Below are 110,721 nucleotides of genomic sequence, written 5' to 3' on the forward strand. Positions count from 1 at the left end.
CAGGATGTACGCATAAATACGCACGTCCTGACCCTTGAGCGCATTTAAACTGCGCCTCGCATAAAGAAAGCGCTCCGGAAAGCCATTTCCGGGGCGCTTCTTGCATTCAAAAATATAGATAACAGGAGCTACAACACCGTGGAATTTCTCAGTACGCCGGACTTCTGGATCGGCCTCATCAAGATCATCTGGATCAACATCATCCTGTCCGGCGACAACGCCGTGGTGATCGCCCTGGCCGCCCGTTCGCTGCCGCCGCACCAGCAGAAGAAGGCCATCGTCTGGGGCTCCGGCGCCGCGGTGGTGCTGCGTATCGTGCTGACCGTGGTCGCGGCCTGGCTGCTGGAACTGCCCTATCTGCAGATCGTCGGCGGCCTGCTGCTGCTGTGGATCGGCTACCAGCTGCTGGCCGAGGGTGAAGAGGAAGAAGGCGAAGCCAAGGAATACGGCACGCTCAGCGCCGCCATCCGCACCATCCTGCTGGCCGACCTGGTCATGAGCCTGGACAACGTGATCGCCGTGGCGGCTTCCGCCCAGGGCAACATGGTCCTGCTGATCCTGGGCCTGGCGATCAGCATCCCGCTGGTGATCTTCGGCAGCACGCTGATGATCAAGCTGATGGAGCGTTTCCCCATCATCGTGGTGCTGGGCGCCGCGCTGATCGGCTGGGTGGCCGGCGAAACCATCATGAGCGACGTCTCGCTCAAGGGTGTGCTGGCCGCCAACCCCTGGCTGCACTACGCCGCCGCCGTGGCCGGCGCGGTCATCGTGGTGGTGGTCGGCAAGTGGGCCGCCGCCCGCGCGAACAGCAAGGCGCACGCCGGCTGACACTTCTCCGCCGTGACGACAGCCCGGTGGCGGGCGCATCTCCGGATGCGTCGGCCGCCGGGCTTTTTCTTGGGAACCATGGGATTGGCGGCGGGCCGCCGCTACCATAAGGCCGCCCCATGCACTACCAGTTCCATGCCCAGACCGACCCCGGCCGCGTGCGTTCGAACAACGAAGACGCGGTGATGTTCGACGAGTCGGTCGGCCTGGCCGTGCTGGCCGACGGCATGGGCGGCTACAACGCGGGCGAGGTGGCCAGCGGCATCGCCACCGCCTATCTGCAGGAACACTTCGCCGCCTGGCTGGCCACCGAGGGCAGCGCCGCCTCCGGCCGCGCGATGCGCCAGGCCATGCGCCGCCATGTGCGCGCCGCCAACGAGACCATCATGGCCGTGGCCGAACAGCAGCCCGAATGCCAGGGCATGGGCACCACCCTGGTTTTCGGCGTGTTCCAGCCGGAGCGCATCGTCATCGGCTCCATCGGCGATTCGCGCTGCTACCGCTGGCGCGCGGGCGAACTGCTGCAGCTCAGCCACGACCATTCGGTGCTGCAGGAGCAGATCGACGCCGGCCTGGTCGATCCGCGCGACGCCCACAAGGCCTCCAACCGCAACCTAGTCACCCGCGCCCTGGGCTTCGCGAACAGCGGGGAACTCGACGTCTTCGAGCATGTGCCGGAGTCCGGCGACCTGTACCTGCTGTGCTCCGACGGGCTCTCCGACATGCTGCAGGACGAGGACATCGCTGGCCTGCTCGATATCCGCGCATCGCTCGAAACATGCGCCTCGTCGTTGATACGCGCGGCAAATTCCGCCGGGGGACGCGATAATGTCAGCGTTTTATTGATTTCGTCGGCCGGCGCGCCGATCGAGCGGAAGCGTCCCTTCTTTCGCTGGAGGGGTGCCTAGGCATTGCAGCACACGGCTCTTGTGTGCGCTTCGAGAACCGCAGGAGCAGGAGTGGCGATGGCAAGGATGCTGATGTCCCTGGAAGGAGTCGCCTTGCGCGAGGTCGAGCTGACGAAGGAATACACCACCTTCGGCCGGCGTCCCTACAGCGACGTGGTGATCGACAACCTGGCAGTGAGCGGCGAACACGCCGCGGTGCGCCGCGTGGGGCGCGACATGGTCGTGGAAGACCTCAACAGCACTAATGGCACTTTCGTGAACGGCCGGCCGGCGCGCCGCCAGGTGCTGCGCCATGGCGACGTGGTCGAGATCGGCCGCTACCGCCTGCATTTCGAGGCGGATGCCGCCACGGCCGGCGACGAGCCCGCACCACCGCCGGCCGCCGAGGACTACAGCTACTCCACCCTGCCGCCATTCCGCCACTCCGAGATGGCGCCCACCTTCTTCCCCGACACCGCCATGGCCGGCGACGCGCCGCCGGTGCAGACCGGCAGCATCAAGGTGCTGTCGGGCGCGGCCACGGGCAAGTCGGTCGAATTGGTGAAGGTGGTCACGACCATCGGCAAGGCCGGCGTGGGCGTGGCCTCCATCACCCGGCGGGCGCACGGTTTCGCGCTGGCCCATGTGGAGGGCGCGGCCGTGCCCACGGTCAACGGCAATGCCGTCGGCAATGCGCCGGTCATGCTGCGCCACGGCGACACGGTGGAGCTGGCCGGCATCCGCATGCAGTTCGCCCAGGGCGCGGGTTGACGCGCGCGGCGGCGGCTGCCCGGCACGCCTGAGCCGGGCCGTGGGATTGCTGTCGCGCCACGGCCGCCGCATCGCGCTTACCCTGCTGCCGGTGCTGCTGGCGCTGGGCGGCATCTTCGGCGGCGTCGAATCGAGCGGGCTGGAACGCCTCGACCATTTCATCTACGACACCCGGCTGCGCGCAACCATGCCGCGTTCGCTCGACGAGCGGGTGGTGGTGGTGGACATCGACGACCGCAGCCTGGCCGAGATCGGCCACTGGCCCTGGGGCCGCGACCGGATGGCGCAGCTGACCCAGGAGCTGTTCGCCCGCCAGCAGGCCGCCGTTGTCGGCTTCGACGTGCTGTTCGGCGAGGCCGACGAGAGTTCCGGCCTGGCCAGCCTGCGCCGCCTGGCCGAGGGCGAACTGCGCGCCCAGCCCGGTTTCGCCGCCAGCGTGCAACGCCTTGGACCGGCGCTGGACTACGACCAGCAGTTCGCCGACGCCCTGCGCGAGCGCCACGCCGTGCTGGGCTATTACTTCGGCCACGACCGCCAGGCGAGCCTGCGCGGCGTCCTGCCCGCCCCCGCCATCGAGCATGCGGCGCCTGGCCAGCCCCAGCCGCTGCTGGGCACCGAACGCTGGACCAGCGCGGGCGCCAACATCGAGGTGCTGGCCCGGGCGGCGCCGCAGGCCGGTTTCATGAACTCGATCCCGGACAACGACGGCGTGATCCGCTCGGTCGCCCTGATCGGCGGGTTCCAGGGGCGCTACTACGAATCCCTTGCGCTGGCGATGTACCGCAGCCTGCTCGGCCAGCCGGCACTGCTGCCCATGGTGATCCCCGGCCAGACCGCGGCGCCCGGCCATCCGCTGACCCTGGAAGGCCTGATGCTGGAGCGCGGCGACAACCCGCAGCTGCTGCCGGTCGACGAACGAGCGGCGATGCTGGTGTCCTACCGGGGGCGGGGCGGGCCCGAAGGCGGCTCCTTCCGTTACATCCCCGCCGTGGATCTGCTTACCGGCCGGCTGCCCGCCGGCTCGCTGGCCGGCAAGCTGGTGCTGGTCGGCACCACCGCGCCCGGCCTGCTGGACCTGCGGGTGACGCCGGTCGGCCGCGCCTATCCCGGGGTGGAAACCCACGCCAACATCCTGTCGAACCTGCTGGACGGCCGCAGCCTGCAGCGGCCGGACTACGAGCCCGGCTACACCGCGCTCACCATCCTGCTGAGCGGCCTGCTGCTGGCGCTGCTGCTGCCGATGCTGAGTGTGCCCGCGGGCATCCTGCTGACCCTGCTGACCCTGGCCGCGCTGGGCGGCCTGAACTTCTGGCTCTTCGCCGCCCAGGGCCTGGTGCTGCCGCTGGCCCTGTCCTGGCTGACCGTGCTGGCCGCCTTCGCCCTGAACATCGGCTACGGCTATTTCGTCGAGACCCGCTCCAAACGCCAACTGGCGCAACTCTTCAGCACCTATGTGCCGCGCGAACTGGTCAGCGAGATGGTGCGTGAGCCCGCCCGCTACAGCATGCAGGCCGAGAACCGCGAGCTGACGGTGATGTTCTGCGACATGCGCGGCTTCACCGCCATGTCGGAGACCATGGAGCCGCAGGCGCTGCAGGCCTTGCTGAACCGGGTGTTCACCCGCCTCACGGAAATCATCCGGCAGGAGCGCGGCACCATCGACAAATACATGGGCGACTGCGTGATGGCCTTCTGGGGCGCACCGGTGCGCACATCCGACCACGCCCGGCTGGCGGTGGCCGCGGCCAGCGGCATGGTCGAGGCGGTCCACCGCATGAACCAGGAACACCAGGCGGCGGGCCTGCCAGCGATCGGCATCGGCATCGGCCTGAACACCGGCGTGATGTGCGTCGGCGACATGGGCTCCGAACTGCGGCGCAGCTACACCGTGATCGGCGACGCCGTGAACCTGGGTTCGCGCCTGGAAGGGCTGTGCAAGGTCTACGGCGTGGAGATCGTCGTCGGCGAGGACACGCATGCCAAGGCCGCGCAGGGCCTGGCCTGGCTGGAGCTGGACCGGGTGATGGTCAAGGGCCGGCAGCATGCGGTGACGGTGTTCACGCCCCTGGCCGAAGAAAGCCCCGCATGGCTGGACGACTGGAATGCCCTGCTGCTGGCCTACCGCGGCCAGGACTGGAACGGCGCCGCCCGCCTGCTGGATCGCCAGGATCTGCTGCCGCCGCGCTTCGCCGCCCTGCAGGCGCTCTATGCTGCGAGGCTGGCCGAGGCCCGGTCGAAGCCGGCCGATGCCGATTGGGATGGCACCACCCGCATGGACACCAAATAATGAGGGGCAGCTTCGCCATGACGGACTGCCAGGAGGAATTGCCATGAAAGTCCGGGTTCTCGGCTGTTCGGGCGCGATTGCGCGGGGACGGCGAACGACGTCCTTCCTGGTCGATGACCGGCTGCTGGTCGATGCCGGCACCGGCGTGGGCGACCTGACGCTGGACGAAATGGCCGCCATCGACCATGTTGTGCTGAGCCACTGCCATCTGGACCATGTCGCGGCCCTGCCGATGATGGTCGACGCGGTGGCCGCCCGCCGGAGCACGCCGCTGCAGGTCCATGCACTGCCGCAGACCGTGGCCGCCTTGCGGGCGCATATCTTCAATAACCTGATCTGGCCGGATTTCTCGGTGATCCCGACCGCCGAGCGTCCTTTCATCCAGTTCCGGACCTTCGAGATCGGCCAGACCGTGACCTTGGGCCGGACCAGCGTGGAGATCCTGCCTGCCTCGCACACCGTGCCGGCTGCCGGCTTCGCCGTGTCCTCAGCCGGCGGCCCCGCCTGGGTCTTCACCGGCGATACCGGACCGAACCCCGCGTTCTGGCAGCGCCTGAAGACGCTGGACGTCGCGGCTTTGGTCATCGAGACCGCATTCAGCGACGCCGAGGCGGCCCTGGCGGAAATCAGCAAGCACCTGGCGCCGGCCACGCTGGGCGCGGAACTGCGGCAGATCGAACGGGCCGGAAAATTTCCCGTGTGGATCACCCACACCAAGCCGGCGGAGACCGAACTCATCATGGCCGAGATCGCGAGCCTGCCGCGCGGTGCGCAGGGCATCGATGCGGCGCTGGAGATCCGCTGGCTCAAGGAAGGCCATGTGCTGGAGGTCTGAGTGGCACAAGTGACGAAATTGGCACATAGGACCCGAAGTGCGCGTGGCTGCCGCCGCGCATCCTGACAATTTTGTCCTTTGACCCGCCGGGCAGTCGTACTTTGGGGCGTGGGGACCATGGCACAGAAGCTGCGGCTAGCTCCGCGGTAAATCCATACCTAAGAGGAGTTAACAAATGACCCGTTCCATCCGGCGCAATGTTCAGCAAGGTTTCACTTTGATCGAACTGATGATCGTTGTGGCCATCATCGGCATCCTGGCAGCGGTTGCGCTGCCGGCTTATCAAGACTACACCGTGCGTGCGCGGGTGTCTGAACTGATCTTGTCTGCAAGCAGCGCACGCACTTGCCTGTCTGAATCTTGGCAAAGCAATGGTTCGTGGACTAACGCGAACATGACCGATTGCGTTCCGCCGGCCACGGGCAAAGTAGCCTCGGCAGGTATTACGGCCACCAATAACAATGTGACTGTTACTGTGCTTGGCAACTCCGCGATTGGTGGTTCTGCTTCCGTCACGGTCAGCCTGAGCGGCGTGGTGAATGCCAACTCGGGCGGCACGATTGTCTGGACTTGCACGGGTGCCCCAACTAAATATGTGCCGGCTTCCTGCCGCGGTTGAGTAGCACAGCGTTCCAGAGAAGCCCCTTCGAAGGGGCTTTTTTTCGTTTGCATTTTAAATGCGGGGGTGATTTTGCTTCGATTTTTTGACTTCAGTGAAGAGCGTAGCTTCGCGGCGGCTTTGGTGGAACAGGTTGTGCGGCAACTTCCACCGGAGACGCTGCATCGTGATGACAAGGGCGAGCTCTCAGTCAACAAGATCACGCGAACACTCGAGCGGATTTTTCGGGATGCCGCAAACTTTTCCCAGAAAAGAAAAATGGGTTTGATGCGGCGCTCTATATTTGCAAATGCTTTCAAATGGAGCCTTAGCGAAAAGGGCTATCCCGCAAAATTTATAGACCTCGCCACGGAAGGTTTGGTCGTTGAGATGGCGAAAGTCGTCAAATGATGCTGTCGGCCAGTCTTTTCGGAGCAGCCACATGTTGAGATTGCTGGTTGGAAATGCATTCGAGCGCGCATTTGGAAGGCTGACTCGCAAGGCCCGCTTAAATCCGCTACTGAAGCGTATCGCCGAGGCACATGAAGCCCGCGAGTGGCGCGCCGCCATCGACGCACTACGGGAATTGCTGAGAATAGATCCGCAGAATGTCAGCGCGTTGATTCGATTGGGTATCAGCCTCGTGGAAATCGGCGAGACTGCGGAAGCTTACGAGAAATTTTCACTGGCTTATCGGCTTGATGATTCTAATATGGAGGCCGTGGTCAACTACGCGCGATGCTTGTTGGACTCTGGAGATGACGAGCAGGCGCGGGTATTGCTCGTAAGAGCGCAGACAGTTATTCCGGGTTACCCGCATATCGATTCCATTTATTCTTCGCTGCTTTTTCGGCGTGGCGACACGGAATCAGCCACCACTTTTGCTTTGCGCGCATGGCTGTCTTACTTCGATAACGGACGCATGCCAGATGGTTATCTGTGGACGCGAGCCTACGAAGACAAGTCAGAGCAGACACTTGCCGCAGAGCATCATTTCTGGGCTCAAACGAGCGCTCCGCTTTCGGACAAGATTACGTATCATCTGCCAAGCTTTGAAACTCGTGATTCCAGTAAGAAGTTGCGTATCGGATATTGGTCGCCGGATTTCAGGGATCATTCGGTACGTTACTTTTTTCGTCCTCTATTGGAAGGGCATGACAGGGAGCGTGTTGAGATTTTTATTTATCACGACTCCTCTTCCTCCGACGCGCAAACCGAAGAAATCAAAGCGCGCTCTGATCATTTCCATGCTGTCTATAAAGAGTCCGATGAAAGTCTGGTCAAACTGATCGGGTCGCATGATCTTGATGTTTTGGTGGAACTCGCGGGCCATACATCTCATAACCGGCTCTGGCTGCTGAAGGCGCGGCTGGCGCGTGTTCAAGTGAGCGGGCTGGGTTATCCGCCGACCACCGGGTTGGAAACTGTAGACGCCAAATTTGTGGACCCTCATCTCCGAACACCGGACGATGGGCGCTGCTACACGGAAGCGCCCTTGGAGTTGCCTCAATCGCTATGGTGCTTCGACCCACGCGGCGATGCGCCGGAGCCATCCGATCCGCCAATGCTCAAGGCTGGCTTCGTGACCTTCGGGTGTTATGGCAACATTGCCAAGATCAATCCAAAGATCATGGGGATATGGGCAGAGATCCTGCGCCGTGTACCTCGCAGCCGTCTGGTATTGCAGTCAGTCAATTTTCAAAACCCTGGAACCTGTGAGCGATTCGGAAATCGCTTGATCGACGCTGGCCTGGAGCGCAGTCGCTTTACTTTGCTTGGGCCGGTGCCAGGGCGTGATTTCTTTCGCTCCTATAACCAGTTGGATATTGTTCTGGATACCCACCCGTTCAACGGGGGGACCACGACCTGTTTCGCGGTTTTTATGGGCGTGCCGGTCGTGACCTTGCAGGGCGACTCTTTGATCAGTCGCGTTGGTGTGTCGGTCATGAGCAATGTGGGAGCTGCGGACTTGGCCGTTTCCGATGTGAACGAATATGTGAGCCGCGCAGTTCGTCTCTCTCAGGACGTGGATTTCCTCAAGAAATTTCGCAAGGAGGCGCGCTTGCGCATGCAGCGCAGCAGCCTAGGCAATGGCCGAATGTTTGCGCAAGATGTGGAGGCGGCCTTTACGAGGCTGGTCGAAGAGTCCGGTGCGCTGAAGTCGATTGCACGGCCATCACAAATTGTTCCTCTTCCTGCCCATGAGTTGATTCGACGCGCTATGGCGGTGTTGGGGACGGGCCAATGGGAAAGTTCAAGGCGTATTGTAAGTTATTGCCTGGCGCACTATCCTGACTTTGCCGGTGCTCACATCATGATGACGGAGGATTTTACGAGTGAGGGGAGATTTGCTGACGCCGCCCGTTATCTGGAAGAGCGCTTTGATCGTTTTGCAGCATCCGATCGTGCATCGGCGCTCGTGAATATTGCGCGATATTGGATATACGCTGAAGACTGGCCGGCATCTGGGCGGGCCGTGGCGCAGCTCGAGTTGGATCATGGTTCCACGTTGGAAGAGCGGCTCCAGGCCCGCTTGTTCAAGGCGTTTCTCGAAATCCAATCGGTGCGTGTCGTGAAGCATGTGGCATTGGATAAACCCCGCGCGCGGAAAATCCTGTGCGTATTGCCGTGCGATGACGTGGAACATTACCAGCGAATGGAGAAACATCTCACGAATCAGGCTGCCATCTGCGGCGCGTCGGTTGTTTTCCAGCGCTGCGCCGAGAGCCTCAAGATTGCTGCATATGAGTCTGCCTTGCGGGCGCCGGACGAGGACATTGTGCTGTTCATACAGAAAAATATTTCAATCGGTGGACCGGGATTTTTTGAGCGCATTAATCATGCGTTGGAATCGGCGGATGTCGTAGGCTATTCGGGCGCGAAACGCTGGGTGCAGCTGGACTGGCGCCTGGACGATTTTGGCCAACGGGCCGCCGCATTCATCCAGGCCACGCCGGAGAAAAGCGGTTTTGCGGAGGTATTGGTTTCCGGGGGCGGCCTGGACGAACTCGTGGGAGGACTCGCCGTGCTTGAGGGTGGCTTGCTTGCGGTGAATGCCCGGCGGGTATCGGGGGTGGCTTTCGACCATGAGTGGATGGATGCCGAGACTCTGCTGGAAGAAAAGTGGTCGTACGAAGCAGGCCGGGCGGGCGCACGCTTGGCAGTGCACCGCGGGCTCGGCGTGTACGTTGACCGGGACCTGCAACTCAGCAAAACGTATATGGCCGCTGCCCGCACAGCATTGGTCGCGCAGATGGGGTTCGATGTTTTCTCCTTGCAGCGCAAGGATGGTTCCATGCTTGCGTGCCCGGTGCCGGACTTTGAACGTGGCGTTGCAACGCTCGACGTTTATTTTTCGCCGGAGTTTGAAGTCTTGTGCGAGTGAAGTGAAAGAAAGGCGTCCTCCAGTTCGACTGTGAAGGCGCGCGCCTGATCAACCATGACGCGCTCCAGCCGCTGACGCAAGCCCGCACGAGTCTTCCGGAGAAAATCCGTCGAGTTGGCGATTTCGATTGCACGAGCGACGTACTCGTCCATGGTGGCGCATGCAAATTCTTCTAGACCGAGTCCTCGCATGGTTTGGACGCCCACCCGCGAGATGGCTGTCTTGCCTTCAAGCGACAGCACCGGAACTCCCATCCAGAGCGAATGCATGGTGGTGGTACCGCCGTTGTATGGGAAGGTGTCGAGCGCGAGGTCTATCTCAGCGTGCATGGCAAGGTAATTGGGCATGGACGTTTTCGCACGTAGAACCAGCCGGTGGGCCGGCACGCCGTGCTCGCCGAAACGGCGCATCCATTCGGGTGCGTCTTCCACACCAGCATTGCCCAGAAGCAGCCTTGAGTTCGGAACCGCGTGCAGGATTGCCGCCGCAGCGGCGACAAAGGAAGAGGTGATCTTGGCGGGGTTGTTGAGGCATCCAAATGTGAAGGTGCCAGAGGCAATGCAGGGCAGCGCCGCAACCGGCGGACTTTGAGGGTCGGGTTGAAAGATCGCGCCGCTGGAAAGCCTTAGCAACTGTTCGGAGTGGAAGCGCTCGGTTTCTCCAGGAGGGTCTACGCCTGCGTCGGTTATTCGGTAATCCATGTTTGCAAGCCCGGTGGTGGCCTGATATCCCAGCCATGTGACCTGGATGGGAGCTGGCCGACGCGCGAAGACCAGGAGCCTGTGGTGTCCGGTATGGCCTGAGAGATCGACCAAAACATCGATTCCGTCGTTTCGAATGCACTGCGCCATGGCTTCGTCGGATAGCTGAGCGCAGTCCCTCCAGTGCTCTGCTTCTTCCCGCATGCGACGGGTAACGTCGTCGATGACCGGATAGGTGTAGTAGCAGAACACTTCGACGCGGCTTCGGTCGTGCTGGCGGAGCACGGGCTCGAAAAAGTAGGCCAAGGAGTGCTGTCGCAAGTCGCCGGATACATACCCGAGTCGCAGGCGCGCGGACCGCTGCACGACCATGGGATGGTCATCTCGGCTTGTATCGAGCAGCGGCGTTTCAAATCGTTCGGCGAACTTCAGATGCTCCTGAAATAGCGCCTCGGGCCCTAGCATTCCGCCGTACTGCAGAGTGAAGAGGCGGTTGCTGTGCCAAGCCGCGTTATTTGGCTGGTACTTCAGTGCGGTTTCGATGTCTTTAAGAGCTTCATCAACAAGACCCAGATGGCGTTCGCAGTTTCCTTTGTTGGCCATGGCTTCGGCGAAGTCCGGTTGAAGCTCCAGAGCCTGGGTATATGCCTCTACAGCCTCGCGGTGCATCGTGGCTTCGGCCAGCACGTTGCCTTTAAGAAAGTGGAGGTCCGCGCGTTGCGGCATCCGTTTAATGCCTTGCGTGAGGACGATCAGCGCCCGCTCTGAACGACCAAGACGAAAAAGGATGGCCGCCAATTCGGCATAAGCAGCTTCAAGCTGCGGTGCTATTTGCAGTGCGGCTTCCATATGCTCGGCTGCTTCCGCGTCATTGCCGAAAGCAACGGCGATCCGGCCCAGGAAAAAATGCGCGTCCGCATGATGCGGTACGTGCTTCAGCGCCGAGCGAAACGCTTGGCCTGCCGGGACCGGCATTCCCGATTCCATCAGGGCATAGCCGAGGTTGACCTGGGCATCCGCGTGGTTTGGATCCAAAATGACGGCATTTCGGTAACAGGCCAGGGCTGTTGCGATGTCACCTTCAGAGAGATGCCTGTTTCCCTCATCCATTGCAGCCCGGCATTGATCTGCGGGCGAAGGCAGCGGACGAAAACCTCGCCCCAGCAACCAATCCAGAAGCCTGCGCCTTGGACGTCGATCGTTTTCTTTCATGGGCGCACTATCTCGTATGGCTCTTGAACCGAAATCGGTACCAATGCATCGGAGCATCGGCGATGCGCGCTGTAGCCGGACCGCTGAGCGGGTCGGCCTGCCGGCAAGGCAAGCTTTTAAAGCGTTTCAAGACCTACGAAACTTCCCGAGGCGCCGCCGTGCTTTTCTAAAACTCGAACATCGTGAATGACCATGCCCCGATCAACAGCCTTGCACATGTCATACACGGTAAGAAGCCCTAATTGAACGGCCGTCAGGGCTTCCATTTCCACGCCTGTAGGGCCGAATGTTTCCACGGTGACCTTGCAGTTCAATGCGGCGCGGCTGTCGTCCGTATATGAGCTCTCGAATTCCACCGCCACCCGCGTCAACGCCAGCGGATGGCAAAGCGGAATCAGATCACTCGTCTTCTTCGCGCCCTGAATCGCCGCGATCCGCGCCACCCCAGCACATCCCCTTCTTGGCCGTCCCGCTCTCGATCAAGGCCAGCGTCTCCGCCCGCATCAGGATCCGCCCGCTGGCGACCGCCACCCGGTGCGTGTGCGCCTTGCCGCCGACATCGACCATATGCGCCTGTCCCTGCGCATCGAAATGGGTGAGTGAAGTCATGTTTCCTCGCTGTCCAGACCATCGGAAATCTGAACATTCCCGACCATGAAGCATCATACGGCGATGGATTTTCCGCGAGCTTTCCCCGCGTTCCGCGCGCTGGTGTGCAGCGCCCTCTGCCTGGCTTTCGCCACGGCCCCGGCCCATGCCCAGCTCCCCAGCCTCGGCGACGGCGCCGACATGCCCGCCGGTCAGGAACGCCGCCTGGGCGATCGCATCGTGCGCGAGCTCTACCGCGACCCGGACTTCGTCGACGACCCGGTGCTCGTCGAGTATGTCCAGGGCATCTGGGACCGGCTGATGGTCGCTGCCGTCGCGGGCGGAGAACTCAATCCCGAGATCCAGGAACGTTTTGCCTGGCGCATCCTGCTCGGCCGGGACCGCAGCGTGAATGCCTTCGCGCTGCCCGGCGGCTACATGGGCGTGCTGTGCGGGCTGATCTCGGTGGTGTCGTCCAAGGACGAACTCGCCTCGGTGCTGGCCCACGAGATGAGCCATATCACCCAGCGCCACATCTCGCGGCTGATGGCCAACCAGAGCCTGACCTCGCCGCTGTTCCTCGCCGGCCTGGTGCTGGGCGCGTTGGCGGCCAGCCGCAATCCGCAGGCGGCCAATGCCATGGTCACCGGCAGCGTGGCGCTGCAGGCGCAGACGCAGCTCAACTTCTCGCGTTCGATGGAGCGCGAGGCCGACCGGGTGGGCTACCAGGTGATGACGCAGGCGGGTTTCGATGGCCGGGGTTTTCCCAGCATGTTCGAGAAGCTGCAGCAGGCCTCCGGCTTCAACGACAAGGGCGGCTATCCCTATCTGCGCAGCCATCCGCTCAATAGTGAACGCATCGCCGACATGCGCTCGCGCATGCCGCTGGTGGGCGGTCCGGAGAGCCGGGCGCCGCAGGGCAGCATTGAAGACGCGATCATGTCCGCGCGGGCGCGTGTGGTGTCGCAGCCGGGCTCCGATGCGCTTCGCGCCTGGGCCACCGAGCCCGACCTGCCCGGCTTCGACCAGCAGCCGCTGCGCCGGCGTGCGGCGGCGCTCTATGCCGCCGCGCTGGCCGATGCCGATCGGCGCGACATGGCGGCGGGCCGCAGGCATGTGGCGCAGCTGGCCAGCGCGGTGGCGGCCGACCCGGCCGGCGCGCGACTGGCGCGCCTGCTGGCGGCGGAGGTGGAGATCGCGGGGGGCAACGGCGCGCGGGCGCTGGAAGCGCTGGGGCCGCTGCCGGCCAGCGGGCTGGGGCGTCCGGAGCTGATCTTGCTGGCCCAGGCCGCGCAGCATGGCGCTTCGTCGGCGGGGGTGACCGACCGGCTGCAGTCCTGGCTGGCCACCCATCCGCAGGACGGCGGTGTCTGGACCTTGCTGGCCGCCGCCTATCGCGCCGACAACCAGCCGCTGCGGGCCCTGCGCGCCGAGGCCGAGGCCCAGGCCGCGCACCTGGACTGGGCCGGTGCGGTCGACCGCTACCGCGCCGGCCAGGAATGGATGCGCCAGCACCGGGGCGGCGCGGGCGACTACATGGAGGTGTCCATCATCGACACCCGCCTGCAGGAGGCGCAGTCAAGACTTCGAGAAGATGCCGCCGAGCGCTGATTCGATCACCATGCCGATCACCGAATAGATCAGAGAGCCGATCAGCGCCGCGCCGAAGCCGCGCACATGGAAGCCTTCGAGCACGCCCGAGGCGGCCCAGAACATCAGCGCGTTGATGACGAAGAGGAAGAGGCCCAGGGTGATGATGGTGACCGGCAGGGTGAGCACCACCAGGATGGGCCGCAGGATGACGTTGAACAGCCCGATGACCGCCGCGGCGATCATGGCGGAGCCGAAGCCACTGATCTGCACGCCGCTGTAGAGATAGGCCACGAAGAGCAGCGCCGCCGCGCTCAGCACCCATTTGATGATCAGTTTCATGCGGCGCAGGATAGCACCCGGGCCCGCTGGCCCGGGGTGGCCGAAGCAGACCTATTCGGCCGCCAGCACCAGCATCGCGCCCATGCCGGCGACGGCGCCGGGCACGGCCCAGCGGTTGTTGGTCTCGCGTTGCGGCTGGGCATCGCTGACCGGTTGCAGCTCCTGGCCGAACTTGGGCCGGCGCATGTCGAGCACGCGGGCGCCGGGATGTTCGCGCAGCAGCTTCTCGGTCAGCGGCGCCAGCGGGCCCTGGGCCAGCACCGGCAGGGCGGTGTCGCCCTTGGCGGTGAGGAAGGGCAGCATGGCGCCGAAGAACTTGTCGGCCCACTTGGCGCGCCAGTTCTCGCGGGCGCTGTGGCTGACCCACTTGCTGATGCGGTGGGTCATGCGCGGCGCGCAGGCCACCACCACCCACAGGCCGGCCGGGTCGTTCGGCCCGCCGAGGCGCGAGGCCACCATGGGCGCGAGCTGCTGCTGGGCGTAGCCCAGGTCGTCGACGTACACGATCATCTTGTCCATGGGAACTCCTTCAGGGGTTGAGGAAGGCACGGGGATCACACGCTTGGGCAGGGAAAGCTTGGCCATGGCGGTCTCTTACTTGGTCGCGGGGTTGACGGCGTCGGCGGTGCGCGCCTGGTCGATGCGTTCCGAGCCCGGAACGGCGCGGCGCGTCTTGAGCCAGCCGGCGCCCAGCACACCCACGATGGCCAGCACGCAGACCGCCCAGTAGGCGACCTGTTGCTGCGTGCCTTCGCCGCCGAAGAAGGCGTCCAGCAGCTTTTCGTTGACGATCATCTTGGCCGCGGTGAAGGCCAGCACGGCCGCGCCGATCTGGATGATGGCGGGGAAGCGCTGCACCAGCTTCAACACCATGGTGCTGCCGAAGACGACGATGGGCACGCTGATCAGGAGGCCGATCACCACCAGGTCGAAGGCGCCGTGGGCGGCACCGGCCACGCCGAGCACGTTGTCGATGCCCATCAGCGCATCGGCGATGACGATGGTGCGCATGGCGCCCCAGAAGGTGGTGACGCCGCCGACATGCTCCTCGCCGTCGTCATGGCCCTGGTCGGCCAGCAGCTTGTAGGCGATCCACAGCAGGCCCAGGCCGCCGATCAGCATCAGGCCCGGGATCTTGAGCAGCCAGACCACGCCGACCGTCATGGCCGAGCGCACGACGATGGCACCGACGGTGCCCCAGACGATGGCCTTTTTCTGCAGGTGTTGCGGCAGCCGGCGGGCCGCCAGTGCGATGACGATCGCGTTGTCGCCCGCGAGGACGAGGTCGATCAGGATGATGGCCAGCAGGGCCGACCACCAGGGGGCGGAAAAGAACTCCATGAACACAGACTCCGGGTGTTGTCGAGCATCGATAACAACCTGGGAAAAGTCTCGTGGAGTCCCGCCATGGCGGGAAGCGAGGAGGCTAGGAGCCAGCCTCTTTCAAGATGAGGACGGCCATGCCACAGACGCACTTCGACGGAACTTGCCCCAGGTTCGCATCGAAGGTCTTGCTCGGCATGGTGTCATGCTGATGTTCTTATGCCCGACGAGGCCGGAAATCTTCGCGAGACTTCGTACTGACGACCTTGCCGATATTCCGTACCGCCGATACCTCGTGGGAAGTACCTCCTTGAGGCGGCACGAAACGGGAGCTACTCCCCTTCGTTCGGGTATTAGAACATCGGTTTTGTGACCAGGGCAACCGGGTTGTCCCGATTTGTTTCCCCACGCCGGGGCGGGACGGGAGCGGCGCTTATCATCGCGGCCCGCCGTTCTCCCGAGGTTCCCGCGCCGCATGGCAGCCCTGCACATCACCGACATCGAGGCCGCCATCAACTACTGGCGCGCCAGGAAACCCTCGCCCGACGGCGTGACACTGGCGCCGGAGATCCGCGCGCTGGCCGAGGTCTATGCGCTGATGGTGTATTTCCACGAGGAAGAGGCCGACCAGCGCGGCTTCCCGCCCAAGGCCATGGATGCCTGGCTGGCCTGGTACGAGAGCACGCCCGACACGCCCTGCATCGCCATCTGCTCGACCAGCCAGGGCGACGAACTCTGCAAGGGCTGCGGCCGCACTTTCGAGGAGGTGCAGCTCTGGCCGGGCATGGACCCGGTCGAGAAACGCGCCACCTGGCGGCGCATCACGGTCGAAGGCAGCGCCTGGCGCTTCAACCGCTATGCCGAGCGGGCCGCCGAAGGCCCGGCCGAGCCGGCCTGATCCGCGCCCGGCCTACTTCCAGCGCTCGCAGGTCAGCTCGACCGTGTCCCTGGAGTTGGACAGCATCAGCGAGCCCTCCTGGATCGTGGCCTGCAGCTGCATGCTGCGTTCGGCCAGCTTGGCGAGTTCCTGCGAGGCCGCGCTGGGGATGCGGTAGACCTCCAGCCGCTCCAGCCGCGAGACCTTGTTCTGCAGGCCCTTCCACCAGATCTCGGCGGCATGGTTGAAGCAGTACACCTGGATGCGGTCGGCCTTGCTGCTGGCGCGCACCAGCGGTTTTTCTTCCGGCTGGCCGACCTCGATCCACAGCCGGGTGCGCTGGGTGTAGTCGCGCAGCCAGACATCGGGCTCGTCCGGATCGGACAGGCCGGCGCCGAAGCCCAGCACGCCGTCGCCGCCCAGGGTGCTCTGCAGCTCGTGGGCCGACAGCGCCAGTGCGGCCAGCCGCACCATCATGCGTTCGTCGTTCTCGCTGGGGTGGCGGGCCAGGGTCAGCTGGTGGTCGGCGTAGTAGGCGTGGTCGATGTCGGCCACGGCCAGATGGGCCTTGAAGATGGTGGACTTGAGCGCCATTCGGGATGCCGCTTCAGGCGCGGCGGGCCAGCTCGGCCGCCTTGCCGATGTAGCTGGCGGGCGTCATGGCGAGCAGGCGTTCCTTCTCGGCTTCGGGGATCTCCAGCGAGCGGATCAGGCCGTGCAGGTCCTCGGGTCGCACCGTCTTGCCGCGCGTGACTTCCTTCAGCTTCTCGTAGGCGCCCTGCACGCCGTAGCGGCGCATGACGGTCTGGATCGGCTCGGCCAGCACTTCCCAGGAGGCGTCCAGGTCTTCGGCGATGGCTTCCTTGTTGATCTCCAGCTTGCCCAGGCCCACGCCCATCGAGTGGTAGGCCAGCGCGCTGTAGCCCAGGGCCACGCCCATGTTGCGCAGCACGGTGGAGTCGGTCAGGTCGCGCTGCCAGCGGCTGATCGGCAGCTTTTCCGAGAGGTGGCGCAGCAGGGCGTTGGCCAGGCCCAGGTTGCCTTCGGCGTTCTCGAAGTCGATCGGGTTGACCTTGTGCGGCATGGTCGAGGAGCCGATCTCGCCGGCCTTCAGGCGCTGCTTGAAGTAGCCCAGGCTGATGTAGCCCCAGATGTCGCGCGCCCAGTCGATCAGGATGGTGTTGGTGCGGGCGATGGCGTCGAACAGCTCGGCCATGTAGTCGTGCGGCTCGATCTGGATGCTGTAGGGCTGGAAGGTGACGCCCAGGCCCAGCGGCTCGGGGGTCTCGACCACGCGGCGGGAGAAGGCTTCCCAGTCGAAGTCGGGCCAGGCCGAGAGATGCGCGTTGTAGTTGCCGACCGCGCCGTTCATCTTGGCCATCAGCTTGATGCCCGCGATGCGTTCGCGCGCGGCCACCAGGCGCACCACCACGTTGGCGATCTCCTTGCCGACGGTGGTCGGGCTGGCGGTCTGGCCGTGGGTGCGGGCCAGCAGGGCCACGTCGGCGTACTGGTGCGCCATGGCGCGCAGGGTTTCGACGATGCCGTCGATGGCCGGCAGGATGACCTGCTCGCGCGCCACCTTCAGCTGCAGGGCGTGGCTGGTGTTGTTGATGTCCTCGCTGGTGCAGGCGAAGTGCACGAACTCGGCGGCGGCCAGCAGCTCGGGCCGGGCTTCGAACTTGGACTTGATCCAGTATTCGACCGCCTTCACATCGTGGTTGGTGACCTTCTCGATGTCCTTGATGGCCACCGCGTCGGCCTCGCAGAAGTTCTTCACCAGGCCCAGCAGATAGGTGCGGGCGCCGGGCGACAGCGGCTTGAATTCGGCGAAGCCGGCGTCCGACAGGGCGATGAACCAGGCGATCTCGACCTGCACCCGGCGGTGCATGAAGCCTTGCTCGCTCATCAGGGGGCGCAGGCTGGACAGGCGTCCGGCGTAGCGGCCGTCCAGCGGCGAAAGGGCGGAAACCGCGGAGGCGGCGGAGGCGGAAACGGGTGTCGGGCTCATGTCAGGGATTGTAGGTGGGCGCCTCGCGCCGCCGGTTCGGGCCGGGCCCGCCGATAGAATCCGCGACATGAAATTGATCGGATCGCTGTCCAGTCCCTACGTGCGCAAGGTGCGTGTCGTCATGGCCGAGAAGAAGCTGGACTACCAGTTCGTGCAGGCCAATCCCTGGGCGCCGGACACGGCGGTGTCGGCCTCCAATCCTCTGGGCAAGGTGCCTTGCCTGGTGATGGAGGGCGGCGAGGCGGTGTTCGATTCGCGGGTGATCGTGGAGTACCTGGACACCCTGTCGCCGGTCGGCAAACTCATCCCCAGCTCGGGCCGGGAACGCGCCGAGGTCAAGACCTGGGAAGCCCTGGCCGACGGCGTGCTCGATGCCGGCGTGCTGGCGCGGCTGGAGGCCGGCGGCTTCGACGGCCGCAGCGAGGCCGAGCGTTCGCAGGTCTGGATCGACCGCCAGTTCGGCAAGATGCACGGCGGCCTCAAGGCCATGGCGCAGGGCCTGGGTGAAAAGCCCTTCTGCAGCGGCGTGCATTTCAGCCTGTCGGACGTGGCGGTGGGCTGCGCGCTGGGCTGGCTGGAGTTCCGCTTCCCGCAGATCGGCTGGCGCACCGAATATCCCAACCTCGCCCGGCTGGCCGACAAGCTGGCGCTGCGCACCAGCTTCGCGGACAGCAAGCCCGGCTGAATCGGTCAAGCCGGCTTCAGCAGGGTGTACTGCACCACGTCGGTATTGCCCTCGGCGAAGGCCGCTTCGCAGTAGGCCAGGTAGAACTCCCAGGTCCGCACGAATTTCTCGTCGAAGCCCTGTGCCAGCACCTCGGTGCGCACGGCCATGAAACGTTCGCGCCAGCGGCGCAGCGTCTCGGCGTAGTCGGGGCCGAAGGCGAAGCTGTCCACCACCCGCAGGCCCGCGGCCTCGGCCTGGGCCTTAAAGGCCGAGGGGCTGGGCAGGCAGCCGCCGGGGAAGATGTATTGCTGGATGAAGTCGGTGGAGCGCAGGTAGCGCTCGAACAGGGCGTCGTCGATCACGATGCTCTGGATGCAGGCGCGGCCGCCCGGCTTGAGCAGGCGCGCCACGCTGGCGAAGTAAGTGGGCCAGTACTCGCGTCCCACGGCCTCGATCATCTCGATGGAGCAGATCGCGTCGTAGGGGCCGTCGGTGATGTCGCGGTAGTCCTGCAGGCGCAGGTCGGCAGGGCCGAGTCCGGACACGCGGTCCTGCGCCCAGGCCAGCTGTTCGTCCGACAGGGTCACGCCGGTGAGCGAGGCGCCGAATTCGGTCAGCGCCATCTCGGCCAGTGCGCCCCAGCCGCAGCCGATCTCCAGCACCCGGTCGCCGGGCGCCACGCCGGCCATGCGCAGCGCGCGGCGTACCTTGGCGTGCTGGGCCTGGGCCATCGGCTGGTCCAGGTCGCCCTCGAAGCTGGCCGAGGAGTAGTTCATCGTCTCGTCCAGCCACAGCCGGTAGAAATCGTTGCCCAGGTCGTAGTGCTGGTGGATGTTGCGCCGGCTGTTGCGCCGGGTGTTGCGGTTGAGCAGGTGGCGCAGGCGGTAGAGCAGCCGGCCGGCCCAGTGGCCGTAGACCATGTCCTCCACCTCGCGCCGGTTGGCCACCAGCAGCCGCAGCAGCGCGCCCAGGTGCGGTGTGTGCCAGTCGCCGGCCATGTAGCTCTCGGCAAAACCGATGTCGCCGGAGCGCAGCACGGCGCCGCAGACGTTCCAGTTGTCGAGCACGATGGTGGCGCTCGGGCCGTCGTCGCCCGCATGGCCGAAATGCCGCATGCCGGCATCGCCCGGCAGGCGCACGCTCAACTGACCATGGCGCAGGCGGGAGAGCAGTTGGAAGACGGTCTGCGCCGAAGCCGGCGCATGGCGCGGCAGTTCCAGCAGGACCGGCGGCGCGGAATGGGGGACAGTGGTGCCGTTCATGAAGAGCGATACGTCGCAGCCGACTCGTTGGTTTCAGCCGCGCGTGCCAGGCTGGTGGAGACAGCCGGCGGCGCCGGCTTGCCGAAGAAGGGGGTGCGCTTGATCGCCAGCCGCAGCGCCTGCCAGTGGATGCGCCAGACGATGCCGAAGGTCAGCAGCGGAAACGCCAGCACGGCGCGGCGGATCGCGGCGGCGGTCAGGGGCGACAGGCGGCCGGCGATGCTGGTCTCCAGCAGCGGGCCGGTCGCGTCGTCGTAGTCGATGCGCACCAGGGTGCGGGCATCGGCGCCTTCGGTGCGCATGAAACGGAAGCGGTAGCGCCCTTGCACCTCGCAGAAGGGCGAGACATGGAAGACCTTGTCCGCCTGCACTTCCGCGCCCCAGGCCGGCGCGTCGAGCAGATAGTTGTGGCGTTCGCCGAAGGTGTTGTGCACCTCGGCCACGACCGCACGCAGGCTGCCGTCCTCGCGGTGGCAGAACCAGAAGCTCACCGGCTTGAAGCTGTAGCCCCACAGGCGCGGAAAGGCCTGCAGCCAGGCCTCGCCCGTCGCGTCGTGGATGCCGTGGGCGGCCAGCAAGGCGTCCAGCCAGGCCAGGGCGCCGCCCGCGTTGGGCAGGCGGCCGTCGCCGTGGTCGCTTTCGTGGAAGGACAGGATGCCGCGCCGGTTGAAGGCCAGCGCGCCCGCGGCCTGGGGATCACGCCGCAGGGTGCGCATCGGCAGCAGCAGGAAACAGCTCGGATAGGTGAAGGCATTGGGCCGCGGACGCGAGCGCCGGTGCCGCACTTCGCCGATGCCGATCAGCGGGGCCGCCGTGGCGTTCATGCTGCCGCCCTGGCGGGCGCCGACGCCATGTCCTGCAGCAGCCGGCGGGCGGCCTGCTGGCCGGCGGCCAGGCCGTCTTCGTGGAAACCATAGCCGGCCCAGGCGCCGCAGAAGTAGCTGTGCCGCAGGCCTTGCAGCTCCGGCAGCTGCGACTGCGCCTGGATGGCGGCCGCATCGAACACCGGATGGGCCCATTCGCGCTCGGCCAGCACCTGCGAGGCATCGACTTCGCGCAGCGGATTCAGCGACACGATCACCGGCTGCGCCCAGGGCAGCGGCTGCAGCTGGTTGAGCAGGTAGTGCAGGCAGACACGCGGTGCGATGCCCGCATTGGCGGCCGGCGGCGCGGCCTCGTAGTTCCAGGCCGACCAGGCAGCCTTGCGGCGGGGCAGCACCGAGACATCGGTATGCAGCACCGCGCGGTTGGCCTGGTAGCGGATCGCGCCGAGCAGCGCCGTCTCCTGCGGCGAGGGCTCCTCCAGCAAGGCCAGGGCGGTATCGCTGTGGGTGGCCAGGACCAGCTTGTCGAAGCGTTCGGTGCCGCGCGCGGTGCGCAGCCAGGCGCCGGCGGCATCGCGGCGGATGCCCAGCACCGGCGTGCCGGCGCGGGTGTCGTCCAGGCCGGCGACGATCTTCTGCACGTACTGGCGCGAACCGCCGGCCACGGTGAACCACTGCGGCCGGTCCAGCACCTGCAGCAGCCCGTGGTTATGGCAGAAGCGGATCATGGTGGCGGTGGGAAACTTCAGCATCTGGTCGGTGGGGCAGCTCCAGATGCAGCCCAGCATCGGCAGCAGGTACCAGTCGCGAAACGGCGTGCCCAGGCCGTGCGCATCGAGGAAGGCGCCTAGCGGCTGGTCCAGCGCCGCGGCGTCATCGGACTGGGCCAGGCGGGTGGCGATGCGGTTGAAACGCAGCAGGTCGCGCAGCATCGACCAGAAGGCCGGCCGCAGCAGGTTGCCGCGCTGCGCGAACACGGCCGACAGGCTGGTGCCGCTCCACTCCAGCGGCGCGGCGCCAGCGCGCGGCGCCTGCACCGAGAACGACATGTCCGACGCCACGGTCGCCACGCCCAGTTCGGCGAACAGCTGGATCAGCCGCGGATAGGTGCGTTCGTTATAGACCAGGAAACCGGTATCGACCCCGTGGGTCCGCGGGCGGCCCTGCTTATCGGGCAGGGTGATGTCGACGGTATGGGCGTGGCCGCCGAAGGTGGGGGCGGCTTCCAGAAGCGTGACCTGCGCATGGGGCTGCAGGGCGTGGGCAGCGGCCAGGCCGGAGATGCCGGCACCGACGACTGCGACCTTCATGCCAGCTTCTCGAAAAAGACTGGCCGGGAAGATAAAAATGCTGCGAAGCGCCCCGACACGAAGGAGGGAGGGAGGGAGGAGGAGAAGAGTCGCCTCGGGATTGCAGCCGCGCCTCTAGGGCACGGAAGGCTTCGCAGCAAGAAAAACGGGTGACGGGCGATGCCGCAAGAGTGGGATTCGATTGGCATGTGCAAGCCATGGTTCCCGTTTCCAAGTGCCGGAGCGTAAGTCTTTGTAATCCGGGAACAGGGCTTCATGACTATCCATACGCAGGCGGCCGGCTGCCGGATTCGGACAGCGCCGCTGGCGTGGGAAAGCCCTTCAGCGGCCGAGGGCCAGTTGCTGCTGCAGCGTCTTGAGGAAGGCGCCGTCTTCCGGCGTCACCGCACTGTCGTAGGCGGCGACCGGCCGGCCGTCGCGGCCGACCAGGTACTTGGTGAAATTCCAGGCCGGCGCCCTGCCGGTGGCGGCGGCCAGTTCCTTGAACAGCGGATCGGCGCCCGCGCCGCGCACCGCCGTCTTGGTGAACATGGGGAATTTCACGCCGAAGGTGTTCTCGCAGAAATCGGCGATCTGCCGGTTGCTGCCGGTCTCCTGCTCGAAATCGTTGGAGGGGAAACCCAGCACCACCAGCCCCTGCTCGCGGTAGCGCGAGTACAGGGCCTCCAGCCCCTTGTACTGCGGCGTGAACCCGCAAAAGCTCGCGGTGTTGACGATGAGCAGCACCTTGCCGCTGTACTGGCAGAGGTCCTGCGGCTTTTCGTCCTGCAGCCGAGGGAAGCTTTTCTGCAGCAGCGCGGGGCAGGATGCGCCGGCCGCGCGGGCCATCGGCAGCGATGCCGCCAGGGGGGCCAGGGCCAGGCCTTGCAGCAAGATCCGGCGGTTTGGAAGGCGTGGGGCGAGCGGTTTCATGGGCGCGATGTTAGGCCCCGGGCCGCCCGGGCGTGCAAGCGGATCCACGGCGTTTTTGTATGTCCTTGAATCTCCAAGCCTTTTTGAAGGGTGCTTGAAAGCTGGCGGGTAAAATCCTGCCCTTGCGCCTGTCATTTAGGTACTTCATGCTGTATCCCGAACTCTTCAAACAACTCGAATCCGTCCGCTGGGACATGGACCGCGACATCCCCTGGGACACATTCGACCCGACCCTGCTGACCGACGAACAGGCGCAGACGGTGAAGATGAACGCGATCACCGAATGGGCCGCCCTGCCGGCCACCGAGATGTTCCTGCGCGACAACCGCCACGACAGCGACTTCTCCGCCTTCATGTCGATCTGGTTCTTCGAGGAGCAGAAGCATTCGCTGGTGCTGATGGAGTACCTGCGCCGCTTCAAGCCCGAGTTCGTGCCCACCGAGCAGGAACTGCACGAGGTGCGTTTCGACTTCGACCCGGCCCCGCCGCTCGAAACCCTGATGCTGCATTTCTGCGGCGAGATCCGCCTGAACCACTGGTACCGCCGCGCGGCCGAGTGGCATTCCGAGCCGGTGATCCGCCACATCTACACCACGCTCAGCCAGGACGAGGCCCGCCACGGCGGCGCCTACCTGCGCTACATGAAGCGGGCCATCGTGAAGTTCGGCGACGAAGCCAAGTCGGCCTTCAGCAAGGTCGGCGTGCTGATGGCCAGCGCCCGCCGCACCGCGCAGGCGCTGCACCCCACCAACCTGCACGTCAACAAGGCCCTGTTCCCCAACGACACGGTGCAGAGCCGCATGCCCAACCCCGAGTGGCTGGAACACTGGCTGGACAAGCAGATCAATTTCGACGCCGTGTGGGAAACCAAGGTCGGCGAACGCATCCTGCACAACCTGAGCCTGCTGATGAACCGCAGCTTCAAGACGGTGCAGGAGCTCAACCGCTACCGCAAGGAACTGTCGGTGTCCCTGGCCGCCGCGGCTGCCGCCACCGGCACGCCGCAGATTGCGGCCTGAAGTCGTCTGGGGTTTTGCGCCCCGCCCCGCAAAAAGCGCCTTTCGAGGCGCTTTTTGTTTTTCAGATCATGCCGAGCATCCGGTCCAGCGAGAGCTGCAGCTTGACCTCCCGGTGCGGAATGCTGGCCGTGATCTTGAACGCGGCCAGGCTGGTGTCGCGCACCACGATCTCGCCGATCGGCATGCCCTGCCGGTTGAGCACCGCCGCCACCCGCGGCGTGGTGCCGGTGCGGCCGCGCTTGAGCACGATGCCGATCTCGTTGCTCGCCAGCTTGACGAAGGAGCCGGGCGGGTAGACACCCATGGCGGTGATCATCGAGGCGCCGGCTTCGTCGACCCGGTGTTCGTCGTCGAAATAGCTGGCGCGCATGGCGATGGCCGCCGGCATGGCCCAGCGCGAAACGCGGGGCGAGAGCCGGGCGGTGAAGATGTCGGCGCGCTCGATCAGGCGGGCGGCGCGTTCGCCGGGCGTCATGTCGGCCAGGCGGCCGGTGGGCGGCTCGTGGTGGCGGCGCACCGCTTCCAGCCACACCGGGTCGGTCACGCCGAGTTCCACCAGCAGGTCGCCCGCGCTGCTCGCATGCATGGAGATGGCGGCCATCTGCGCCTCGGTCGGCCGGTCGGGCTGCTGCACCAGGTCGTCCTGCAGCTGCGTCATGCTGATGTTCATGGTCAGCGCCGCCATGCCGGTGCTGTCGATCGCCGCCTCGTCCCACTGCAGCACGTCGCGGCCGGACATGCCGCAGATCACCGCCACCAGCATGGCGTGGGTGCCGCTGTACATGTTCATCTCGCGCGAGGCGAAATGGATCAGGGCGAACAGGGTGGCGTCGGGCTGGCGGCGGCTGTGTTCGGTCAGCTCGCGCCAGAGGCGGCCCATTTTTTCCAGGAAACCGGGGGCCAGCGGGTTCTTCAGCAGCTGGGTGGAGCGCAGCTGCAACTCGTGCCAGTCGGGCGGGCCGGCGCGCGGCGCCTCGGGCGGGGCCGCGGGCGCGGACATGCGTGCGGTGGCGATCTCGCCGATGGTCTTCTGGTCGCGCACCAGGCCGTCGAGCTGGCTCATGTAGGCGCGGGCCTGCTCGGGCGACTCGTCGATGTCGATGCACAGGGTGCCGGCGCGGGCCACCAGGATGTCGAGCTGGCTTTGCGAGGCGACCACGAATCCACGCCGCGCCAGCAGGGTGCCGTCGAGGGTGTGCAGCGCGAATGCCAGGGGGCGGCCGAGCTTGATGGATTCGGGTCGTAACGGAATCAGGTTCATGCGAATCGCCGGGGTCAGCGGGCGATTATGGTGGTGTATGCCTGACGCGCGGCGCCGGTCACGCGCCCATGTTTCCGTTTTTTTACATCAGCCCGCCGAATCGGCCTTGCGCCGCCGCAGCAGCCGGCCGAACCACTGGCCCAGGTCGTCCACATAGGTGAAGACCGCCGGGATCACCAGCAGGCTCAGCACGGTGGAGGTGATCAACCCGCCGATCACCGACACCGCCATCGGCGAGCGGAAGCTCGAATCCGCGCTGCCCGCGCCGATGGCGATCGGCAGCATGCCGGCGCCCATGGCGAGGGTGGTCATGATGATGGGCCGGGCGCGCTTGTGGCAGGCGTCGAGCAGCGCGTCCCAGCGGCTCATCGGCGCGATGGCCGGATGGCCTTCGGTGGCCGGATGGCCGCGCCGCGCCAGGATGGCGTATTCCACCAGCAGGATGGAGTTCTTGGTGGCGATGCCCATCAGCATGATCAGCCCGATCAGCGAAGGCATCGAGAAGCTCTTGTGCGCCGCCAGCAGCGCCACGAAGGCGCCGCCCAGCGACAGCGGAAGCGCCGCCAGGATGGTCACCGGATGCAGGAAGTCCTTGAACAGCAGCACCAGCACCACGTAGATGCAGAGCACGCCGGTCAGCATCGCCAGGCCGAAGCTGGCGAAGAGTTCGCCCATCACCTCGGCGTCGCCCACCTCGGTCACATGCACGCCCGGCGGCAGGTTCAGCACCGAGGGCAGGGCATGCACCTGCTTGGCCGCGTCGCCCAGCTGCACGCTGGACAGCTCGATCTCGAAGTTGATGTTGCGCGCCCGGTCGTAGCGCTGGATCACCGCCGGGCCGCCGGACACCTCCAGCGTGGCCACGTCCGACAGCAGCACCGGGCCGCGCTTGCCGGGCACCGACAGGCGCTCCAGCACGGAGAGGTCGCGCCGCGCGCTTTCATCCAGCCGCACCATGATCGGCACCTGGCGCTGCGCCAGGTTGAGCTTGGGCAGGCCGACGTCGTAGTCGCCCACGGTGGCCACACGCAGCGTCTCGGCGATGGCGGCGCTGGTCACGCCCAGGTCGGCGGCGCGGGCGAAGTCGGGCCGCACGGCGATCTCGGGCCGCACCAGGCTGGCGGAGGAGCTGATGTTGCCGAAGCCCGGCAGGGTGCGCAGGTCGCGCTCCACGGCCTGGGCGGCCGAGGCCAGGGCCTGCGGATCGTCGCCGGCCAGCACCAGCACGTATTTGTCGTTGGAGCCGCCCAGGCCCACTTTCAGGCGCACGCCGGGCAGGCTCTCCAGGGCGTCGCGGATCTGCGCCTCGATCACCTGCTTGCGCGGGCGTTCCTTGCGGGGGTCCAGCTGCACCGTGAGCGTGGCGCGCCGCACCTCGCCGGAGCTGGGCGCGGCGAAGGCATCGCCGCCGGCCGAGCCGCCGCCTATGGTTGTGTAGACGCTGCCCACATGCGCGATCCGGCCGAGCCGCTTGCGGGCTTCTTCCGCCACGGCGGTGGTCTGCGCCAGGCTGCTGCCGGGCTGCAGTTCCAGGTAGACCTGGGTCTGCGAGTTGTCGTCCGGCGGGATGAAGCCGGTGGGCAGCAACGGGATCAGCGCGATCGAGCCGACGAAGAATAGAAAGGCCATGGCCATGGTGGCCAGCCGGTGCTTCAGGCACCAGGCCACCCAGCGGCCGTAGACGGCCAGCCAGCGCGGCTCCTTTTCCTCGCCCACCAGGGGCTTGAGGATGTAGGCCGCCATCATCGGCGTCAGCACCCGGGCCACCACCAGCGAGGCGAACACGGCCAGCGCCGCGGTCCAGCCGAACTGCTTGAAGAACTTGCCGGCGATGCCGCTCATGAAGGCGGTCGGCAGGAACACGGCGATCAGGGTGAAGGTGGTGGCGACGACCGCCAGGCCGATCTCGTCGGCCGCCTCCATGGCCGCCTGGTAAGGCGTCTTGCCCATGCGCAGGTGGCGCACGATGTTCTCCACCTCCACGATGGCGTCGTCCACCAGGATGCCGACCACCAGCGACAGCGCCAGCAGCGTCACCACGTTGACCGAGAAGCCCAGCAGGTACATGCCGACGAAGGCCGGGATCACCGACAGCGGCAGCGCCACCGCCGAGACCAGGGTGGCGCGGAAGTCGCGCAGGAACAGCCACACCACGATGACGGCCAGGATGGCGCCCTCGTAGAGCATGTGCATGGAGCCGTCGTATTCGTCGGCCACCGGCTGCACGAAGTTGAAGGCCTCGGTCAGGTGGATGTCGGGATGGCGTTCCTTCAGTTCGGCCAGCGCCTTCTGCACGGCCGCGCCCACTTCCACCTCGCTGGCGCCGCGGCTGCGCGAGACCTCGAAGCCGACCACCGGCTTGCCGTCCAGCAGCGCGGCGGCGCGGCGTTCGGCGAAGGTGTCGGAGACGGTCGCCATCTGGTCCAGCCGCACCCGGCGGCCGTCGCTCAGGGTCAGCTGCAGGGCGGCCAGCTCGTCGGCGCTCTGCACCGTGGCCAGGGTGCGCACCGGCTGTTCGCCGGCCCCCAGGTCGGTGCGGCCGCCGGCGCTTTCGTTCTGCACCTGGCGCAGCTGCTTGGAGACGTCGGCGGCGCTGGCGCCCAGCGACTGCATGCGGCCCGGGTCCAGCGACACGCGCACTTCGCGGGTCACGCCGCCCACCCGGTTGACCGCGCCCACGCCCGGCACGGCGAGCAGGCGGCGGGCGAGTGTGTCGTCGACGAACCAGGACAGGCCTTCCTCGTCCAGCTGGTCGGAGCTGATGGCGAAGGCCAGCACCGGCTGCCCGGCCAGGTCGACCTTGGTGATGATCGGATCGCGCAGGTCGGCCGGCAGGTCGGCGCGCACCCGGCCGACGGCCGAACGCACGTCGTCCACGGCTTCCTGCACACCTTTTTCCAGGACGAACTGGGCCATGATCGTCACGGTGCCGTCCTGCACCGTGGTGTTGATGTGCTTCAGGCCCTGCAGCGTGGCGATGGAGTTCTCGATCTTGCGGGCGACATCGGTCTCCAGCTGCCCCGGCGCGGCGCCCGGCAGCAGGGCGGTGACGTTGACCGTGGGCAGGTCGATGTCGGGGAAGTTCTGCACCTTCATCGCATTGAAGGACAGCAGGCCGGCGAAGGTGAGCAGCACGAAGAGCATCACCGCCGGAATCGGGTTCCGGATGGACCAGGCGGAAACGTTCATTGCACGGTCCCGTTGTTGGCGATGCGCACCAGGTCGCGGTCGTTGAGGAAGCCTGCGCCCTGGGTCACCACGGCCTGGTTGGCTTCGAGGCCGGAGACGATCTCGATGCGCTCGCCGATGCGGCGGCCGGTCGCCACCTTGCGCTGGGCGACACGGTTGTCGGCGCCGGGGACGAAGACATAACTGAAGGCTTCACGGACCACGACGGACTGCTGGGGCACGGTCAGTGCATCGCTGGTGCCGAGCTGGAAAGTGCCTTTCGCGAACATCCCCGGAAAGACCGGCCCGCCCTGCCGCGCCTGCGTGTTCGAAGCCGGCGCGCCATAGCCGGGCTGCGCCGGCAGGTCCACGTAGACCAGCCCGTTGCGGGTCTGCGGATCGACCGTCGGCGCCAGCATGCGCACCTTGCCGTCCACCTCGGCGCCGCTGGCCGCCACGATGTGCACCGTCTGGCCCGGCTGGATGCGGCCGAGTTCGGCCGAGGTGACTTCCGCGCGCCACTCCAGCCGGCCGCGCCGCACCATGCGGAACAGCTCGGTGCCGGCGCCGACCACTGCACCCACGGTGGCGCTGCGCGAGGAGATCACGCCGCTGTCGGGCGCCAGCACCTGGGCGAAGCCCAGGCGCACCTGCTGGGCGTTGAGCACCGCCTTGGCGGCTTCCACCCGGGCCCGGGCGGTCTGCTCGGTGGTCATGTACTGGGCGATCTGCGAGCTGCTGAGCGCGCCGCTCTTGTCCAGGGTGCGGGCGCGTTCGGCGTTGGCCTTGGCATCGGCGGCGTTGGCCTCGGCCTCCAGCAGCGAGGCCTTCGACTGGGCCAGGTCGGCGCGGGGTGTGTCGTCGGCGAAGGTGGCCAGCACCTGGCCGGCGCGCACGTTGTCGCCCACGTTGACCTTCACGTCGGTCAGCCGCAGGCCGGCGGCCTGCGAGCCGATGACCGCCTCCTGCCAGGCGGCCACGCTGCCGTTGGCCGTCAGCGCGATCGGCAGCGAACTCTTCTGCGGCAGGGCGGTGGAGACAGTGAGCGCCGGGCGCGGCGCCGGCGGCGGATCGGCCGCCTGGCTGCGGGTGACGAAGACACCGGCGGCGAACAGGACGGAGCAGGCGGCGAGCGCGGTCAGCGTGAAACGGCGGCCGAAGAGGAGGCGCTGGAGAAGAGGCATGGGATGGTCTCGAAGGCGAAAGACGAAAGAGGGCTCAGCGGGCTGCGGTGGACTGCGCGTCGCCCGGCGCGGGCGCGGTCGCATCCCAGCCGCCGCCGGCGGCGCGGTACAGGCCGATCCAGGCGGCCATGCGTTCGCGCCGCAGGTTGACCCGGGCGGTCTCGGCCGACAGGGCCGTGCGGCGCGAGTCCTCCAGCGTGATCAGGCTGGCCAGGCCGGCGTCGTAGCGCGCCTGGGTGCCGGCCAGCGCGCGGCGGTAGCCGTCGGCGGCGATGTCGGTCGAGGCGACGCGGTCGTCGGCCGCCTGCAGGTTGACCAGGGCTTCCTCCACCTCGCGCACCGCCTGGCGGGCCTTGGCGTGCAGCTGGGCGGCGGCTTCGTCGTAGCGCGCCTTGGCGGCCTGCACATCGGCCTTGCGGCGGCCGCCGTCGAAGAGGGGCAGCGCCAGCGCGACCGGGCCGACCTGCCAGTTGGTGAAGTCGAACGTCCGGCCGCCATAACCCAGCTGGGCGCGCGAGACCGAACCCTGCAGCGTCAGCCGCGGATAACGCGCGGCCTCGGCGCCGCCCACCTCGGCGCTGGCGGCGGCCACTTCGCGGGCGGCGGCGCGCACGTCGGGGCGCTGCTCCAGCAGCTGGGCGGGCAGGGCGGGGATGTCGAAGGCGGCGGGCGGCGCCTCGGGCTCGGCCGCCTGGGCGATGCGGCGGCGCAGCTCGTCTTCATCCAGCGCGGTCAGGGCGACCAGGGCCTTCACGCCGACATCGCAGCTGGCGCGCTGCTGGGTGCGCCGGGCCTCGCTGTCGGCGGCGCTGCCGCGTGCCAGGGCGGCATCGGCCGGCGCCTGGAAGCCGGCTTTGGCCGACAGGTCGGACAGGCGCGCCGTCTCGCCGCGCGACTTGGCATCGGACTCGGCCACCGCCAGCAGGCGCCGGCAGTTGCGCACCGTGTCGAGCTGGTTGGCCACGTCGGCGGCCACGGCCACCCGGGCGTCGTGCCAGGAGGCGCGTGCGCCTTCGAGCCGGGCCTGGGCGGCGTCGCGGGCGGCCGCGTTGGCGCCGAACAGGTCGGCATCCCAGCTCACGCTGGGGCCGGCCTGCATCTGCGTGGCGATGCCCAGCACCGAGGCGTTGAAGCCGCGCTGGATGCTGGCGTTGAGGTCGGCGCTGGGCAGCAGGGCGGCCTGTTTGCCGACCTCGGTGCTGCGCGCCTGCAGCAGGCGGGACTTCGCCTGCGCCAGGGTGGGGCTGGCCTCCTCGGCGGCGCCTATCAGCTCCACCAGCAGCGGGTCGTTCAGGCGCTGCCACCAGCTCTGCATGTCGGCGGTGCTGCCGCCGTGCGGCAGCTGGGCATGCCAGCCGGCGGGCGGCGTCAAAGGCGGTGCGGCGGGCGGGCGGGCGGTGGCGCAGCCGGCCAGGACGGCCGCGGCGGCGACCGCTGCCGCGAGCCGCATGGAAGAAGGCAGGGTCATGGAAAGGCTCATGAGGAATGAGGAGGTGCGCCGTCGCGGCGCTGGCGCTCGGCCTGCACCAGCGCCAGGGCGAATTCGACGAGCCGGCTGCGCCAGGCGTCCAGCGCAGCCGGCGCGGCGAACAGACCGGGCAGGTCGGTCTCCAGACGCTCGTGCGCCACCACCAGCTGCAGGCCGAGGCCACCGATGGCGATGGCCAGGCGGTGCACGTCGTCGTCGGCCTGCGCCAGGCCGAGGGCGCGACACAGCTCGCCGACCAGGTGGGCATGCAGGGCGGCGGTGCGCTCGCGCTTGGTACGCGACTGCTCGGTCGGCTCCAGCATTTCGCGGATGTGCAGCCGCAGCACCTGGCGCATGCGTTCGCCCTGCTTGAGCGGCTCGGTGAAGCCGGCGAAATAGCCGGCCAGCCAGTCAGCCAGCGGCTGCGGGCCGGCCGCCGGGGCGGAGGAGGTGGCGGCCGAGGCATCGACGATGCACAGCTCCTCGAAGGTCGCCCGGTACAGGCCGGCCTTGTCGCCGAAGTAGTAGCGGATGGCCGCCAGATTGGCGCCGGCGGCTTCGGCCAGCGCCCGGGTGGAGGTGCGGGCGAAACCGAGTTCGGAAAACAGCCTGAGGGCACAGCCGAGCAGGCGGGCCCGGGTGTCGGGCACGGTTTCGGCGGAGGGGGGTGGAGGACGCGGAGCCGGCATGGGCCGGCATTAGACCATCAATTCAATCGATTGATTGAATTGTCTGCGTCAGGTGAAGCCGGGCCCGGGGCGGTGTCCATCGCGGCGTCGGCGTCCGCAACGCTGGCGGCAAGCGCTTCGGCCCGTGCCTGCTCCCGCGCCAGCGTGCGTCGCACTGCCGCGCCAAGCACGGCCGCCGCCTCACACACGCGCCTCCTGCTGATACCGGCGAAATCGGCGCCACCTTGCGTCTGCTCCTGCTGCACTGCGCGCTCTAGTTCGGCATGGGAGTGTTCGTCGGCAGCCGCCATGTCCTTCGTGTACTGCGCGTCCCTCAGCCCTGGATAGTCGTCGAGCCAGCCCGTCTCGTGCACGAAACGCATCAGGTCATTGTTCTTCACCGTGACCACGGCCGCCACCATCACCGCCAGGTGCGTCAAGGGCACTTGCGTCTGGTAGTAGGTCGTGGTCAGCCCTTCATCCTCCAGCAGGCCCCACCGGCGCAGCTGAGCCTTGATGCACAGGCTGCGCTGCAGCAGGTCGATGTTGGGCGCGTTGCCGTAAATCCCGAAGGTGTGGCGCCGCACCACGTCGTGCAGATGGAGCTGGCGCAGCACCCGCAGCTTGCCGCGCAGGTCCGTGGCCTGGAAGAAGCGCAGCAGCAGGCGCGCGCGGTCCGCGCCGGAAGCGACGTTGTCCTCGCAGGACGCGCAGGCATCGACGCCGATGGCGACCAGCCTCTCGGCAAAGGGCAGCCCGGCCGAGCGCATCATGGCGAGCCAGTCCCCGCACAGGGTCAGCAGCACCTGGGGCCGTTCCCTCCATTCGGCCGTGGTCGGCAGCCGCGCCATGAACAGGGCCAGGCCCTGGCAGTGCTGCCGGTCGAGCAGGGGCTGTCCCTTGTTGTCCAGGATGGCAGGCAGCGCATCGATGTAGCGGTGCAGGTCCGGCGGCAGGGGCTGGTAGAGGGCGCTGATGAACTGCGGCTCCAGGCAGAGGTTCAGCAGCTGCTGGCATTCCAGCAGGTCCAGGTCGCGCAGTTCGAGGGCGCGCAGGATGCGCGGCAGGATCATGATCAGGGTGCGCGGTGCGGTGTAGCCATGGGCCAGCGCCTCGTGCAGTTCCGCCGGCTCGCGGGCCCGGCCGTCTTCCAGCGTCAGGCCCAGCAGGCGGGCCAGGGCATGCATCAGTGCCAGACGCTCGGGTTTGCCGCGTCGGTAGGCGGTGCGCAGGGCCGACAGCAGGCGGCCGGGGGCCAGCTCCGGTGCCCCGGCATTGCCTGCCAGCAGGGCGCGGTAGGTGGGCTCCTGGTCGCGGATGTCCTGGTCATGGTCCACCAGGGCGATCTTCAGGCAGGCCATGACATGCATGTCCAGCGCGGCATGGGCGCCGGTGCTGTCCTTGCTGTCGCGGCCGCGGCGGCGTTCCAGGTCGCGCAGCATCGCCGCGATGGAGATGGGACCGCTCCAGGGATAGCCCGGGAAATAGGCACCGCGGTCCTCCAGGTTCACCAGTTCGGAGCCCGGCGCGCCGGCTTCGGGCCATTCGTCGGCGCAGTGGGTGCAGGGAAGGCCTAGCAGTTCGTGCAACTGCCGCAGCTGCCTGGCCTGGTCCCAGGATCCCGCGCGAGGATAGGTGCGGTGCATGTCGGCCAGCATGCCCAGGGCCCGCCTCAGGCGTGAATCCTCCACGCCGGAGGCGTCGATGTCCGGCATGGGTTCCGGGACCGGCGGGATGAGCAGTGCGGGCTGGGGCGGCCTCGGAATGCTTCGCGGCCGCTCCTGCGGTGGGGGCGGAGGCGGCGGCGGAGGCGGCGGCGGCACCGCGAACACCTCGGCCGCCCTCGGCGCGGGGTCGGGCGGCGGTGCCGCCGGCAGCTGCGCCAGCGGGCCGGCCGACCCTGGCGGCGCCGTGTAGGGCAGGCCCAGGGCCGCATGGGTCTGGCGCAGCAGCGAGTCGTGCCAGCTCTCCTGGCCGGGCGCGCCGAGATACAGGCGGTAGAAACCGAGCAGCTCTTCCTCGCTGATGGGGAGCTGGCCCACCCGGTGGTTGCGCAGGCGCGTGGCGGATGCGAGCAGGGCGTCGAGTTCGGCGGGTGTGCAGGCCGGCGTCTCGGCCAGGCTCAGCCGCGCGCAGAACGTTCGCGCCGAGCGGGGTGGATCGATGGCGGCGAATGCACCGCCCGATGGGGGGATGGCTGGGTTGAACATGATGGTTTCCCACTGACGATGGATCGCTCGACGATAGGAAGGCGCGCGCTGCGGCGTGTTTTCAGAGCCGCAAACTGCACCGGTCGGCGAAACGCCGAGCGCCAGCGGGCGCGAATCCTGCTTGCCCCTGCAGCGCCATGTCCTTCACCCCGCGCCCCCAGGCCACGCCCCTCAATTTGCGCCAGATCGAGGTCTTCCACGCCATCATGATCACCGGCTCGCTCAGCGAGGCCGGCCGCATGCTGTGCGTGTCGCAGCCGGCGGTCAGCCGGGTGCTGGCCACGGCCGAGAGCCGGCTCAAGTTCCTGCTGTTCGAGCGCGTGCGCGGCCGGCTGCAGCCCACGCCGGAGGCGCGGCGGCTGTTCTCGGAGGTCGAGCCCATCGTGGCCGCGGTCAACCATTTCAACGGCGTGGCGCGCAGCCTGGCCGAGGGCGACGAGGGCAAGCTCTGCATCGTCTCCAGCCCCAGCTACAGCGAATGGCTGATGCCGCGCGCCATCGAGCGCTTCCGCGCCCGCCATCCGGACGTGCACATCAGCTACCGCCCCATGCCCTTCGACGCGCTGCTGCCGCACATGCTGCTGGGCCGCGCCGACCTGTGCGTCTCCTCGATGGCGCCGCCGAGCGGCGCCAACCTGGCGGTCAAGGAGATCGGCGAGGGCCGCATCATGTGCGCCATCCCGCGCCGCCATCCGCTGGCCGGCGCGGACGTGGTGACGGCCGCCATGCTGCGCGACCAGACCCTGATCAGCTACGGCAGCGAAACCCCCTTCGGCCAGATGACCAGCCGTTTCCTGGATGCGGCCGGTGTCTTCCCCCACATCGAGATCCGCTCCACGCCCGAGGCCCTGGCCCTGGTGCGCCAGGGGGTGGGCGTGGCGCTGATCGAATCCTTCGGTTTCACCGAGACCCTGGCCGACACCATGGTGCTGCGGCCGATCGCCCCGGCGCTGGTGCACCAGATCTACCAGATCCATTCGCGAGCCCATCCGCTGTCCAACCTGGCCAAGGGTTTCCTCGCCACGCTCAAGCACCTGCTCGACAAGGAGCTGCCGCAAGACCTCTTGCCCGAGCGCCTGGCGGCCTGAATTCCCCGTCCACACATCAGCCCGGAGCTGCAAAAGCGGCCCCGGGCTTTGCCGTGGGCGCGGCCTTTTCGGGCCGGTCATCACGATTTGGCGGTCACCCATAAACGAAGGTTATGACTCGGGTTAACCCTTGTATGCCTCCAGCGGGATTTTTCCTTTTCGGATCAAGGGCTTAGACCTTGATTGGAGCCCGTCCCACACCTTCTCCACCACGCAATCGAGGGGCTTTGGAAGCCGCCAAGCCCCTCGCATCATCACGGCCAGGTCACATAAACCGAGACGAAAACCCCATGTCCAACATCATCACCGTCGCCGCCGCCCAGCTCGGCCCCATCCAGAAGGACGAAGGCCGCGATGTCGCCGTCGCCCGCATGGTCCGCCTGCTGGAGCGCGCCCACCAGCGCGGCGCCCAGGTCGTCGTGTTCCCCGAACTGGCGCTGACCACCTTCTTCCCGCGCTGGTACCACGAGGACCTGAACGAGGTCGACCACTGGTACGAGAGCGAGCTGCCCTCGGCCGCCACCCAGCCGCTGTTCGATGCGATCAAGAAGCTCGGCCTGACCGTCTACCTCGGCTACGCCGAACTGGCCTTCGAGGCCGACGAGACCGGCGCGGTGCGCAAGCGCCGCTTCAACACCTCTGTGGTGATCGCGCCCAGCGGCGAAATCATCTTCAAGTACCGCAAGGTGCACATGCCCGGCCACGTGGAATATGCCCCGGCGCGCAAGGTGCAGCACCTGGAGAAACGCTACTTCGAGATCGGCAACCTGGGCTTTCCGGTGGTGCGCGCGCCCGTCGGCGGCACGCCGGTCAACATGGGCATGATGCTGTGCAACGACCGGCGCTGGCCCGAATCCTGGCGCAGCATGGGCCTGCAGCAGGTCGAGCTGGTCATGCTGGGCTACAACACGCCCAGCCTGAACATGGAGAACAAGGGCTTCGAGGCGCACCACCTGCGGGTCTTCCATTCGGAACTCTCGATCCAGGCCGGCTGCTACCAGAACGCCACCTTCGCCGTCGCCACCGCCAAGGCCGGCAACGAGGACGGCCACGAACTCTTCGGCCACTCGGTCATCGTCAACCCCCAGGGCGAGGTCATGGCCCGCACCACCACCTGGGACGACGCACTGGCCGTGGCCGACTGCGACCTGGAGATGTGCCGCCTGGGCCGCACGACCATCTTCAACTTCGCCCTGCACCGCCGCACCGAGGCCTACGGCCGCATCACCGAGCAGACCGGCAGCGTCGAGCCGCCGGTGTGGACCAGCCGCGAAGGGAGCCTGTGATGAGCACCGCCGCACCGCAACGCAGCCGCCCGGCCGCCACCATCCCGCACGAGATGCTCGGCCAGATGCGGGTGCCGACCTTCGCCGACGTGGAACGCGCCGCCGTGGCCATCGCGCCCCATGTGCGCCGCACGCCGCTGCTGCGTTCGCCCAAACTCGACGCCATCGCCGGCGCGCCGGTCTGGCTGAAGACCGAATGCCTGCAGGTCACCGGCTCCTTCAAGGCGCGCGGCGCCTTCAACGCCATGCTGGCGCTGAGCCCCGAGCAGCGCGCCCGCGGCGTGGTGGCGTATTCCACCGGCAACCACGGCCAGGCCATCGCCTGGGCCGCCAAGACGCTCGGCCTGCAGGCCACCGTGGTGATGCCGGTCGATGCGCCCAAGAACAAGGTCCAGAAGGCCACCCAGCAGGGCGCCCAGGTGGTGCACTACGACCGCCGCACGCAAAGCCGTGAAGAGATCGGCATGCGCCTGCTCGAAGAAAGCGGCGGCACGCTGGTGCCGCCCGGCGACCATCCCGACGTGCTGGCCGCGCAAGGCACCGTGGCGCTGGAAGCCCTGCAGGACCTGCCGGCCGAGGCCCGCGCCAACCTGGGCCTGTTCGCCTCGCCCTGCGGCGGCGGCGGCCTGGCCGCGGGCTGCGGCCTGGTGATCGATGCACTCAGCCCGCAGACGCGCCAGTACGCCGTCGAGCCGGCCGGCTTCGACGACACGGTGCAGTCGCTGGCCAAGGGCCAGCGCACGCCCAACGCGCCGGGCGCCACCACCATGTCCGATGCCCTGATGGCCGCGATTCCCGCCGAGCTGCCCTGGGAGATCAACCACCGCTTCCTCAGCGGCGCCCTGGCCGTCAGCGATGCCGAGGTGCGCACGGCGATCCGCTTCGCGCTGGAAGAGCTGCGCCTGGTCGTGGAGCCCGGCGGCGCCGTCGCCCTGGCCGCGCTGCTGGCCGGCAAGCTGGACCTGCAGGGCCGCGACGCGGTCATCGTGCTGTCCGGCGGAAACATCGACACGCCCCTGCTGCGCGAGCTGCTGCAGGACGCCTGATTTTTATTTGTCCCGTCCCACGAAACCCTTTCAACAGGTCCTCACCATGTCCACCTTCAAGACCACCCTCGGCCGCCTCGCGCGCCGTGTCGTCCTGCCCTTCGCGGCACTGACGCTGGCCACCGCCGCCTTCGCCGCCTTCCCCGACCGGCCGATCACCATCATCGTGCCCTTCAACGCCGGCACCACGCCCGACATCCTGACCCGCATGGTGGCCGAGCAGATGGGCCGCGACATCAACCAGTCGGTGGTGGTGCTGAACCGCGTCGGCGCCTCCGGCATCATCGGCACGCAGGCCCTGATCAACTCGCCGGCCGACGGCTACACCCTGGCCTATGCCAACGTCGCCACGCTGGCGATCAACCAGGCGCTCTACAAGAAGCTGCCCTACGACGCCGACAAGCAGCTGGCCCCCGTGGCCCTGGCCGGCTACGTGCAGAACGTGCTGGTGGTGCGCCCCGAGCTGGGCGTGAAGTCGGTGGCCGAGCTGATCGCCCTGGCCAAGAAGAAGCCCGGCGCGCTGAGCGTGGGCTCCGGCGGCAACGGCACCACCGGCCACCTGAGCGCCGAGATGTTCAAGGCCATGTCGGGCACCTTCATGACCCACATCCCCTACAAGGGCGGCCTGGAAGCCGACCTGGCGCTGATCCGCGGCGAGATCGACGTGCTGTTCGAGAACATCACCACCATCGCGCCCTACATCCAGAGCGGCAAGGTCATCCCCCTGGGCGTGACCGGCGTGAAGCGTGATGCCACCCTGCCCAACATGCCGACCATGGCCGAATCCGGCCTCAAGGGCTACAACGCCGTGGCCTGGACCGGTTACGTGGCGCCTGCCGCCGTCGATCCGCACACGCTGGACTTCCTGAACAAGGCGATCAACAACGCCCTGAACAACCCGCAGCTCAAGGCCCGCCTGGCCGGCATGGCCTTCGAAGTGACGACCGGTCCGCGCAGCGCCCTGTTCGACCTGGCGCACAAGGAACGTCCGATGTGGGCTGACGTCGTCAAGCGTTCCGGCGCCGCCGTCGACTGATCAACAGGCCATGGCGCATTTCGACGTATTGATCCGCCACGGCACGCTCGTGGACGGCACAGGGGCAGCGCGCCAGCGCGGCGATGTCGGCATCCGGGGGGACCACATCGCCGCGCTCGGCGAACTGCACCAGGCCACGGCCGATACGGTGATCGACGCCACCGGCCGCATCGTGGCGCCGGGTTTCATCGACTCGCACACGCACGACGACCGCTACCTCACCTCGGCGCCGCAGATGCCGGCCAAGCTCAGCCAGGGCGTGACCACGGTGGTCACCGGCAACTGCGGCATCAGCCTGGCGCCGTGGACCGCACGCGCCGGCCAGGGTGTGCCGCAGCCGCTCAACCTGCTGAGCGACGATCCGGCGGACTTCCGCTTTCCCACCTTCGCCGGCTACCTGGCGGACCTGGAGAGCCGGCCCGCCGCCATCAACGCCGCCTGCCTGGTGGGCCACACGGCCCTGCGCGCGGCAGCGATGGAGAGCCTGGACCGCAGCGCCGACGCGGCCGAGATCGCCCACATGCAGGAGCTGCTGCGCGAGGCGATGGAGGCGGGCGCGATCGGGCTTTCGACCGGCGCCGCCTATCCCGCCGCCATGCCGGCGAGCACCGCCGAGATGGAAGGCGTGATCTCGGCCATGCGCGGCTATGGCGGCGTCTACGCCAGCCATATCCGCGACGAGAGCGACCGCATCTTCGAGGCCATGGACGAAGCGATCGCCGTGGGTGCGGCCGGCGCGGCCAACACCGTGCTCTCGCACCACAAGCTGATCGGCAAACACAACCACGGCCGCTCGGTGCAGACCCTGGCGCATGTGGCGCAGGCCCGGCTCAGCCATCCGGTGGCGCTGGACGCCTATCCCTACACGGCCGGCTCCACCGTGCTGCGCAAGGACCGGCTGCCGGTCTCCAGCCGGGTGATCGTGACCAAGTCGGTGCCGCATCCGGAACACGCCGGCCGCGACCTGGACGACATCGCCCGCGACATGGGCCTGTCGCCCGAGGACGCGGTCGATGCCCTGCAGCCCGCCGGCGCCATCTACTTCCTGATGGACGAGCAGGACGTGCAGCGCATCCTGAAATTCCCCGCCACCATGGTCGGCTCCGACGGCATCCCGCACGACAGCGCGCCGCATCCGCGCCTGTGGGGCACCTTCCCGCGGGTGCTGGGCCATTACTGCCGCGACGTCGGCCTGTTCACCCTGGAAGAGGCGGTGCACAAGATGACGGGGCTCACCGCCACCCACTTCAAGCTGCCCGGCCGCGGTGTGCTGGCGGTCGGCAACTTCGCCGATGTGACGGTGTTCGACGCCGGCGGCATCGCCGACCTGGCCACCTGGGAAGCACCGACACGGCAGGCCGCCGGCATCGATGCGGTACTGGTCAACGGCGCCCTGGCCTGGCGCGACGGCGCGGCCACCGGCGTTTTCAAGGGCCGGGTGATCCGGCATTCGGACGGCGGCGCGCCGTCCTGATGATCAGTCCGGCGCGCGCAGCACCCGGCGGTACTGCGCGGCCTCGGCCAGATGGACCGCGGTGACCGCCGGCTCCCCCGTCAGATCGGCGATGGTGCGCGCCACCCGCAGCACCCGGTGCGTGCTGCGCGCCGACCAGCCCAGCTTGGCGGCGGTCTTGTGCAGAAAGGCCAGGGCCTGGGGCGCCAGCGCCGCATGCAGTTCGATATCGCCCGCCTGCAGCCGGTGGTTGCCGCAGCCCTGCCGGTGCAAGGCGCGTTCGTGGGCCTGCCGCACCCGGGCGCGGATGGCGGCGCTGTCCTCGCCGGGCGGCGCATGCAGCAGGCGGTCCGGCGGCAGGGCCGGCACCTCGATCTGCAGGTCGATGCGGTCGAGCAGCGGCCCGGAGATGCGCGCCTGGTAACGCTGGATCTGTTCCGGGCTGGAGCGGTAGGGGTTCTCGCGGGTGCCCAGGCCGCCGCAGGGCGTGGGGTTCATGGCGGCGATCAGCTGGAAACGCGCGGGGAATTCGGCGCGCAGCGCGGCGCGCGAGATGCTGATCTGGCCGGTCTCCATCGGCTCGCGCAGCGCTTCCAGGGCAGGCCTCGGGAACTCCGGCAGTTCATCGAGGAAAAGCACCCCGTGGTGGGCCATCGAAATCTCGCCCGGCCGCGGCGGCGACCCACCGCCCACCAGCGCGGCGGCACTTGCCGTGTGATGCGGCGCCCGGGTGGGCCGCGCGCCCCAGGCGCGCAGATCGAAGCGGCCCGACAGGCTGGCGATGGCCGCGCTCTCCAGCGCCTCGTCCAGCGACATCGGCGGCAGCAGCCCGGCAAAACGCTGGGCCAGCATCGACTTGCCCGAGCCCGGCGGCCCCACCATCAGCAGGCTGTGGCCGCCGGCGGCGGCGATCTCTAGCACCCGCTTGGCGCTGTCCTGGCCGCGCACGTCGCGCAGGTCGGGATAGCAGAGCGGCTCCGACAGCGCCGGTGCGCCCGGCCGGGCCCAGCCATCGCCCGCTTCGGGCGGGCCTTCGGCCGTCTCGGGCAGGAACCGGCCGACCACATCCAGCAGGTGCCGGGCGCCATACACCTCACGCCCCGGCACCAGCGCGGCCTCGCTGGCGCTGGCCGTCGGCAGCACCAGCCGCACCGAGGGCGAACCCCGCCGCAGCGTCAGCGCCATGGCCAGCGCGCCGCGCACCGGCCGCAGTTCGCCCGACAGCGACAGCTCCCCGGCGAACTCCCAGCCCGCCAGCCGGCCCGCGTCCACCTGGCCGCTGGCCGCCAGGATGCCGAACGCGATCGGCAGATCGAAACGCCCCGAATCCTTGGGCAGGTCGGCCGGCGCCAGATTGACGGTGATGCGTTTGCTGTGCGGAAACTCCAGCCCCGCGTTCAGCAAGGCCGAGCGCACCCGCTCGCGCGCTTCCTTCACCTCGACATCGGCCAGCCCGACCAGCGTGAAGCAGGGCAGGCCGTTGGCCAAGTGGACTTCGACCGTCACCGCGGCCGCCTCCATGCCCTGCAGGGCCCGGCTTTGCACGACGGCAATCGACATGGGATTTCCTTATGAAGCGCGACCGAATCTCGCGAAATCCGGCATATTAACAAGAATGTTAGTGAGCGCTCTGCACTATCTCTGGGCATAAAAATGCCCGAGGCGCCGATTCGGCGCAATCATGTTCTGTCAAAAGAACAAGATGCACCGCGAGCATTAGGGTATGCCCTGGCTTTGGTGCATCCCTGATGGGTCGAGGGACATCTGGCATGGATCGTGCAATTTGCTCTGTGGCAATTTGTCACACCCACCCCCTTCCACCCCCCGGAGAAGAGAGAAATGAAGAAAGTCCTGTTCGCGCTTGCCGCCGTCGCCACCGCCGCACTTCCCCTTGCCGCGAGTGCCCAGCTGACCGCCAACGTCTCCCTGACGTCCAACTACAAGTTCCGCGGCCAGGACCAGGACGCCTCGCGCACCAAGGGCCTGAAGCCCGCCCTGCAAGGCGGCTTCGACTACGCCTTCGGCGAGACCGGCTTCTACATCGGCAACTGGAACTCCTCGGTCGACTGGCTGCCCAACAACAGCCTGGAAAGCGACTTCTACGGCGGCTACAAGATGACCGCCGGCGACTTCGCCCTGGACTTCGGTGCCCTGGCCTACATCTACTCCGGCTACCAGCCCGCCAAGACCGTCGAGCTCTACGCATCGGCCGGCTGGGGCCCGCTGGTCGCCAAGTATTCGCACACCGTCTCGGACGGCTACTTCGCCTTCTCCAACGCTTCGGGCCAGCGCCTGGACGGCCAGGGCACCGGCTACTTCAACCTGGCCTATGCCCAGGAAGTGATGCCCAAGGTCACCGTCAAGGCCGCTCTCGGCTACACCCGCCTGTCCAGCGACATCCGCCACGATGCCAGCACCAACTGGTCCAACTACACCGACTACAACGTCGGCGCTGCCTATGATTTCGGCAGCGGTGTCTCCTTGAGCGGTGCCGTCGTCGGCGCCAACAAGAAGGATGTCTACGGCTTCATCAACAAGAACCGCTTCGTCGTCACGCTGACCAAGGCCATGTGACGATATCGCCGGCGCCAGCCCCGCTGTGCGCCGGACTCACAACAACTCGGAGGATTGAAAATATGAAATTGGTGACAGCGATCATCAAGCCCTTCAAGCTCGACGAAGTGCGCGAAGCACTCTCGACGATCGGGGTACAGGGCATCACGGTGACCGAGGTTAAGGGCTTCGGGCGCCAAAAAGGCCATACCGAGCTCTACCGCGGAGCCGAATACGTCGTCGACTTCCTGCCCAAAGTGAAGATCGAAGCGGCCGTCTCGGACGACCTGGTCGAACGCGTGATCGAGGCCGTCGAAGGCGCCGCACGCACCGGCAAGATCGGCGACGGCAAGATTTTTGTCTACGACCTCGAACAGGTCGTGCGCATCCGCACCGGTGAAACCGGTCGCGAGGCACTCTGATCCGGCAGGACGAAAGAGCACAAGCCATGAAAAAATTCCTTGCTTCCCTCCTGCTGGGCGCGAGCCTGATCGCCGGCGCCTCGTTCGCCGTCGCCCAGAACGCACCCACCACCAACGCCACCGGCACCACCGGTGAAGCCAGCACGGCCGCACCGGCCGCGACAGCTGCTGCCCCGGCCGCACCCGCTGCCGCCGCTCCGGCTGCGCCGGCCGCCGCCGCTGCTGCTGCACCCGCAGCCGCCGAGGCAGCGCCCGCCGCCGCGCCGGCACCGGTGCCCAACAAGGGCGACACCGCCTGGATGCTGGTCTCCACCCTGCTGGTGCTGATGATGGCCGTGCCCGGCCTGGCCCTGTTCTACGGCGGCCTGGTCCGCAGCAAGAACATGCTGTCGGTGCTGATGCAGGTGCTGGTCACCTTCTCGCTGATCCTGGTCCTGTGGTTCATCTACGGCTACAGCCTGGCGTTCACCGAGGGCAATGCCTTCGTGGGCGGCTTCGACCGCTTCTTCATGAAGGGCATCTGGGACAACACCGCCGGCACCTTCGCCAACGGCGCGACCTTCAGCAAGGGCGTGGTCATTCCGGAAATCGTGTTCGCCGTCTTCCAGGCCACGTTCGCCGGCATCACCTGCGCGCTGATCGTCGGTTCGTTCGCCGAGCGCATCAAGTTCTCGGCCGTGCTGGCCTTCATGGTGCTGTGGTTCACCTTCAGCTACATCCCGATGGCCCACATGGTCTGGTTCTGGATGGGTCCGGACGCCTACACCGGCGCTGACGTGGTCGACGCGATGAACGCCAAGGCCGGCCTGCTCTGGCAGTGGGGCGCGCTGGACTTCGCCGGCGGCACCGTGGTGCACATCAACGCGGCCGTCGCCGGCCTGGTGGGCGCCTACTGCGTGGGCAAGCGCATCGGCTTCGGCAAGGAAGCGCTGACCCCGCACAGCCTGACCCTGACCATGGTCGGCGCCTCGCTGCTGTGGGTGGGCTGGTTCGGCTTCAACGCCGGCTCCGCCCTGGAAGCCAACGGCACCGCCGCCCTGGCCTTCGCCAACACCATGCTGGCCACCGCCGCCGCGGTGCTGACCTGGTCGCTGGGTGAAGCCATGCTGCGCGGCAAGTCGTCCATGCTGGGTGCCGCTTCCGGCGCCGTCGCCGGCCTGGTGGCCATCACCCCCGCCGCCGGCAACGTCGGCATCGGTGGCGGCCTGGTCATCGGCCTGATCTCCGGCTTCGCCGGCCTCTGGGGCGTGACCGGCCTGAAGAAGATGCTGGGCGCCGACGACACGCTGGACGTGTTCGGCGTGCACGGCGTCTGCGGCATCCTGGGTGCCCTGCTGACCGGCGTGTTCAACGCCCCCAGCCTGGGTGGCCCCGGCTATGTCGCCGACTGGACCACCGCCACCGTCGTGACGGCCGATGCCTTCTCGATCGGTTCGCAGGTCTGGGTGCAGTTGAAGGGCGTGATCCTGACCGTCGTCTGGTCGGGTGTGGTCTCCTTCATCGCCTACAAGCTGGTCGACATGACCATCGGCCTGCGCGTCAGCGAAGAAGCCGAGCGCGAAGGCCTGGACATCACCTCGCACGGCGAAACCGCCTACCACTAAACATCGCGGGAGAGCTGGCGCGGTCCTTGCATCGTTGCCAGCGCTGCGAACTTGCTTTGTAGCGAGAGTCTCCTTTGGATGTTGGGCCCGCCTCACCGCGGGCCCTTTTTTTTGTGCGGCCGGACACGGCGCGGCCAGCGGCAGCCGCTAAGGTGTGGCCATGCAAAGCAGCGACTGGACTCCCGCCTTCGAACAGCCCGATCTCCTGGGCGAATCCCCCTTCTGGCACCCCTTGGAGCGGCTGCTCTACTGGGTGGACATTCCCGGCCGCAAGCTGCTGCGCGGCGATCCTCAAGACGGTCGGCGCGAGACCTGGGACATGCCGAGCGAGCCCGGCTGCATCGCACCGGTACGGGGCGGCGGCCTGGTGATCGCCCTGCGCGACGGCATCTACCGCGCGCAAAACTGGGGCGGCACGCTGGCCCTGCTGGCGCGTTTTCCGCACGATCCGGCCCTGGTGCGCTTCAACGACGGCAAATGCGACAGCCAGGGCCGCTTCTGGGCCAGCACCGTCTACGAGCCCAAGGACAAACGCGGCGCCGATCTGTGGTGCCTGGACATGCGCGGCGGCAAGGCCGAGGCGATGCTCAAGGCCTGCAACGCCACCACCGGCAACGGCATGGCCTGGACGCCCGACGAAAGCGGCGCCTTCTGGTCGGATACGCCCCGCCACCGCATCCACGCCTGGGACTACGAATCCGCCACCGGCGTGCTGCGCCGCCACCGGGTGTTCCGCCAGTTCCCGCCCAAGCCCGAGGGCTGGACCTCCGCCGAAGCCGGCGCGCGCCCCTACGGCGGCCGGCCCGACGGCGCGGCCATGGACAGCGCCGGCCGCTACCACTGCGCCATGTTCGAGGGCTCGCGCCTGCTGCGCATCGATGCCGACGGCGTGGGCGAGAGCAGCCTGGCCCTGCCGGCGGTCTGCCCCACCATGCCCTGCTTCGGCGGCGAGGACCTGCGCACCCTCTTCGTCACCACCTCGCGCGAGAAGCGCCCGCCGGAAGAACTGCAGCGCACGCCGCTGGCGGGCCGGGTGCTGCAGGCGCGGGTGGAGGTGGCCGGCCTGCCGGTGAATTTCTTCGATCCGGGGCCGGGCGGCTGACTTCCTAGGGTTAGCCCCAGTCACTTTTCTTCGATCGGGGCTGGCAGTGCCATCGATTTCCGGCGGCGCGGGCTTCACGGGCCCGTAACATCCGGAGCATGTCTTTGTCCGTCAACGAACTGGTCGACCGGGTACGCGCCGCCGCCGCCGACAAGCAGCCGCTCCGCATCCGGGGCGGCGGCACCAAGGATTTCTACGGCCACCCGGTAGCGGGCGAGATGCTGGAGACCGGCGGCCTCAGCGGCATCGTCGATTACGAGCCCAGCGAACTGGTCGTCACCGCCCTGGCCGGCACCCCGCTGGCCGAACTGGAGGCCGCCCTGGCCGAGCGCGGCCAGTGCCTGCCCTTCGAGCCGCCGCGCTTCGGCGCCGGCGGCACCGTCGGCGGCATGGTGGCGGCGGGCCTGGCCGGGCCGGCGCGGGCCAGCGTGGGTTCGGTGCGCGACTATGTGCTGGGCACCCAGCTTCTGAACGGCAAGGCCGAGCTGCTCGACTTCGGCGGCCAGGTGATGAAGAACGTCGCCGGCTACGACGTCTCGCGGCTGCTCGCCGGCTCGCTCGGCACCCTGGGCGTGATCACCCGGGTCAGCCTGAAGGTGCTGCCGGTGCCGCCGGCAGAGGCCACGCTGCGCTGGGCCTGTTCGCAGGACGAGGCGCTGGAACTGCTGCACGGCTGGGGCGGCCAGCCCTGGCCGCTGAATGCCAGCCGCTGGCAGCTGGAAGATGCCGCCGATGCCGGCTCCGGCGTGCTGCACCTGCGGCTGCGGGGTGCCGTCGCCGCCGTGCAGGCGGCCTGCCAGACGCTGGGCGGGCGGGCCGTGCCGGGCGAGGTGCACAGCGACTGGGAAGCCTGCCGCGACCAGCGCCTGGCCTGGTTCGCCGCGCGGCCGCCAGGCCACGACCTGTGGCGCCTCTCGCTGCCGCAGACCGCGCCGGTGCTGGGTTCGGGATTGGCAAACGCGATCGGCCCGCTGGTCGAATGGCATGGCGCCCAGCGCTGGTACCAGCTCGACGCACGAGACACCCAGGCAGCCCATGCGCTGCGCCAGGCCGCGCACGAGGCCGGCGGCCATGCTGTGCGTTTCCGCCCGGCCGATCCGGCGGCCGGCGAGCGTTTCGCGCCGCTGTCCGCCGCCTTGGCGCGCATCCACGAGGCCTTGCGCCGCAGCTTCGACCCCCACCGCATCTTCAACCCCGGCCGCATGCACCCCTGATCCGCCATGCAACGTCTGCTGCACCTCGCCGACCGCCACCGCAGTGCCTCCACCACCCGCTGGCTGGGCTGGCTGCTGGCCTTCAACGCGGGCGCGGTGAATGCGGGCGGCATCCTGGTGGTCGGCATGTACACCTCGCACATGACCGGCTTTGCCTCCCAGGTGGCCGACGGCCTGGTGCTGGGCCGCGCCGCGATGCTGGCGAGCGCGCTGGGCGCGCTGCTGTCCTTTCTGTGCGGCGCCGCCGTCACCGCCATGGTGGTGGCCTGGGCGCGCCAGCACCGCCTGCGCAGCGGCTTCGCCCTGCCGCTGCTGCTGGAGGCGGCGCTGCTGCTGCCCTTCGGCCTGATGGGTGCGATCACCCTGAACTGGCCCACGCCCTTCGCCGTGCCGGCCACGGTGCTGCTGCTGGCCTTCATCATGGGACTGCAGAACGCCATGGGCACCCAGGCCTCGGGCGGCCGGGTGCGCAGCACCCACATGACCGGCAACATCACCGACCTGGGCATCGAGCTGGGCAAGCTGATCTACCGCAACCGCAGCGGCCTGCCGCCGGACGTGGTGGTGCGTGCCGACCGCGGCCGCATGCGCATGTATGGCGGCCTGCTGCTGGCCTTCATCGTCGGCGGGCTGTTCGGCGCGGCGGGCTTTCACTACATCGGCTTTCTCTGGGTGCTGCCGATGGCGGCGCTGCTGCTGACGCTGGCCCTGCCGCCGGTGCTGCACGACCTGCGCCAGCGCAACCATTTGCACACGGTGCTGGTGCGTGTCCTGGAGCGCCTGGGCCAGTGGTTCCGCCTGCGCCGCCATTCCTGAAAAACCAGCACCAGAAAAAGCCCCATGCAGACCCAGCTGTCACCCGAATTCGCCGATACCGCCGATGGCCGCGAGGCCGAGGCGATCCTGCGCAAATGCGTGCATTGCGGCTTCTGCACCGCCACCTGCCCCACCTACCAGCTGCTGGGCGACGAACTCGACGGCCCGCGCGGCCGCATCTACCTGATCAAGCAGGTGCTCGAAGGCCAGCAGCCCACCGAGAAGACACGCACCCATCTCGACCGCTGCCTCACCTGCCGCAACTGCGAAACCACCTGCCCGAGCGGCGTGCAGTACGGCCACCTGGTGGACATCGGCCGGCGCATCGTCGAGAAGAAGGTGCCGCGCAGCCCCGGCCAGCGCGCCCTGCGCTGGACCCTCAAGCAGGGCCTGACCTCACCCCTGTTCGCCCCGGCGATGAAGCTCGGCCAGTCGGTGCGCGGACTGCTGCCGCCGGCCCTGCAGGCCAAGGTGCCGGCGCGCCAGTCGGCCGGCACGTGGCCCAGCCGCACCCACGCGCGCCGCATGCTGCTGCTGGCCGGCTGCGTGCAGCCCGCCATGGCGCCCAACATCAATGCGGCGACGGCGCGAGTGCTCGATGCCTGCGGCATCCAGACCGTGATCGCCGAGGCCGCCCGCTGCTGCGGGGCGGTGAAGTTCCACCTCAACGACCAGGCCGGCGGCCTGGACCAGATGCGCGCCGCCATCGACGCCTGGTGGCCGCTGCTGGACAGCGGCCAGGCCGAGGCGATCGTGCTGAATGCCTCGGGCTGCGGCGTCACCGTGAAGGAATACGGCCACCTGCTGCGCGACGATCCGGCCTATGCCGCGAAGGCCGCGCGGGTCTCCGCCGCGGCGCGCGACTTGGGCGAGCTGCTGCCCGAACTGCTGCCCCGGCTGCAGGCCGCCATCGACAAGCCGTCCGCGCACCAGGTGCTGGCCTACCACCCGCCCTGCACCCTGCAGCACGGCCAGCAGCTGCGCGGCGGCGTCGAGCAGGCGCTGCGCACCCTGGGCTTCGCGCTGCAGACGGCGCCCGAGGAGTCGCACCTGTGCTGCGGCTCCGCCGGCACCTACTCCGTACTGCAGCCGCAGCTCGCCCAGCCGCTGCGCGACCGCAAGCTGCACCATCTGCAGAAGCTGCAGCCGGCGGCCATCCTGTCGTCCAACATCGGCTGCATCACCCATCTGCAAAGCGGCACCGAAGTGCCGGTGCGCCACTGGATCGAGCTGCTGGACGAAGCACTGTTGCCTGCCGTTTCATCGGAAAAAGCCGCCAGCCCCCGCGGGCTGGCATGATCGAGGGTTCGCTCCCGAACTGACCGACGACGTGAACGCAACCGATTCCCCCCTGGCCACCCCCGTGGCCGAAACCGCAGGCGCGGCGATCCCCGACACAGCGCCCGGTGCCGATTCCGGAGCTTCCGAGGATTTCTCCGGCGCTGCTTCCGCGCAGCCCGGCAAATCCGGCGGCCGGCGCCGCGGAGGCCGTGGCGGCCGCCGTGGCGCGGCTGCACCGGCAAGCGACGCGCCCGCCGGCAAACCCGCGGCCGGCGAACGCCATCATCGCCAGGTGCATCCGCTGCTGGAGCAGCTCGCCTCGCTCTACCCCCGGCTCTTCGGTGGCGACTTCCTGCCGCTCAAGCGCGGCATCTTCCAGGACCTGCGCGAGGCGCATCCGGAACTGCTGGCGCCCGATGCGCTGAAGGAAGCCCTGGGCCAGCACACCCGCTCCACCCGCTACCTGCAGACCATCGCCGCCGCGCGGCCGCGCCACGACCTGGCCGGCCAGTCGGTGGAGGCGCTGGCGCCCGAGCATGTCTACCAGGCCCTGATCGAACTCTGGCGCCGCCGCAGCCACCGCACGCCGGAATCCGGCCAGGCGGCCCTGCGCGACGAATGGCGCAAGCGCATCGTGCGGGCCTTCGAAAGCTCCGGCCTGGCGCGCGACGAATATGCCGAGAAGGTCCGCACACGCGACGAGATCGCCGGCGCGCTGCTCGACGAGGCGCTGTCCGAGGCTTCGGCCCAGGCCGCCAAGGACGAAGCCCTGCTGCGCGCCTTCGAAGCCGGCCAGGCCGAACTGCCGGCCTTTGCCGACATGTACGGCCTGGATCCGCGCCAGACCGCACGGGTGCTGGAAGCGGCGCAGCGCCGCCGCGGCGCGGCGCCGGCCGTCGCGCCCGCCCCGGCCGCCTGAGCCCGCGGCCGCGGGTTACAGATAGCAGCGCCCCGCCGCGGGGCGCTTTCCACAATGGGCTCCCCCGGCGCATCCGCGCCTTCCGAGGAGACCCCATGCCCCGTTTGTTTTCCGTGCTGCTGCCGGCCGCGACGCTTTGCTGCGCCCTGGCTGGCGCTGCCCATGCCCAGTCGCCGGCCGATGTGAAATACCGCTGCGGCGGCATCGGCTCGGACGAATCCACGCAGATGCGCGAGGAGATGAAGAGCCATCCGCTGTCCCTGCTGTTCGCCAAGCCGGACGGCGATTACCTGGCCGATGTGCAGGTCAGCCTGTCGGATACGCAGGGCAAGCCGCTGCAGGAATGGAAGGCCAGCGGCCCCGTTTGCCTGGTGGACCTGCCGCCCGGCCGCTACAAGGTCTCGGCGCGCAGCGGCGACACCAGCCGCGACCGTGAGGTCAATGTCGGCGCAACGCCGGTGCGGCTCGACTTCCGCTTCTGACGCAGCCCAGGCGCGCGATGCCCGCGATCAGTGGTGGTCGTCGTGGCGCGCGATCTGCAGCAGGTGGTCGACTTCCTCGGGGTAGCGTTTGAGGTTGTTCTGGTGCCAGCGCATGATCATCCACATCATGCCGGCCACCACCACGCCGAAGGCGGTGATCGCACCGAAGGCCGACAGGCCGAACTTGGTCGACACGCTGTAGAAGGCGCCCAGGCCCAGGATGCAGGCCTGCTCGTTGAAGTTTTGCACGGCGATGGAGCGGCCGGCGCCCATCAGGTTGTGGCCGCGGTGCTGCAGCAGCGCGTTCATCGGCACCACCAGGAAGCCGCCGATGCCGCCCAGCAGGATCAGGAAGGGCGCCGCCAGCCAGACATTGGTGATGAAGTTCATGAAGATGACCAGCACCCCCATGCAGATGCCCAGCGGAATCACCCGCGTGGCCATGTCCAGGCGCATGCGCATCGAGGCCAGCACCGCACCCACGGCGGTGCCCACGGCGACCACGCCGACCAGCGACGAAGCCTTGGTCGTGCCGTAGCCCAGCGCCGCCGCGCTCCAGGCCAGCACGATGTAGCGCAGATTGCCCGACACGCCCCAGAACAGCGTGGTGGTCGACAGCGAGATCTGGCCCAGCCGGTCGCGCCACAGGCGGGAGTTGCAGGTCCAGAAATCGGGCAGCAGTTCGAGCGCGTTGCACCACATGCTGCGGCTCGGATCCTTGCGCAGCGGACGCATCTGCACGCCGGTGTCGGGGATGCGGGTGTTGAACCAGGCGGCCAGGGCGTAGATGAAGATCAGCACCAGGATGGCGGCCTCGGGCGGCGTGTCGATGCCGGTGTCGAAGTAGGGCAGGTCGAAGCCCAGCAGGAAGCCCGAGACCTGGTGCCCCACCAGCTGGCCGCCGAAGAGCACGCCCAGGATGATGGAGCCGATGGTCAGCCCCTCGATCCAGCCGTTGGCCTTGACCAGCTGCGAAGCCGGCAGCAGCTCGGTGAGGATGCCGTACTTGGCCGGCGAATAGGCCGCAGCGCCCAGGCCCACGATGGCGTAGGCCGCCAGGGGGTGCGCGCCGAACAGCATCATCAGGCAGCCCACCACCTTGATCGCGTTGCTGTAGAACATGACGCGCCCCTTCGGCCGGGCATCCGCGAACGCCCCCACGAAGGGTGCGAGCACCACGTAGAACAGGGCGAACATGGGAACCAATGCGGCGCGCTGCCATTCGGCGGCACCGGAGGTGCGGAGCAGTTCGACGGCAGCGACGAATAGCGCGTTGTCTGCCAGCGACGAGAAGAACTGCGCCGACATGATCGTGAAGAAACCGCGTTTCATCGATGGCATGCGGGCCGGTGTTGAAGCCGGCGCTTATGAGTGACTGCTCTTCGGGTTTCTGAGGAAGGCGGGTTATAGCATGCAGTACCCGAAGCCCTGTTCCGAATGTCCGACCCGGCTGCCGGTGAGTTATCGCCTGACAGAATGCCCGTCATCGTTTTAGAGATCCCAAAAGCGCCATGCCCCGTCCCATCCTCGCCACCATCCATGCCGACGCCCTGCGCCACAACCTCGACCGCATGCGCCGTGCGGCGCAGGACGCGCGGGTCTGGGCGGTGGTCAAGGCCAATGCCTACGGTCACGGCATCGAACGTGTCTTCGAATCCTTCCGCGCCGCCGACGGCTTCGCCATGCTGGACCTGGCCGAGGCCGAACGCGTGCGCGCCCTGGGCTGGCGGGGCCCGGTGATGCTGCTCGAAGGCATCTTCGAGGCGCGCGACCTGGAGCTGTGCTCGCGCCTGCAGATCTGGCATGCGGTGCATACCGACGAGCAGATCGACATGCTGGCGGCGCACAAGACGCAGGCGCCGCACCGCGTCTTCCTGAAGCTCAACTCCGGCATGAACCGCCTGGGTTTCTCGCCCGACCGCTTCCGCACGGCCTACGCCCGGCTGTCGGCCCTGCCGCAGGTCGACGAGATCTCCTTCATGACCCACTTCAGCGATGCCGACGGCGAACGCGGCATCGCCCACCAGCGCGCCGCCTTCGAACGCGCCACCGCCGACCTGCCGGGCGAACGCAGCCTGTGCAACACCGCCGCCCTGCTGCGCCACGCCACCGACGCGGCGGTGCGCGGCGACTGGGTGCGGCCCGGCATCGGCCTCTACGGCGGTGCGCCGGACTTCCCGCAGCACGACATCGCCCACTGGCAGCTGCAGCCGACGATGACACTGTCCTCGCGCATCATCGGCCTGCAGCAGCTGGCGGCCGGCGACACCATCGGCTATGGGTCGAGCTTCACCGCCGACGCCGCCCTGCGTGTGGGCACGGTGGCCTGCGGTTATGCCGACGGTTATCCGCGTCTGGCGGGAACCGGCACGCCGGTGCTGGTGGACGGCGTGCGCACCCGCCTGCTGGGCCGGGTCAGCATGGACATGCTGGCGGTCGACCTGACACCGGTGCCGCAGGCCGGCTTCGGCACGGAGGTGACGCTCTGGGGCAAGGCCCGAAGGACGGCTCCGCGCAAGCCGTGCTGCCCATCGACGAGGTGGCCCGGGCGGCATCGACCATCGGCTACGAACTCATGTGCGCCGTGGCGCCGCGGGTGCCTGTGGTGCTGGGTTAAGCGGCGCAGCCCAGGCCCCGTATTGAATTATCTGAAGATTGGATAGATATATATCTTCGACATTGGTGCCGAGAAGGGAAAATGCCGGCGTTGATATATGCAGATGTGCTGTGACACGATGATTCGTGCGCAAATGTAGGTAGAACGACGGTTATCAGATTGCATGCCGCGCTATTTGGGGCAACCATCCGCCGCCGCGCCGGGCGCCAAGCCCGCCGCGAGGCGGATCGTTCATTCAACCATGTGGTGCCATTTATGCTGTCTCTTACCGATATTGAGGATTCTCCCACCGAAGTTTCCAAAATGGAATCCGTCTGCGATGCCCTCGCGGCGGATTTTTCCCGTGATAACTGCTACCGCTCGGCGCATTTGAGCATGACCGCCAGCGAGAATTATCCGAGCAAATTCGTGCGTGCCATGGGCGGCGCGATGCAGGGCGCGTTCTATGAATTCGCCCCGCCATACTCCACTGCCGAAGGCGAATGGCATTTTCCGGATTCGGGTGCGCAGGCGGCGCTGGTGCAGAAGCTGGCGCAACTCGGCTGCCAGATGTTCCAGGCCCAAACCTTCGACTGGCGCCCCAATGGCGGCGCGGCGGCCGAGCAGGCGGTGCTGCTGGGCACCTGCTCGCGCGGCGATGCCTTCGTGCATTTCGGCCACCAGGATGGCGGCCATTCCTCGCTGGAGGAACTCGCGCGCAAGATCGGCATCGGCATTTTCCATATTCCGGTGCAGGAAGATAGCCTGCTGATCGATGTCCAGCGCCTGGCCGAATTGCTCGCCGCGCAACCCGAAATAAAACTGGTGATACTCGACCAGTCCTTCAAGCTGCGCTGGCAGCCGCTGGCGGAAATCCGCGAAATCATGCCGCCCACCGTGACTTTGGCCTATGACGCCAGCCACGATGGCGGGCTGATTTTGGGCGGTGTATTGCCGCAGCCGCTGGCGGCCGGCGCGGATATCGTGCTCGGTAATACCCATAAGACGATTCCGGGGCCGCAAAAGGGTTATGTGGCGTTTTTCAATGCGCGGCATCCGGTGCTCAAGCCGGTATCCGACTGGATCTGCCCCTATATGCAGAGTAATTCCCATGCCGAATTGCTGGTGCCGTTCTATATGGCATTGGTCGAAATATCGCTTTTCGGCAGGCCGTATGCGCAGCAGATCGTCAAGAACGCGAAGGCGCTGGCCTTGTGCATGCATGCGGAGGGCTTGCGGGTGGTGGGCGAATCCTTCGGCTATACCGAGACGCACCAGGTGCTGGTCTCCATCGGCAGCCCGGGCGAGGCGCTGCATGCGGCGGCGCACCTGCTGGCGCTGGCGGGCATACGCTGCAACAACATCGAGATTCCCGGCTCGGGCGGCCGGCATGGCCTGCGCTTCGGCGTGCAGGCCCTGACGCGGCGCGGCATCCAGGAGATCGACATGGCGGTCATCGCCCGTTTCATCGCCCGGGTGCTGGTGCGCAAGGAGCCGCCGGAACTGGTGCGCAACGAGGTGGCGCTCTTCCTGCGCAGCTTTCCGCTGCATCCGCTGGCCTTTTCGCTGGACAGCCAGTATGAGGAGCCGCATGCGATACGGCTGCGGGAAGAGGTTGCCGCCTGAAACGAGAAAAGCCCCCGCAAGGGCTTTTCGTCAGGCCTGGCGAGGCGCTCAGGACATCTGCTTCTGGCGGTCGCGCAGCAGCTTGATCTGGTCGTGGTTGCGCTGCACGCCCTGCAGCTGCTGTTCGACCAGGGCACGCACCGGTGCCGGCAGGTCCTTCTGGGCGGCCTTGCGGTAGCGCGCCAGGGCGCTGTCTTCGCCGCGTTCGGCTTCTTCGAGCAGGCTCAGGTCGGTGGCGGTGGTGAGCTTGCTGCGCACGGCCACCCAGCCGCGGTGCAGTGCGCCGCTGGCGGTGCCGCCGTCCTCGGGAGTGCCGCCCTGGGTGGTGACGGCCTGCTCCAGGTCGCTCACCGAAGCGCGGATCTCTTCGGCGCGGCGCTGGAAGGTCTGCTTGAGTTCCGGTGCCTGGGCGCGTTCGGCCAGTTCGCGGAAGCCGTATTCGCCGTCGTGCGAGGTTTCGATCAGGTCGTTGAGGGTGTCGATGACATCGTCGCGTGCGCTCATAGCGGTTACTCCTTGAGGGTTTGAGAATTTGCCGAAGACGCGGCGCGGGTCTCTTCAGCTCGCGCCCCGTCGTCGTCGCAAAACCCATCTTGGGCGCCTGCCGCGGCCGCTGCGTCGGCGCCCGGACCCTGTGCCTGTAGGACGGCGGGGACGGGATCCGCGCGCCGAGCAACTCAGCCGAAGAACAGGTAGCCGATGCCGATGGCGGCCACCAGCCCCACCGCATCGGCCACCAGCGCGCAGCCCAGCGCATGGCGTGTGTCGCGCAGGCCGGCGCTGCCGCCGTAGACCGCCAGCACGTAGAAGGTGGTCTCGGTGGAGCCCTGCATGATGGCGGCCAGGCGGGCGGGGAAGGAATCGACGCCATAGGTCGTCATCACATCGACCATCAATGCCCGGGCGCCCGAGCCCGACAGGATCTTCATCAGCCCCACCGGCAGGGCGGGCAGGAAGCGGGTGTCCAGCCCCAGCGCGGATGCGGCCGAGCCGATCGCGCCCATCAGCGCATCCATGCAGCCGGCGGCGCGGAACAGGGCGATCGCGCAGAGCATGGCGACCAGGTAGGGGACGATCTGCACCGCCACGCCGAAGCCCTCCTTGGCGCCTTCCACGAACACCTCGTAGACCGGCACCCGCCGCCAGGCGCCGACGGCCAGGAACATCGCCACCAGGCCCAGGATGCAGGCCGCGCCGGCCACACCCGCGGCCTGTGCCAGCTGCGCGCTCGGCAGTCTCGACAAGGCCCACAGCAAGACGCCGCCGCCGGCGGCCAGGCCCAGCAGCGGCAGCCACCAGCGCGGGCGCCACAGCGCGAAGCCCTGGCAGGCGGCCACGGCGAGGAAGCCGGCCAGACAGGAGACACCGGTGACCAGCAGCGTCGGCAGGAAGATGGCGGCGGCATCGAAATGCGCCACCTTCTGCTGCATGGCGATGCTCTGGCGCACGGCGATGACCGCGGTCGGCACCAGGGTCAGGCCGGCGGTGTTGAGCACCATGAACATGATCTGGGCGTCGCTGGCGGTGTGCGGGCGCGGGTTGAGGGTCTGCAGCTCGCGCATGGCCGACAGGCCCAGCGGCGTGGCGGCGTTGTCCAGGCCGAGCAGGTTGGCCGACAGGTTCATGGTCATCGCGCCCTGGGCCGGATGGCCCGCAGGCACGCCGGGGAACACGGCGCGCAGCAGCGGCGCGACACGCCGCGCCAGGCCCTCGACCAGGCCGGCGCGTTCGCCCACCTTCAGGAAGCCCAGCCACAGCGCCATCACGCCGGTCAGCCCCAGGGCGATGTCGAAGCCGCTGCGCGCCGCGTCGAACAGGGCGGCCACCAGGCGGGCGAAGACCTCGGCGTCGCCGCCCAGGAAACGCGCCAGGGCGGTGACGATGGCCACCAGGAAGAAACCGAGCCAGACCAGGTTGATGACCATGCGGGAGCAGACCGAAAAAGAAGGGCGCCAGGCGTGCGCCGCGCACGGCGGCGAGAATCGGGCGATGCCCGCTGCGGCGATTGTCATGCCGCGGCCATCCTCCCTTCCTGCGATTGCCCGCCGAATGTCCGACACGACCCTCTCCCACGTAGCCGCGCTGCCCTTTGTTTTCGATGCCGCCGCAGACGACAGCGCGCAGGAGGCCATCGCGGCCCTGCAGGCGCGCACCGTCCGCGAGACGGCCGAGGTGGACGGCTGCCCGGTGGTCTTTCGGCGCATCGGCAACGGTCCGCCGCTGCTGCTGCTGCACGGCGGCCACGGCAGCTGGCTGCACTGGGTGCGCAACGTCGATGCCCTCTCGGCGCGCCACACCCTGTGGCTGGCCGACATGCCGGGTTATGGCGACTCCGGCGTGCCCGAAGGTGCGCAGACGCTGGAGAACATCGTCGGTGTGCTCGGCCGGGCGGTAGATCAGCTGCTGGGCGAATCGACCGCGCTGGACATCGCCGGCTTCTCCTTCGGCGGCCTGTGCGCGGCGACGTTGGCCGCGGCGCGGCCGCAGGTGCGGCGTGTCGCCCTGCTGGGCCCGGGCGGCCACGGCCTGCCGCGGCGCGAGCGGCTGGGCATGCTCAACTGGAAGGACCTGCCGCCGGGGCCGGAGCGCGACGCGCGCCTGCACCACAACCTGGCGGCGCTGATGCTGCACGAGCCCGCGCACATCGATGCCATGGCGCTGGCGCTGCACCGGTCGGCCTGCGTCAACACCCGCTGGCGCAGCAAGGGCCTGTCGCGCCGCGCGCTGCTGCCGGATGCGCTGGAGATCCTGTCGCAGCGCCAGGTGCCGGTGCTGCTGGCCTGGGGCGAGCACGACGTCACCGCCGTTCCCACGCAGGCCGGTCCGGCGCTGCTGGCCGGCGCCAGCCAGATGGAACTGGTCATCGTGCCCAATGCGGGCCACTGGCTGCAGTACGAGGCGGCGGACGCCACCGACCGGCTGTTGCTGGACTGGTTCGCGCCGGCCTGAAGCCGGTCAAGTGTCCGCGCTGAAGCCGATCGTCTTGACGATGCCGCGCCAGCGCTCGGTATCGGATTTCAGCGCTGCGGCCAGCTGCTCCGGCGTGCTGCCCTGGGCCTCCAGGCCCATGGCGGCCAGGCCGTCGATGGTGTCGCGCTGGGCCAGCGCGGCGCGGATGGTGCCGTTGAGTTTCTGCACCGTGTCCGGCGCCGCCTTCGCCGGCAGGAAAAAGCCGTACCACTCGCTGAAGGCCAGGTCCTTGAAGCCCTGCTCCACCAGCGTCGGCGTGCCCGGCGCGAAGCGGCTGCGCTTGGCGCCCGAGACCCCCAGCAGCCGGCATTTGCCCGCCTGCACATACTGGATGAATTCGCCCACCGGACCGGACACGGCCGGGATCTGCCCGCCGATCATGTCCAGGATCGCCGGCTGCGAACCGCGGTAGGCCACATGGGTCATCTCGATGCCGCCGGCACGGCCGAGCAGGATGCCGATGAAGTGAGGCGAGGAGCCGGCCGCCGGCGAGCCGAAGGCGGCGCGCTCCGGGCGGCCCTTGCACCAGGCCAGGTATTCGGGAACCGTCCTGATGCGGTCGGGCACCGAGGGGCCGACGGCGAAACCGTAGTCGAAGACCGAGCCGATGCTGACCGGCGTCAGGTCGGCCACCGGGTCGTAGGAAAGCTTCTTGTAGGTGTGCGGATAGATGCCCAGCATGGACATCGGCGTCAACAGCATGGTGGCGCCGTCGGCCGGCTGGCTCTTGACGTACTGGATCGCGATCTGGCCGCTGGCGCCGGTGCGGTTCTCCACGAAGGCCGCGTTGGCATAGGCCGGATGCAGCTTCTCGGCGATGCGGCGGCTGACCGCGTCGGCCGTGCCGCCTGCGGCGAAACCATTGACCACACGAGCCGACTCGAGAACTGCGCCCTGCGCCCGGGCGATGTCCCAGGCGGCGGTGGCGGGAAGCAGGGCGGCCGCCTGCATCAGGCGGCGGCGGGAAGCGGAGAACATCATCGGACCTTGGGGCAACTGGGAAACCCGCGATTGTCCGTCGGAGCGGACGCGGCAGTCTCAGGGGTGTCCCGGGGCCCGGCCGGATCAGTTGCCGCTGCCGCCGAAGTTGGTATCGACGAAATCCGCCTGGTGGTACTTCAGGGGCTTGCCGCGGCGCTTGTTGACCTGGTCGGAGGCGGCGCTGAGCAGCTCGGTCACCCGGAAGGTGGTCTCCACGTATTCGCGCCGGTCGGTCGAATGGTTGAGCCGCAGCATCAACCGGGTCAGGGAGATGGAATAGCGGTTGCCGGTGCCGAATTCGGCATCGAGTTCGGCCTTGGCGTCGAACGTGACGTTCATGACCGCATCGACCTGGCCTTGGGCCCGGGTCAGCAAAGCAAGCTTGGCGAGAAAATCATCGAATTTGTTCATACCTGCCTCGTATCTTCCCTTCTACGCAGGAAGTGGAAGCCCGGATGAGACCGGGTTTTCCCTGATCATAAAGGACACGTGTCCAATTTGTGTCCAGCATGCCTAAATTCAGCGGGTTTTGCCAGGGTTCTCGTGTGTACGCCGCGTGAAGTAGGGCCGGCCGTACCGATATAGTCGGCCGGCTTATGGCCAAAGAAAAATCGACCTACGTCTGCAGCGAATGCGGCGGCACCAGCCCGCGCTGGCTCGGCAAATGCCCGCATTGCGGCGCCTGGAACTCGCTGGTGGAGACGGCGGCCCAGCCCGCGGCCGCGCCCTCGAAGAATCGGCTGGCGCAGCCGGCGGCCTTCGTGGCGCTGGCGCAGACCTCGGAGGTCACCACGCTGTCGGAGATCGAGGCCGCCGACGTGGCGCGCGCCTCCACCGGCATCGAGGAGCTCGACCGGGTGCTGGGCGGCGGCATCGTCGAAGGCGCGGTGGTGCTGATCGGCGGCGATCCGGGCATCGGCAAATCGACCCTGCTGCTGCAGGCGCTCGATGCGCTGGAGCGCGGCGGGCTGGAAACGCTTTATGTCACCGGCGAGGAGTCGGGCGCGCAGATCGCGCTGCGTGCCCGCCGGCTCGGGCTCGACGGCTCCCAGGTGCAGGTGCTGGCGGAGATCCAGCTGGAGAAGATCCTGGCGACGCTCGCCGAACGCCAGCCCTCGGTGGCGGTGATCGACTCGATCCAGACGGTGTATTCCGACCAGCTCACCAGCGCGCCCGGCTCGGTGGCCCAGGTGCGCGAATGCGCGGCCCACCTGACGCGCGCGGCCAAGGCCAGCGGCATCGCCATCGTGCTGGTCGGCCATGTCACCAAGGAGGGCGCCCTGGCCGGCCCGCGGGTGCTGGAGCACATGGTCGACACGGTGCTGTATTTCGAAGGCGAAACCCACAGCGCCTTCCGGCTGGTGCGGGCGATCAAGAACCGCTTCGGCGCGGTCAACGAGATCGGCGTCTTCGCCATGACCGAGCGCGGCCTGCGCGGCGTCGCCAACCCGAGCGCCATCTTCCTCAGCCAGCACAGCGAGCCGGTGCCCGGCAGCTGCGTGCTGGTGACGCTGGAGGGCACCCGGCCGATGCTGGTGGAGATCCAGGCCCTGGTCGACAGCGGCGGGCCCAGCCCGCGCCGGCTCTCGGTCGGCCTGGACCGCGACCGCCTGGCCATGCTGCTGGCGGTGCTGCACCGCCATGCCGGCGTGGCCTGCATGGACCAGGACGTGTTCGTCAACGCGGTGGGCGGCGTGCGCATCAGCGAGCCGGCGGCCGATCTGGCGGTGATCCTGGCGATCGCGTCGAGCCTGCGCGGCAAGGCGCTGCCCAGCGGCTTCATCGCCTTCGGAGAGGTCGGCCTGGCCGGCGAGGTGCGGCCCGCGCCGCGCGGCCAGGAGCGGCTGAAGGAGGCCGCCAAGCTCGGCTTCTCCATCGCCGTCGTGCCCAAGGCGAACGCGCCCAAGAAGGCGGTGGAGGGTTTGACCATCCACCCGATCGAGCGGGTCGAGGAAGCCATCGAGCTGCTGCGCCAGCTGCAGTAACCCTGCGCCGCCCGGCGGATCTCTGGGATGAGAACCATTCTCGTCTTGTAGACTTGCTTTCGTTTTCCTTTCAAAAGACATCCGAGCCATGCAAGTCACTTTCTCTCCCGCCCGTCGTTTCGCCTGCGCCCTGGCCGTGCTGCTGGTGGCCGGCGGTGCCTCCGCCCACCAGATCTGGATCGAGCAGGACGCCGGCGGCGCAAAGCTGTTCTTCGGCGAATACGGCGAGAACCTGCGTGAAGCCTCCCCCGGCCTGCTGGACAAGTTCGGCAAGCCGGTCGCCCGCAAGATCTCCGCCCAGGGCGTGCAGAGCGCCGACGTGGCCAAGACCGCCTCGGCCTTCACCATCCCGCTGTCGGCGGCCAAGGGCGAATCGCTGATCGCCGAGGACGCCACCTACCCGATGTGGGACATCAAGGCCCCCGGCACCGGCAAGGGCATGTACCTGCCGGCCGCGCGCCTGGTCACCGACCTGTCGGCGCAGAAGCCCCAGCTCACGCTCGACCTGGTGCCCACCGGCGTCGAAAGCGCCGAGGGCGCGCAGCTGCAGGCCTTCTTCCAGGGCAAGCCGCTGGCCAAGGCCAAGGTGGAGGTGGTCACCGCCTCCGGCTGGGCGCAGGAGCACCACACCGATGCGGACGGCAAACTCAGCGTGTCCCTGCCCTGGCGCGGCACCTATGTGCTGGAGCTGATGCACAACGGCCCCGCCGGCGAGCGCGCCGATGGCCAGAAGTTCGAAAAGGCCAGCTACGTGACCTCGCTGACGGTGGTGCGCGAGGCCGGCCTGGCGGCGCTGCCGGCACCGCCGGCCGCCACGCCGAACAAGTAATCCGCGCCGCGGCGGCGGCGGCATGGCGGGCACTGCGAAAATACCCGCCATGAAATTGACAAAGCTTTTAGTTCCCATCGGCTGCCTGGCCCTTTTGGCCGTGGCCTTCAACACCTACGGCTGGCGCGGCCTGGCCGTCGTGGGCGGCGGCATCACCATGTGGCTGCTGCTGCACTTCACCCGGATGATGACGGTGCTCAAGCGCGCTTCCGACCGCCCGGTCGGCTATGTGGGCAGCGCCGTCATGCTCAACGCCAAGCTCAAGCCCGGCGTGAACCTGCTGCATGTGGTGGCCATGACCCGCTCGCTGGGCCAGCAGCTCGACGGCGCCGGCACCCCCCGCGAAACCTATCGCTGGACCGATGGCAGCGAGTCCTATGTCGACTGCGTCTTCGAATCGGGCAAGCTCCAGGAGTGGCAGCTGACCCGTCCGCAGCCCAAGGACGCGGACGCGATCACCTCCGCGCCGTAAAATGGCGGGCTTTTGTCGCGCCGAACGGCGGCGCGCTGCCCGGCGGACTGTGTATTTGCGGCCGGCGGGCCTCTTTCAGCCTCTCAAGGACTCCCGCGCATGACCCTCGTGCCCCCCGCCCCCTCGCTCTCCGACCGTGACGGCAAGATCTGGATCGACGGTGAACTCGTCGACTGGCGCGAGGCCAAGATCCACGTCCTGACCCACACACTGCACTACGGCTGCGGCGTCTTCGAAGGCGTGCGCGCCTACGACACGGTCGACGGCCCGGCGGTCTTCCGCCTGCAGGAACACACCGAGCGCCTGTTCAACAGCGCCAAGATCCTGCGCATGAAGATCCCCTTCACGCAGGACCAGGTCAACGAGGCCCACCGCACGGTGGTGCGCGAGAACGGCCTGAAGTCCGGCTACATCCGGCCGCTGTCCTGGATCGGCTCCGAGAAGCTCGGCGTCAGCCCCAAGGGCAATACCATCCACGTGATGGTGGCGGCCTGGTCCTGGGGCGCCTACCTGGGCGACGAGGGCATGGCGCGCGGCATCCGCGTCAAGACCAGCAGCTACACCCGCCACCACGTCAACATCACCATGACGCAGGCCAAGGCGGTGAGCAACTACAGCAACTCGATCCTGGCCAACATGGAAGCCCTGGACGACGGCTACGACGAAGCCCTGCTGCTCGATGCCTCCGGCTTCGTCTCCGAAGGCGCGGGCGAGAACATCTTCATCGTGAAGAAGGGCGTGATCTACACGCCCGACCTGTCGGCCGGCGCCCTGAACGGCATCACCCGCAACACGATCATGCACATCGCCGCCGATCTGGGCATCGAGGTCGTTCAGAAGCGCATCACCCGCGACGAGGTCTACATCGCCGACGAGGCCTTCTTCACCGGCACCGCCGCCGAAGTCACGCCGATCCGCGAACTCGACCGGGTGGAGATCGGCACCGGCAGCCGCGGCCCGGTCACCGAGAAGGTGCAGAAGGCCTTCTTCGACATCGTCAACGGCCGCAATCCCAAGTACGCCCACTGGCTGACCAAGGTCTAAAGAGAGAAAGCCCCATGAGCAGCAGCCCCGCCTACTTTCCCGCTTCCGCGCCGGCCCAGCCGGCGGCCGTCGTCGAGGTCGCCGCAGCCGACCTCAATGCCCAGGGCGGGGTGTTCTGCCCCAGCCCCCTGGCGCACATGAAGCTGTGGAACTCGCATCCCAAGGTCTACCTGGACGTGGCCCGCACCGGCGAGGCCAAGTGCCCCTACTGCGGCACGATGTACCGGCTCAAGGCCGGCGAAACCGTGGCGCACGGCCACTAAGGCACGCAGCTTGACCGAGAAGTCCGTGAGCAGCATCACGGCACTGCTGGACCGCGTCACGGTCATCACCGTCACCTACAACAGCGCGCATTGCGTGCCGGCCCTGGCGCAGGCGCTGGCGGCCTGCCCGCATGTGACCGTGGCCGACAACGCCAGCGCCGACGACTCCGTCGCCCAGGCGCGGCGCCAGCTGCCGCAGGCGCTGGTGATCGAGCTGCCGCGCAACCTCGGTTATGGCGCGGCCAACAATGCCGCCATCGCACGGGCGACCACGCCCTACGTGCTGCTGCTCAACCCCGACTGCGAGGCCGGCTCGTCAGCCATCGCCGAGCTGGTGCGCCTGGCCGATGCCGATCCGACCTCGGGCCTGTGGGTGCCGCAGCTGCTGGGCAGCGACGGCAGCCCGGAGCTCAACTACAGCATGCCGCGCCACCACGGCGCGCCGCGCGGCGGTGCGGCCGAGGGGCCGCTCTGCGTGGGTTATGCCTGTGCGGCGGCCCTGCTGATCCACCGCGAACGCATGGCGCCGGTCGGTTTCTTCGACGAGCGCTTCTTCCTCTACTACGAGGACGAGGACCTGTGCCTGCGCGCCTTCCAGGCCCGCCTGCCCATCGTGGTGTTGCCGCAGGTCCGCATGACCCATCACTCGCGTGGCTCGGTGCGTGGACCGAAGCCGCTGGCCGCCGAATACTGGCGCGGATGGCACCACGCGCAGTCCAAGATCATCTTCGCCGCCAAGCATGCCGGCGACGCCGCCGCCGGCCAGCGCCTGCTGGCGCGCACCCTGCGCCGCGCCTGGGCGCAGGTGGCGGTGCGTGCGTTGCTGCCTTCGCCGCGCCTGCTGGCGCGCGCCTGGGGCCGGCTGCAGGGCCTGCGCCGGCTGCGCCGCGACGGCTTGCCTTCATGAACGGGATTCCAATGGCTCCGCGCCTGACCATCGGCGTGCTGACCCTCAACGAGGAGCGCCATATCGAGCGCTGCCTGCGCAGCTGCGCCTTCGCCGACGAGATCGTGGTGGTCGACAGCGGCAGCCGCGACCGCACCGTGGCGCTGGCCGAAGGGCTGGGCGCGCGGGTGTTCACCCATGCCGACTGGCAGGGCTTCGGCGTGCAGCGCACCCGGCTGATGGAGCATGCGACCGGCGACTGGCTGTTCTTCGTCGATGCCGACGAGGAAGTCACAACTGAACTGCGCGCCGAGGTCGAGGCCTTCGTCGCCGCCGGCCGCGAGGCGATCGGCACCGTGCGCTGGCGGGTGGTGGCCTATGGCCAGGAGCTGCGCTGGTTCCTCGGCCAGTCGGAGATCGAACGGCTCTTCCCCCGCCAGAAATTGCTGCGCTACACCGGCGTGGTCCACGAGCATGCCGAGATGGCCGAGCCGCGCCCGCCGCGCCATGCCTTCTCCGGCCGGCTGCTGCACACCTCGCGCGAATCGGTGGGCGACAGCCTGGGCAAGCTGCGCCAGTACGCCATGCTGGGAGCCGCCAAACGCGCCCAGGCGGGCAAGCGCGGCGGCGTCTGGCGCGGCATCGCATCCGGGCTGTGGGTGTTCCTGCGGCTCTACGTCATCCGCCTGGGCTTCCTGGGCGGCGGCGCCGGCTTCCTTTTCTGTTTCTTCATCGCCCTGGAGAGCTTCTTCCGTTATGCAGCCTTGCACTACGACCGCGACACGCTGAGGGCCGACATTCCCCGATGAGCGCTCTACCGAAGGCGGTGCCTGCCGTGCCCGCCGCGTCCTTTTCCACCGTCCTCATCCTGGGCACGCTGGCCGCCGGCACGGCACTGGGGCCCTGGTCCAGCAAGATCGCCGGGGCCACCTGGCTGGTCTGGAGCCTGTGGGGCCTGCTGGTCGGCCTGGGGCCGCGTTTCGGCGCCCGGCCGGCACCGCATCCCGGACTGCCGGCGGCCCGCTGGCTGTTTTTCGGTTTCGCCATCACCACGGTGCTGGCCCTGTGCAAGGCGCTGTACTGGCACGATCCCTTCGACGAGATGTACGGCTACCTGCGCCTGACGCTGTCGGCGGCGGCGGCCTGCTGGGTGCTCGAACGTGTGTTGCTGCCGGCGGCCACGGCCGCAATGGCATTGCGGGTCCTGGCGGTGCAATGTATTGCCGCGCTGATCTGCCTCGCCAGCCTGGCCTGGCGCTATTACGGGATGGATTTCCGCAACATGCTGCCTGCCAATGCCATCCCGTGGGCGCAAGCGGTGGCCTTTGCCGTGTGTCTGTTGATGCCGGCCGCTCTGGCCGGTCGGGTACGGCCCGGCACGCGTGCGTTTCTGTGGCTGGGCGTGGCGCTCGGCGGAGCGACGGTGCTGGCTTCACTCTCCCGGGGCGCCTACGGCATCTTTTTCTGGATGGGCTGGCTCCTGGCGGCCCGCTGGCGCGATGTGCATGGCCGCTGGCCCTGGGGCCGCCTGTCGGTGCTGGGCGCGGCATTCTGCCTGGCGCTGGCGGCGGTCTGGTGCGTGCCCGGCGACCCCTTGCGCCTGCGGCTGGCCGAGAAGGAGATCTCCCAGGCCGAGACCCATTCGGTGTTCGACACCTCGCTGGGGACCCGCATGTACCTCTGGACCATGGCATGGCAGGGCCTGAAGGATTCGCCCTGGATGGGTGTGGGCGAAACCGAGCGCATGTACCGCATCAAGCATGCAGGCGAAGAACTGCCCCCGGCCCAGCGCGAAGGTCTGGCCTACGTGCGCACCATGGGGCATGTGCACAACCAGTACCTGCACGCGGCGCTGGACGGCGGCATCCTCGGCCTGGCCGGGATGGCCGCGCTGATCCTCGGCATGGCCGTGGCCGCCTGGCGGCTGCGGGCGGTGGACAAGAGCGCCTCGCGGCAGATGCAGGGCCTGCTCTTCGTGCACACCCTCGGCGGCATGAGCAACGTGAACTTCGCCCACACCTACTACGTGGTGACACTGGCCGTCGCCACGGCGGCGGTCTTCGTCTGCATGCGGCCGGCGCCGCCCGCCATCGCCCAGCCATGAACATCCTGATGGTCCACCGTGCGCCGGTGCCGGTGTTCGCCTACGGCGGCACCGAACGGGTGATGTGGGACCTGGCCCGGCGGCTGTCCACACTCGGCCACCGGGTGCGTTTCCTGGTGCCGGCCGGCTCGCACTGCGACTTCGCCGAAGTCATCGCCCTGGATCCCGCGGGCGACTGGCGCGCCCAGGTGCCGGCCGATACCGACGTGGTGCACCTGCAGTTCCAGCCCGAGGGCGGCCTGCTGCCCGATGTGCCCTGCCTGGTCACGGAGCATGGCAATCCCGCGCCGGGCGTGCCGCTGCAGCGCAACACCGTCTTCATCTCGGCCGACCATGCGGCGCGCCACGGTTCCACCGTCTTCGTGCGCAACGGCCTGGACTGGTCGGCCTACGGCGTGGTGGATTTCGACCGGCCCCGGCCCGGCTTCCATTTCCTCGGCAAGGCTTCCTGGCGGGTGAAGAACGTGCAGGGTGCGATCGATGTCACCGGCGATGCCGGCGTGCGCCTGGACGTGCTGGGCGGCGTTCGTTTCAATTTCAAGCGCGGCATCCGGCTGACCTTCACGCCGCGGGTGCACTTCCACGGCATGGTCGGCGGCGAGAGGAAGATGGGCCTGCTCAACGCCTCGCGCGGCCTGGTGTTTCCGGTGCTGTGGCACGAGCCTTTCGGCCTGGCGGTGATCGAGAGCCTGTACTTCGGCTGCCCGGTGTTCGGCACGCCCTATGGCGCGCTGCCCGAGCTGGTGCCCGGGGATTGCGGCGTGCTGTCCACCAGCCGCGCCGAACTGGCCGAGGCGGTGCGCGGGCGATCGTTCGACGCACGCGCCTGCCATGCGCTGGCGGTGCGGGAGTTCGGGGCGGACACCATGGCTCCCGGCTATCTGAGGCTCTACGAAAAAATCACCGCTGGCGAGTGCCTGCACGCAGAGCCGCCGCGTCTTCGGGAAGAAGCCCGCCGGCTGGCTTGGCGGCCTTGACCTCGTGTTGCCGAAGGAGCCGCCAGGCCAAAATGAATGGAAGTGCCCGCATTTAATCGGACATCCTGAATATATTTCAACCTGCGAGATATCCTTGATAATCTCTGCGCCGACTGTAGTTAGGTCCTTTTGGGCTATCGCGCTTCCGAGGGGCGTCGCGCAATATGAGCGCAACTTCAGGAGGGCAAAATGAAAATCTTCGTACCGTTGGTATTATCCGTGGCCTGCATCGCATCCGCTCCGGCCATGGCGAATCAAATAACATTTGGCGGCGATACCGGGGACGGCCCGGGTTTCGAGCGGCCCGGACCGGGTGTGATCGGAAGCGCCTATCGATATCTGTCATACGCCTTTACAGTATCTCAGGCCGGTATATATACATTCACCAGCACGGCAATGGATTTCGATAACCTGACGGCTTTGTATCTGGGGGATGCGACGGTGGTGGATGCGGCGCATCTGCTGATTTACAACGACGACAGTACGGATGCTCGCCATTCCGGTTTTGACTATTCGCTGGCCGCCAACACCACCTACAACTTCGTGACCACGGCATATTCGCTTGGCCAAAGCGGGGTGGTCTCCAATTCAATCACGGGTGCAGGGACGATATCGCCTTTCGTCTCCGCTGTTCCAGAGCCGGAAACGGTCGCGATGCTGCTGGCCGGCATGGGCACCATGTGGATGAAATTGCGCCGCCGGCAAAAGCAGCAGTGCCAATAGCGCACCCGCGGCAGGGGATCAGGCCGCCGGCAGCGTCACCACGAACACCGCCCCGCCGCCTTCGCGCTCCTCGCAGCGCACCGTGCCGCCGTGGCGCTGAACGATGGTCCTAACCAGCGCCAGGCCCAGGCCCACGCCGCCCTCGCGCTCGCTGGCGCCGGGCAGGCGGTAGAAGGGCTCGAAGATGCGTTCGCGCAGTTCGGCCGGCACGCCCGGGCCGCGGTCGCTGACCCGCAGCAGGGCGTGTTCGCCTTCCCGGCGCAGCGAGAGTTCGATCTCGCCCCGGCCATAGCGCCGCGCGTTCTCCAGCAGGTTGCGCACCACCCGGCGCAGCAGGCGCGACACGCCACGTGTTTCCACGCCGGCCATGCCCGCGTCGCCCAGGTCGAGTTCGGCACCCACCCGGGCGCATTCCTCGGCGGCCAGGCCGACCAGGTCCACCGTCTCCACCGTGCCGATGTCGGCCTCGTCGGCATCGAGCCGGCTGGCCAGCAGGATCTCGTCGATCAGCTGGTCGAGTTCGCCGATGTTGCGGGCGATCTCGTCGCGCGCCATGGAGCCGGCCGGGTTCATCAGCTCCAGCCCCATGCGGATGCGCGCCAGCGGCGAGCGCAATTCGTGCGAGGCATTGGCCAGCAGCGACTTGTGCGAATGCACCAGGCGCTCGATGCGTTCGGCCGCATGGTTGAAGCGCCGCGCCAGGAAGGCCACCTCGTCGCTGCCCTGCACCGGCACACGCACCGACAGGTCGCCCTGGCCCCATTGCTCCACGCTCTGCTGCAGCTTCTCCAGCCGGCGGGTGAGCTTGCGGATGATCGGATAGGTGGCCAGCGCCACCGCCACGCCAACCAGGCCCAGCGTCCAGAAGAAGCCGAAGGGCGGCCGGTTCCAGAAGCTGCGCGGCGGCCGCGGCAGGTGCACGGTGATGGTCTGGCCGTCGTGCATGGCGACCGCGAATTCGGGGCCGCTGCGCACCGGCCGACCTTCCTCGGCCTGCTCGGCGTCGGGCGGCGCCGGCTGCGGCGGCGGGCCGGCCTCGCCGTGCGGGCCGCGGCGCGGGCGCAGGGCGCCGCTGCCGATCACCTCGCCGGCCTCGTTGCGCACGAAGACCTCGCGCAGCGGCGGGTCCGAGGCCATCTGCCAGGCCCAGCCCACCAGCAGGGTCAGCACCGCGACCGCCAGCACCACCGCCAGCCAGATGCGCACATAGAGCCGGCGCGCCAGCCGCATCAGGGAGGCCGAGCGGCGGCGGCTCGCGGTGGGGGCGCTGCCCTGGTAGGGCGGCAGGCTGTCGGGCGGCAGGTTGGCCACGGAGGGCTAGTCCTGCTGCTTGGCGAAGACGTAGCCCACGCCGCGCACCGTCAGGATGCGCTTGGGGTTCTTGGCATCGGCCTCGATGGCCGCGCGGATGCGGCCCATGTGCACGTCGATCGAGCGGTCGAAGGCTTCGAGTTCGCGGCCGCGCACGGCTTCCATGATCTGGTCGCGGGTCAGAACGCGGCCGGCGCGCTCGGCCAGCGCCACCAGCAGGTCGAACTGGTAGGAGGTGACTTCCGCGCCCTTGCCGGCCACGGACACGGTGCGCGCATCGCGGTCGATCTCCAGCGAGCCGAACTGCATGCTGCGGCTGGCGCTGGCCGCGCCCTCGCTGCGGCGGCGCAGGATGGCGCGGATGCGCGCCAGCAGCTCGCGCGGCTCGAAGGGCTTGGGCAGGTAGTCGTCGGCGCCGAGCTCCAGGCCGATGATGCGGTCCATCGGATCGCCCTTGGCGGTGAGCATCAGCACCGGCACCTGCGCCATCGGGCCGGACAGGCCGCGGATGCGGCGGCAGACGTCCAGGCCGTCCATGTCGGGCAGCATCAGGTCGAGGATGACCAGGTCGCAGACAGCGCCGCCGCCGTCGCCCTGCAGTTTCTGCAGGCCGTCGGTGGCGCTCGCGGCGTGGGTGAAGCCGAAGCCCGATTGGGCCAGGTACTCGCCGACCATCTGGGCCAGGCGGGTGTCGTCTTCGATCATCAGGAGTTGGGGACTGGGCATGGGGGTGATCCTCCTGTGCTTGGGGGGTGTGGGCGTTGTCGCAGCCGTAAAGTTAGGTAAAACGCCCGCGCTACATTCGCGCGGGCCGGGCCTCGCCGACCGGCGTGGCCCGCCGGGCCAGGGCCACCAGCGCCAGCACCGGCAGGCCGAGCAGGGCGGTGCCGGCGAAGAAGCTGCCGTAGCCGAAGCGGTCGACCATGTCGCCGGAAAAGCCCGCCAGGAACTTGGGCAGCACCAGCATCAGCGAGCTGAACAGCGCGTACTGCGTGGCCGAGTAACGCAGATTGGTCAGCCCCGAAAGATAGGCCACGAAGGCCGAGGTGGCGATGCCGCCGGCCAGGTTGTCGGCGGCCACCACCAGCACCAGGCCGGTGACGTCGTGGCCGCGGGTGCCCAGCCAGGCGAAGAGCAGGTTGGTCAGCGCCGACAGCAGCGCGCCCAGCATCAGCACCCGCATCACGCCCAGGCGCATGGCCAGCGCGCCGCCGGCGAAGGCGCCGACCAGCGTCATCACCACCCCGTAGAGCTTGGTGACCGTGGCCACCTCGGCCTTGGTGTAGCCCATGTCCACGTAGAAGGGATTGGCCATGATGCCCATCACCACATCGCTGATGCGGTAGACAGCGATCAGCGCCAGCACCAGCAGGGCCCGGCCGCCGTAGCGGCGGAAGAAGTCGGCGAAGGGCTCGATCAGCGTGCCGCGCAGCCATTCGGCGGCGCCGCGGGCGGCCACCGGCGGACGCGGCGCCGGCTCGGCCGACAGCAGGGTGGTGAGGATGCCCACCAGCATCGACGCCGCCATCGCCGCATAGGCATAACGCCAGGCCGCGGCCTGGTAGCCGCCGCCATTCACCTCGGCCAGGGCCGCCAGCGCCAGCGCGCCGGCACCGGCCCAGATCATGGCCAGGCGGTAGCCCGTCTGGTAGGTGGCGGCCAGCGCGGCCTGGCGCTCGGCGCCGGCCGATTCGATGCGGAAGGCGTCCAGCGCCACGTCCTGCGTGGCCGAGGCGAAAGCCACCGCCAGCGCGCACCACACCACCGGCTGCAGCGCCTGGCCCGGATCGTTGAAGGCCATGCCCAGCAGGCCCGCCGCCACGCCGCATTGCGACAGCAGCAGCCAGGCCCGCCGCTGGCCGAAGGTGCGGCTGAGCAGCGGCAGCGGCATCCGGTCCACCAGCGGCGACCAGACCCATTTGAAGGCGTAGGTCAGCCCGATCCAGCTCAGGTGGCCGATGGCCGAGCGGTCGATCGAGGCCTCGCGCAGCCAGAAGCTGAAGGTGCCCAGCACCAGCAGCAGCGGCAGTCCCGAGGAGAAGCCCAGCGCCAGCATGCGCAGGCTGGCCGGCTCCAGGTAGACCTTCAGCGCCTGCCGCCAGGACGGCCGGACGGCGGTTTCGGTCAGTGTGGCGGTGGGGTCCCGGGGGACGGCGGCGGGTGGTGCGGATGGTTGCATGGCGCGCGGGGGTTGGCTGCCTATTATTGATTGCGCCGGAGGCGCCGCTAACATTCTCACCATGACCGATCTTCCCCTGCTGCTGCCCCACGCCGCCGCGCCGCCTCCGGCGCCGCTGGGCCGGCTCGCCGACGAGGTCTACAGCCTGATCCAGCAGGACATCGCCTATTTCCGCCGTGTGCCGGGCGACCGCTTCACCGAGGGCGACATCGCCACCCAGCTCGGCATCTCGCGCACGCCGGTGCGCCAGGCCCTGTTCCGGCTGCGCGACGAGGGTCTGGTGGAACTGCTGTTTCGCAGCGGCTGGCGGGTGCGGCCCTTCAACTTCGCGCGTTTCGAGCAGCTCTACGAACTGCGCCGGGTGCTGGAGATCACCTCGGTGCACCGCCTCTGCGAGGGTGGCCGCACCCCCGGTCATGCCCTGCTCGACGCCCTGGCCCACCGCTGGCTGGCGCCGCCGCAGGAGCGCAGCACCGATGCCAACGAAGTCGCGCTGTGGGATGAGGACTTCCACTGCGACATCGTCGAGGCCGCCGGCAACGAGGAGATCGCCCGGGTGCACCGCGAGGTGACCGAGCGCATCCGCATCATCCGCCGCCTCGACTTCACCCGCCTGCCGCGCATCGACGCCGCCTACCAGGAGCATGCGCAGATCCTGTCGGCCATCCTCACCAAGCGCGGCAACCAGGCCGCGATGCTGCTGCGCGCGCACATCGAGTCGAGCCAGGCGGAGGTGCACAAGATCACGCTGCACCAGGTGCACATGGCGCAGCGGGCGGGGCGGGGCGGCGGGGCTTGAGCCGGCGCGCTGATCAACCCCAGGAGCGGGTGAGCAGTTCGTCCATGGCGTCGGTGATGGCCTGGCCGTTTTCCGCCAGCGATCCAACGACCTCGCCCATCTGGTCCATCGCCACGGAAATCGTATCCAGCGGGTGCAGGACGACCGCGACACCTTCGACACTGAAGACGGGGTTCATCCGCGACCGTTCGCTGGCGGCCTTTGCCGCCAGCAAGGCCTGCCGCACCAGCGGAACGACGACCCGGCGGCGATAGCCGTCGAACTGCCGGGACTGGACGACCACGACGAACGGAATCGAATCGCGCAAGGGCCCCTTGTTGCGATGAACGTCGAACTGCGCCATTACAAGGTCGAGTGCTCGTCCGCAAACGAGCCGATGCGGTCATGCACCGCGTTCCACTCCTGCGCGCAGGCTTCGGCAGCGTCCCGGTGGCTGCGCAGCGCAGCCTGCCGTTCCGTCACGAAACCGGTCAGCAGCAATTCCACCGTGGCGGAAAGGTTGTCGGTCAAGGTCCTGGCTTGAATGATCAGGTCTTCGTTCAACGTCAGATTCACGGCCCTCTTGCGGGGCGCTGCAGCGATTGCTTCCATGACTGCGGTTCCGTTGGGGTGGATCATGCGCATGGTATGCGCATGGCCGCGACATGGCAATTCGCCGGCCTTCAAGCCCGGTCGATCGTCTCGGTGGCGATCAATTGCTCGCAGCTCAGCACCACTGTCACCGCCTTCTCGATCGCGTTGTTGGCATCGGCGATGCCCATGCCCAGGTCGAGCGCCAGGCCGATGGCCAGGTCCACGTATTTCACCCAGCCGGGGATGCCGTCTTCCATCTTCTCCAGCGCCGCCTCGAAGGCGAGCTGGCGTTTCTCGGCGCGCTCGACCGATTCGTTGACCTTGATCGTGCCCTTGATCAGGATGTCCAGCGCCTTCTCCGACTTCTCCAGCGCCGTCGAGATCTTGCCCACCCTGGGCGCCGGCATGCTCTTCTTGGCCTTGTCGAACTTCTTGGCCCAGTCGGCCTGCAGATCCATCGCCTCGTAGATCTTCTTGGACATCTCGTGCGATTTCTTCTCGATCTTGCCGATGTCGATCTTGTGCAGCTCGATGCGCGACTTGCAGTTCTTCAGGCTCGGCGTGTCGATGCCCGCGACCTTGGCCAGCGCGTTGAGCCCCAGCTCCTTGGCCGCGTTGCCCTTGGGCTGCTTGTCGGTCATCACCTTCTTGAGCACCTTCAGCTCGGCCTGGATCACCTTGGCGATCTGGTCGGCCGACAGCGCCAGCTTGACGATCTCCTGGCTGATGGTCACGCCGCCGCGCACCACACCCACGATGCCCAGCGGCGACAACGCGCCGTAGGTCAGCGCCGAGCCCGCCACGCTGGCGGTGATCACCAGCGCGGTCACCAGGATCTTGCCGCCGGCCTTGATGCGGAACTCGAGCAGGTCCTTCTGGCCTTTCTTGTAGCTTTCGAAGAGCTTGACCGAAGCGTCCGCCATCTCGCCGCTGGCCGCCTTGAAGCGGGCCTCCAGCATGGACTGCACGTCCTTGGTGAAGATGGCGGCGGTCTTGGCGTCGAACTTGCCGGCCTTGGCCTCGACGGCCAGGATGTCCTTGGCGGCAGCGTCGAGGGCGGTGCGGGCCTTGTCGCCGGCGGCTTCCTGCAGCTTGGCCAGCCAGGTCGGGTCCTTGGCGAGCTTCTTGAACAGATCGTCGTCGAGTTCGATGACGACCTGCAGGCTCATGGTCTTGGGCAGCTGGATGCGTTCCAGCTTGCCGCCGACCGCCTTGGCCAGGTATTTCGCGCCGTCGTAATCGACGGCGGTCCACTTTTTCGTGCCCATGCGTGACTCCGGGGAAAGGTCACGCACTGTTACAGATAAACTCGTTGTCTGCCAGTATCAGCGTGCCGGCTGGCGGTCAGCAGGAAGCGAACGGGTTTTCAATGCGCACGCCGCCCAGCACCGCGCCATGCTGCATGTCCTCGCTGAGGACCCTCTCGCATCCTCCAACGATGGCGGCTTGCACGATCAGGGCATCGTAGAAAGAAAGGCTGCGTAGGACATAGAGGTCCAGCGCCCCGGCGATCAGATCGGGTGATGCAGACACCATTTCGAATCGCCGGTAGAACCCGATTCGCTCCCGGATCAGGTCTGGCGGCAGGCGGAGCTTGCGCAAGGCGACATTCACGTACTCCTGCAGCACCTGCGTCGAGAGAACCGCGGTGCCTGCGCTGCGGGTGGCGGTGATGAGTGCGATGGCTCGTTTCTGCTTCGCGGGTTCGTCGGCGGCGTCGGCGTAGACAAGGACGTTTGTGTCCAGGAGGCTACGCACGGCGGTTCGCCTCTTCGCGGTCGAAGCGCCAGCCCTCCAGCCGGCCCGGTGTGGCAAGGGCCGACCGCTCGAAGTTATCCAACTCGCTGGCCAACTGCTGGCTTCCCGCGAGTTGCTCCAAGTAGTCCCGCACGGCCTGGTTCAGGCTCTTGCCCATGGTGGCCGCAGCTGCGCGGGCTTGTTCGGCGATGCGTTCGTCTACGGACAAAGTGATGTTCATGGGTTGGAATCCTGTGCGCACATATTATGTGTTTTCGGGGCGTCACAGCGTGACGTCGTACCCGATCGTCAGCGGCGCATGGTCGCTGAACTTCACGTCCTTGTAGATCGCCGCCGTGCGCGCCGCCTCGGCCGTGGCGGGCGTGGCGATCTGGTAGTCCAGCCGCCAGCCCACGTTCTTCGCATAGGCCTGGCCGCGGTTGCTCCACCAGGTGTAGCAGTCGTCGGTGGTGTCGGGGAACAGGCGGCGGTAGACGTCCACCAGGCCGCCGGTGGCGTCGGTCAGGTGCAGGATCTTGCTCATCCAGTCGCGCTCCTCGGGCAGGAAGCCGCTGTTCTTGCGGTTGCCCTTGAAGTTCTTCAGGTCGGCTTCCTGGTGGGCGATGTTGATGTCGCCGCAGAGGATGAATTCGCGCTCGCCCTTCAGCTTCATCAGGATGGGATGCACCTCGGCCAGGAAGCGGTACTTGGCCAGCTGGCGCTCCTCGCCGGAGGAGCCGCTGGGGAAGTAGCAGCTGATGATGGAGAGCTTGCGTGTCGGCGTGTCGAAGCGCAGCTCGACGAAGCGGCCCTCGGCGTCGAACTCGGGCGAGCCGTAGCCGATCACCACCTCGCTCGGCTCGTGGCGGGTGTAGATCGCCACGCCGGAATAGCCCTTCTTCTCGGCGAAGTGGAAATGGCCCTTCATCCCGGCCAGCTCCTCGAAGCGGCCGGCAACGTCGGCCGCCTGGGCCTTGACCTCCTGCAGGCAAATACAATCCGGCGCGGTCTCGGCGATCCAGGGCTCCAGGCCCTTGCTGGTGGCCGAGCGGATGCCGTTGAGGTTCAGGCTGGTTAATTTGAACAAGGAAAACGTCCCATGGTGGTGGATGGCAGCAGCGCCCGGGGCGCTTTGGCGGCGGGGCCGCTGGCGCAGGAGTTCGTGCAGTTCTGCATCGAGTCCGGCGTCTTGCGGTTCGGTGAATTCAAGACCAAGGCGGGGCGCCTGTCCCCGTATTTCTTCAATGCGGGGCTGTTCGACGACGGCGCCAAGCTCGGCCGGCTCGCAGGATTCTATGCAGAGGCGCTGATCGCCAGCGGCATCGAATTCGACATGATCTTCGGCCCCGCCTACAAGGGCATCCCCCTGGCGGCGGCCGTGGCCATCGAGCTGGCGCGGCGCGGCCATAACCTGCCGTTTGCCTACAACCGCAAGGAAGCCAAGGACCACGGCGAGGGCGGCAGCCTGGTCGGCGCGCCGCTGCGGGGCCGGGTGCTGATCGTCGACGACGTGATGTCGGCCGGCACCGCGGCACGGGAATCCATCCAGCTGATCGAGGCCGCCGGCGCCGTGCCCCACGCCATGGCGATCGCCCTCGACCGCCAGGAAAAGGCCACCGAGAACGGCGCCGACGTGGACTACAGCGCGGTGCAGTACGTGCGCGACCGGCTGGGCCTGCAGGTCTGCACCATCGCCTGCCTGTCGGACCTGCTGGCCTACCTGTCGGATAGCGGCTCCGGCGGCGAGGCGGCCGCGCACCGGGCCTCGGTGCAGGCCTACCGCGAACGCTACGGCGTCGAGGTGTGAACACGGCGGCGCCGCATCGCTGGCTGAGCAGCGCCGCGGTGCGCGGCTGGAGCTGGGTGCACAAGTGGTCCAGCCTGGTCAGCACGGCCTTCATGCTGCTGTTGTGCATCACCGGCCTGCCGCTGCTGTTCCACCACGAGATCGGCCATCTGCTGGGCACCGAGGCCGAGCCGCCGGCCATGGCGGCCGACGCCCCGCGCGCCCGCATCGACGACATATTGACCAAGGCGCTGGCGCAGCACCCCGGCACGGTGGTGCAGTTCTACGGGCCGGACGAGGACGACGACCGCATGGCCTTCGTCACCCTCAACACCACGGCCGACGCCAGCACCGGTTTCACCAGCCTGATGATGGATGCCCGCACCGCCGAGCCGCTGCCGCATCCGCCCTTCGACCAGGGCTTCATGTACATCATGTTCCGGCTGCACGTGGACCTGTTCGCCGACCTGCCGGGCAAGCTCTTCCTGGGCTTCATGGGCTTTCTGCTGCTGGTGGCCATCGTCTCGGGGGTGGTGCTGTATGCGCCCTTCATGCGCAAGCTCGATTTCGGCAGCGTGCGGCGCGACCGCAAGCCGCGCACCAAGTGGCTGGACCTGCACAATCTGCTGGGCGTGACCACCCTGGTCTGGGCCTTCGTGGTGGGCGCCACCGGCATGATCAACACCTGGGCCGATCTCGTCTTCAAGTTCTGGCAGAACGACCAGATGGCCCAGATGGTGGCGCCCTACAAGGGCCTGCCGCCGCCGGCCCACCGGGTGCCGGTGCAGCTGGCGGCCGATGCGGCGCAGGCGCTGCTGCCGGGCATGCAGATGCGTTTCATCGCCTTTCCGGGCAGCAATTTTTCCAGCCCGCATCACTACGCGGTCTTCATGAAGGGCGACACGCCGCTGACCGCACGCCTGCTGCAGCCGGTGCTGGTGGATGCCGAGACCGGCCAGGTCACCGACAGCCGGCCGCTGCCCTGGTATGGCAAGGCCTTGCTGATCTCGCAGCCGCTGCACTTCGGCGACTACGGGGGCACCCCGCTGCAGCTGCTGTGGGCGCTGCTGGACATCGCCACCATCGTGGTGCTGGGCAGCGGCCTGTATCTGTGGATCAAGAAGCGATGAGCCATTCCCACTCGAACCTGGCTGCGCGCCAGCACCGCGCGCAGCTGTGGAGGCTCTGGGGCTGGCCGCTGGCCATGGGCTTGCTGTCGCTGGTCGGCCTCTTGACGGGCCTGGTGTTCGACGGCTGGGGCGATGTGCTCTCGTGGATCGCGCTCGCCATTCCCGTTCTGGTGATGCTGTGGTTCGGCTGGCTGCGCCGGCCGGGGCCGGAACACCGCCAGCGCTAGATCACTGGCAGTCGATCTGCATCGATTCGATGCGGCCGCCGAAGCCCAGGGTCTTGCGCACATTGGCATCGCGGGTGTTGGCGGCGAAGTCCACCTTGCGGTCCTTGAACAGGCGGTGTTCGTAGACATGCAGCGTGGTCTTGGGGCCGGTGACGATGCTGTCGATATCGCGCCTGAGCTGCTTGGCCGTGCCCTTGTCCAGAGCGGCGAGCTGGCTCGGGCCGACCAGGGTCACGATGTCGCCCTTGAAGTCCTTCTTCTCGTAGAACTGCACCCAGCAGCCGCCTTCGAGCGCGCGGTTGGAGACTTCCACCGGCACCAGCAGGATGACGGGGGCGGGCTGGTTGTCGCCATTGGCGGCCACACCGCCCGCGGGCACCGGCGCAGCGGTCTGGGCGAAGGCCATCGAAGCGCCGAGGGTCAGGGCAGCGCCCAGGAATTTGTGCAGAGTTTTCATTGTTCGAGAGTCCTGTGAGTCGGTCCACGCCGTGGCGGCGCGGTGCATGCAGGATGGGACCGCGGCACGGAGCGGCGCGTCAGCCGATTTCCCCATGCGCTGAAGGGGGTCATCGGCACCCTGGGCGCCTACAGCCCTGCCAGCGCATGGCCGACGGGCGCGGCGCGGCGGCCTGATTAGCGTGGGTGCATGAACAAATCCACCATTCGCCTCCTCGCCGCCGCCGGCCTGGGCGCCGCCGCCGTCGCCCTGGTCGTCGGCTGCGCCTCCGGCTCCGGCAAGACCGACGTGCCGCTGCCGCTGGCCCGCAACATCGACATTCCGCGCTACATGGGGTCCTGGTACGTCATCGCCAACATCCCGACCTGGCCGGAACGCGGTGCCCGCGATGCGGTGGAAAGCTACACGCAGGCAGCGGACGGCCATATCGACATCGACTTCCGCTACCGCAAGCAGGAGGGCGACGGTGAGTTGAAGCACATGGGCTCCAAGGGCTTCGTGTCCGAGCAGGACGGCGCCATCTGGGGCGTGCAATTTGTCTGGCCGATCAAGGCCGACTACCGCATCGCGCATGTCGAGCCGGATTACAGCCAGACCATCGTCGCGCGGGAGAAGCGCGACTATGTCTGGATCATGGCCCGCACCCCGACGATTCCCGAGGAGCGTTACCAGGCCCTGGTGGCCCGCGTCGCCGCCATGGGCTACGACGTGAGCAAGCTCCAGCGGGTGCCCCAGGCCGCCCGCTGAAGCCTCACCGGCTTCAGGCCAGCCGTGCCTTCAGCACCGCGTTGACCTCGGCCGGATTGGCCTTGCCCTTGCTGGCCTTCATCACCTGGCCGACCAGGGCGTTGAAGGCCTTGTCCTTGCCGGCGCGGAACTGGGCCACGTTGTCGGCATTGGCGGCGATGACCTCGTTGACGATCTTCTCCAGCGCGCCGGAGTCGTTCATCTGCTTCAGGCCCTTGGCCTCGATCACCGCATCGACCTCGCTGCCCTCGCCGCTCCACAGCGCCTCGAACACCTGGCGCGCCGCGTTGTTGCTGATGGTGCCGTCGGCGATGCGGGCGATCAGCGCGGCCAGCTGGGCGGCCGACACCGGCGCGGCATCGATCGCCAGGTCGCCCGCATTCAGCCGGCGCGAGACCTCGCCCATGATCCAGTTGCTGGCCAGCTTGGCCTGGCCGCTGGCCTTGGCGGCCGTCTCGAAATAGCCGGCCATGGCCTTGCTCTGGGTGAGCGTGGCGGCGTCGTATTCCGGCAGGCCGTAGTCGGCCACGAAACGCGCGGCCATGGCGCGCGGCAGTTCCGGCATGCGGGCGCGCACCTGTTCCACCCATTCGGCGGCCACCACCAGCGGCGGCAGGTCGGGATCGGGGAAGTAGCGGTAGTCGGCCGCGTCTTCCTTGGTGCGCATGGCCCGGGTTTCGCCGGTGTCCGGATCGAACAGCACAGTGGCCTGCTGGATCGCCCGGCCGTCCTCGATCTCCTCGATCTGCCAGCGGATCTCGAAGTCGATCGCCTGCTGCATGAACTTGAAGCTGTTGAGGTTCTTGATCTCGCGGCGAGTGCCGAGCGGCGCGCCGGGCTTGCGCACCGACACGTTGGCGTCGCAGCGGAAGGAGCCTTCCTGCATGTTGCCGTCGCAGATGCCGATCCAGGTGACGATCTTGTGCAGCTCGCGCGCATAGGCCACGGCCTCGGCGCTGCTGCGCATGTCGGGCTCGGTGACGATCTCCAGCAGCGGCGTGCCGGCGCGGTTCAGGTCGATGCCGCTCATGCCGATGAAGTCCTCGTGCAGCGACTTGCCGGCGTCTTCCTCCAGGTGGGCGCGCACCAGGCGCACGGATTTCTTCTCCTCGCCCAGCAGGAATTCGACGCTGCCGCCCTGCACCACCGGGATCTCGAACTGGCTGATCTGGTAGCCCTTGGGCAGGTCGGGATAGAAGTAATTCTTGCGCGCGAAGACGCTGCGCGGCGCGATGGTCGAGCCCAGCGCCAGGCCGAGTTCGATGGCGCGTTCGACCGCGCCCTTGTTCATCACCGGCAGCGTGCCCGGCAGCGCCAGGTCGACCGGCGCGGCCTGGGTGTTGGCCTCGGCGCCGAAGGCGGTGGGCGCGCGGCTGAAGATCTTGGAGGCGGTGGAGAGCTGGGTGTGGGTTTCGAAGCCGATCACGACTTCATAGCCCTGGACGAGTAACGAGGACATGGTCTTAGACGCCTTCCGGTGCACGAAGGTGGAAATCGGTGGCTTGCTGGAAGCGGTGCGCGGCGTTGAGCAGGCGCGCCTCGCCGAAGTAGTTGCCGATCAGCTGCAGGCCCACCGGCATGCCGCCCTCGCCGCTGCCCACCGGCAGGCTCATGCCGGGCAGGCCGGCGAGCGAGGCGGGCAGGGTGAAGATGTCGGCCAGGTAGCTGGCGACCGGGTCGTCGGCCTTCTCGCCGATCTTCCAGGCCACGCTGGGCGCCACCGGGCCGGCGATCAGGTCGCATTGGGTGAAGGCGTTGCGGAAGTCGTCGGCGATCATGCGGCGGATCTTCTGGGCCTGCAGGTAGTAGGCGTCGTAGTAGCCATGGCTCAGCACATAGGTGCCGATCATGATGCGGCGCTTGACCTCGTCGCCGAAGCCTTCGGCGCGGGTCTTTTTGTACATGTCGAGCAGGTCGGTGTAGTGCTCCGCGCGGTGGCCGAACTTCACGCCGTCGAAGCGGCTCAGGTTCGACGAGGCCTCGGCCGGCGCGATGATGTAGTAGACGGGGATGGCCAGTTCGGTGCGCGGCAGGGTCACCGGCACGATCTTCGCGCCCAGGCCTTCGTAGGTCTTGAGCGCGGCGTCGATCGCGGCGCGCACATCGGGCTGCAGGCCCTCGCCGAAGAACTCCTTGGGGATGCCGATGCGCAGGCCTTCCAGGCTGTCGTTTAGCGAGCGCGAGAAGTCTTCGGCCGGGCGGTCCAGCGAGGTGGAGTCGCGGTCCAGGTCGGGGCCGCACAGGGCCGACAGCAGCAGGGCGCAGTCCTCGGCGCTGCGCGCCATGGGGCCGGCCTGGTCCAGGCTCGATGCATAGGCAACCATGCCGTAGCGCGAGGCGCGGCCGTAGGTGGGCTTGATGCCGGTGATGCCGCAGAAGGCGGCGGGCTGGCGGATCGATCCGCCGGTGTCGGTGCCGGTGGCGGCCGGCGCCAGGCGCGCGGCCACGGCCACGGCGCTGCCGCCGGAGGAGCCGCCGGCCACGCGGGCGCGGTCCCAGGGGTTTTTCGGCGTCTGCGGCGTGGCGCTGCCGACGGCGGGCACGGCCACGCTCTCGTTGGCCGAGCCCATGGCGAATTCGTCGCAGCTCAGCTTGCCCAGGGTGACGATGCCCTGTTCGGCCAGCTTGGCGACGACCGTGGCATCGAAGGGCGAGCGGTAGCCGGCCAGCATCTTGGAGCCGGCGGTGCTGGGGAAGTCGCGGGTGACGAAGATGTCCTTGTGCGCCATCGGCACGCCTTCGAGGCGCCCGGCGGTGCCGGCGGCGATGCGGGCATCGGCGGCGCGCGCCTGGGCCAGGGTCACCTCGGGATCGATGGCGACATAGGCCGCCAGGTCCTGGTGGCGGTTCGCGCGGTCCAGGAAGTGTCGGGCGGTTTCCACCGCCGAGACCTCGCGCGCGGCGATGCGGGCGGCCAGTTCGGCCACGCCCAGGTCGTGGAGTGCCTTGTTGCTGTCGTTCATGCTGCCGCCGCTCATTCGATCACCTTGGGAACCAGGAACAGGCCGTTCTCGACGGCGGGCGCGCTGCGCTGGCTGTCCTCGCGGCTGGGGAAGCTGCCGACGGCGTCCTCGCGCAGGCGCAGGGCGACGTCCTCGAAGGCGGCGACGGGATGGGCCAGGGGCTCCAGCCCGCTGGTGTCGACGGCGCGCATCTGCTCGACGATGGCGAAGAAGGCGTTGAGCTGGCCGAGCATGCGGTCGCTCTCGTCGGGCTGGAGTTCCAGCCGCGCCAGGTTGGCGATCCGGCTGATGTCTTGGGAGGTGAGGGCCATGGCAAACGGGCGCCGCGCGGGCGCCGACAGCGTGAGTTGGGTACTGTTGGGGTACGGTTGACGCAGCGGGCAAGCCCCTATAAGGGTCGGCGGGCGCTGGCGCATCGGGTATTATCCCGCCTTCGCCCGGAGGCTCCGCCCGCGCCCCGCGCCGGCCCCTTTTGTCGCCGCATTCGCCCGAATCCGACCCCTCCGCGCTACCCCCGACACATTGCACAGCACAACCGGCGACGGCAAGAAGCACAGCATGCCGTGCCCCTTCTAGGATTCGTATGTTTGGAGCTTTCCGCCGGTACTTCTCTACCGATCTCGCCATCGACCTGGGTACCGCCAATACCCTGATCTTCGCCCGCGACAAGGGCATCGTGCTCGACGAGCCCTCGGTCGTCGCCATCCGCCACGAAGGCGGCCCGCACGGCAAGAAGGTGATCCAGGCCGTGGGCCGCGAGGCCAAGGCCATGCTGGGCAAGGTGCCCGGCAACATCGAGGCGATCCGCCCGATGAAGGACGGCGTGATCGCCGATTTCGTGATCACCGAGCAGATGATCAAGCAGTTCATCAAGATGGTGCATCCGCGGACCATGCTCACGCCGAGCCCGCGCATCATCATCTGCGTGCCCTGCGGCTCGACCCAGGTCGAGCGCCGCGCCATCAAGGACGCGGCCGAGGCGGCCGGCGCCACGGCGGTCTACCTGATCGAGGAACCCATGGCCGCCGGCATCGGCGCCGGGCTGCCGGTCAGCGAGGCCTCGGGCTCGATGGTGGTGGACATCGGCGGCGGCACCACCGAAGTGGGCGTGATCTCGCTCGGCGGCATGGTCTACAAGGGCTCGGTGCGGGTGGGCGGCGACAAGTTCGACGAAGCCATCATCAACTACATCCGCCGCAACTACGGCATGCTGATCGGCGAGCCGACGGCCGAGGCCATCAAGAAGAACATCGGCAGCGCGTTTCCGGGCTCCGAGGTCAAGGAGATGGAAGTCAAGGGCCGCAACCTTAGCGAAGGCGTGCCGCGCAGCTTCACCATCAGCAGCAACGAAGTGCTGGAAGCCCTGACCGATCCGCTCAACAACATCGTCTCGGCGGTGAAGAACGCGCTGGAGCAGACCCCGCCCGAACTCGGCGCCGACATCGCCGACCGCGGCATGATGCTGACCGGCGGCGGCGCCCTGCTGCGCGACCTGGACCGCCTGCTGGCCGAGGAAACCGGCCTGCCGGTGCTGGTGGCCGAGGAGCCGCTGACCTGCGTGGTGCGCGGCTGCGGCATGGCCCTGGAGCGCATGGATCGCCTGGGCAGCATCTTTACCTCGGAGTGAGCCCCCCGGCTTCTCACTGCGCCTTCGGCTCCGTGTAGTTCGCCACCCCCCGAGGGGAGGCTTCGCCTGCGCCAGGGAGACCCTGACGCGGCTCTACCGGGATATGAGGGGGATCGGGCTCTGCGGCGTTGCTGGCCGGGTCGGGCGCGCGCTGACCGGAACCTTTCTCCGTCACGGTCTGTCTCCTATCATTGCCGGTTACTGCTTCTCCGGCCCGATCTCTTCCTTTCTTCAACCGCCATGCCTCTGGGTACCCTGGATCGCGCCGCGCCGCCCTTCTTCAAGCAGGGGCCGTCGGCGCGGTCGACTCTGGCGGTGCTGACGGCGCTGTCGCTGTTCCTGATGGTGGCCGATACCCGACTGGGCATCACGCCGCCGATCCGCTCGGCGGTGTCCACCGTGCTGTATCCGGTGCAATGGCTGGCGCTGCAGCCGGTGCGCATCGGGCGCATGTCGGCCGACTACTTCGACACGGTGCGTTCGGCCCAGACGGTGGAGAACGCGGCCCGCCGCAACATGCTGCAGCAGGCCCAGCGCGCCAGCCAGGTCGAGGAGCTGCTGCTGGAGAACCGCCGGCTGCGCGAGCTGCTCGGCCTGCGCCAGCGGCTCAATGCCTCCGAGCAGGCGGCCGAGGTGCTGTACGACGCGCCCGATCCCTACACCCGCCGCGTCATCATCGACCGCGGCCAGCTGCAGGGCGTGGCGCTCGGCGCGCCGGTGCTCGACGACGCCGGCGTGCTCGGCCAGGTGACCCGGCTGCATCCGCTGCTGGCCGAGGTCTCGCTGCTGGTGGACCGCGACTTTTCCATTCCCGTGCTCAACACCCGCACCGGCGCCCGCAGCGTGGCCTACGGCGATCCGGCCGGCGCGGGCGGGCTGGAGCTGCGTTTCATGCCCAGCAACGCCGACGTGGAGGAGGGCGACCTGCTCACCACCAGCGGCGTGGACGGCGTCTATCCGGCCGGCCTGCCTGTCGCCAAGGTGAGCCATGTGGAGCGCCGCTCCGAATCCGCCTTCGCCCGCATCCGCTGCGTGCCGCTGGCCAGCACCCAGGGCTCGCGCCATGTGCTGGTGTTGAAGCCCCTGACCGACCAGATCCCGCCGCGCCCGGCCGAGGAGCCGGCGCCGGTCGAGAGCAAACGCCGCCTGCTGCCGCCGCGCACAGTGCCGGCACCCTGAGGACCAGCGCCATGGCACGCACGCCGCAGCAACTGCTGCTGCCGGTCAACCCGGTCTTCATCTGGAGCAGCCTCTTCGTGGCCCTGCTGGTGGCCCTGCTGCCGCTGGGCCGCGCCGCCTGGGTGCCCGATGTGCTGATGCTGGTGCTGGTGTTCTGGAGCGTGCACCAGCCCTCGCGTGTGGGCATGGGCGCGGCCTTCGCGCTCGGCCTGTGCGTGGATGTGCAGCATGCCGCCCTGCTGGGGCAGAACGCACTCATCTACACGGTGATGGTCTACCTCGGCGTGAGCCTGCAGCGGCGATTGCTGTGGTTCGGCATTCCCTTGCAGGCGGTGCAGCTGCTGCCGCTGTTCGCGGGGGCGCATGTGCTGCAGACGCTGATCCGGCTGATCCTGGGCGCCAGCCTGCCGGGCTGGGGCATCGTGGCGGCGCCCTTGCTCGAATCGCTGCTCTGGATTCCGATCAGCGTGGTGCTGCTGGCGCCGCAGCGCCGGGCGCCCGACCGCGACGAAAACAGGCCGCTATGACCGAAATCCGCAGCACCGAAATGGAACTGGCGCGCTTCAAGCGCCGGATCCTGGCCGTCGCGCTGCTGATGCTGTTCTGCTTCGGCCTGCTGTGCAGCCGCCTGGTCTACCTGCAGATCGTGCGCCACGAGGACCTGGCCGAGCAGGCCGAAAGCAATCGCACGGCGGTGGTGCCCATCGTGCCCAACCGCGGCCTGATCCTCGACCGCAACGGCAACGTGCTGGCCACCAACTATTCGGCCTACACCCTGGAGATCACGCCGTCGAAGGCGGGCGACGTGGAAGACACCATCGCCCGTCTGGGCGGCCTGATGGAGATCACCCCGCGCGACCGCCGCCGCTTCAAGAAGCTGACCGAGGAGTCGCGCAACTTCGAGTCGGTGCCGATCCGCACCCGCCTGTCCGATACCGAGGTCGCCAAGTTCGCCGCCCAGAGCTTCAAGTTCCCCGGCGTGGAGATCAAGGCCCGGCTGTTCCGCACCTATCCCTTCGGCGAGCTGGCCAGCCATGTCATCGGCTACATCGGCCGCATCAACCAGCGCGAGAAGGAGCGCATCGAGGACTCCGACGACTCCAGCAACTACCGCGGCACCGACCACATCGGCAAGCTGGGCGTGGAGCAGAGCTTCGAGCGCCAGCTGCACGGCACCACCGGCGTCGAGCAGATGGAGACCTCGGCCGGCGGCCGGGCGGTGCGCCGGCTGGCCACCTACGCGGCCATGCCGGGGCAGACGGTGCAGCTGTCCATCGACATCAAGCTGCAGCAGCTGGTGGAGGAGCTGTTCGGCGACCGGCGCGGCGCGCTGGTGGCGATCGAACCGTCCACCGGCGAGATCCTGGCCTTCGTCAGCAAGCCCACCTTCGACCCCAACCTCTTCGTGGACGGCATCGACCAGGAGAGCTGGAGCGCGCTCAACGATTCCATCGACAAGCCCCTGCTCAACCGGGCGCTGCGCGGCACCTATCCCACCGGCTCCACCTACAAGCCCTTCATGGGCCTGGCGGGGCTGGAGACCGGCAAACGCACGGCGGGCACGGTGATCAACGACCCGGGCTTCTACATGTTCGCCGGCCACCGCTTCGGCAGCCCCGAGGGCTATCTGGGCGGGGTGGACCTGCAGCGGGCGATCATGCTGTCGTCCAACGTGTATTTCTATTCGCTGGCCAACGAGCTGGGCGTGGACGCCATCCACGACTTCATGGCGCCGCTGGGCTTCGGCCAGATCACCGGCATCGACCTGCCGGGCGAAGTCACCGGCGTGCTGCCCAGCACCGACTGGAAACGCCGCACCTACAAGCGGCCCGAGCAGCGCAAGTGGTATGCGGGCGAGACGATCTCGCTGGGCATCGGCCAGGGCTACAACAACTTCACCATGCTGCAGGTGGCGCAGGCCACGTCCATCCTGGCCGACGGCGGCATCAAGCACCGGCCGCACCTGGTGCGCGCGGTGCGCGATCCGGTCACCGGCGTGACCACGCCGGTGGAGCAGCCGGCGCCGGTGAACCTGGGCTTCAAGCGGTCCAACATCGACGCGGTGCGCGCCGGCCTGATCGCGGTGACCACCGGCGGCACCGCGCGCGGCGTGTTCGCGGGCGCGCCCTACGTGTCGGCCGGCAAGACGGGCACCGCCCAGGCGGTGACCCAGGCGCAGAACACCAAGTACAACGCCCGCGCGCTGGAGGAACACCAGCGCGACCACGCCCTCTACATGGCCTTCGGTCCGGCGCAGGACCCCAAGATCGCCCTGGCCGTGATCGTGGAGAACGCCGGCTGGGGCACGGGCGCGGCCGCGCCCATCGCCCGGCGGGTGCTGGACTACTGGCTGGCCGGCATCTACCCCAGCGAGGAAGACATCGCCGCCACCCGCATCGGCAAGAGCGCCGCGCCGATCGGCACACCGCGCAAGGTCGAGGACATCGCCCTGCCGCAGCCCTGAGGCCGGGCGGCTTCAGTCCACGAGTTCGGCCGGCAGCCAGCCGCGCAGGCTGTTGACGAAGGCCAGGGCGCGCATCTGCGGCAGCGCGTCGACCGTCAGCCGTGCCTCGCGGATGCGGCCCTCGGCCAGCCAGCGGCCCCGGCCCACGCCGGGCAGCAGGCCGGCCGACAGCGGCGGCGTGATCCAGTCGCCGTCGGGTGTCAGGGCGGCCAGGTTGCCGCGGGTGAACTCGGTCACTTCGCCGTCCGTGTTGTGGAGCAGGGTGTCGAAGATGCCGGGTTCGGTGGGCTCGAAGCGGCTGTAGTGGGCGCGGCGGCTGGTCTTGTGGCGCAGGAAATCGGGGTGGACGGTTTCCATCGGGCGGGTCGCCAGCCGGATGCGCACCGGTGTGGCGGTCGGTGCGAAGGCGAATGCCTCGGCTTTCGGCTGGCCGGCCGCGTCTAGCAGCAGGCGCACGCGCCAGGCGCCTTCGGCGTGTCCGGCGAGCAGGCCGTCCAGCGCCTGCCGCACCCGGGCGCCGTCCCAGCCGAAGCCGAAATGCGCCGCGCTGGCCTGCAGCCGCGCCAGGTGTGCGTCGCCGTGGATGAACACGCCGCCCTCCAGCCGCAGGGTCTCGATCAGCGTGAAAGGCGCGGCGGCGGCCTCCAGGAAACGCCGCTTGTTGCGCCATTCGTCCCATTCGCCCTCGGGCCGGGCATCGATGGTGATGCCGCTGCCGATGCCGCAGACGGCGCGGCCGTCCCGCAGCTGCACCGTGCGGATCGGCACGTTGAAGATCGCGCCGCCGCCCGGCCGCAACACACCGGCGGCGCCGCAGTACACGCCGCGCGGGGCGGTCTCCAGCGAACGGATCAGCCCGGTGGCGCGCACCTTGGGCACGCCGGTGACCGAGCCGCAGGGGAACAGCGCCTCGAACACATCGACCAGGCCCGTGCCCTCGCGGGTGCGGGCGAGCACGTCCGAGGTCATCTGCCAGACGGTGGGCCAGGCGCGCGCCTGGAACAGCTGCTCCACCTTCACCGAATGGGGCCGGGCGATGCGCGAGAGGTCGTTGCGGATCAGGTCCACGATCATCAGGTTCTCGGCGCGCTCCTTTTCCGAGGCGAGCAGGGCGGCGGCCTGGCGCGCATCGGACAGGGCGTCGTCGCCGCGCGGCGCCGTGCCCTTCATCGGCCGCGAGCGGATGCGCTCGCCGTCCCAGTCGAAGAAGAGTTCGGGCGAGACCGACAGCAGCTGCTCCTCGCCGGTGTCGATGAAGGCGGCGTAGCCCTGGGGCTGCTCGCGCTGCAGGGCGCGGAACCAGGCTTCGGCCTCGCCCTGGAAGCCGCTGCTCAGGGGCTCGGTGAGGTTGATCTGGTAGGTCTCGCCGCCGCGGATCGCCTGGTGGATGCGGGCGATGCGGGCATCGAAGGCGGCGCGGGCCAGCTCGCTCTGCCACGGGCCGGTGGACCAGGCGCCAGCGGCGGGGGCGTCCGGCCAGGGCGCGGCGCTGTCGAACACGCCGAACCACACCAGCGGGCCGTCGGCGGGGTGGACTTCGAAGGCGGCGTCAAAGGCCGGCGCAGCCTCGTAGCGCACGAAACCGACGCACCAGGCGCCGGCGGCGGCATGGCGTTCGGCCGCCTGCAGCACGGTGCGGACTTCGGCCAGGGTGTCGGCCCGCAGCACCTCGCGGCAGCCTTCGAAGGCCAGGCGCAGCGGCGGCCGGCCGTCCTCGCTCAGGAAATCGACGAGGGCGCGGGGAGGACGGCGGGCAGCATGCATCGCCGGATTTTCGCCGCTGGCGGCAGCCGCCCCAAAGCGTGCGTGGTGGCCGCCGATTCACCGCCTTGGTGCGCGGCCAGCCCGAAAGGCCGCACGGCCCCGGAACGAGCAGGCCAAAAAAAACGCCAGGACATGCCTGGCGTTGTGAGAGCTGCCCGCATCTCTCGAGGGATGCTGACGGGCGAAATTTCGAATTCTGCTTGGGTGTGTCTCCTCGGGCCTCGCTCTCGCAGGAGCGTCTAGGCCCTGCAGCGCCCACGACTTTAAGCCCGTGCGCCCTTTTAGTGCATAGGGGCTTACCCGTGCCCGCTCTCGGTGAGATCGGTTTCCGCTTGTGGTGGCACGACTCCTGCTGCGTTCCATGTAAATCAAATTGCGGGGGATGGGGCTGATGGCTTGGAATGCACGGAGCTGGCTGCTGGGCTTTGCCGGGCTGCTGATCGGTGCCTCCGCGCTGGCCCAGGCAGCGGTCGAGGCAACGGCCCAGGCCGCGCAGGCGCCGGCGTCCGCGGTGCTCACCCACCCGGGACGGCTGCCGCTGGAGGCGATCAACGCAGCCGACACCGCCTGGATGATCGTCGCCAGCGCCCTGGTGCTGCTGATGACGCTGCCGGGCGTGGCCCTGTTCTACGCCGGCATGGTGCGCCGCAAGAACGTGCTCAACACCATGGCCTCGGTGATCGGCATCGCGGCGGTGGTCACGCTGCTGTGGTTCGCGGTGGGCTATTCCTGGGCCTTCACGCCCGGCAACGGCTTCATCGGCGGCGGCGAGCGCATGTGGTTCGCCGGCTTCGACTACGACAAGCTGACCCGGCAGGTGGCCGTCAGCCACATCGCGCCCAATATCCCGGAAGCCGTCTTCGCGATGTTCCAGCTGGGCTTCGCGGTCATCACGCCGGCGCTGATCGTGGGCTCGCTGGTCGAGCGCATGCGCTTCTCGGCGCTGCTCTGGTTCGCCGGGCTGTGGTCGCTGGTGGTCTATGTGCCGATCGCCCACTGGGTGTGGGAGCCGGGCGGCTGGCTGGCGCAGCGCGGCGCGCTGGATTTCGCGGGCGGCTCGGTGGTGCACATCAATGCCGGCGTGGCCGGCCTGGTCTGCGCCTGGATGCTGGGGCCGCGCCAGGGTTATGCCAGCGAGCCCTTCGAACCCTTCAACCTGGCCATGACCATGAGCGGCGCCGGCCTGCTGTGGATCGGCTGGTTCGGCTTCAATGCCGGCTCGGCCATGGCCGCCGACGGCCGCGCCGGCCTGGCCTTCCTGGCGACGCACCTGGCCGCAGCCGCCGGTGCGCTGGGCTGGATGGCGGCCGAATGGTTCGTGCGGCGCCGGCCTTCGCTGCTGGGCCTGTGCTCGGGCGCGGTGGCCGGGCTGGTGGCGATCACGCCGGCCTCCGGTTATGTGGGCGTGCGGGCGGCTTTGCTGATCGGCCTGGTCGCGGGCCTGGCCTGCTACTGGGGCGCGACCGGGCTGAAGCGGCTGCTCAAGGCCGACGACGCACTCGATGTCTTCGGTGTGCACGGCGTGGGCGGCCTGGTCGGCTGCGTGATGACCGGCCTGTTCGCCGACCCGGCCATCGACGCCGGCCCGCCCGGCCGTGTGCTGGTGCAGCTGCTCGACGCCGGCGCCGTGATCGCCTGGAGCGCCTGCGGCACGGCCCTGGTGCTGCTGGTGACCCGTGCGCTGGTGCGGCTGCGGGTGGAGGAAGTGGCCGAACACAACGGCCTGGACATCGCGCAGCACCGCGAGCGTGTGGCGCTCTGAGGTGGATATGCAGGACAGCGACAAGATGGCCCTCGCCGCGCAGATGCATGTGCTGCTGCGCCGCATCACCGGCCGGGTGACCGACACCGAATGGATGGTGCGCAACCCCGAGTACGCCCGCGCCATGGTGGCGCTGGCGCGGCAGACGGCGGTGACCGACCGCCGGCCGGAGCTGCAGGACTGCGCCGACCGGCTGGAGCAGGCGCTGGCCCTGGCGCAGCCGCCGGCACCGGCCGCGCCACCGGCGGCGGCGGCGCCCGCACCGTCCGCGGCGTCGTCCAAGGCCCCGGCGCCCGGCTCCATCGTCGGCGCCGCCGCGCGCTACATCGGCCGCCTGCGTTGAGCCGCGGCGCCGCCCGCGCCCTGCCTCCTTCGGGTGACGCGCCGTCGGCTGACACACGGCATATTCCGGAGGCGCTTACCATGCTCCGGCTGCGGCCCGCAGCGAACGGCCTCCGTCTTTCCCGAACTTGACCCGTCCCGATCCGCCCATGGAGGAGTCCGCTCCCCGCATCGTCCGCGACCCGTCCGTCCAGCCTGCGAGCCTGCGCCTGGAAGGCCGCTGGACGTCGGCGCAACTCGGCTCGCGCCGGGTCTGGCGCCAGCTGGTGCCCGAGCTGCGCCAGGCCTGCGGCAACAGCGAGCTGCACTGGGACCTGCGGTCGGCCGAGCAGCTCGACCATGTCGGCGCCCAGCTGCTGTGGAATGTGTGGGGCCGCGGCTGGCCGCGCCATGTCGACCTGGCCGAGGGCCAGCGCTCCATGTTCGAGCGGGTGGAGCGCTTCAGCGTGGACATCCCGCGCGAGCGCCCCTTCTCCCTGATGCGCGGCCCAGAGGCCCTGGGCCGCCGGGTGATCGAGGCCCTGGCCCAGGCGCGCGCGCTGACGACCATGCTCGGCCAGCTGCTGCTGGACATCGGCCGCCTGATCCGCCGTCCGTCCACCGGCCCCTGGCGCGACATCTCCGGCCATCTCTACCAGATGGGCACCACCGCGCTGCCGATCACCGCCCTGGTCGGCTTCCTGATCGGCGTGGTGCTGGCCTACCTGATGTCGATCCAGCTGCGGCAGTTCGGCGCCGAATCCTTCATCGTCAACATCCTGGGCATCTCGCTGGTGCGCGAGCTGGGGCCGCTGCTGGCGGCCATCCTGGTGGCCGGCCGTTCGGGCTCGGCGATCACCGCGCAGATCGGCGTGATGCGGGTCACCGAGGAACTCGATGCGATGCGGGTCATGGGCATCGCCCACGGCTTCCGGCTGGTGATGCCGCGTTCGCTGGCCATGGCCGTGGCCATGCCGCTGATCGGCGTGTGGACGACGCTCGCCTCCCTGGCCGGCGGCATGCTGGCGGCCGACCTGGCGATGAACATCACGCCGGCCTATTTCGTCAACGCGCTGCCGGGGGCGGTGAGCCTGCCCAACCTGGGCATCGCGGTGCTGAAGTCGGTGGTCTTCGGCGTGTTGATCGCGCTCATCGGCTGCCACTACGGCATGCGGGTCGAGCCCAATACCGAGAGCCTGGGCAAGGGCACGACGGCCTCGGTGGTGACTTCGATCACCGTGGTCATCCTGGTCGATGCGCTGTTCGCCATCGTCTTTCGCAACGTGGGGTTCTGAGGCGCCATGGATGCCGTGATCAACACCAGCGCCTGCGGCCCGGTCGGCGGACCGGTGGTGCGCATCGAGGGCCTGGTGACGGCCTTCGGCACGGGGCGCGGCCGTGTCGTCATCCACGACCACCTGGCGCTGCGGGTGGAGCAGGGCGAGATCCTGGCCCTGGTCGGCGGCTCGGGCACCGGCAAGACGGTGCTGCTGCGCCAGATGCTGGGCCTGGAGACGCCGGCCGAGGGCACGGTCGAGGTGCTGGGCGAGCCGGCGGCGCAGCTGGGCCGGCGCGGGGCATCGAGCCGGGTCGGCATGCTGTTCCAGCAGGGCGCGCTGTTCTCGGCCTTCAACGTACTCGACAACGTGGCCTTCGCGCTGCGCGAGCTGGGCACGCTGCCGACCGCGCTGGCGCGCGACGCCGCCATGGTCAAGCTGCAGATGGTCGGCCTGAAGCCGGCCGATGCGCTGAAGATGCCGGCCGACCTCTCGGGCGGCATGATCAAGCGCGTGGCCCTGGCCCGCGCCCTGGTGATGGACCCGCCCCTGCTGCTGCTGGACGAACCCACCGCCGGCCTGGACCCCAGTGCCTCCGACGACTTCTGCGACCTGCTGCGCGAACTGCACCGCGAGCTGTGCCTGACGGTGGTCATGGTGACGCACGACCTGGACACACTCTTCGCCCTGTGCACCCGCGTGGCCGTGCTGGCCGATCGCCAAGTCATCGCCGACGGCCCGCCGCGCGAGGTGGCGCGCTTCGACCATCCCTTCATCCACACCTATTTCCAGGGCGAGCGCGGCCGCCGCGCCATGGCGCCCCTGCCCCAGAAGGACTGACATGGAAAACAAATCGCACGCCATGGCCGCCGGCATCTTCGTGCTGGTGCTCACCGCCATGCTGATCGGCCTGGCCTTCTGGCTGACCCGCGACACCGGCAGCTACCGCGACTACGAACTCAGCACCGGCGACACCGTCACCGGCCTGCAACTGCAGGCGCCGGTGCGTTTCAAGGGCGTGCCGGTGGGCAAGGTGACGAAGATCGGCTTCGACCCGCAGATCCCCGGCAATGTGGTGGTGCAGCTGGCGGTGCGCGAGAACACGCCGGTCACGCCGACCACCTTCGCCACGCTGGCCTACCAGGGCGTGACCGGCCTGGCCTTCGTGCAGCTCGACGACGACGACCTGCCGCAGCCGGTCGTGCCGCCGGGCGAGGACGGCATCGAGCGCCTGCCGATCAAGCCCTCGCAGCTCGGCCGGCTGACGGAGAGCGCGCCGGCCATCCTGGCCCAGGTGGAGGACGCCGCCAAGCGCCTGAACGACCTGATGAGCGACGACAACCAGAAGCGCATCTCCACCGCGCTCGACAACATCGGCAAGGCGGCGGCCAACGTCGCGGTGCTCACCGAGAAGGTGCAGGGCACGCTCACCGACCGGGTCGACCCGGCCCTGGCCGCCATGCCGCGCACGCTGGACCAGGCCACCGTCACCCTGCGTTCGCTGCAGGGCACGGCCACCGACATCTCCGGTGCGGCCAGACAGATCGGCAATACGGCGCAGCGGCTGAACGCACCCGACGGCCCGCTGGACCGCCTGGCAGAAGGCACCGGCGCGCTCAGCCATGCGGTGGACGTGATCGGCACCACCACCCTGCCGCGCATCAACCGCGTCAGCGAGGATGCCTCGCGCGCCATGCGGCAGCTGAGCCGCACGGTGACCGGCATCAACGACAACCCGCAGTCGCTCATCTTCGGCAATGGCGACGCCCGGCCCGGCCCCGGCGAGGCCGGCTTCGTCACACCCGCCGCCACCGCGGCGCCCACCGCGCCCGCCGCAGGAGCCCGCCAGCCATGACCACACGACTCTGCCTATCGCTTGGCGCCGCGCTGGCGCTGGCCGCCTGCTCGGCCCTGCCCGACAAGCCCACCCGGCCGGTCGCCTACGACTTCGGCTCCAGCGTCTCGGCCGTCGTTTCCGCGCAGACCGTTACCGCGCAGGCGCCGATCGCGCTCGGCGACATCGAGACGGCCGGCGTTTCCGACACCGCCGCCGTGAGCTACCGCCTGCAGTATTCCGACGCCCAGCAGCTGCGCCCCTACGCCATGGCCCGCTGGACCCTGCCGCCGGCCCAGCTGGTGCGCCAGCGGGTGCGCGAGGTGCTGGCCGAGCGCCGGCCCATCGTGGATGTGGACGACCTGCTGGCCCAGCAGCGCACCGAAGGCCGGCGGCCGCGCCTGCTGCGCCTGCAGCTGGAGGAGTTCAGCCAGGTCTTCGCCAGCCCGGGCCAGAGCGAGGGCGTGCTGCGCCTGCGCGCCACGCTGGTGGAGAACACGCCGCTGGGCGACAGCTTCGTCGGCCAGCGGCTCTTCGCGGTGCGCCAGCCGGCCGCCTCGGCCGATGCGGCCGGTGGCGTGCAGGCGCTGGCCGCGGCCACCGACGCCGCCGCCGCGCAGATCGACGCCTGGCTGGTGCAGCTGGCTCCGACCGGGATGGTCAAGCCCTGAGCCCGGGGCCTGCAGCCGCGCGCTGCCTGGGTTACAACAACGCCCGCGGCCGGCAGAACCGGCCTTTTCCACATCCCGTTTTTCCAACGTCCACAGGAAGCAAACCATGTCCGCACACGACATCACCCTCACCGCCGCCGACGGCTTCGAATTCCCCGCCTACGTGGTCGAGCCCGAAGGCACGCCGCGCGGCGCCATCGTGGTGCTGCAGGAAATCTTCGGCGTGAACTCGCACATCCGCTCGGTCGCCGAAGGCTATGCCGCCGAGGGCTACCTGGCTGTCGCGCCCGCCACCTTCTCCCGTGCCCAGACCGGCGTGCAACTGGGCTACACCGGCCCGGACATGCAGGAAGGCGTGCGCCTGAAGGCCGCCGTGGAAGCCCTGCCGGCGCCCGGCGTGCTGCAGGACATCCAGGCGGCCGTCTCCTATGCCGCCAAGGCGGGCAAGGTCGGCATCGTCGGTTATTGCTGGGGCGGCCTGCTGGTGTGGCGCTCGGCCGCGCAGGTGCAGGGCCTGTCGGCGGCGGTGGCCTATTACGGCGGCGGCATGACGGTGGGCTCGGAGCCCGAGCGCAAGCCGCTGGTGCCGACCATCGCCCATTTCGGTGAGAAGGACGGCCACATCAGCGTGGAGAGCGTGAAGGCCTTCGAGGCCGCGCATCCGGAAGTGAAGGTCTACCTGTACGAAGCCGACCACGGCTTCAACTGCGACCAGCGCGGCTCCTACGACGCGCCCGCGGCCAAGCTGGCCAAGGAACGCTCGCTGGCGTTCTTCAAGCAGCACATCGGCTGATCTTCAGCGGCTGGGCCTGGCGAGATATTTCTTTCGCCAGAACCAGGCCATGAGGGCGATGGCGATCGCCCCCATGGACCCCATGGCCCACCAGAACCCGTCCTGCTTGTGCACCAGCGGGATGAATTCGAAGTTCATGCCGAAGATGCCGGCGATCAGGTTCAGCGGCAGGAACACGGCGGTCAGCGTGGTCAACACCCGCATGATGTCGTTGGCCCGGTTGCTCTGGATGCTGAAATGCATCTGCACGGCGGTTTCGGCGCTCTGCTCCAGGCGCCGCACGTGGTGCACCACCCGTTCGATGTGTTCCAGCACGTCGCGGCTGCGCACCATCAGCAGGTCGCGCTCGCGCTGGGCGGGCGGGTTCTGCGGGGCGGGCCAGGTCTCCAGCGCATCGACCCAGTCCTGCACGGCGGCGCGCTGGTCCTCGCAGATCTCGTCGAGGTGGTGCAGCGCCAGGCGGGCGCCGAGCAGGGCGCTCCAGTCGTTCACATGCGGTCGCGGGCGCAGCAGTTCGGTCTGCCAGACATCGAGCTGGCGGGTGAGTTCGCGGCGCAGCTCCAGGTAGCCGTCCACCATCAGGTTGACCAGGCGCAGCATCAGGTCGGCCGGGCTGGCGGGCGTGCGGGCACCGGTGGCGCGCACTTCCGTCGCGTGGCCGGCCAGCAGGCGGGCGGCGAAGGCGTCGCGCACGGTGCAGTCGTCGGGGTGCACCGTCAGCAGCAGCTGGTCGAAGACGGCGAAGCCGACGGGCGTGGTGTCCACCTGGCGCAGCGACATCGGCTCGTCGCGCCGCTCGGGGTTGCCCTTGCCGTCGCGGTTGGTGGCGACCAGGCGGCGGAACACCAGCAGGTCGTACTGCGAGGTGTAGTCGTAGTGGGACGGCAGCTGGCGGTTGAGCAGGTCGCTCACATGCAGGTCGACCAGCTGGATGCCGATCAGCCGCTGCAGGGCCTCCTGGATGCGGCCGAGCATGGCCTCCAGCTCCTTGCGGGTGCAGGAGATCCACAGAAAGCCCTGGGGCGGCAGGGGGGCGTCGAGGCTGTCGCTCTCGACCACATGGGCGCCCTGCAGCGAGATGACACGCATCGCGGCTCGGTGCTCAGCCGCGCTGTTCGCGCAGCAGCTGGGCGGCCTGGATGGCGAAGTAGGTCAGCACGCCATCGGCACCAGCGCGCTTGAAGGCCAGCAGCGCTTCGAGCGTGGCGGCGTCGCGGCTCAGCCAGCCGTTGGCGAAGGCCGCCTGCAGCATGGCGTATTCGCCGCTGACCTGGTAGGCGAAGGTGGGCACGCGGAACTCATCCTTCACCCGGCGCACGATGTCGAGATAGGGCATGCCGGGCTTGACCATCACCATGTCGGCGCCTTCGGCGATGTCCAGCGCCACTTCGCGCAGGGCCTCGTCGCTGTTGCCGGGGTCCATCTGGTAGGTCATCTTGTTGCCCTTGCCCAGGTTGGCGGCGGAGCCGACCGCATCGCGGAAGGGGCCGTAGAAGGCGCTGGCGTACTTGGCGCTGTAGGCCATGATGCGGGTGTGGATGTGGCCGGCCTCTTCCAGGCAGGCGCGCACGGCGCCGATGCGGCCGTCCATCATGTCGCTGGGCGCGACGATGTCCACGCCGCATTCGGCCTGCACCAGGGCCTGGCGCACCAGCATCTCGATGGTGGCTTCGTTGATGACGTAGCCCTTGTCGTCGAGCAGGCCGTCCTGGCCGTGGCTGGTGTAGGGATCGAGGGCGACGTCGGTCATCACGCCCAGTTCCGGGAAACGCGACTTCAGGCCGCGCACGACGGCCGGGATCAGGCCGTCGGGATTGGTGGCCTCGACGCCGTCGGGGGTCTTGAGCGAGGGGTCGATCACCGGGAACAGGGCCAGGGCGGGGATGCCCAGCTCCAGGCATTGTTCGGCCACCGGCAACAGCAGGTCCAGGCTCAGGCGTTCCACGCCGGGCATGGAGGCGACCGTCTCGCGGCGGTTCTGGCCGTCGAGCACGAAGACCGGGTAGATCAGGTCGTGCGCGCTCAGCGCATGTTCGCGCACCAGGTTGCGGCTGAAGCCGTCGCGGCGCAGGCGACGGGGGCGGGAAAGCGGATACGGCGTGGGAGCGTGGTGCATGAAGCGAATTGCACCACAGGGCAGCGCGGGCTGGCGTTACTCGGGAATTCACCCGTACCGCTGTCCGAGGCGGCTTGCTACATTGCCCGGCGAACGGCTCTTGTCGTTCCCCGCTTTTCCTCCCTGAGCGGGTGCTTCTTCCGCCTCGTGCGGACGAAGCTTCCCAGACCCGGCACCGCCTTCGGACGCGCCGGGTTTTTTTTGGCGCTGCCCGGGCCCGATCGGAGCATTGCCTACACTCCACGCATGGCCATGCTCTGGATCAAGTCGTTTCACATCGTTTTCATCGCCAGCTGGTTCGCGGGCCTGTTCTACCTGCCGCGGATCTTCGTGAACCTGGCGGAGGTGCCGGCCGGCAGCGAGGCCGAACGCCAGCGCCTGCTGGGCATGGCCAACCGGCTGCTGCGCTTCACCACGATGCTGGCGGTTCCGGCGCTGGTCTTCGGCGCCTGGCTCTTTATCGGCTACGGCATCGGCCAGGGCGCGGGCTGGATGCATGCCAAGCTCTTCGTGGTGCTGCTGGCGCTGGGCTACCACCATGCCTGCTGGAGCCTGCTGCGCAAGTTCCGCGCGGGCCGCAACCAGCGCAGCGGCCGCTGGTACCGCTTCTTCAACGAGGTGCCGGTGCTGCTGCTGCTGGCGGCGGTGATCCTGGTCGTGGTCAAGCCCTTCTGAGGCGCCGCCGTGGCGCCGTCCGGGCAGCTTCCTCCGCGGCGCACCGCCGCCGCGCCGCTGGCGCTGGCCTACATGGCCCTGATCGTCTATGCGAGCCTGTATCCCTTCGGCGAATGGCGCGACCAGGGCATCGCGCCCTGGGCCTTCCTGGGCGCGCCGCTGCCGCGCTGGTGGACGGGTTTCGATGTCACCGCCAATGTGCTGGGTTATGCGCCACTGGGCTTTTTGCTGGCGCTGGCCGCGCTGCGCTCCGGCCGGGGTGTGCGCGGCATCCTGCTGCTGACCTGCTGCGCCGCGCTGCTGTCGCTCACGCTGGAGGCGATGCAGAGTTATCTGCCTTCGCGTGTGCCGTCCAATGTCGATCTGGCGCTGAATGCGGCGGGTTCGGCCATCGGCGCGCTCCTGGCCTGGAGCCTGGAGCGCATCGGCGGCGTGGCCCACTGGAACCGGCTGCGCGAGCGCTGGTTCATCGAGGAATCGCGCGGCGCGCTGGCGCTGCTGGCGCTGTGGCCGATGGCGCTGCTGTTTCCGGTGGCCGTGCCCTTCGGCCTGGGCCAGGTGCTGGAGCGGCTGGAGGATTCGCTGGGCGAACTGCTGCAGGACACGCCCTTCTTCGACTGGCTGCCCGCGCATGTGGACGAAATGCCGCCGCTGTCGCCCAGCTCGCAGCTGGTCTGCGTGGCCCTGGGACTGGTGGTGCCCTGCCTGCTCGGCTACTGCATCGCGCGCCACTGGCGGCTGCGCATCGGCATGGCGTTGGGCGCGCTGGTGATCGGATCGCTGGTGACGGCCTTGTCGGCCGCCTTGAGCTACGGCCCGGTGCATGCCTGGGAATGGCTGACGCTGCCGGTGCAGGTCGGGCTGGCGCTGGGCATGCTGCTGGCGGCCCTGGCGCTGCGCCTGCCGCGCCGGGCCAGCGCGGCGGTGGCGCTGCTGGCAGTGATGCTGCACCTGAACGTGCTCAACCAGGCGCCGACCAGCGCCTACTTCTGGCAGACGCTGCAGACCTGGGAGCAGGGCCGCTTCATCCGCTTCCACGGCCTGGTGCAGTGGCTGGGCTGGCTCTGGCCCTTCGCGGCGCTGGCCTACCTGCTGCTGCGGGTATCGCGGCGCGAACGTATCGCCGCCGGCCCCGCTGCCTAGAATCGGCCGCATGAGTGAAACCCACGACACCACGGGCGACGCGCCCTACTACGAGCGCCACATCTTCTTCTGCCTCAACGAGCGCGAGCGCGGCGAGGACAGCTGCGCGCTGCATGGCGCCAAGGAGGGCTTCGACCACTGCAAGAAGCGCGTCAAGGCCGAGGGCCTGGCCGGACGCGGCGGCGTGCGTGTCAACAAGGCCGGCTGCCTGGACCGCTGCGCCGGCGGGCCGGTGGCGGTGGTCTATCCGGAGGGCGTCTGGTACACCTTCGTGGACGAGCAGGACATCGACGAGATCGTCGAGTCGCACCTGAAAAACGGCCAGCCGGTGGAGCGCCTGAAGCTGGCGCCGGACGTGGGGCGATGATCCCGGTGAACGCCCAGACCCAATCCCTGCAGCTGAGCGGTGGCGCCGGCCTCATCGAAGCCGCGCGCGACGAGCCGCATCCCGGCGTGGCGCCGCGCGGCACCGTGGTCATCGCCCATCCCCATCCCCTGTTCGGCGGCACCATGGACAACAAGGTGGTGCAGACCCTGGCGCGCGCCTTCGTGCAATGCGGCTGGACGGCGGTGCGCTTCAACTTCCGCGGCGTCGGCGCCAGCGCCGGCGAGTACGACGCCGGCAAGGCCGAGGCCGAGGACATGCGCGCGGTGATCGAACAGGTCGCGCCGCAAGGCCCGCTGGCGCTGGCCGGTTTCTCCTTCGGCTCCTACGTGATGAGCCATGTGCTGGAGGCCTTGTGGGCCGAACGCTCGCCCGAGAAGGCGGTCTTCGTCGGCACCGCCGCCACCCGTTTCACCGTGGCGCCGGTTCCGCCGGACGCCCATGAACGCACCCTGGTGATCCACGGCGAAGCCGACGACACCGTGCCCCTGGCCGACGCCATGGCCTGGGCCCGCCCGCAGACACTGCCGGTAACGGTTGTGCCCGGAGTCGGCCACTTTTTCCACGGACAATTGCCGCTCCTCAAGTCCCTGGTGGTGCGCCATCTGAGCGCCACCTGAGGCTCCCGCCTCATTCCTCCCCGCTGTCTTTGTCGCCTATGACCCGGTTCATGCCGGCGCTGCGTGCGCTTGTCCTGCTGGCGTGCGCCGCACCACTCGCCGTTTCCTCCGCCTTCGCCCAGGGCGCTCCGGTGCCGCCCGAGGTCGCCGCCCGCTCCTATCTGCTGATCGACGTGACGGCGCAGCAGATCCTGGCGCAGAAGGACATCGACACCCCGGTCGAGCCCGCCTCGCTCGCCAAGCTGATGAGCGCCTACCTGGTGTTCGACGCGCTGCGCTCCAAGAAGATCACGCTGCACCAGACCTTCCCGGTGAGCGAGAAGGCCTGGAAGATGCCCGGCTCGCGCATGTTCATCGACCCCAGGATGCAGGTGCCGGTGGAGGATCTGCTCAAGGGCATGATCGTGCAGTCCGCCAACGACGCCACCATGGCGCTGGCCGAGGGCGTGGGTGGTACCGCCGAGCGTTTCGTGCAGCTGATGAACGACCAGGCCAGGGTGCTCGGCATGAGCCGCACCGCCTACAAGAACCCCGAGGGCTTGAACGAGGCCGGCCAGACCACCACGGCGCGCGACCTCTCCATCCTGGCGACGCGGTTGATGCAGGACTTCCCGGAGTACACCGGCTACTACGCCATCAAGCAGTACCGCTACCCCGGCACCCCCGCGGCCAATACCAACAGCCGCAACCTGCTGCTGTTTCGCGATCCGACCGTCGATGGCCTGAATACCGGCCATACCGACGCCGCCGGCTACTGCCTGGTGGCTACCGCGCACCGCGAGGTGCCCCCGGTCGGCAGCCGCCGCCTGCTGGCCATCCTGCTGGGCGCGGCCAGCGAAAACGCCCGCGCCAACGAAGGCCAGAAACTGCTGAACTGGGGCTATACCGCCTACGAGCCGGTCAAGCTGTTCGACACCGGCCAGGCGGTGGTCAGCCCGCCGGTGTGGAAGGGCACGCAGAACACCCTGCCGCTGGGCCAGCCCGGCGCCATCGTCGTGGCGGTGCCGGCCGGTACCGCAGGCAAGGTCAGGACCGAGGTCTCCCGGCCCGATCCGCTGGTCGCGCCCTTCGCAAAGGGCCAGAAGGTGGGCACGCTGCGTGTCACGGCCGGCGATCAGCCGACCTTCGAGCTGCCGCTGGTGGCGCTGCAGGAGGTTCGGCAGGCCGGCGTGCTGGGACGGGCCTGGGATTCGATCCGGCTCTGGATCAAGTAGAAGCCCCGGCAGTCCGGCGACGGATTGCACAAAAAGCCGGCACTGCTATACTCGCGGGCTTTTCGGAAATTTGCCGAAGGGTTTCACGTTTTCGTTTTCAGAACGTTTTGGGACGTTCCACAGGGTTTACCTATGCCAACCATCAACCAGCTCGTGCGTCAGGGGCGCGAGGTCGAGAAGATCAACTCGAAGAGCCCCGCAATGCAAAACTCGCCGCAACGCCGCGGCGTCTGCACCCGTGTCTACACCACGACCCCGAAGAAGCCTAACTCGGCTCTGCGTAAGGTCGCCAAGGTCCGCCTGACGAATGGCTTCGAAGTCATCTCGTACATCGGCGGCGAAGGCCACAACCTGCAGGAACACAGCGTCGTGCTGGTCCGCGGCGGCCGTGTGAAGGACTTGCCCGGTGTGCGTTACCACATCGTGCGCGGTTCCCTCGACCTGCAAGGCGTCAAGGACCGCAAGCAAAGCCGTTCCAAGTACGGTGCCAAGAAGCCCAAGGCCAAATAAGCCCTGCGTCTTTCGTTCGAATAAAAGGTGCTGTTTTCCGCGTGGCGCGGAGATGCAGCGTAGTGACCCGATGTTCCGGGTCGAGTAAGTGAGAGTCCCGTATTTGGCTCTCGCGGTGTCCGCCAAGGGCGCCAACTGAAGCAATTGAAGAGGTGAAAAATGCCACGTCGTCGCGAAGTCCCCAAACGTGAAATCCTGCCGGATCCCAAGTTCGGCAACGTCGAACTCTCGAAGTTCATGAACGTGATCATGGAAGGCGGCAAGAAGGCCGTCGCCGAGCGCATCATCTATGGCGCTCTGGACCTGATCCTGAAGAAGAACCCCGACAAAGACCCGCTGGAAGCCTTCGTTGTTGCCATCAACAACGTCAAGCCCATGGTCGAAGTGAAGTCCCGCCGCGTCGGCGGCGCCAACTACCAGGTGCCCGTCGAAGTGCGCCCGGTCCGCCGCCTGGCCCTGTCCATGCGCTGGATCAAGGAAGCCGCCCGCAAGCGCGGTGAGAAGTCCATGGCCCAGCGCCTGGCCAACGAACTGCTCGAGGCCACCGAAGGCCGTGGCGGCGCGATGAAGCGGCGCGATGAAGTGCACCGCATGGCAGAAGCCAACAAGGCCTTCAGCCACTTCCGCTTCTAAAAACCGTCGTCATCTCAGGCTATAAGAGCCCGACCTACCGCACGTGCGGTGGGCGGGCTCTCAGCCGTTAACGGAGTTAAAAACCATGTCCCGCAAGACCCCCATCGAGCGCTACCGCAATATCGGTATTTCGGCTCACATCGACGCCGGCAAGACCACCACGACCGAGCGCATCCTTTTCTACACCGGCGTGAACCACAAGATCGGCGAAGTGCACGATGGCGCGGCCACCATGGACTGGATGGAACAGGAGCAGGAACGCGGCATCACGATCACGTCGGCTGCCACCACCTGCTTCTGGAAGGGCATGGCGGCGAACTACGAAGAACACCGCATCAACATCATCGACACCCCGGGCCACGTCGACTTCACGATTGAAGTCGAACGCTCGATGCGCGTGCTCGACGGCGCGGTCATGGTCTACGACGCCGTCGGCGGCGTGCAGCCCCAGTCGGAAACCGTCTGGCGCCAGGCCAACAAGTACAAGGTGCCCCGCCTCGCGTTCGTCAACAAGATGGACCGTACCGGCGCCGACTTCCTGCGCGTGCGCCAGATGATGGTGGACCGCCTGAAGGCCAACCCCGTCGTCATCCAGATCCCGATCGGTGCCGAAGAGCACTTCCAGGGCATCGTCGACCTGGTCAAGATGAAGGCCATCATCTGGGACGAGGACAAGGGCGTCACCTTCCAGTACGGCGACATCCCGGCCAACATCGCCGACGTCTGCAACGAATACCGCGAAAAGCTGGTCGAGGCCGCCGCCGAAGCCAGCGAAGAGCTGATGAACAAGTACCTCGAAGGCGAGGAACTGACGGAAGCCGAAATCAAGCTGGCCATCCGCACCCGCACCATCGCCGGCGAAATCCAGCCGATGCTGTGCGGCTCGGCCTTCAAGAACAAGGGCGTGCAGGCCATGCTCGACGCCGTGCTGGACTACATGCCGGCACCGACCGACATTCCGCCGGTCTCGGGCACCGACGAAGACGAACAGCCGGTGGTCCGCCAGGCCGACGACAACGAGAAGTTCTCCGCCCTGGCCTTCAAGCTGATGACCGACCCCTTCGTCGGCCAGCTGACCTTCGTGCGTGTGTACTCCGGCGTCCTGACCAAGGGCGACAGCGTTTACAACCCGGTTCGCGGCAAGAAGGAACGCATCGGCCGTATCGTGCAGATGCACGCCAACAACCGCGAAGAAGTCGCTGAAATCCGCGCCGGCGACATCGCCGCCTGCGTGGGCCTGAAGGAAGTGACCACCGGCGAGACCCTGTGCGATCCGGCGGCCATCGTGACCCTCGAACGCATGGTGTTCCCGGAGTCCGTGATCTCCCAGGCCGTCGAGCCCAAGACCAAGGTCGACCAGGAAAAGATGGGCATCGCGCTGCAGCGCCTGGCCCAGGAAGATCCGTCCTTCCGCGTGAAGACCGACGAAGAATCCGGCCAGACCATCATTTCGGGCATGGGCGAGCTCCACCTCGAAATCATCGTGGACCGCATGAAGCGCGAATTCGGCGTGGAAGCCAACGTCGGCAAGCCGCAGGTGGCCTACCGCGAAACCATCCGCAAGACCGTCGAAGATGCCGAAGGCAAGTTCGTGCGCCAGTCGGGCGGCAAGGGCCAGTACGGCCACGTCGTGCTCAAGATCGAGCCGAACGAAGCCGGCAAGGGCATCGAATTCGTCGACGCCATCAAGGGCGGTGTGGTTCCCCGTGAATTCATCCCGGCCGTGGAAAAGGGCATCAATGAAGCCGTCGGCCAGGGCGTGCTCGCTGGCTACCCGGTGGTCGACGTCAAGGTCACGCTGCACTTCGGTTCGTACCACGACGTGGACTCGAACGAACTGGCCTTCAAGATGGCCGCCATCTTCGGCTTCAAGGAAGGCTGCCGCAAGGCCGGCCCGGTCATCCTCGAACCGATGATGGCCGTCGAAGTGGAAACCCCGGAAGACTACGCCGGCAACGTGATGGGCGACCTGTCCTCGCGTCGCGGCATGGTTCAGGGCATGGACGACATGGTCGGTGGCGGCAAGGCCATCAAGGCCGAAGTCCCGCTGTCGGAAATGTTCGGCTACTCGACCACCCTGCGTTCGATGTCGCAAGGCCGCGCCACCTACACGATGGAGTTCAAGCACTACTCGGAAGCTCCGCGTAACGTTGCCGAAGCCATCATGGCTTCCCGCGCCAAGTAATCGGCGTGTCACCCGACCCTGTCAGGGTCGGGCTTCTTTTTGTCTGCGATCCGGTGCCGCCTTGTCCCCCGTGCGAGGCGAATCAGCAATCGGATGCAGACGTTAAACCTCACACGGGGCTGCTCTTTGGAGAAAAGTAATGGCAAAAGGTAAATTCGAACGGACCAAGCCCCACGTCAACGTGGGCACCATCGGCCACGTGGACCATGGCAAGACCACGCTGACGGCTGCGATCGCAACCGTCCTGTCGAAGAAGTTCGGCGGCGAAGCCAAGGCCTACGACCAGATCGACGCAGCGCCTGAAGAAAAGGCCCGCGGCATCACGATCAACACGGCCCACGTCGAGTACGAAACGGCCAACCGCCACTACGCACACGTCGACTGCCCCGGCCACGCCGACTACGTCAAGAACATGATCACCGGCGCCGCCCAGATGGACGGCGCGATCCTGGTGTGCTCGGCCGCCGACGGCCCGATGCCCCAGACCCGTGAGCACATCCTGCTGGCCCGCCAGGTGGGTGTGCCTTACATCATCGTGTTCCTGAACAAGTGCGACATGGTCGACGACGCCGAGCTGCTCGAGCTGGTCGAAATGGAAGTGCGCGAGCTGCTGGACAAGTACGACTTCCCCGGCGACGACACCCCCATCATCCACGGCTCGGCCAAGCTCGCCCTGGAAGGCGACTCCGGCAAGCTGGGCGAAGAAGCCATCATGAAGCTGGCCGAAGCGCTGGACACCTACATCCCGACGCCCGAGCGCGCCGTGGACGGTGCCTTCCTGATGCCCGTCGAAGACGTGTTCTCCATCTCCGGCCGCGGCACCGTGGTGACCGGTCGCGTCGAACGCGGCATCGTCAAGGTCGGCGAGGAAATCGAGATCGTCGGTATCCGCGACACCGTCAAGACCACCTGCACCGGCGTGGAAATGTTCCGCAAGCTGCTGGACCAGGGCCAGGCCGGCGACAACGTCGGTATCCTGCTGCGCGGCACCAAGCGTGAAGAAGTCGAGCGCGGCCAAGTGCTGTGCAAGCCCGGCTCCATCAAGCCGCACACGCACTTCACCGCCGAGGTGTACGTTCTGTCGAAGGACGAAGGCGGCCGTCACACGCCCTTCTTCAACAACTACCGTCCGCAGTTCTACTTCCGCACGACCGACGTGACCGGCGCCATCGAGCTGCCGACCGACAAGGAAATGGTCATGCCCGGCGACAACGTGTCGATCACCGTCAAGCTGATCAACCCCATCGCCATGGAAGAAGGTCTGCGCTTCGCCATCCGTGAAGGCGGCAAGACCGTCGGCGCCGGCGTGGTTGCCAAGATCATCGCCTGATCATCGTCACCGTCAAAGGAATACGACCATGAGCAAGCAAATGATCCGCATCCGCCTGAAGGCGTTCGATTACAAGCTGATCGACCAGTCCGCAGCCGAGATCGTCGACACCGCCAAGCGCACCGGCGCCATCGTCAAGGGTCCCGTGCCCCTGCCGACGCGCATGAAGCGCTTCGACATCCTGCGCTCGCCGCACGTCAACAAGTCGAGCCGCGACCAGTTCGAAATCCGTACGCACCAGCGTCTGATGGACATCGTGGACCCGACCGACAAGACCGTGGACGCGCTGATGAAGCTCGACCTGCCGGCCGGCGTCGACGTCGAAATCAAGCTGCAGTAAACAACGCCTGGCGTTGAAAACCCCGCCCGGTGGCAACGCCGGGCGGGGTTTTTTCGTTCCAGGGATGGCTGGTAGTTGCAGATGCGACACCTGCGTGCTAATATCGCCGGCTGCGCAAATTTTGGGCAATGCACCTGCATGACTGAATACGAATTGCGCGGATTTTATTAACCTTCTCTCATCTGCGCCGTTCGGCACTTCGTCGACGGCAACAGAACGCAGTCGCCAATTGCAGTGGCTGCGGTGGGAGTTTCGGAGAAAAACCATGAGTCAAAGCAACTCCCCTGGGTTGCTGGGCCGCAAGGTGGGCATGATGCGCCTCTTCACGGATGATGGCGATGCAGTGCCTGTCACCGTGGTGGACGTGTCCAACAACCGCGTGACCCAAGTCAAGGCCCAAGAGACCGAAGGCTATGTGGCCTTGCAAGTGACGTTCGGCAGCCGCAAGGCCTCGCGCGTCAGCAAGCCCCAGGCCGGCCATCTGGCCAAGGCCGGCGTCGAAGCCGGCGAGATCGTGCGCGAATTCCGCGTCACGGCCGAAACCGCGGGCCAATACGCCGCTGGTGGCGTGCTCAAGGCCGAAGCGCTGTTCGCAGCCGGCCAGCAAGTGGACGTGCAAGGCACCTCCATCGGCAAGGGCTTCACCGGCACCATCAAGCGCCACAACTTCAAGTCGCAACGCGCGTCGCACGGTAACAGCCGTTCGCACAACGTTCCGGGCTCCATCTCGATGGCGCAGGATCCGGGTCGCGTGTTTCCGGGCAAGAAGATGTCGGGCCACCGCGGCGATGCCACCACCACCGTCCAGAACCTGGATGTGGTCCGTGTCGACGAAGGCCGTCAGCTGCTGCTGATCAAGGGTGCAATCCCCGGCGCCAAGGGCGGTTTCGTGACCGTGCGCCCGGCCATCAAGGCCAAGGCGCAAGTCGCTGACAAGGGAGCGAAGTAATGGAACTCGAACTCCTGAACGAACAAGGCCAGGCTTCGAAATTCGAAGTGCCGGAAACCGTTTTCGGTCGTGCCTACAACGAAGACCTGATCCATCAGATCGTCGTTGCCTACCGTGCCAACGCGCGTCAGGGCACCCGTGCCCAGAAGGACCGCGAACAGGTCCACCACTCGACCAAGAAGCCCTTCAAGCAAAAGGGCACCGGCCGCGCTCGCGCCGGTATGACCTCCTCGCCCCTGTGGCGTGGCGGCGGTCGTGCCTTCCCGAACAGCCCGGACGAGAACTTCACCCAGAAGATCAACAAGAAGATGTACCGCGCCGGTATGGCTTCGATCTTCTCCCAGCTGGCCCGCGAAGGCCGCCTGGTGGTGGTGGACTCGCTGACCGTCGATTCGCCCAAGACCAAGGCACTGGCTGCCAAGTTCAAGGCGCTGAATCTGGAGTCCGTGCTGGTGATCGCCGAGGAAGTCGACGAGAACCTGTACCTGGCCTCGCGCAACCTGACCAACGTCCTGGTGGTCGAGCCGCGTTACGCCGACCCGGTGTCGCTGGTGCACTTCAAGAAGGTCGTCGTGACCAAGGGTGCCATCGACAAGCTCAAGGAGATGTTCGCATGAGCCGCGTCAATCCCACTCCCGCTCAGCGCACCTTCAGCGAAGGCCGCCTGATGTCGGTCCTCGTCGCGCCCATCGTGTCCGAAAAGGCCACCCTGGTCGGCGAAAAGTCCAACGCTGTGACCTTCAAGGTCACGCAGGACGCCACCAAGCCCGAGATCAAGGCTGCAGTCGAACTGCTGTTCAAGGTCGAGGTCAAGGGCGTGTCCGTGCTCAACACCAAGGGCAAGGCCAAGCGTTTCGGCAAGTCCTTCGGCCGTCGCGACAATGTTCGCAAGGCCTACGTGACGCTGAAGCCCGGCCAAGAGCTGAACCTCTCCGGGGAGGCCGCGTAATCATGGCTGTCATCAAGATGAAACCCACCTCGCCCGGCCAACGTGCCGTGGTGAAGGTCACGCGTGATCACCTGTACAAGGGTGCTCCTCACGCTCCGCTGCTGGAGCCCCAGTTCCAGGCAGCCGGCCGCAACAACAACGGCCACATCACCATCCGCCATCGTGGCGGTGGTCACAAGCACCACTACCGCGTGGTGGACTTCGTGCGCAACAAGGACGGCATTCCGGCCAAGGTTGAGCGCGTTGAATACGACCCGAACCGTACCGCGCACATCGCCCTGGTGGTGTACGCAGACGGCGAGCGCCGCTACATCATCGCCCCGCGCGGTGTGGAGCCGGGTGCCACGCTGATGTCCGGTGCCGAGGCTCCGATCCGCGCCGGCAACACCCTGCCGATCCGCAACATCCCCGTCGGTTCGACCATCCATGCGATCGAAATGAAGCCCGGCAAGGGCGCTCAGATCTGCCGCTCGGCCGGTACCTCGGCGACGCTGCTGGCTCGCGAAGGCATCTACGCCCAGGTCCGCCTGCGCTCCGGTGAAGTCCGCAAGGTCCACATCGAGTGCCGCGCCACCATCGGTGAAGTCGCCAACGAAGAACACAGCCTGCGCCAGCTCGGCAAGGCCGGTGTGAAGCGCTGGATGGGTATCCGCCCGACGGTTCGCGGCGTTGCCATGAACCCGGTCGATCACCCGCACGGCGGCGGCGAAGGCCGTACCGGCACCGGCATGGCGCCTGTCGACCCATGGGGCAATCTGACCAAGGGCTATCGCACCCGCAACAACAAGCGCACGCAGACCATGATCGTCGCGCGTCGCAAGAAGTAAGGATCGACGATGACTCGCTCTCTCAAAAAGGGTCCGTTTGTTGACCACCACCTGGTGGCCAAGGTCGACAAGGCCGTGACCACCAAGGACAAGAAGCCGATCAAGACCTGGTCGCGCCGCTCGATGGTTCTGCCCGATTTCATCGGCCTGACCATCGCCGTCCACAACGGCAAGCAACACGTGCCGGTCTATATCACTGACCAGATGGTGGGCCACAAGCTCGGCGAATTCGCCCTGACGCGCACCTTCAAGGGTCACCCCGCGGACAAAAAAGTCCAGAAGAAGTAAGGAGCAGACATGTCCGAAACTCGTGCAGTCCTCCGTGGCGTTCGCCTCTCCGTGGACAAGGGCCGGCTCGTTGCCGACCTGATCCGCGGCAAGAAGGTCGATCAAGCCCTGAACATCCTGTCCTTCACCCAGAAGAAGGCCGCCGGCATCGTTAAAAAGGTGCTGGAGTCCGCTATTGCCAACGCCGAGCACAACGACGGCGCCGACATCGACGAACTGAAGGTCAAGACCATCTACGTCGAACAAGGCACCACGCTCAAGCGCTTCACCGCGCGTGCCAAGGGTCGCGGCAACCGCATCAGCAAGCCCACGTGCCATGTGTACGTGACGGTTGGCAACTAAGGCTCGGAAGAAATATGGGACAGAAAATCCATCCTACCGGCTTCCGCCTGTCGGTGAGCCGCAACTGGGCCAGCCGCTGGTACGCAAGCAACCGTGACTTCGCCGGCATGCTGGGCGAGGACATCAAGGTGCGTGAGTACCTGAAGGCCAAGCTGAAGAACGCCGCCGTCTCGCGCGTCCTGATCGAGCGTCCCGCCAAGAACGCACGTATCACCATTTTCTCGGCTCGTCCGGGCGTGGTGATCGGCAAGAAGGGCGAAGACATCGAGAACCTGAAGAAGGAACTCGCGCTGATCCTGAAGGTGCCGGTCGCCGTCAACATCGAAGAAGTGCGCAAGCCCGAAATCGATGCCAAGCTGATCGCCGACTCGATCACCCAGCAGCTCGAAAAGCGGATCATGTTCCGCCGCGCCATGAAGCGCGCCATGCAGAACGCCATGCGTCTGGGTGCCCAGGGCATCAAGATCATGTCTGCCGGCCGCCTGAACGGCATCGAGATCGCACGTACCGAGTGGTACCGCGAAGGCCGCGTGCCGCTGCACACCCTGCGTGCCGACATCGACTACGGTGTCTCGGAAGCCAAGACCACCTACGGCGTCATCGGCGTCAAGGTCTGGGTCTACAAGGGCGACACGCTGGGCCGCAACGACCTGCCGGCCGTGGTCGAG

At 67.9% G+C, this 110,721-nt stretch carries 109 protein-coding genes and 2 pseudogenes (1 of these 111 only partly in view); 72 read left to right on the forward strand and 39 right to left on the reverse strand.

What is annotated here, in order from left to right; all coding sequences use genetic code 11:
• The first annotated feature begins 138 nt into the window (after window positions 1-138).
• The 8 genes from GT347_RS13915 to GT347_RS13950 all read left to right on the forward strand — a co-directional run bounded on the left by GT347_RS13915 (window position 139) and on the right by GT347_RS13950 (window position 9,591).
• Window positions 139-828, forward strand: coding sequence for a TerC family protein (locus GT347_RS13915; protein ID WP_160552683.1), 690 nt, complete (start codon window positions 139-141; stop codon window positions 826-828).
• Window positions 829-947: 119 nt separating this feature from the next.
• Window positions 948-1,736: a Stp1/IreP family PP2C-type Ser/Thr phosphatase gene (locus GT347_RS13920; protein ID WP_160552685.1), complete on the forward strand. Its 789-nt coding sequence runs from the start codon at window positions 948-950 to the stop codon at window positions 1,734-1,736.
• 72 nt (window positions 1,737-1,808) lie between these two features.
• A complete protein-coding gene (locus tag GT347_RS13925) occupies window positions 1,809-2,486 on the forward strand; it encodes an FHA domain-containing protein (protein WP_326830358.1) in 678 nt (225 codons plus the stop codon).
• 40 nt (window positions 2,487-2,526) lie between these two features.
• Window positions 2,527-4,773: a CHASE2 domain-containing protein gene (locus tag GT347_RS13930; protein ID WP_160552689.1), complete on the forward strand. Its 2,247-nt coding sequence runs from the start codon at window positions 2,527-2,529 to the stop codon at window positions 4,771-4,773.
• 43 nt (window positions 4,774-4,816) lie between these two features.
• Complete coding sequence (locus tag GT347_RS13935) at window positions 4,817-5,608, forward strand: MBL fold metallo-hydrolase (protein WP_160552691.1); 792 nt, start codon at window positions 4,817-4,819, stop codon at window positions 5,606-5,608.
• A 175-nt stretch (window positions 5,609-5,783) separates the two neighbouring features.
• Window positions 5,784-6,227: a pilin gene (locus tag GT347_RS13940; RefSeq protein ID WP_160552693.1), complete on the forward strand. Its 444-nt coding sequence runs from the start codon at window positions 5,784-5,786 to the stop codon at window positions 6,225-6,227.
• 66 nt (window positions 6,228-6,293) lie between these two features.
• Window positions 6,294-6,617 carry a hypothetical protein gene (locus tag GT347_RS13945; protein WP_160552695.1) on the forward strand — a complete coding sequence of 108 codons (324 nt, stop codon included), beginning with the start codon at window positions 6,294-6,296 and terminating at the stop codon, window positions 6,615-6,617.
• A gap of 31 nt (window positions 6,618-6,648) precedes the next feature.
• Window positions 6,649-9,591: an O-linked N-acetylglucosamine transferase family protein gene (locus GT347_RS13950; RefSeq protein WP_160552697.1), complete on the forward strand. Its 2,943-nt coding sequence runs from the start codon at window positions 6,649-6,651 to the stop codon at window positions 9,589-9,591.
• Here the strand turns inward: GT347_RS13950 and GT347_RS13955 are convergent.
• On the reverse strand, window positions 9,555-11,504 hold the full coding sequence (locus GT347_RS13955; RefSeq protein ID WP_160552699.1) for an O-linked N-acetylglucosamine transferase, SPINDLY family protein: 1,950 nt from the start codon (window positions 11,502-11,504) through the stop codon (window positions 9,555-9,557). The two genes, GT347_RS13950 and GT347_RS13955, sit on opposite strands and share 37 nt — an antisense overlap.
• Before the next feature lie 116 nt (window positions 11,505-11,620).
• A pseudogene (moaC, locus tag GT347_RS13960) lies at window positions 11,621-12,113 on the reverse strand (cyclic pyranopterin monophosphate synthase MoaC).
• A gap of 45 nt (window positions 12,114-12,158) precedes the next feature.
• Here moaC and GT347_RS13965 point away from each other — a divergent pair.
• On the forward strand, window positions 12,159-13,703 hold the full coding sequence (locus GT347_RS13965) for a M48 family metalloprotease (protein ID WP_229722308.1): 1,545 nt from the start codon (window positions 12,159-12,161) through the stop codon (window positions 13,701-13,703).
• On the opposite strand, the gene GT347_RS13970 is transcribed toward GT347_RS13965, so the two are convergent.
• The 3 genes from GT347_RS13970 to GT347_RS13980 all read right to left on the reverse strand — a co-directional run bounded on the left by GT347_RS13970 (window position 13,671) and on the right by GT347_RS13980 (window position 15,365).
• On the reverse strand, window positions 13,671-14,024 hold the full coding sequence (locus GT347_RS13970; RefSeq protein WP_160552701.1) for a phage holin family protein: 354 nt from the start codon (window positions 14,022-14,024) through the stop codon (window positions 13,671-13,673). The genes GT347_RS13965 and GT347_RS13970 overlap by 33 nt on opposite strands.
• 51 nt (window positions 14,025-14,075) lie before the next feature.
• Window positions 14,076-14,543 carry a hypothetical protein gene (locus tag GT347_RS13975; RefSeq protein WP_160552702.1) on the reverse strand — a complete coding sequence of 156 codons (468 nt, stop codon included), beginning with the start codon at window positions 14,541-14,543 and terminating at the stop codon, window positions 14,076-14,078.
• Window positions 14,544-14,618: 75 nt separating this feature from the next.
• The gene (locus GT347_RS13980) at window positions 14,619-15,365 is read right to left on the reverse strand and encodes a TerC family protein (RefSeq protein WP_160552704.1); all 747 of its coding nucleotides are present in this window, start codon (window positions 15,363-15,365) and stop codon (window positions 14,619-14,621) included.
• Between the two features lie 457 nt (window positions 15,366-15,822).
• Between GT347_RS13980 and GT347_RS13985 the strand changes: the two genes are divergently transcribed.
• Window positions 15,823-16,245 carry a DUF3717 domain-containing protein gene (locus GT347_RS13985; protein WP_160552706.1) on the forward strand — a complete coding sequence of 141 codons (423 nt, stop codon included), beginning with the start codon at window positions 15,823-15,825 and terminating at the stop codon, window positions 16,243-16,245.
• A 12-nt stretch (window positions 16,246-16,257) separates the two neighbouring features.
• Here the strand turns inward: GT347_RS13985 and GT347_RS13990 are convergent, their stop codons facing one another.
• Window positions 16,258-16,818, reverse strand: a complete 561-nt coding sequence (locus GT347_RS13990) for a YaeQ family protein (RefSeq protein ID WP_160552708.1) — start codon at window positions 16,816-16,818, stop codon at window positions 16,258-16,260.
• A gap of 13 nt (window positions 16,819-16,831) precedes the next feature.
• Window positions 16,832-18,235 (reverse strand): adenylosuccinate lyase, encoded by a 1,404-nt coding sequence (gene purB, locus GT347_RS13995; RefSeq protein WP_160552710.1) that lies wholly within the window; start codon window positions 18,233-18,235, stop codon window positions 16,832-16,834.
• 67 nt (window positions 18,236-18,302) lie between these two features.
• Between purB and GT347_RS14000 the strand changes: the two genes are divergently transcribed.
• Window positions 18,303-18,920: a glutathione S-transferase N-terminal domain-containing protein gene (locus GT347_RS14000; protein ID WP_160552712.1), complete on the forward strand. Its 618-nt coding sequence runs from the start codon at window positions 18,303-18,305 to the stop codon at window positions 18,918-18,920.
• 5 nt (window positions 18,921-18,925) lie between these two features.
• Here the strand turns inward: GT347_RS14000 and GT347_RS14005 are convergent, their stop codons facing one another.
• From GT347_RS14005 to GT347_RS14020, 4 genes are all read right to left on the reverse strand, one after another.
• A complete protein-coding gene (locus tag GT347_RS14005) occupies window positions 18,926-20,164 on the reverse strand; it encodes an SAM-dependent methyltransferase (RefSeq protein WP_160552714.1) in 1,239 nt (412 codons plus the stop codon).
• Complete coding sequence (locus GT347_RS14010; RefSeq protein WP_160552716.1) at window positions 20,161-20,988, reverse strand: DUF1365 domain-containing protein; 828 nt, start codon at window positions 20,986-20,988, stop codon at window positions 20,161-20,163. Before GT347_RS14010 ends, GT347_RS14005 begins: the two co-directional genes overlap by 4 nt.
• On the reverse strand, window positions 20,985-22,298 hold the full coding sequence (locus tag GT347_RS14015; RefSeq protein ID WP_160552718.1) for an NAD(P)/FAD-dependent oxidoreductase: 1,314 nt from the start codon (window positions 22,296-22,298) through the stop codon (window positions 20,985-20,987). Before GT347_RS14015 ends, GT347_RS14010 begins: the two co-directional genes overlap by 4 nt.
• Before the next feature lie 321 nt (window positions 22,299-22,619).
• Window positions 22,620-23,210: a glutathione peroxidase gene (locus GT347_RS14020; protein ID WP_160552720.1), complete on the reverse strand. Its 591-nt coding sequence runs from the start codon at window positions 23,208-23,210 to the stop codon at window positions 22,620-22,622.
• A gap of 146 nt (window positions 23,211-23,356) precedes the next feature.
• On the opposite strand from GT347_RS14020, the gene GT347_RS14025 reads away from it, so the two are divergent.
• Window positions 23,357-24,229 carry a ferritin family protein gene (locus GT347_RS14025; RefSeq protein WP_160552723.1) on the forward strand — a complete coding sequence of 291 codons (873 nt, stop codon included), beginning with the start codon at window positions 23,357-23,359 and terminating at the stop codon, window positions 24,227-24,229.
• A 61-nt stretch (window positions 24,230-24,290) separates the two neighbouring features.
• Here the strand turns inward: GT347_RS14025 and GT347_RS14030 are convergent, their stop codons facing one another.
• The 6 genes from GT347_RS14030 to GT347_RS14055 form a co-directional block, all read right to left on the reverse strand.
• A complete protein-coding gene (locus GT347_RS14030; protein ID WP_160552725.1) occupies window positions 24,291-25,490 on the reverse strand; it encodes an HD-GYP domain-containing protein in 1,200 nt (399 codons plus the stop codon).
• An 87-nt stretch (window positions 25,491-25,577) separates the two neighbouring features.
• Entirely contained in the window at window positions 25,578-28,679 is a 3,102-nt protein-coding gene (locus GT347_RS14035) for an efflux RND transporter permease subunit (protein WP_160552726.1), read from the reverse strand.
• A complete protein-coding gene (locus tag GT347_RS14040; protein WP_195812350.1) occupies window positions 28,676-29,842 on the reverse strand; it encodes an efflux RND transporter periplasmic adaptor subunit in 1,167 nt (388 codons plus the stop codon). The genes GT347_RS14035 and GT347_RS14040 overlap by 4 nt, the downstream gene beginning before the upstream one ends.
• A gap of 34 nt (window positions 29,843-29,876) precedes the next feature.
• Window positions 29,877-31,310 (reverse strand): efflux transporter outer membrane subunit, encoded by a 1,434-nt coding sequence (locus GT347_RS14045; RefSeq protein WP_229722309.1) that lies wholly within the window; start codon window positions 31,308-31,310, stop codon window positions 29,877-29,879.
• An 8-nt stretch (window positions 31,311-31,318) separates the two neighbouring features.
• Entirely contained in the window at window positions 31,319-31,960 is a 642-nt protein-coding gene (locus GT347_RS14050; protein WP_229722310.1) for a CerR family C-terminal domain-containing protein, read from the reverse strand.
• A 56-nt stretch (window positions 31,961-32,016) separates the two neighbouring features.
• Entirely contained in the window at window positions 32,017-34,188 is a 2,172-nt protein-coding gene (locus GT347_RS14055; protein ID WP_160552734.1) for a hypothetical protein, read from the reverse strand.
• Window positions 34,189-34,325: 137 nt separating this feature from the next.
• Here GT347_RS14055 and GT347_RS14060 point away from each other — a divergent pair, with 137 nt between their 5' ends.
• The 5 genes from GT347_RS14060 to GT347_RS14080 all read left to right on the forward strand — a co-directional run bounded on the left by GT347_RS14060 (window position 34,326) and on the right by GT347_RS14080 (window position 40,118).
• Window positions 34,326-35,276: a LysR family transcriptional regulator gene (locus GT347_RS14060; protein ID WP_160552735.1), complete on the forward strand. Its 951-nt coding sequence runs from the start codon at window positions 34,326-34,328 to the stop codon at window positions 35,274-35,276.
• A gap of 290 nt (window positions 35,277-35,566) precedes the next feature.
• On the forward strand, window positions 35,567-36,562 hold the full coding sequence (locus tag GT347_RS14065; protein WP_160552737.1) for an N-carbamoyl-D-amino-acid hydrolase: 996 nt from the start codon (window positions 35,567-35,569) through the stop codon (window positions 36,560-36,562).
• A complete protein-coding gene (locus GT347_RS14070; RefSeq protein WP_229722311.1) occupies window positions 36,562-37,608 on the forward strand; it encodes a threonine ammonia-lyase in 1,047 nt (348 codons plus the stop codon). The genes GT347_RS14065 and GT347_RS14070 overlap by 1 nt, the downstream gene beginning before the upstream one ends.
• A gap of 46 nt (window positions 37,609-37,654) precedes the next feature.
• Entirely contained in the window at window positions 37,655-38,644 is a 990-nt protein-coding gene (locus GT347_RS14075; protein WP_160552739.1) for a Bug family tripartite tricarboxylate transporter substrate binding protein, read from the forward strand.
• Between the two features lie 10 nt (window positions 38,645-38,654).
• Complete coding sequence (locus GT347_RS14080) at window positions 38,655-40,118, forward strand: N-acyl-D-amino-acid deacylase family protein (RefSeq protein ID WP_160552741.1); 1,464 nt, start codon at window positions 38,655-38,657, stop codon at window positions 40,116-40,118.
• 3 nt (window positions 40,119-40,121) lie between these two features.
• Here GT347_RS14080 and GT347_RS14085 read toward each other — a convergent pair whose 3' ends face one another.
• Window positions 40,122-41,657 (reverse strand): YifB family Mg chelatase-like AAA ATPase, encoded by a 1,536-nt coding sequence (locus GT347_RS14085; RefSeq protein WP_160552743.1) that lies wholly within the window; start codon window positions 41,655-41,657, stop codon window positions 40,122-40,124.
• 279 nt (window positions 41,658-41,936) lie between these two features.
• Between GT347_RS14085 and GT347_RS14090 the strand changes: the two genes are divergently transcribed.
• The 9 genes from GT347_RS14090 (at window position 41,937) to GT347_RS14130 (ending at window position 50,490) form a co-directional block, all read left to right on the forward strand.
• Entirely contained in the window at window positions 41,937-42,671 is a 735-nt protein-coding gene (locus GT347_RS14090) for a TorF family putative porin (protein ID WP_160552745.1), read from the forward strand.
• 62 nt (window positions 42,672-42,733) lie between these two features.
• Window positions 42,734-43,072, forward strand: coding sequence for a P-II family nitrogen regulator (gene glnK, locus GT347_RS14095; RefSeq protein WP_160552747.1), 339 nt, complete (start codon window positions 42,734-42,736; stop codon window positions 43,070-43,072).
• Between the two features lie 26 nt (window positions 43,073-43,098).
• A complete protein-coding gene (amt, locus tag GT347_RS14100) occupies window positions 43,099-44,676 on the forward strand; it encodes an ammonium transporter (protein ID WP_160552749.1) in 1,578 nt (525 codons plus the stop codon).
• A gap of 160 nt (window positions 44,677-44,836) precedes the next feature.
• Window positions 44,837-45,778: an SMP-30/gluconolactonase/LRE family protein gene (locus GT347_RS14105; RefSeq protein WP_160552751.1), complete on the forward strand. Its 942-nt coding sequence runs from the start codon at window positions 44,837-44,839 to the stop codon at window positions 45,776-45,778.
• Window positions 45,779-45,876: 98 nt separating this feature from the next.
• A complete protein-coding gene (gene glcE / locus GT347_RS14110) occupies window positions 45,877-46,992 on the forward strand; it encodes a glycolate oxidase subunit GlcE (RefSeq protein WP_160552752.1) in 1,116 nt (371 codons plus the stop codon).
• A 6-nt stretch (window positions 46,993-46,998) separates the two neighbouring features.
• Entirely contained in the window at window positions 46,999-47,808 is an 810-nt protein-coding gene (locus tag GT347_RS14115; RefSeq protein ID WP_160552755.1) for a YoaK family protein, read from the forward strand.
• A gap of 24 nt (window positions 47,809-47,832) precedes the next feature.
• Entirely contained in the window at window positions 47,833-49,107 is a 1,275-nt protein-coding gene (gene glcF / locus GT347_RS14120; RefSeq protein ID WP_160552757.1) for a glycolate oxidase subunit GlcF, read from the forward strand.
• Window positions 49,108-49,138: 31 nt separating this feature from the next.
• Entirely contained in the window at window positions 49,139-50,008 is an 870-nt protein-coding gene (locus GT347_RS14125) for a ProQ/FINO family protein (RefSeq protein ID WP_229722312.1), read from the forward strand.
• Between the two features lie 95 nt (window positions 50,009-50,103).
• The gene (locus GT347_RS14130; RefSeq protein WP_160552759.1) at window positions 50,104-50,490 is read left to right on the forward strand and encodes a carboxypeptidase-like regulatory domain-containing protein; all 387 of its coding nucleotides are present in this window, start codon (window positions 50,104-50,106) and stop codon (window positions 50,488-50,490) included.
• Between the two features lie 27 nt (window positions 50,491-50,517).
• Here the strand turns inward: GT347_RS14130 and lplT are convergent, their stop codons facing one another.
• Window positions 50,518-51,822, reverse strand: a complete 1,305-nt coding sequence (lplT, locus tag GT347_RS14135) for a lysophospholipid transporter LplT (RefSeq protein ID WP_160552760.1) — start codon at window positions 51,820-51,822, stop codon at window positions 50,518-50,520.
• A gap of 179 nt (window positions 51,823-52,001) precedes the next feature.
• On the opposite strand from lplT, the pseudogene alr reads away from it, so the two are divergent.
• Both alr and GT347_RS14145 read left to right on the forward strand, forming a co-directional pair.
• Window positions 52,002-53,107: pseudogene (gene alr / locus GT347_RS14140) on the forward strand (alanine racemase).
• 159 nt (window positions 53,108-53,266) lie between these two features.
• Window positions 53,267-54,712 carry a PLP-dependent aminotransferase family protein gene (locus tag GT347_RS14145; protein ID WP_229722313.1) on the forward strand — a complete coding sequence of 482 codons (1,446 nt, stop codon included), beginning with the start codon at window positions 53,267-53,269 and terminating at the stop codon, window positions 54,710-54,712.
• Between the two features lie 48 nt (window positions 54,713-54,760).
• Here the strand turns inward: GT347_RS14145 and GT347_RS14150 are convergent, their stop codons facing one another.
• Both GT347_RS14150 and GT347_RS14155 read right to left on the reverse strand, forming a co-directional pair.
• Window positions 54,761-55,216, reverse strand: a complete 456-nt coding sequence (locus tag GT347_RS14150; protein WP_160552762.1) for a PA2169 family four-helix-bundle protein — start codon at window positions 55,214-55,216, stop codon at window positions 54,761-54,763.
• 173 nt (window positions 55,217-55,389) lie between these two features.
• Entirely contained in the window at window positions 55,390-56,637 is a 1,248-nt protein-coding gene (locus tag GT347_RS14155) for a nucleoside recognition domain-containing protein (RefSeq protein WP_160555359.1), read from the reverse strand.
• A 124-nt stretch (window positions 56,638-56,761) separates the two neighbouring features.
• Here GT347_RS14155 and GT347_RS14160 point away from each other — a divergent pair, with 124 nt between their 5' ends.
• Entirely contained in the window at window positions 56,762-57,661 is a 900-nt protein-coding gene (locus GT347_RS14160) for an alpha/beta fold hydrolase (RefSeq protein ID WP_229722314.1), read from the forward strand.
• A gap of 6 nt (window positions 57,662-57,667) precedes the next feature.
• On the opposite strand, the gene GT347_RS14165 is transcribed toward GT347_RS14160, so the two are convergent.
• Window positions 57,668-58,660 carry a Bug family tripartite tricarboxylate transporter substrate binding protein gene (locus GT347_RS14165; RefSeq protein WP_407704094.1) on the reverse strand — a complete coding sequence of 331 codons (993 nt, stop codon included), beginning with the start codon at window positions 58,658-58,660 and terminating at the stop codon, window positions 57,668-57,670.
• An 87-nt stretch (window positions 58,661-58,747) separates the two neighbouring features.
• Window positions 58,748-59,074: a hypothetical protein gene (locus GT347_RS14170; RefSeq protein WP_160552764.1), complete on the reverse strand. Its 327-nt coding sequence runs from the start codon at window positions 59,072-59,074 to the stop codon at window positions 58,748-58,750.
• Window positions 59,075-59,259: 185 nt separating this feature from the next.
• On the opposite strand from GT347_RS14170, the gene radA reads away from it, so the two are divergent.
• The 10 genes from radA to GT347_RS14220 all read left to right on the forward strand — a co-directional run bounded on the left by radA (window position 59,260) and on the right by GT347_RS14220 (window position 67,946).
• The gene (gene radA / locus GT347_RS14175; RefSeq protein WP_160552766.1) at window positions 59,260-60,648 is read left to right on the forward strand and encodes a DNA repair protein RadA; all 1,389 of its coding nucleotides are present in this window, start codon (window positions 59,260-59,262) and stop codon (window positions 60,646-60,648) included.
• Between the two features lie 88 nt (window positions 60,649-60,736).
• The gene (locus GT347_RS14180) at window positions 60,737-61,477 is read left to right on the forward strand and encodes a DUF4198 domain-containing protein (protein ID WP_160552768.1); all 741 of its coding nucleotides are present in this window, start codon (window positions 60,737-60,739) and stop codon (window positions 61,475-61,477) included.
• A 49-nt stretch (window positions 61,478-61,526) separates the two neighbouring features.
• On the forward strand, window positions 61,527-61,949 hold the full coding sequence (locus GT347_RS14185) for a glycerate kinase (protein WP_160552770.1): 423 nt from the start codon (window positions 61,527-61,529) through the stop codon (window positions 61,947-61,949).
• A 99-nt stretch (window positions 61,950-62,048) separates the two neighbouring features.
• The gene (locus GT347_RS14190) at window positions 62,049-62,993 is read left to right on the forward strand and encodes a branched-chain amino acid transaminase (RefSeq protein WP_160552772.1); all 945 of its coding nucleotides are present in this window, start codon (window positions 62,049-62,051) and stop codon (window positions 62,991-62,993) included.
• Between the two features lie 14 nt (window positions 62,994-63,007).
• The gene (locus GT347_RS14195) at window positions 63,008-63,256 is read left to right on the forward strand and encodes a zinc-finger domain-containing protein (RefSeq protein ID WP_160552774.1); all 249 of its coding nucleotides are present in this window, start codon (window positions 63,008-63,010) and stop codon (window positions 63,254-63,256) included.
• A 10-nt stretch (window positions 63,257-63,266) separates the two neighbouring features.
• The gene (locus tag GT347_RS14200; protein ID WP_160552775.1) at window positions 63,267-64,163 is read left to right on the forward strand and encodes a glycosyltransferase family 2 protein; all 897 of its coding nucleotides are present in this window, start codon (window positions 63,267-63,269) and stop codon (window positions 64,161-64,163) included.
• Entirely contained in the window at window positions 64,160-64,951 is a 792-nt protein-coding gene (locus GT347_RS14205; protein WP_160552777.1) for a glycosyltransferase family 2 protein, read from the forward strand. Before GT347_RS14200 ends, GT347_RS14205 begins: the two co-directional genes overlap by 4 nt.
• Window positions 64,948-66,246 carry an O-antigen ligase family protein gene (locus GT347_RS14210; protein WP_160552779.1) on the forward strand — a complete coding sequence of 433 codons (1,299 nt, stop codon included), beginning with the start codon at window positions 64,948-64,950 and terminating at the stop codon, window positions 66,244-66,246. The genes GT347_RS14205 and GT347_RS14210 overlap by 4 nt, the downstream gene beginning before the upstream one ends.
• Complete coding sequence (locus GT347_RS14215; RefSeq protein WP_160552781.1) at window positions 66,243-67,223, forward strand: glycosyltransferase; 981 nt, start codon at window positions 66,243-66,245, stop codon at window positions 67,221-67,223. Before GT347_RS14210 ends, GT347_RS14215 begins: the two co-directional genes overlap by 4 nt.
• A gap of 189 nt (window positions 67,224-67,412) precedes the next feature.
• Complete coding sequence (locus tag GT347_RS14220; RefSeq protein ID WP_160552783.1) at window positions 67,413-67,946, forward strand: FxDxF family PEP-CTERM protein; 534 nt, start codon at window positions 67,413-67,415, stop codon at window positions 67,944-67,946.
• An 18-nt stretch (window positions 67,947-67,964) separates the two neighbouring features.
• Here GT347_RS14220 and GT347_RS14225 read toward each other — a convergent pair whose 3' ends face one another.
• The 3 genes from GT347_RS14225 to GT347_RS14235 form a co-directional block, all read right to left on the reverse strand.
• Entirely contained in the window at window positions 67,965-69,176 is a 1,212-nt protein-coding gene (locus tag GT347_RS14225) for an ATP-binding protein (RefSeq protein WP_160555362.1), read from the reverse strand.
• Between the two features lie 87 nt (window positions 69,177-69,263).
• On the reverse strand, window positions 69,264-69,983 hold the full coding sequence (locus tag GT347_RS14230) for a response regulator (protein WP_160552785.1): 720 nt from the start codon (window positions 69,981-69,983) through the stop codon (window positions 69,264-69,266).
• Between the two features lie 70 nt (window positions 69,984-70,053).
• Window positions 70,054-71,436 (reverse strand): AmpG family muropeptide MFS transporter, encoded by a 1,383-nt coding sequence (locus GT347_RS14235; protein ID WP_160552787.1) that lies wholly within the window; start codon window positions 71,434-71,436, stop codon window positions 70,054-70,056.
• A gap of 61 nt (window positions 71,437-71,497) precedes the next feature.
• Here GT347_RS14235 and GT347_RS14240 point away from each other — a divergent pair, with 61 nt between their 5' ends.
• On the forward strand, window positions 71,498-72,235 hold the full coding sequence (locus tag GT347_RS14240) for a GntR family transcriptional regulator (protein WP_160552789.1): 738 nt from the start codon (window positions 71,498-71,500) through the stop codon (window positions 72,233-72,235).
• A 13-nt stretch (window positions 72,236-72,248) separates the two neighbouring features.
• Here the strand turns inward: GT347_RS14240 and GT347_RS14245 are convergent, their stop codons facing one another.
• The 6 genes from GT347_RS14245 to GT347_RS14270 form a co-directional block, all read right to left on the reverse strand.
• Window positions 72,249-72,578: a CcdB family protein gene (locus GT347_RS14245; protein ID WP_160552791.1), complete on the reverse strand. Its 330-nt coding sequence runs from the start codon at window positions 72,576-72,578 to the stop codon at window positions 72,249-72,251.
• Window positions 72,578-72,853 carry a type II toxin-antitoxin system CcdA family antitoxin gene (locus GT347_RS14250; RefSeq protein WP_229722315.1) on the reverse strand — a complete coding sequence of 92 codons (276 nt, stop codon included), beginning with the start codon at window positions 72,851-72,853 and terminating at the stop codon, window positions 72,578-72,580. Before GT347_RS14250 ends, GT347_RS14245 begins: the two co-directional genes overlap by 1 nt.
• Window positions 72,854-72,897: 44 nt before the next feature.
• The gene (locus GT347_RS14255; protein ID WP_160552792.1) at window positions 72,898-74,076 is read right to left on the reverse strand and encodes a hypothetical protein; all 1,179 of its coding nucleotides are present in this window, start codon (window positions 74,074-74,076) and stop codon (window positions 72,898-72,900) included.
• Between the two features lie 76 nt (window positions 74,077-74,152).
• The gene (locus GT347_RS14260; RefSeq protein WP_160552794.1) at window positions 74,153-74,566 is read right to left on the reverse strand and encodes a PIN domain-containing protein; all 414 of its coding nucleotides are present in this window, start codon (window positions 74,564-74,566) and stop codon (window positions 74,153-74,155) included.
• Window positions 74,559-74,786 (reverse strand): DUF6364 family protein, encoded by a 228-nt coding sequence (locus GT347_RS14265; protein WP_160552796.1) that lies wholly within the window; start codon window positions 74,784-74,786, stop codon window positions 74,559-74,561. Before GT347_RS14265 ends, GT347_RS14260 begins: the two co-directional genes overlap by 8 nt.
• A 42-nt stretch (window positions 74,787-74,828) precedes the next feature.
• The gene (locus GT347_RS14270) at window positions 74,829-75,632 is read right to left on the reverse strand and encodes an exodeoxyribonuclease III (RefSeq protein ID WP_160552798.1); all 804 of its coding nucleotides are present in this window, start codon (window positions 75,630-75,632) and stop codon (window positions 74,829-74,831) included.
• Between the two features lie 12 nt (window positions 75,633-75,644).
• Between GT347_RS14270 and pyrE the strand changes: the two genes are divergently transcribed.
• From pyrE to GT347_RS14285, 3 genes are read left to right on the forward strand one after another with little or no spacing between them, the layout of a single operon-like run.
• A complete protein-coding gene (gene pyrE, locus GT347_RS14275; RefSeq protein WP_160552800.1) occupies window positions 75,645-76,352 on the forward strand; it encodes an orotate phosphoribosyltransferase in 708 nt (235 codons plus the stop codon).
• Window positions 76,353-76,375: 23 nt separating this feature from the next.
• The gene (locus GT347_RS14280) at window positions 76,376-77,461 is read left to right on the forward strand and encodes a PepSY-associated TM helix domain-containing protein (protein ID WP_160555364.1); all 1,086 of its coding nucleotides are present in this window, start codon (window positions 76,376-76,378) and stop codon (window positions 77,459-77,461) included.
• The gene (locus tag GT347_RS14285) at window positions 77,458-77,688 is read left to right on the forward strand and encodes a hypothetical protein (protein WP_160552803.1); all 231 of its coding nucleotides are present in this window, start codon (window positions 77,458-77,460) and stop codon (window positions 77,686-77,688) included. Before GT347_RS14280 ends, GT347_RS14285 begins: the two co-directional genes overlap by 4 nt.
• A gap of 1 nt (window position 77,689) precedes the next feature.
• Here GT347_RS14285 and GT347_RS14290 read toward each other — a convergent pair whose 3' ends face one another.
• Entirely contained in the window at window positions 77,690-78,145 is a 456-nt protein-coding gene (locus GT347_RS14290) for a hypothetical protein (protein WP_160552805.1), read from the reverse strand.
• 189 nt (window positions 78,146-78,334) lie between these two features.
• Between GT347_RS14290 and GT347_RS14295 the strand changes: the two genes are divergently transcribed.
• Window positions 78,335-78,892, forward strand: a complete 558-nt coding sequence (locus GT347_RS14295) for a lipocalin family protein (protein WP_160552806.1) — start codon at window positions 78,335-78,337, stop codon at window positions 78,890-78,892.
• A gap of 13 nt (window positions 78,893-78,905) precedes the next feature.
• On the opposite strand, the gene gatB is transcribed toward GT347_RS14295, so the two are convergent.
• The 3 genes from gatB to gatC are packed head-to-tail and all read right to left on the reverse strand — an operon-like array spanning window position 78,906 to window position 82,166.
• Window positions 78,906-80,351: an Asp-tRNA(Asn)/Glu-tRNA(Gln) amidotransferase subunit GatB gene (gene gatB, locus GT347_RS14300; protein ID WP_160552808.1), complete on the reverse strand. Its 1,446-nt coding sequence runs from the start codon at window positions 80,349-80,351 to the stop codon at window positions 78,906-78,908.
• A 4-nt stretch (window positions 80,352-80,355) separates the two neighbouring features.
• Window positions 80,356-81,870, reverse strand: coding sequence for an Asp-tRNA(Asn)/Glu-tRNA(Gln) amidotransferase subunit GatA (gatA, locus tag GT347_RS14305; protein ID WP_407704095.1), 1,515 nt, complete (start codon window positions 81,868-81,870; stop codon window positions 80,356-80,358).
• Window positions 81,867-82,166, reverse strand: coding sequence for an Asp-tRNA(Asn)/Glu-tRNA(Gln) amidotransferase subunit GatC (gene gatC, locus GT347_RS14310; protein ID WP_160552812.1), 300 nt, complete (start codon window positions 82,164-82,166; stop codon window positions 81,867-81,869). The genes gatA and gatC overlap by 4 nt, the downstream gene beginning before the upstream one ends.
• 272 nt (window positions 82,167-82,438) lie before the next feature.
• Between gatC and GT347_RS14315 the strand changes: the two genes are divergently transcribed.
• From GT347_RS14315 to mrdA, 4 genes are all read left to right on the forward strand, one after another.
• Window positions 82,439-83,482, forward strand: coding sequence for a rod shape-determining protein (locus GT347_RS14315; protein ID WP_160552814.1), 1,044 nt, complete (start codon window positions 82,439-82,441; stop codon window positions 83,480-83,482).
• 240 nt (window positions 83,483-83,722) lie between these two features.
• On the forward strand, window positions 83,723-84,661 hold the full coding sequence (mreC, locus tag GT347_RS14320; RefSeq protein WP_160552816.1) for a rod shape-determining protein MreC: 939 nt from the start codon (window positions 83,723-83,725) through the stop codon (window positions 84,659-84,661).
• A gap of 11 nt (window positions 84,662-84,672) precedes the next feature.
• Window positions 84,673-85,188, forward strand: a complete 516-nt coding sequence (gene mreD / locus GT347_RS14325) for a rod shape-determining protein MreD (protein WP_160552818.1) — start codon at window positions 84,673-84,675, stop codon at window positions 85,186-85,188.
• Window positions 85,185-87,125 (forward strand): penicillin-binding protein 2, encoded by a 1,941-nt coding sequence (gene mrdA / locus GT347_RS14330; RefSeq protein WP_160552820.1) that lies wholly within the window; start codon window positions 85,185-85,187, stop codon window positions 87,123-87,125. The genes mreD and mrdA overlap by 4 nt, the downstream gene beginning before the upstream one ends.
• A 12-nt stretch (window positions 87,126-87,137) precedes the next feature.
• Here the strand turns inward: mrdA and pabB are convergent, their stop codons facing one another.
• The gene (gene pabB, locus GT347_RS14335; RefSeq protein WP_160552822.1) at window positions 87,138-88,889 is read right to left on the reverse strand and encodes an aminodeoxychorismate synthase component I; all 1,752 of its coding nucleotides are present in this window, start codon (window positions 88,887-88,889) and stop codon (window positions 87,138-87,140) included.
• Between the two features lie 391 nt (window positions 88,890-89,280).
• On the opposite strand from pabB, the gene GT347_RS14340 reads away from it, so the two are divergent.
• From GT347_RS14340 to GT347_RS14370, 7 genes are all read left to right on the forward strand, one after another.
• Entirely contained in the window at window positions 89,281-90,651 is a 1,371-nt protein-coding gene (locus tag GT347_RS14340; RefSeq protein ID WP_160552824.1) for an ammonium transporter, read from the forward strand.
• Between the two features lie 7 nt (window positions 90,652-90,658).
• Window positions 90,659-90,994, forward strand: coding sequence for a hypothetical protein (locus GT347_RS14345; RefSeq protein ID WP_229722316.1), 336 nt, complete (start codon window positions 90,659-90,661; stop codon window positions 90,992-90,994).
• 148 nt (window positions 90,995-91,142) lie between these two features.
• Window positions 91,143-92,267 carry an MlaE family ABC transporter permease gene (locus tag GT347_RS14350; RefSeq protein ID WP_160555365.1) on the forward strand — a complete coding sequence of 375 codons (1,125 nt, stop codon included), beginning with the start codon at window positions 91,143-91,145 and terminating at the stop codon, window positions 92,265-92,267.
• A gap of 6 nt (window positions 92,268-92,273) precedes the next feature.
• The gene (locus GT347_RS14355) at window positions 92,274-93,089 is read left to right on the forward strand and encodes an ABC transporter ATP-binding protein (protein ID WP_160552828.1); all 816 of its coding nucleotides are present in this window, start codon (window positions 92,274-92,276) and stop codon (window positions 93,087-93,089) included.
• Window position 93,090: 1 nt separating this feature from the next.
• Window positions 93,091-94,104, forward strand: coding sequence for an MlaD family protein (locus tag GT347_RS14360; protein ID WP_160552830.1), 1,014 nt, complete (start codon window positions 93,091-93,093; stop codon window positions 94,102-94,104).
• Window positions 94,101-94,754, forward strand: a complete 654-nt coding sequence (locus tag GT347_RS14365) for an ABC-type transport auxiliary lipoprotein family protein (protein ID WP_160552832.1) — start codon at window positions 94,101-94,103, stop codon at window positions 94,752-94,754. The genes GT347_RS14360 and GT347_RS14365 overlap by 4 nt, the downstream gene beginning before the upstream one ends.
• A gap of 106 nt (window positions 94,755-94,860) precedes the next feature.
• Window positions 94,861-95,547 carry a dienelactone hydrolase family protein gene (locus GT347_RS14370; RefSeq protein ID WP_160552834.1) on the forward strand — a complete coding sequence of 229 codons (687 nt, stop codon included), beginning with the start codon at window positions 94,861-94,863 and terminating at the stop codon, window positions 95,545-95,547.
• Between the two features lie 3 nt (window positions 95,548-95,550).
• On the opposite strand, the gene GT347_RS14375 is transcribed toward GT347_RS14370, so the two are convergent.
• Both GT347_RS14375 and hemB read right to left on the reverse strand, forming a co-directional pair.
• Complete coding sequence (locus tag GT347_RS14375; RefSeq protein WP_160552836.1) at window positions 95,551-96,636, reverse strand: magnesium transporter CorA family protein; 1,086 nt, start codon at window positions 96,634-96,636, stop codon at window positions 95,551-95,553.
• Window positions 96,637-96,649: 13 nt separating this feature from the next.
• Window positions 96,650-97,663, reverse strand: coding sequence for a porphobilinogen synthase (gene hemB, locus GT347_RS14380; RefSeq protein WP_160552838.1), 1,014 nt, complete (start codon window positions 97,661-97,663; stop codon window positions 96,650-96,652).
• A gap of 252 nt (window positions 97,664-97,915) precedes the next feature.
• Between hemB and GT347_RS14385 the strand changes: the two genes are divergently transcribed.
• The 17 genes from GT347_RS14385 to rpsC all read left to right on the forward strand — a co-directional run.
• A complete protein-coding gene (locus tag GT347_RS14385; protein ID WP_160555366.1) occupies window positions 97,916-98,338 on the forward strand; it encodes a CopD family protein in 423 nt (140 codons plus the stop codon).
• A gap of 72 nt (window positions 98,339-98,410) precedes the next feature.
• Window positions 98,411-99,481: a VanZ family protein gene (locus tag GT347_RS14390; protein WP_160555367.1), complete on the forward strand. Its 1,071-nt coding sequence runs from the start codon at window positions 98,411-98,413 to the stop codon at window positions 99,479-99,481.
• 10 nt (window positions 99,482-99,491) lie between these two features.
• The gene (locus GT347_RS14395; protein WP_160552840.1) at window positions 99,492-99,848 is read left to right on the forward strand and encodes a (2Fe-2S) ferredoxin domain-containing protein; all 357 of its coding nucleotides are present in this window, start codon (window positions 99,492-99,494) and stop codon (window positions 99,846-99,848) included.
• A 5-nt stretch (window positions 99,849-99,853) separates the two neighbouring features.
• Window positions 99,854-100,486: an alpha/beta hydrolase gene (locus GT347_RS14400; RefSeq protein WP_160552842.1), complete on the forward strand. Its 633-nt coding sequence runs from the start codon at window positions 99,854-99,856 to the stop codon at window positions 100,484-100,486.
• Between the two features lie 38 nt (window positions 100,487-100,524).
• Window positions 100,525-101,700, forward strand: coding sequence for a D-alanyl-D-alanine carboxypeptidase family protein (locus GT347_RS14405; RefSeq protein ID WP_160552844.1), 1,176 nt, complete (start codon window positions 100,525-100,527; stop codon window positions 101,698-101,700).
• Between the two features lie 132 nt (window positions 101,701-101,832).
• A complete protein-coding gene (gene rpsL / locus GT347_RS14410; protein ID WP_160552846.1) occupies window positions 101,833-102,210 on the forward strand; it encodes a 30S ribosomal protein S12 in 378 nt (125 codons plus the stop codon).
• Window positions 102,211-102,369: 159 nt separating this feature from the next.
• Window positions 102,370-102,843 carry a 30S ribosomal protein S7 gene (gene rpsG, locus GT347_RS14415; RefSeq protein ID WP_160552848.1) on the forward strand — a complete coding sequence of 158 codons (474 nt, stop codon included), beginning with the start codon at window positions 102,370-102,372 and terminating at the stop codon, window positions 102,841-102,843.
• 85 nt (window positions 102,844-102,928) lie between these two features.
• The gene (gene fusA, locus GT347_RS14420) at window positions 102,929-105,028 is read left to right on the forward strand and encodes an elongation factor G (protein WP_160552850.1); all 2,100 of its coding nucleotides are present in this window, start codon (window positions 102,929-102,931) and stop codon (window positions 105,026-105,028) included.
• 139 nt (window positions 105,029-105,167) lie between these two features.
• Window positions 105,168-106,358: an elongation factor Tu gene (gene tuf / locus GT347_RS14425; protein WP_160552150.1), complete on the forward strand. Its 1,191-nt coding sequence runs from the start codon at window positions 105,168-105,170 to the stop codon at window positions 106,356-106,358.
• 28 nt (window positions 106,359-106,386) lie between these two features.
• On the forward strand, window positions 106,387-106,698 hold the full coding sequence (gene rpsJ / locus GT347_RS14430) for a 30S ribosomal protein S10 (RefSeq protein WP_160552852.1): 312 nt from the start codon (window positions 106,387-106,389) through the stop codon (window positions 106,696-106,698).
• Window positions 106,699-106,963: 265 nt separating this feature from the next.
• Window positions 106,964-107,647, forward strand: a complete 684-nt coding sequence (gene rplC / locus GT347_RS14435) for a 50S ribosomal protein L3 (RefSeq protein WP_160552854.1) — start codon at window positions 106,964-106,966, stop codon at window positions 107,645-107,647.
• Window positions 107,647-108,264: a 50S ribosomal protein L4 gene (rplD, locus tag GT347_RS14440; protein ID WP_160552855.1), complete on the forward strand. Its 618-nt coding sequence runs from the start codon at window positions 107,647-107,649 to the stop codon at window positions 108,262-108,264. The genes rplC and rplD overlap by 1 nt, the downstream gene beginning before the upstream one ends.
• Window positions 108,261-108,596, forward strand: coding sequence for a 50S ribosomal protein L23 (rplW, locus tag GT347_RS14445; protein WP_160552857.1), 336 nt, complete (start codon window positions 108,261-108,263; stop codon window positions 108,594-108,596). Before rplD ends, rplW begins: the two co-directional genes overlap by 4 nt.
• A gap of 2 nt (window positions 108,597-108,598) precedes the next feature.
• Complete coding sequence (rplB, locus tag GT347_RS14450) at window positions 108,599-109,423, forward strand: 50S ribosomal protein L2 (protein WP_160552859.1); 825 nt, start codon at window positions 108,599-108,601, stop codon at window positions 109,421-109,423.
• A 9-nt stretch (window positions 109,424-109,432) separates the two neighbouring features.
• Window positions 109,433-109,711 carry a 30S ribosomal protein S19 gene (rpsS, locus tag GT347_RS14455; protein WP_160552861.1) on the forward strand — a complete coding sequence of 93 codons (279 nt, stop codon included), beginning with the start codon at window positions 109,433-109,435 and terminating at the stop codon, window positions 109,709-109,711.
• A gap of 9 nt (window positions 109,712-109,720) precedes the next feature.
• Complete coding sequence (gene rplV / locus GT347_RS14460) at window positions 109,721-110,053, forward strand: 50S ribosomal protein L22 (RefSeq protein WP_100412086.1); 333 nt, start codon at window positions 109,721-109,723, stop codon at window positions 110,051-110,053.
• A 14-nt stretch (window positions 110,054-110,067) separates the two neighbouring features.
• On the forward strand, window positions 110,068-110,721 hold the 5' portion of the coding sequence (gene rpsC, locus GT347_RS14465; protein WP_160552863.1) for a 30S ribosomal protein S3. The gene runs 273 nt beyond the window's last position; only the first 654 of its 927 coding nucleotides appear in the window; its start codon is at window positions 110,068-110,070; the stop codon falls past the right edge of the window.

The organism is Xylophilus rhododendri (assembly GCF_009906855.1).
GTDB lineage: Bacteria > Pseudomonadota > Gammaproteobacteria > Burkholderiales > Burkholderiaceae_C > Xylophilus > Xylophilus rhododendri.

Coding starts and splice junctions, on each gene's coding strand:
- GT347_RS14350 (WP_160555365.1), top strand. CDS start 91,143: ATGGAGGAGTCCGCTCCCCGCATCGTCCGCGACCCGTCCGTCCAGCCT.
- GT347_RS13990 (WP_160552708.1), bottom strand. CDS start 16,818: ATGGCGCTCAAGTCCACCATCTTCAAGGCCCATCTGGCCGTGGCCGAC.
- GT347_RS14045 (WP_229722309.1), bottom strand. CDS start 31,310: ATGACCCTGCCTTCTTCCATGCGGCTCGCGGCAGCGGTCGCCGCCGCG.
- GT347_RS14170 (WP_160552764.1), bottom strand. CDS start 59,074: ATGAACAAATTCGATGATTTTCTCGCCAAGCTTGCTTTGCTGACCCGG.
- GT347_RS14020 (WP_160552720.1), bottom strand. CDS start 23,210: ATGAAACCGCTCGCCCCACGCCTTCCAAACCGCCGGATCTTGCTGCAA.
- GT347_RS14115 (WP_160552755.1), top strand. CDS start 46,999: ATGCAACGTCTGCTGCACCTCGCCGACCGCCACCGCAGTGCCTCCACC.
- amt (WP_160552749.1), top strand. CDS start 43,099: ATGAAAAAATTCCTTGCTTCCCTCCTGCTGGGCGCGAGCCTGATCGCC.
- pyrE (WP_160552800.1), top strand. CDS start 75,645: ATGGTGGTGGATGGCAGCAGCGCCCGGGGCGCTTTGGCGGCGGGGCCG.
- GT347_RS14190 (WP_160552772.1), top strand. CDS start 62,049: ATGACCCTCGTGCCCCCCGCCCCCTCGCTCTCCGACCGTGACGGCAAG.
- rpsL (WP_160552846.1), top strand. CDS start 101,833: ATGCCAACCATCAACCAGCTCGTGCGTCAGGGGCGCGAGGTCGAGAAG.
- GT347_RS14075 (WP_160552739.1), top strand. CDS start 37,655: ATGTCCACCTTCAAGACCACCCTCGGCCGCCTCGCGCGCCGTGTCGTC.
- GT347_RS14000 (WP_160552712.1), top strand. CDS start 18,303: ATGAAATTGATCGGATCGCTGTCCAGTCCCTACGTGCGCAAGGTGCGT.
- GT347_RS14215 (WP_160552781.1), top strand. CDS start 66,243: ATGAACATCCTGATGGTCCACCGTGCGCCGGTGCCGGTGTTCGCCTAC.
- GT347_RS14255 (WP_160552792.1), bottom strand. CDS start 74,076: ATGGGCACGAAAAAGTGGACCGCCGTCGATTACGACGGCGCGAAATAC.
- GT347_RS14210 (WP_160552779.1), top strand. CDS start 64,948: ATGAGCGCTCTACCGAAGGCGGTGCCTGCCGTGCCCGCCGCGTCCTTT.
- GT347_RS13980 (WP_160552704.1), bottom strand. CDS start 15,365: ATGGAGTTCTTTTCCGCCCCCTGGTGGTCGGCCCTGCTGGCCATCATC.
- mreC (WP_160552816.1), top strand. CDS start 83,723: ATGCCTCTGGGTACCCTGGATCGCGCCGCGCCGCCCTTCTTCAAGCAG.
- mreD (WP_160552818.1), top strand. CDS start 84,673: ATGGCACGCACGCCGCAGCAACTGCTGCTGCCGGTCAACCCGGTCTTC.
- GT347_RS13935 (WP_160552691.1), top strand. CDS start 4,817: ATGAAAGTCCGGGTTCTCGGCTGTTCGGGCGCGATTGCGCGGGGACGG.
- GT347_RS14205 (WP_160552777.1), top strand. CDS start 64,160: ATGAACGGGATTCCAATGGCTCCGCGCCTGACCATCGGCGTGCTGACC.
- GT347_RS14250 (WP_229722315.1), bottom strand. CDS start 72,853: ATGATCCACCCCAACGGAACCGCAGTCATGGAAGCAATCGCTGCAGCG.
- rplD (WP_160552855.1), top strand. CDS start 107,647: ATGGAACTCGAACTCCTGAACGAACAAGGCCAGGCTTCGAAATTCGAA.
- GT347_RS14375 (WP_160552836.1), bottom strand. CDS start 96,636: ATGCGTGTCATCTCGCTGCAGGGCGCCCATGTGGTCGAGAGCGACAGC.
- GT347_RS14130 (WP_160552759.1), top strand. CDS start 50,104: ATGCCCCGTTTGTTTTCCGTGCTGCTGCCGGCCGCGACGCTTTGCTGC.
- GT347_RS13940 (WP_160552693.1), top strand. CDS start 5,784: ATGACCCGTTCCATCCGGCGCAATGTTCAGCAAGGTTTCACTTTGATC.
- GT347_RS14315 (WP_160552814.1), top strand. CDS start 82,439: ATGTTTGGAGCTTTCCGCCGGTACTTCTCTACCGATCTCGCCATCGAC.
- GT347_RS14405 (WP_160552844.1), top strand. CDS start 100,525: ATGACCCGGTTCATGCCGGCGCTGCGTGCGCTTGTCCTGCTGGCGTGC.
- GT347_RS14005 (WP_160552714.1), bottom strand. CDS start 20,164: ATGAACGGCACCACTGTCCCCCATTCCGCGCCGCCGGTCCTGCTGGAA.
- GT347_RS14340 (WP_160552824.1), top strand. CDS start 89,281: ATGGCTTGGAATGCACGGAGCTGGCTGCTGGGCTTTGCCGGGCTGCTG.
- GT347_RS14055 (WP_160552734.1), bottom strand. CDS start 34,188: ATGTTCAACCCAGCCATCCCCCCATCGGGCGGTGCATTCGCCGCCATC.
- gatB (WP_160552808.1), bottom strand. CDS start 80,351: ATGTCCTCGTTACTCGTCCAGGGCTATGAAGTCGTGATCGGCTTCGAA.
- lplT (WP_160552760.1), bottom strand. CDS start 51,822: ATGAAACGCGGTTTCTTCACGATCATGTCGGCGCAGTTCTTCTCGTCG.
- GT347_RS14165 (WP_407704094.1), bottom strand. CDS start 58,660: ATGTTCTCCGCTTCCCGCCGCCGCCTGATGCAGGCGGCCGCCCTGCTT.
- GT347_RS14220 (WP_160552783.1), top strand. CDS start 67,413: ATGAAAATCTTCGTACCGTTGGTATTATCCGTGGCCTGCATCGCATCC.
- GT347_RS14245 (WP_160552791.1), bottom strand. CDS start 72,578: ATGGCGCAGTTCGACGTTCATCGCAACAAGGGGCCCTTGCGCGATTCG.
- pabB (WP_160552822.1), bottom strand. CDS start 88,889: ATGCATGCTGCCCGCCGTCCTCCCCGCGCCCTCGTCGATTTCCTGAGC.
- rplB (WP_160552859.1), top strand. CDS start 108,599: ATGGCTGTCATCAAGATGAAACCCACCTCGCCCGGCCAACGTGCCGTG.
- GT347_RS14225 (WP_160555362.1), bottom strand. CDS start 69,176: ATGCGGCTGGCGCGCCGGCTCTATGTGCGCATCTGGCTGGCGGTGGTG.
- GT347_RS14185 (WP_160552770.1), top strand. CDS start 61,527: ATGAAATTGACAAAGCTTTTAGTTCCCATCGGCTGCCTGGCCCTTTTG.
- GT347_RS13955 (WP_160552699.1), bottom strand. CDS start 11,504: ATGAAAGAAAACGATCGACGTCCAAGGCGCAGGCTTCTGGATTGGTTG.
- GT347_RS14290 (WP_160552805.1), bottom strand. CDS start 78,145: ATGAAAACTCTGCACAAATTCCTGGGCGCTGCCCTGACCCTCGGCGCT.
- GT347_RS14355 (WP_160552828.1), top strand. CDS start 92,274: ATGGATGCCGTGATCAACACCAGCGCCTGCGGCCCGGTCGGCGGACCG.
- GT347_RS14390 (WP_160555367.1), top strand. CDS start 98,411: ATGGCCCTGATCGTCTATGCGAGCCTGTATCCCTTCGGCGAATGGCGC.
- GT347_RS14395 (WP_160552840.1), top strand. CDS start 99,492: ATGAGTGAAACCCACGACACCACGGGCGACGCGCCCTACTACGAGCGC.
- GT347_RS14230 (WP_160552785.1), bottom strand. CDS start 69,983: ATGCCCAGTCCCCAACTCCTGATGATCGAAGACGACACCCGCCTGGCC.
- GT347_RS14090 (WP_160552745.1), top strand. CDS start 41,937: ATGAAGAAAGTCCTGTTCGCGCTTGCCGCCGTCGCCACCGCCGCACTT.
- mrdA (WP_160552820.1), top strand. CDS start 85,185: ATGACCGAAATCCGCAGCACCGAAATGGAACTGGCGCGCTTCAAGCGC.
- GT347_RS14240 (WP_160552789.1), top strand. CDS start 71,498: ATGACCGATCTTCCCCTGCTGCTGCCCCACGCCGCCGCGCCGCCTCCG.
- GT347_RS13925 (WP_326830358.1), top strand. CDS start 1,809: ATGTCCCTGGAAGGAGTCGCCTTGCGCGAGGTCGAGCTGACGAAGGAA.
- rplC (WP_160552854.1), top strand. CDS start 106,964: ATGAGTCAAAGCAACTCCCCTGGGTTGCTGGGCCGCAAGGTGGGCATG.
- rpsG (WP_160552848.1), top strand. CDS start 102,370: ATGCCACGTCGTCGCGAAGTCCCCAAACGTGAAATCCTGCCGGATCCC.
- GT347_RS14015 (WP_160552718.1), bottom strand. CDS start 22,298: ATGAAGGTCGCAGTCGTCGGTGCCGGCATCTCCGGCCTGGCCGCTGCC.
- hemB (WP_160552838.1), bottom strand. CDS start 97,663: ATGCACCACGCTCCCACGCCGTATCCGCTTTCCCGCCCCCGTCGCCTG.
- GT347_RS14360 (WP_160552830.1), top strand. CDS start 93,091: ATGGAAAACAAATCGCACGCCATGGCCGCCGGCATCTTCGTGCTGGTG.
- GT347_RS13985 (WP_160552706.1), top strand. CDS start 15,823: ATGGCAGCCCTGCACATCACCGACATCGAGGCCGCCATCAACTACTGG.
- GT347_RS14345 (WP_229722316.1), top strand. CDS start 90,659: ATGCAGGACAGCGACAAGATGGCCCTCGCCGCGCAGATGCATGTGCTG.
- GT347_RS14235 (WP_160552787.1), bottom strand. CDS start 71,436: ATGCAACCATCCGCACCACCCGCCGCCGTCCCCCGGGACCCCACCGCC.
- GT347_RS13950 (WP_160552697.1), top strand. CDS start 6,649: ATGTTGAGATTGCTGGTTGGAAATGCATTCGAGCGCGCATTTGGAAGG.
- GT347_RS14180 (WP_160552768.1), top strand. CDS start 60,737: ATGCAAGTCACTTTCTCTCCCGCCCGTCGTTTCGCCTGCGCCCTGGCC.
- GT347_RS14160 (WP_229722314.1), top strand. CDS start 56,762: ATGTCCGACACGACCCTCTCCCACGTAGCCGCGCTGCCCTTTGTTTTC.
- glcF (WP_160552757.1), top strand. CDS start 47,833: ATGCAGACCCAGCTGTCACCCGAATTCGCCGATACCGCCGATGGCCGC.
- GT347_RS14080 (WP_160552741.1), top strand. CDS start 38,655: ATGGCGCATTTCGACGTATTGATCCGCCACGGCACGCTCGTGGACGGC.
- rplW (WP_160552857.1), top strand. CDS start 108,261: ATGAGCCGCGTCAATCCCACTCCCGCTCAGCGCACCTTCAGCGAAGGC.
- GT347_RS14035 (WP_160552726.1), bottom strand. CDS start 28,679: ATGAACGTTTCCGCCTGGTCCATCCGGAACCCGATTCCGGCGGTGATG.
- purB (WP_160552710.1), bottom strand. CDS start 18,235: ATGAGCCCGACACCCGTTTCCGCCTCCGCCGCCTCCGCGGTTTCCGCC.
- GT347_RS14030 (WP_160552725.1), bottom strand. CDS start 25,490: ATGAACCTGATTCCGTTACGACCCGAATCCATCAAGCTCGGCCGCCCC.
- fusA (WP_160552850.1), top strand. CDS start 102,929: ATGTCCCGCAAGACCCCCATCGAGCGCTACCGCAATATCGGTATTTCG.
- GT347_RS14065 (WP_160552737.1), top strand. CDS start 35,567: ATGTCCAACATCATCACCGTCGCCGCCGCCCAGCTCGGCCCCATCCAG.
- GT347_RS14195 (WP_160552774.1), top strand. CDS start 63,008: ATGAGCAGCAGCCCCGCCTACTTTCCCGCTTCCGCGCCGGCCCAGCCG.
- GT347_RS14070 (WP_229722311.1), top strand. CDS start 36,562: ATGAGCACCGCCGCACCGCAACGCAGCCGCCCGGCCGCCACCATCCCG.
- rplV (WP_100412086.1), top strand. CDS start 109,721: ATGTCCGAAACTCGTGCAGTCCTCCGTGGCGTTCGCCTCTCCGTGGAC.
- GT347_RS13920 (WP_160552685.1), top strand. CDS start 948: ATGCACTACCAGTTCCATGCCCAGACCGACCCCGGCCGCGTGCGTTCG.
- GT347_RS14040 (WP_195812350.1), bottom strand. CDS start 29,842: ATGCCTCTTCTCCAGCGCCTCCTCTTCGGCCGCCGTTTCACGCTGACC.
- GT347_RS13975 (WP_160552702.1), bottom strand. CDS start 14,543: ATGGACAAGATGATCGTGTACGTCGACGACCTGGGCTACGCCCAGCAG.
- GT347_RS14085 (WP_160552743.1), bottom strand. CDS start 41,657: ATGTCGATTGCCGTCGTGCAAAGCCGGGCCCTGCAGGGCATGGAGGCG.
- gatC (WP_160552812.1), bottom strand. CDS start 82,166: ATGGCCCTCACCTCCCAAGACATCAGCCGGATCGCCAACCTGGCGCGG.
- GT347_RS14105 (WP_160552751.1), top strand. CDS start 44,837: ATGCAAAGCAGCGACTGGACTCCCGCCTTCGAACAGCCCGATCTCCTG.
- rpsS (WP_160552861.1), top strand. CDS start 109,433: ATGACTCGCTCTCTCAAAAAGGGTCCGTTTGTTGACCACCACCTGGTG.
- GT347_RS14025 (WP_160552723.1), top strand. CDS start 23,357: ATGCTGTATCCCGAACTCTTCAAACAACTCGAATCCGTCCGCTGGGAC.
- GT347_RS14385 (WP_160555366.1), top strand. CDS start 97,916: ATGCTCTGGATCAAGTCGTTTCACATCGTTTTCATCGCCAGCTGGTTC.
- tuf (WP_160552150.1), top strand. CDS start 105,168: ATGGCAAAAGGTAAATTCGAACGGACCAAGCCCCACGTCAACGTGGGC.
- radA (WP_160552766.1), top strand. CDS start 59,260: ATGGCCAAAGAAAAATCGACCTACGTCTGCAGCGAATGCGGCGGCACC.
- GT347_RS14285 (WP_160552803.1), top strand. CDS start 77,458: ATGAGCCATTCCCACTCGAACCTGGCTGCGCGCCAGCACCGCGCGCAG.
- GT347_RS14010 (WP_160552716.1), bottom strand. CDS start 20,988: ATGAACGCCACGGCGGCCCCGCTGATCGGCATCGGCGAAGTGCGGCAC.
- GT347_RS14365 (WP_160552832.1), top strand. CDS start 94,101: ATGACCACACGACTCTGCCTATCGCTTGGCGCCGCGCTGGCGCTGGCC.
- glcE (WP_160552752.1), top strand. CDS start 45,877: ATGTCTTTGTCCGTCAACGAACTGGTCGACCGGGTACGCGCCGCCGCC.
- GT347_RS14060 (WP_160552735.1), top strand. CDS start 34,326: ATGTCCTTCACCCCGCGCCCCCAGGCCACGCCCCTCAATTTGCGCCAG.
- GT347_RS14150 (WP_160552762.1), bottom strand. CDS start 55,216: ATGAGCGCACGCGACGATGTCATCGACACCCTCAACGACCTGATCGAA.
- gatA (WP_407704095.1), bottom strand. CDS start 81,870: ATGAGCGGCGGCAGCATGAACGACAGCAACAAGGCACTCCACGACCTG.
- GT347_RS13965 (WP_229722308.1), top strand. CDS start 12,159: ATGAAGCATCATACGGCGATGGATTTTCCGCGAGCTTTCCCCGCGTTC.
- GT347_RS13970 (WP_160552701.1), bottom strand. CDS start 14,024: ATGAAACTGATCATCAAATGGGTGCTGAGCGCGGCGGCGCTGCTCTTC.
- GT347_RS14370 (WP_160552834.1), top strand. CDS start 94,861: ATGTCCGCACACGACATCACCCTCACCGCCGCCGACGGCTTCGAATTC.
- GT347_RS14295 (WP_160552806.1), top strand. CDS start 78,335: ATGAACAAATCCACCATTCGCCTCCTCGCCGCCGCCGGCCTGGGCGCC.
- glnK (WP_160552747.1), top strand. CDS start 42,734: ATGAAATTGGTGACAGCGATCATCAAGCCCTTCAAGCTCGACGAAGTG.
- GT347_RS14265 (WP_160552796.1), bottom strand. CDS start 74,786: ATGAACATCACTTTGTCCGTAGACGAACGCATCGCCGAACAAGCCCGC.
- GT347_RS14155 (WP_160555359.1), bottom strand. CDS start 56,637: ATGGTCATCAACCTGGTCTGGCTCGGTTTCTTCCTGGTGGCCATCGTC.
- rpsJ (WP_160552852.1), top strand. CDS start 106,387: ATGAGCAAGCAAATGATCCGCATCCGCCTGAAGGCGTTCGATTACAAG.